This is a genomic window from Chryseobacterium mulctrae (assembly GCF_006175945.1).
Classification (GTDB): Bacteria; Bacteroidota; Bacteroidia; order Flavobacteriales; family Weeksellaceae; genus Chryseobacterium; species Chryseobacterium mulctrae.
In genome coordinates this window covers 3,273,357-3,388,699 of sequence record NZ_VAJL01000001.1, presented here as the reverse complement: position 1 = coordinate 3,388,699, position 115,343 = coordinate 3,273,357, and the positions used below count along the sequence as shown (strand labels likewise).

110 protein-coding genes, 1 tRNA gene and 1 pseudogene (2 of these 112 cut by a window edge) are annotated in these 115,343 nt (G+C 35.6%); 21 read left to right on the top strand and 91 right to left on the bottom strand.

What is annotated here, in order from left to right; translation table 11 throughout:
* The 34 genes from FDY99_RS15625 to FDY99_RS15460 all read right to left on the bottom strand — a co-directional run.
* On the bottom strand, window positions 1-783 hold the 5' portion of the coding sequence (locus FDY99_RS15625) for a heavy metal translocating P-type ATPase (RefSeq protein ID WP_040995614.1). The gene continues 1,266 nt to the left of window position 1, outside the view; the window shows 783 of its 2,049 coding nt (coding positions 1-783); the start codon lies at window positions 781-783; its stop codon lies off the left edge, out of view.
* A 27-nt stretch (window positions 784-810) separates the two neighbouring features.
* On the bottom strand, window positions 811-1,272 hold the full coding sequence (locus tag FDY99_RS15620) for an MgtC/SapB family protein (protein WP_034975913.1): 462 nt from the start codon (window positions 1,270-1,272) through the stop codon (window positions 811-813).
* Between the two features lie 11 nt (window positions 1,273-1,283).
* Window positions 1,284-3,014 (bottom strand): LTA synthase family protein, encoded by a 1,731-nt coding sequence (locus FDY99_RS15615; RefSeq protein ID WP_228388333.1) that lies wholly within the window; start codon window positions 3,012-3,014, stop codon window positions 1,284-1,286.
* A gap of 375 nt (window positions 3,015-3,389) precedes the next feature.
* The gene (locus tag FDY99_RS15610; protein ID WP_034975918.1) at window positions 3,390-4,286 is read right to left on the bottom strand and encodes a cation diffusion facilitator family transporter; all 897 of its coding nucleotides are present in this window, start codon (window positions 4,284-4,286) and stop codon (window positions 3,390-3,392) included.
* Between the two features lie 26 nt (window positions 4,287-4,312).
* Window positions 4,313-5,191 carry a bestrophin family protein gene (locus FDY99_RS15605; RefSeq protein WP_028123473.1) on the bottom strand — a complete coding sequence of 293 codons (879 nt, stop codon included), beginning with the start codon at window positions 5,189-5,191 and terminating at the stop codon, window positions 4,313-4,315.
* Between the two features lie 125 nt (window positions 5,192-5,316).
* The gene (locus FDY99_RS15600) at window positions 5,317-6,591 is read right to left on the bottom strand and encodes an efflux RND transporter periplasmic adaptor subunit (protein WP_028123472.1); all 1,275 of its coding nucleotides are present in this window, start codon (window positions 6,589-6,591) and stop codon (window positions 5,317-5,319) included.
* Window position 6,592: 1 nt separating this feature from the next.
* Window positions 6,593-10,957, bottom strand: a complete 4,365-nt coding sequence (locus FDY99_RS15595; protein ID WP_072410604.1) for a CusA/CzcA family heavy metal efflux RND transporter — start codon at window positions 10,955-10,957, stop codon at window positions 6,593-6,595.
* A 159-nt stretch (window positions 10,958-11,116) separates the two neighbouring features.
* Window positions 11,117-11,446 (bottom strand): DUF6660 family protein, encoded by a 330-nt coding sequence (locus FDY99_RS15590; protein ID WP_072410597.1) that lies wholly within the window; start codon window positions 11,444-11,446, stop codon window positions 11,117-11,119.
* 193 nt (window positions 11,447-11,639) lie between these two features.
* On the bottom strand, window positions 11,640-16,799 hold the full coding sequence (locus tag FDY99_RS15585) for a helicase-related protein (protein WP_042279187.1): 5,160 nt from the start codon (window positions 16,797-16,799) through the stop codon (window positions 11,640-11,642).
* Window positions 16,796-17,476 carry a hypothetical protein gene (locus FDY99_RS15580; RefSeq protein ID WP_034975921.1) on the bottom strand — a complete coding sequence of 227 codons (681 nt, stop codon included), beginning with the start codon at window positions 17,474-17,476 and terminating at the stop codon, window positions 16,796-16,798. The genes FDY99_RS15585 and FDY99_RS15580 overlap by 4 nt, the downstream gene beginning before the upstream one ends.
* A gap of 79 nt (window positions 17,477-17,555) precedes the next feature.
* Window positions 17,556-19,538: a hypothetical protein gene (locus FDY99_RS15575; protein ID WP_051879934.1), complete on the bottom strand. Its 1,983-nt coding sequence runs from the start codon at window positions 19,536-19,538 to the stop codon at window positions 17,556-17,558.
* A gap of 17 nt (window positions 19,539-19,555) precedes the next feature.
* Window positions 19,556-20,263: a hypothetical protein gene (locus FDY99_RS15570; RefSeq protein WP_034975922.1), complete on the bottom strand. Its 708-nt coding sequence runs from the start codon at window positions 20,261-20,263 to the stop codon at window positions 19,556-19,558.
* Entirely contained in the window at window positions 20,256-21,128 is an 873-nt protein-coding gene (locus FDY99_RS15565; RefSeq protein WP_051879935.1) for a M23 family metallopeptidase, read from the bottom strand. Before FDY99_RS15565 ends, FDY99_RS15570 begins: the two co-directional genes overlap by 8 nt.
* Window position 21,129: 1 nt before the next feature.
* Entirely contained in the window at window positions 21,130-23,121 is a 1,992-nt protein-coding gene (locus tag FDY99_RS15560) for a type IV secretory system conjugative DNA transfer family protein (RefSeq protein WP_034975924.1), read from the bottom strand.
* Window positions 23,121-23,477, bottom strand: coding sequence for a hypothetical protein (locus tag FDY99_RS15555; RefSeq protein ID WP_028123307.1), 357 nt, complete (start codon window positions 23,475-23,477; stop codon window positions 23,121-23,123). Before FDY99_RS15555 ends, FDY99_RS15560 begins: the two co-directional genes overlap by 1 nt.
* 10 nt (window positions 23,478-23,487) lie before the next feature.
* Window positions 23,488-24,357 carry a DUF4138 domain-containing protein gene (locus FDY99_RS15550; protein WP_028123306.1) on the bottom strand — a complete coding sequence of 290 codons (870 nt, stop codon included), beginning with the start codon at window positions 24,355-24,357 and terminating at the stop codon, window positions 23,488-23,490.
* 4 nt (window positions 24,358-24,361) lie between these two features.
* Entirely contained in the window at window positions 24,362-25,570 is a 1,209-nt protein-coding gene (gene traM, locus FDY99_RS15545) for a conjugative transposon protein TraM (RefSeq protein ID WP_028123305.1), read from the bottom strand.
* A complete protein-coding gene (locus FDY99_RS15540; protein WP_028123304.1) occupies window positions 25,566-25,919 on the bottom strand; it encodes a hypothetical protein in 354 nt (117 codons plus the stop codon). Before FDY99_RS15540 ends, traM begins: the two co-directional genes overlap by 5 nt.
* Window position 25,920: 1 nt before the next feature.
* Entirely contained in the window at window positions 25,921-26,535 is a 615-nt protein-coding gene (traK, locus tag FDY99_RS15535) for a conjugative transposon protein TraK (protein ID WP_034975926.1), read from the bottom strand.
* A 54-nt stretch (window positions 26,536-26,589) separates the two neighbouring features.
* Window positions 26,590-27,825 carry a membrane protein gene (locus FDY99_RS15530; protein WP_034975928.1) on the bottom strand — a complete coding sequence of 412 codons (1,236 nt, stop codon included), beginning with the start codon at window positions 27,823-27,825 and terminating at the stop codon, window positions 26,590-26,592.
* 2 nt (window positions 27,826-27,827) lie between these two features.
* Complete coding sequence (locus FDY99_RS15525) at window positions 27,828-28,658, bottom strand: hypothetical protein (RefSeq protein ID WP_034975929.1); 831 nt, start codon at window positions 28,656-28,658, stop codon at window positions 27,828-27,830.
* A gap of 6 nt (window positions 28,659-28,664) precedes the next feature.
* Window positions 28,665-29,330, bottom strand: coding sequence for a hypothetical protein (locus FDY99_RS15520; protein ID WP_034975931.1), 666 nt, complete (start codon window positions 29,328-29,330; stop codon window positions 28,665-28,667).
* Window position 29,331: 1 nt separating this feature from the next.
* Window positions 29,332-30,018: a hypothetical protein gene (locus tag FDY99_RS15515; protein WP_034975933.1), complete on the bottom strand. Its 687-nt coding sequence runs from the start codon at window positions 30,016-30,018 to the stop codon at window positions 29,332-29,334.
* Window positions 30,019-30,029: 11 nt separating this feature from the next.
* The gene (locus FDY99_RS15510; protein WP_228374833.1) at window positions 30,030-30,755 is read right to left on the bottom strand and encodes a hypothetical protein; all 726 of its coding nucleotides are present in this window, start codon (window positions 30,753-30,755) and stop codon (window positions 30,030-30,032) included.
* Window positions 30,742-33,816: a TraG family conjugative transposon ATPase gene (locus tag FDY99_RS15505; RefSeq protein ID WP_040995599.1), complete on the bottom strand. Its 3,075-nt coding sequence runs from the start codon at window positions 33,814-33,816 to the stop codon at window positions 30,742-30,744. Before FDY99_RS15505 ends, FDY99_RS15510 begins: the two co-directional genes overlap by 14 nt.
* Window positions 33,788-34,102 carry a DUF4133 domain-containing protein gene (locus FDY99_RS15500; RefSeq protein WP_040995597.1) on the bottom strand — a complete coding sequence of 105 codons (315 nt, stop codon included), beginning with the start codon at window positions 34,100-34,102 and terminating at the stop codon, window positions 33,788-33,790. Before FDY99_RS15500 ends, FDY99_RS15505 begins: the two co-directional genes overlap by 29 nt.
* Window position 34,103: 1 nt before the next feature.
* Entirely contained in the window at window positions 34,104-34,424 is a 321-nt protein-coding gene (locus tag FDY99_RS15495; protein ID WP_394344551.1) for a DUF4134 domain-containing protein, read from the bottom strand.
* Between the two features lie 135 nt (window positions 34,425-34,559).
* Window positions 34,560-35,153, bottom strand: coding sequence for a hypothetical protein (locus FDY99_RS15490; RefSeq protein ID WP_040995594.1), 594 nt, complete (start codon window positions 35,151-35,153; stop codon window positions 34,560-34,562).
* Between the two features lie 61 nt (window positions 35,154-35,214).
* Window positions 35,215-35,883, bottom strand: a complete 669-nt coding sequence (locus FDY99_RS15485) for a ParA family protein (RefSeq protein WP_040995592.1) — start codon at window positions 35,881-35,883, stop codon at window positions 35,215-35,217.
* A 48-nt stretch (window positions 35,884-35,931) separates the two neighbouring features.
* On the bottom strand, window positions 35,932-37,428 hold the full coding sequence (locus FDY99_RS15480; protein ID WP_034975946.1) for a relaxase/mobilization nuclease domain-containing protein: 1,497 nt from the start codon (window positions 37,426-37,428) through the stop codon (window positions 35,932-35,934).
* On the bottom strand, window positions 37,425-37,787 hold the full coding sequence (locus FDY99_RS15475) for a hypothetical protein (RefSeq protein ID WP_034975947.1): 363 nt from the start codon (window positions 37,785-37,787) through the stop codon (window positions 37,425-37,427). The genes FDY99_RS15480 and FDY99_RS15475 overlap by 4 nt, the downstream gene beginning before the upstream one ends.
* 37 nt (window positions 37,788-37,824) lie before the next feature.
* Window positions 37,825-38,148 carry a bacteriophage spanin2 family protein gene (locus tag FDY99_RS15470; protein WP_034975949.1) on the bottom strand — a complete coding sequence of 108 codons (324 nt, stop codon included), beginning with the start codon at window positions 38,146-38,148 and terminating at the stop codon, window positions 37,825-37,827.
* 9 nt (window positions 38,149-38,157) lie between these two features.
* Window positions 38,158-39,249 (bottom strand): hypothetical protein, encoded by a 1,092-nt coding sequence (locus FDY99_RS15465; RefSeq protein WP_034975952.1) that lies wholly within the window; start codon window positions 39,247-39,249, stop codon window positions 38,158-38,160.
* Window positions 39,250-39,332: 83 nt separating this feature from the next.
* Complete coding sequence (locus FDY99_RS15460; RefSeq protein WP_034975954.1) at window positions 39,333-40,127, bottom strand: hypothetical protein; 795 nt, start codon at window positions 40,125-40,127, stop codon at window positions 39,333-39,335.
* A 955-nt stretch (window positions 40,128-41,082) separates the two neighbouring features.
* On the opposite strand from FDY99_RS15460, the gene FDY99_RS23550 reads away from it, so the two are divergent.
* A complete protein-coding gene (locus FDY99_RS23550; protein ID WP_262486294.1) occupies window positions 41,083-41,214 on the top strand; it encodes a hypothetical protein in 132 nt (43 codons plus the stop codon).
* Window positions 41,215-41,712: 498 nt separating this feature from the next.
* On the opposite strand, the gene FDY99_RS23360 is transcribed toward FDY99_RS23550, so the two are convergent.
* The 24 genes and pseudogenes from FDY99_RS23360 to FDY99_RS15340 all read right to left on the bottom strand — a co-directional run bounded on the left by FDY99_RS23360 (window position 41,713) and on the right by FDY99_RS15340 (window position 61,760).
* Window positions 41,713-41,922, bottom strand: coding sequence for a GDCCVxC domain-containing (seleno)protein (locus FDY99_RS23360; RefSeq protein ID WP_082811089.1), 210 nt, complete (start codon window positions 41,920-41,922; stop codon window positions 41,713-41,715).
* Window positions 41,922-42,524: a mercuric transport protein MerTP gene (gene merTP / locus FDY99_RS15450; protein WP_027381138.1), complete on the bottom strand. Its 603-nt coding sequence runs from the start codon at window positions 42,522-42,524 to the stop codon at window positions 41,922-41,924. The genes FDY99_RS23360 and merTP overlap by 1 nt, the downstream gene beginning before the upstream one ends.
* A complete protein-coding gene (locus tag FDY99_RS15445; protein ID WP_027381139.1) occupies window positions 42,521-42,895 on the bottom strand; it encodes an ArsR/SmtB family transcription factor in 375 nt (124 codons plus the stop codon). The genes merTP and FDY99_RS15445 overlap by 4 nt, the downstream gene beginning before the upstream one ends.
* 59 nt (window positions 42,896-42,954) lie before the next feature.
* On the bottom strand, window positions 42,955-43,368 hold the full coding sequence (locus FDY99_RS15440) for a VOC family protein (RefSeq protein WP_206605233.1): 414 nt from the start codon (window positions 43,366-43,368) through the stop codon (window positions 42,955-42,957).
* 106 nt (window positions 43,369-43,474) lie between these two features.
* Entirely contained in the window at window positions 43,475-46,012 is a 2,538-nt protein-coding gene (locus tag FDY99_RS15435) for a multicopper oxidase domain-containing protein (protein ID WP_139422698.1), read from the bottom strand.
* Between the two features lie 2 nt (window positions 46,013-46,014).
* Window positions 46,015-48,054, bottom strand: a complete 2,040-nt coding sequence (locus FDY99_RS15430; protein WP_068941714.1) for a copper-translocating P-type ATPase — start codon at window positions 48,052-48,054, stop codon at window positions 46,015-46,017.
* An 85-nt stretch (window positions 48,055-48,139) separates the two neighbouring features.
* Window positions 48,140-48,610, bottom strand: coding sequence for a heme-binding domain-containing protein (locus FDY99_RS15425; protein ID WP_056028932.1), 471 nt, complete (start codon window positions 48,608-48,610; stop codon window positions 48,140-48,142).
* A gap of 1 nt (window position 48,611) precedes the next feature.
* Complete coding sequence (locus tag FDY99_RS15420) at window positions 48,612-49,151, bottom strand: DUF3347 domain-containing protein (protein WP_139422696.1); 540 nt, start codon at window positions 49,149-49,151, stop codon at window positions 48,612-48,614.
* A gap of 38 nt (window positions 49,152-49,189) precedes the next feature.
* Window positions 49,190-49,702: a DUF305 domain-containing protein gene (locus FDY99_RS15415; protein ID WP_228448806.1), complete on the bottom strand. Its 513-nt coding sequence runs from the start codon at window positions 49,700-49,702 to the stop codon at window positions 49,190-49,192.
* 21 nt (window positions 49,703-49,723) lie between these two features.
* A complete protein-coding gene (locus FDY99_RS15410; RefSeq protein ID WP_068941707.1) occupies window positions 49,724-50,608 on the bottom strand; it encodes a DUF3347 domain-containing protein in 885 nt (294 codons plus the stop codon).
* Window positions 50,609-50,804: 196 nt separating this feature from the next.
* Window positions 50,805-51,017 carry a hypothetical protein gene (locus FDY99_RS15405; protein WP_139422692.1) on the bottom strand — a complete coding sequence of 71 codons (213 nt, stop codon included), beginning with the start codon at window positions 51,015-51,017 and terminating at the stop codon, window positions 50,805-50,807.
* A gap of 988 nt (window positions 51,018-52,005) precedes the next feature.
* A pseudogene (locus FDY99_RS15400) lies at window positions 52,006-52,248 on the bottom strand (PRTRC system ThiF family protein); the annotation flags it as partial.
* Window positions 52,249-52,330: 82 nt separating this feature from the next.
* Entirely contained in the window at window positions 52,331-52,738 is a 408-nt protein-coding gene (locus FDY99_RS15395; RefSeq protein WP_082811087.1) for a DUF1281 family ferredoxin-like fold protein, read from the bottom strand.
* A gap of 105 nt (window positions 52,739-52,843) precedes the next feature.
* Window positions 52,844-53,056, bottom strand: coding sequence for a hypothetical protein (locus FDY99_RS15390; RefSeq protein WP_068941697.1), 213 nt, complete (start codon window positions 53,054-53,056; stop codon window positions 52,844-52,846).
* Window positions 53,057-53,068: 12 nt separating this feature from the next.
* Complete coding sequence (locus FDY99_RS15385) at window positions 53,069-53,464, bottom strand: single-stranded DNA-binding protein (RefSeq protein WP_139422690.1); 396 nt, start codon at window positions 53,462-53,464, stop codon at window positions 53,069-53,071.
* Window positions 53,465-54,038: 574 nt separating this feature from the next.
* Window positions 54,039-54,881 carry a toprim domain-containing protein gene (locus FDY99_RS15380; RefSeq protein WP_068945001.1) on the bottom strand — a complete coding sequence of 281 codons (843 nt, stop codon included), beginning with the start codon at window positions 54,879-54,881 and terminating at the stop codon, window positions 54,039-54,041.
* A gap of 428 nt (window positions 54,882-55,309) precedes the next feature.
* Window positions 55,310-56,440 carry a hypothetical protein gene (locus tag FDY99_RS15375; protein ID WP_139422688.1) on the bottom strand — a complete coding sequence of 377 codons (1,131 nt, stop codon included), beginning with the start codon at window positions 56,438-56,440 and terminating at the stop codon, window positions 55,310-55,312.
* Between the two features lie 48 nt (window positions 56,441-56,488).
* A complete protein-coding gene (locus FDY99_RS15370) occupies window positions 56,489-56,719 on the bottom strand; it encodes a hypothetical protein (protein WP_040995576.1) in 231 nt (76 codons plus the stop codon).
* A 48-nt stretch (window positions 56,720-56,767) separates the two neighbouring features.
* A complete protein-coding gene (locus FDY99_RS15365; protein ID WP_068941691.1) occupies window positions 56,768-57,520 on the bottom strand; it encodes a hypothetical protein in 753 nt (250 codons plus the stop codon).
* Between the two features lie 2 nt (window positions 57,521-57,522).
* Window positions 57,523-57,774 carry a DUF3853 family protein gene (locus tag FDY99_RS15360; RefSeq protein ID WP_040995572.1) on the bottom strand — a complete coding sequence of 84 codons (252 nt, stop codon included), beginning with the start codon at window positions 57,772-57,774 and terminating at the stop codon, window positions 57,523-57,525.
* 6 nt (window positions 57,775-57,780) lie between these two features.
* Window positions 57,781-58,323 (bottom strand): hypothetical protein, encoded by a 543-nt coding sequence (locus tag FDY99_RS15355; protein WP_068941689.1) that lies wholly within the window; start codon window positions 58,321-58,323, stop codon window positions 57,781-57,783.
* A 16-nt stretch (window positions 58,324-58,339) separates the two neighbouring features.
* On the bottom strand, window positions 58,340-58,603 hold the full coding sequence (locus tag FDY99_RS15350; protein ID WP_034976006.1) for a helix-turn-helix domain-containing protein: 264 nt from the start codon (window positions 58,601-58,603) through the stop codon (window positions 58,340-58,342).
* Between the two features lie 601 nt (window positions 58,604-59,204).
* Window positions 59,205-60,050 (bottom strand): RteC domain-containing protein, encoded by an 846-nt coding sequence (locus tag FDY99_RS15345; protein ID WP_068941686.1) that lies wholly within the window; start codon window positions 60,048-60,050, stop codon window positions 59,205-59,207.
* 51 nt (window positions 60,051-60,101) lie between these two features.
* The gene (locus tag FDY99_RS15340) at window positions 60,102-61,760 is read right to left on the bottom strand and encodes a helix-turn-helix domain-containing protein (RefSeq protein ID WP_123882491.1); all 1,659 of its coding nucleotides are present in this window, start codon (window positions 61,758-61,760) and stop codon (window positions 60,102-60,104) included.
* A gap of 307 nt (window positions 61,761-62,067) precedes the next feature.
* Between FDY99_RS15340 and FDY99_RS15335 the strand changes: the two genes are divergently transcribed.
* Genes FDY99_RS15335 through FDY99_RS15325 form a run of 4 tightly spaced genes read left to right on the top strand, consistent with a single transcriptional unit; the run spans window position 62,068 to window position 64,330 of the window.
* The gene (locus tag FDY99_RS15335; protein WP_123882493.1) at window positions 62,068-62,319 is read left to right on the top strand and encodes a hypothetical protein; all 252 of its coding nucleotides are present in this window, start codon (window positions 62,068-62,070) and stop codon (window positions 62,317-62,319) included.
* Between the two features lie 35 nt (window positions 62,320-62,354).
* On the top strand, window positions 62,355-62,519 hold the full coding sequence (locus FDY99_RS23030) for a hypothetical protein (protein ID WP_154656850.1): 165 nt from the start codon (window positions 62,355-62,357) through the stop codon (window positions 62,517-62,519).
* Window positions 62,520-62,530: 11 nt separating this feature from the next.
* Window positions 62,531-64,036, top strand: a complete 1,506-nt coding sequence (locus FDY99_RS15330; RefSeq protein WP_139422686.1) for a MauE/DoxX family redox-associated membrane protein — start codon at window positions 62,531-62,533, stop codon at window positions 64,034-64,036.
* A 24-nt stretch (window positions 64,037-64,060) separates the two neighbouring features.
* Window positions 64,061-64,330, top strand: a complete 270-nt coding sequence (locus FDY99_RS15325) for a DUF6520 family protein (protein WP_028122578.1) — start codon at window positions 64,061-64,063, stop codon at window positions 64,328-64,330.
* Between the two features lie 37 nt (window positions 64,331-64,367).
* Here FDY99_RS15325 and FDY99_RS15320 read toward each other — a convergent pair whose 3' ends face one another.
* Genes FDY99_RS15320 through FDY99_RS15310 form a run of 3 tightly spaced genes read right to left on the bottom strand, consistent with a single transcriptional unit; the run spans window position 64,368 to window position 71,369 of the window.
* A complete protein-coding gene (locus tag FDY99_RS15320) occupies window positions 64,368-66,953 on the bottom strand; it encodes an alpha/beta hydrolase family protein (protein WP_139422682.1) in 2,586 nt (861 codons plus the stop codon).
* On the bottom strand, window positions 66,940-68,325 hold the full coding sequence (locus FDY99_RS15315; RefSeq protein WP_028122576.1) for a RagB/SusD family nutrient uptake outer membrane protein: 1,386 nt from the start codon (window positions 68,323-68,325) through the stop codon (window positions 66,940-66,942). The genes FDY99_RS15320 and FDY99_RS15315 overlap by 14 nt, the downstream gene beginning before the upstream one ends.
* 59 nt (window positions 68,326-68,384) lie before the next feature.
* Window positions 68,385-71,369, bottom strand: coding sequence for a SusC/RagA family TonB-linked outer membrane protein (locus FDY99_RS15310; protein ID WP_139422680.1), 2,985 nt, complete (start codon window positions 71,367-71,369; stop codon window positions 68,385-68,387).
* Window positions 71,370-72,330: 961 nt separating this feature from the next.
* Between FDY99_RS15310 and FDY99_RS15305 the strand changes: the two genes are divergently transcribed.
* The 13 genes from FDY99_RS15305 to FDY99_RS15250 all read left to right on the top strand — a co-directional run bounded on the left by FDY99_RS15305 (window position 72,331) and on the right by FDY99_RS15250 (window position 83,848).
* Window positions 72,331-72,675, top strand: a complete 345-nt coding sequence (locus FDY99_RS15305) for a helix-turn-helix domain-containing protein (RefSeq protein WP_034981338.1) — start codon at window positions 72,331-72,333, stop codon at window positions 72,673-72,675.
* A gap of 55 nt (window positions 72,676-72,730) precedes the next feature.
* On the top strand, window positions 72,731-73,363 hold the full coding sequence (locus FDY99_RS15300) for a hypothetical protein (protein ID WP_139422678.1): 633 nt from the start codon (window positions 72,731-72,733) through the stop codon (window positions 73,361-73,363).
* Between the two features lie 134 nt (window positions 73,364-73,497).
* Window positions 73,498-74,232, top strand: a complete 735-nt coding sequence (locus tag FDY99_RS15295) for a hypothetical protein (RefSeq protein WP_139422676.1) — start codon at window positions 73,498-73,500, stop codon at window positions 74,230-74,232.
* An 85-nt stretch (window positions 74,233-74,317) separates the two neighbouring features.
* The gene (locus FDY99_RS23025; RefSeq protein ID WP_154656849.1) at window positions 74,318-74,458 is read left to right on the top strand and encodes a hypothetical protein; all 141 of its coding nucleotides are present in this window, start codon (window positions 74,318-74,320) and stop codon (window positions 74,456-74,458) included.
* Window positions 74,459-74,469: 11 nt separating this feature from the next.
* Entirely contained in the window at window positions 74,470-75,027 is a 558-nt protein-coding gene (locus tag FDY99_RS15290; protein WP_139422674.1) for a hypothetical protein, read from the top strand.
* Between the two features lie 33 nt (window positions 75,028-75,060).
* Window positions 75,061-75,936, top strand: a complete 876-nt coding sequence (locus tag FDY99_RS15285) for a helix-turn-helix domain-containing protein (RefSeq protein ID WP_028122570.1) — start codon at window positions 75,061-75,063, stop codon at window positions 75,934-75,936.
* A 99-nt stretch (window positions 75,937-76,035) separates the two neighbouring features.
* Entirely contained in the window at window positions 76,036-77,625 is a 1,590-nt protein-coding gene (locus FDY99_RS15280) for an oleate hydratase (protein ID WP_139422672.1), read from the top strand.
* A gap of 57 nt (window positions 77,626-77,682) precedes the next feature.
* A complete protein-coding gene (locus FDY99_RS15275) occupies window positions 77,683-78,315 on the top strand; it encodes a porin family protein (RefSeq protein WP_068941673.1) in 633 nt (210 codons plus the stop codon).
* Window positions 78,316-78,415: 100 nt separating this feature from the next.
* Entirely contained in the window at window positions 78,416-79,375 is a 960-nt protein-coding gene (locus tag FDY99_RS15270) for an alpha/beta fold hydrolase (RefSeq protein ID WP_034981335.1), read from the top strand.
* 36 nt (window positions 79,376-79,411) lie between these two features.
* Complete coding sequence (locus FDY99_RS15265) at window positions 79,412-80,173, top strand: MlaE family ABC transporter permease (protein WP_028122566.1); 762 nt, start codon at window positions 79,412-79,414, stop codon at window positions 80,171-80,173.
* Between the two features lie 9 nt (window positions 80,174-80,182).
* Window positions 80,183-80,950 carry an ABC transporter ATP-binding protein gene (locus FDY99_RS15260; protein WP_028122565.1) on the top strand — a complete coding sequence of 256 codons (768 nt, stop codon included), beginning with the start codon at window positions 80,183-80,185 and terminating at the stop codon, window positions 80,948-80,950.
* 3 nt (window positions 80,951-80,953) lie between these two features.
* Window positions 80,954-81,952: an MlaD family protein gene (locus tag FDY99_RS15255; RefSeq protein ID WP_034972710.1), complete on the top strand. Its 999-nt coding sequence runs from the start codon at window positions 80,954-80,956 to the stop codon at window positions 81,950-81,952.
* Window positions 81,953-82,078: 126 nt separating this feature from the next.
* Complete coding sequence (locus tag FDY99_RS15250) at window positions 82,079-83,848, top strand: oleate hydratase (RefSeq protein ID WP_068941671.1); 1,770 nt, start codon at window positions 82,079-82,081, stop codon at window positions 83,846-83,848.
* A 225-nt stretch (window positions 83,849-84,073) separates the two neighbouring features.
* Here FDY99_RS15250 and FDY99_RS15245 read toward each other — a convergent pair whose 3' ends face one another.
* The 26 genes from FDY99_RS15245 to FDY99_RS15120 all read right to left on the bottom strand — a co-directional run bounded on the left by FDY99_RS15245 (window position 84,074) and on the right by FDY99_RS15120 (window position 108,860).
* Complete coding sequence (locus tag FDY99_RS15245; RefSeq protein ID WP_068941668.1) at window positions 84,074-85,210, bottom strand: catalase family protein; 1,137 nt, start codon at window positions 85,208-85,210, stop codon at window positions 84,074-84,076.
* Window positions 85,211-85,221: 11 nt separating this feature from the next.
* Window positions 85,222-86,580, bottom strand: a complete 1,359-nt coding sequence (locus tag FDY99_RS15240; protein WP_028122561.1) for a Dyp-type peroxidase — start codon at window positions 86,578-86,580, stop codon at window positions 85,222-85,224.
* Between the two features lie 2 nt (window positions 86,581-86,582).
* The gene (locus tag FDY99_RS15235; protein WP_228448805.1) at window positions 86,583-86,990 is read right to left on the bottom strand and encodes a hypothetical protein; all 408 of its coding nucleotides are present in this window, start codon (window positions 86,988-86,990) and stop codon (window positions 86,583-86,585) included.
* 392 nt (window positions 86,991-87,382) lie between these two features.
* Complete coding sequence (locus FDY99_RS15230) at window positions 87,383-88,777, bottom strand: UvrD-helicase domain-containing protein (protein ID WP_139422668.1); 1,395 nt, start codon at window positions 88,775-88,777, stop codon at window positions 87,383-87,385.
* Between the two features lie 306 nt (window positions 88,778-89,083).
* The gene (locus tag FDY99_RS15225; RefSeq protein WP_034981618.1) at window positions 89,084-89,326 is read right to left on the bottom strand and encodes a DNA polymerase ligase N-terminal domain-containing protein; all 243 of its coding nucleotides are present in this window, start codon (window positions 89,324-89,326) and stop codon (window positions 89,084-89,086) included.
* A gap of 95 nt (window positions 89,327-89,421) precedes the next feature.
* On the bottom strand, window positions 89,422-89,610 hold the full coding sequence (locus FDY99_RS15220; protein ID WP_028123103.1) for a DUF3606 domain-containing protein: 189 nt from the start codon (window positions 89,608-89,610) through the stop codon (window positions 89,422-89,424).
* A 261-nt stretch (window positions 89,611-89,871) separates the two neighbouring features.
* Window positions 89,872-91,110, bottom strand: coding sequence for a site-specific integrase (locus FDY99_RS15215; RefSeq protein ID WP_139422665.1), 1,239 nt, complete (start codon window positions 91,108-91,110; stop codon window positions 89,872-89,874).
* Window positions 91,111-91,358: 248 nt separating this feature from the next.
* A tRNA-Asp gene (locus tag FDY99_RS15210) sits at window positions 91,359-91,432 on the bottom strand.
* Window positions 91,433-91,563: 131 nt separating this feature from the next.
* Window positions 91,564-91,881 carry a thioredoxin gene (trxA, locus tag FDY99_RS15205; RefSeq protein ID WP_034682284.1) on the bottom strand — a complete coding sequence of 106 codons (318 nt, stop codon included), beginning with the start codon at window positions 91,879-91,881 and terminating at the stop codon, window positions 91,564-91,566.
* A 72-nt stretch (window positions 91,882-91,953) separates the two neighbouring features.
* Entirely contained in the window at window positions 91,954-93,129 is a 1,176-nt protein-coding gene (locus FDY99_RS15200) for a cysteine desulfurase family protein (RefSeq protein ID WP_139422663.1), read from the bottom strand.
* 3 nt (window positions 93,130-93,132) lie between these two features.
* Window positions 93,133-93,567, bottom strand: a complete 435-nt coding sequence (locus FDY99_RS15195; RefSeq protein ID WP_228448804.1) for a hypothetical protein — start codon at window positions 93,565-93,567, stop codon at window positions 93,133-93,135.
* A gap of 60 nt (window positions 93,568-93,627) precedes the next feature.
* Entirely contained in the window at window positions 93,628-94,215 is a 588-nt protein-coding gene (locus tag FDY99_RS15190; RefSeq protein ID WP_074231875.1) for an HAD-IB family hydrolase, read from the bottom strand.
* Window positions 94,216-94,222: 7 nt separating this feature from the next.
* Window positions 94,223-94,948: an SDR family NAD(P)-dependent oxidoreductase gene (locus FDY99_RS15185; protein WP_074231874.1), complete on the bottom strand. Its 726-nt coding sequence runs from the start codon at window positions 94,946-94,948 to the stop codon at window positions 94,223-94,225.
* 2 nt (window positions 94,949-94,950) lie between these two features.
* Window positions 94,951-96,267, bottom strand: coding sequence for an FAD-binding oxidoreductase (locus tag FDY99_RS15180; RefSeq protein ID WP_139422659.1), 1,317 nt, complete (start codon window positions 96,265-96,267; stop codon window positions 94,951-94,953).
* A 2-nt stretch (window positions 96,268-96,269) separates the two neighbouring features.
* Complete coding sequence (locus tag FDY99_RS15175) at window positions 96,270-97,181, bottom strand: UbiA prenyltransferase family protein (protein WP_139422657.1); 912 nt, start codon at window positions 97,179-97,181, stop codon at window positions 96,270-96,272.
* Between the two features lie 109 nt (window positions 97,182-97,290).
* The gene (locus FDY99_RS15170; RefSeq protein WP_139422655.1) at window positions 97,291-97,980 is read right to left on the bottom strand and encodes an OmpA family protein; all 690 of its coding nucleotides are present in this window, start codon (window positions 97,978-97,980) and stop codon (window positions 97,291-97,293) included.
* Window positions 97,981-97,999: 19 nt separating this feature from the next.
* Window positions 98,000-98,497 (bottom strand): lipocalin family protein, encoded by a 498-nt coding sequence (locus tag FDY99_RS15165; protein ID WP_139422653.1) that lies wholly within the window; start codon window positions 98,495-98,497, stop codon window positions 98,000-98,002.
* Between the two features lie 125 nt (window positions 98,498-98,622).
* Window positions 98,623-100,308: a S8 family serine peptidase gene (locus FDY99_RS15160; protein ID WP_139422651.1), complete on the bottom strand. Its 1,686-nt coding sequence runs from the start codon at window positions 100,306-100,308 to the stop codon at window positions 98,623-98,625.
* 83 nt (window positions 100,309-100,391) lie between these two features.
* On the bottom strand, window positions 100,392-101,006 hold the full coding sequence (locus tag FDY99_RS15155) for a WbqC family protein (protein WP_139422648.1): 615 nt from the start codon (window positions 101,004-101,006) through the stop codon (window positions 100,392-100,394).
* Window positions 101,007-101,071: 65 nt separating this feature from the next.
* Window positions 101,072-102,715 carry a signal peptidase I gene (gene lepB / locus FDY99_RS15150; RefSeq protein WP_139422646.1) on the bottom strand — a complete coding sequence of 548 codons (1,644 nt, stop codon included), beginning with the start codon at window positions 102,713-102,715 and terminating at the stop codon, window positions 101,072-101,074.
* Window positions 102,716-102,827: 112 nt separating this feature from the next.
* Window positions 102,828-103,529 carry a 4-hydroxy-tetrahydrodipicolinate reductase gene (gene dapB, locus FDY99_RS15145; protein WP_074231866.1) on the bottom strand — a complete coding sequence of 234 codons (702 nt, stop codon included), beginning with the start codon at window positions 103,527-103,529 and terminating at the stop codon, window positions 102,828-102,830.
* Between the two features lie 39 nt (window positions 103,530-103,568).
* Window positions 103,569-104,207: a DUF5683 domain-containing protein gene (locus FDY99_RS15140; RefSeq protein WP_139422644.1), complete on the bottom strand. Its 639-nt coding sequence runs from the start codon at window positions 104,205-104,207 to the stop codon at window positions 103,569-103,571.
* Window positions 104,208-105,098: a ParB/RepB/Spo0J family partition protein gene (locus FDY99_RS15135; RefSeq protein ID WP_074231864.1), complete on the bottom strand. Its 891-nt coding sequence runs from the start codon at window positions 105,096-105,098 to the stop codon at window positions 104,208-104,210.
* Between the two features lie 28 nt (window positions 105,099-105,126).
* Window positions 105,127-105,900 carry a ParA family protein gene (locus FDY99_RS15130; RefSeq protein WP_139422642.1) on the bottom strand — a complete coding sequence of 258 codons (774 nt, stop codon included), beginning with the start codon at window positions 105,898-105,900 and terminating at the stop codon, window positions 105,127-105,129.
* A 164-nt stretch (window positions 105,901-106,064) separates the two neighbouring features.
* Window positions 106,065-106,913, bottom strand: a complete 849-nt coding sequence (locus tag FDY99_RS15125) for an energy transducer TonB (protein WP_139422640.1) — start codon at window positions 106,911-106,913, stop codon at window positions 106,065-106,067.
* A 660-nt stretch (window positions 106,914-107,573) separates the two neighbouring features.
* On the bottom strand, window positions 107,574-108,860 hold the full coding sequence (locus FDY99_RS15120; RefSeq protein ID WP_074231861.1) for an adenylosuccinate synthase: 1,287 nt from the start codon (window positions 108,858-108,860) through the stop codon (window positions 107,574-107,576).
* A gap of 283 nt (window positions 108,861-109,143) precedes the next feature.
* Here FDY99_RS15120 and FDY99_RS15115 point away from each other — a divergent pair, with 283 nt between their 5' ends.
* Window positions 109,144-109,761 carry a hypothetical protein gene (locus FDY99_RS15115; RefSeq protein WP_139422638.1) on the top strand — a complete coding sequence of 206 codons (618 nt, stop codon included), beginning with the start codon at window positions 109,144-109,146 and terminating at the stop codon, window positions 109,759-109,761.
* Between the two features lie 49 nt (window positions 109,762-109,810).
* Window positions 109,811-110,749 carry an alpha/beta fold hydrolase gene (locus FDY99_RS15110; RefSeq protein ID WP_139422636.1) on the top strand — a complete coding sequence of 313 codons (939 nt, stop codon included), beginning with the start codon at window positions 109,811-109,813 and terminating at the stop codon, window positions 110,747-110,749.
* Window positions 110,750-111,018: 269 nt separating this feature from the next.
* Here FDY99_RS15110 and FDY99_RS15105 read toward each other — a convergent pair whose 3' ends face one another.
* The 4 genes from FDY99_RS15105 to FDY99_RS15095 form a co-directional block, all read right to left on the bottom strand.
* On the bottom strand, window positions 111,019-112,605 hold the full coding sequence (locus tag FDY99_RS15105; protein WP_139422634.1) for an ABC-F family ATP-binding cassette domain-containing protein: 1,587 nt from the start codon (window positions 112,603-112,605) through the stop codon (window positions 111,019-111,021).
* A gap of 188 nt (window positions 112,606-112,793) precedes the next feature.
* A complete protein-coding gene (locus FDY99_RS23020) occupies window positions 112,794-112,949 on the bottom strand; it encodes a hypothetical protein (protein WP_162304176.1) in 156 nt (51 codons plus the stop codon).
* A 276-nt stretch (window positions 112,950-113,225) separates the two neighbouring features.
* Window positions 113,226-114,134, bottom strand: coding sequence for a LysR family transcriptional regulator (locus tag FDY99_RS15100; protein ID WP_139422632.1), 909 nt, complete (start codon window positions 114,132-114,134; stop codon window positions 113,226-113,228).
* Between the two features lie 38 nt (window positions 114,135-114,172).
* The gene (locus tag FDY99_RS15095) at window positions 114,173-114,916 is read right to left on the bottom strand and encodes a metallophosphoesterase family protein (protein ID WP_139422630.1); all 744 of its coding nucleotides are present in this window, start codon (window positions 114,914-114,916) and stop codon (window positions 114,173-114,175) included.
* 256 nt (window positions 114,917-115,172) lie between these two features.
* Between FDY99_RS15095 and FDY99_RS15090 the strand changes: the two genes are divergently transcribed.
* Window positions 115,173-115,343 carry the 5' end (the start) of an NAD(P)H-dependent oxidoreductase gene (locus FDY99_RS15090; protein ID WP_139422628.1) on the top strand. The gene runs 444 nt beyond the window's last position, so the window shows 171 of its 615 coding nt (coding positions 1-171); it begins with the start codon at window positions 115,173-115,175; the stop codon falls past the right edge of the window.

Genomic DNA, 115,343 nt, shown 5'->3' with positions numbered 1-115,343 from the left:
CAAAGCTACGCTGTTCATATTGATCATTCCGGCTAAAACTGTTTCACCTTTATTTTTAGAATCAGGTTTGCTCTCTCCTGTTAACGCTGCGGTATTGAAAGACGCAGAATCGGAGATCAGTTCTCCGTCCAATGCCAGTTTTTCTCCTGATTTTAACTGAATCGTATCCCCGATTTTGGCTTCGGCAGCTTTGATTTTTTTAGGCTGATTATTTTCAATAATCGTTACCTCATCAGGACGTTGATCTAAAAGAGCCTTAATATTGGTTTTAGCTCTCGACACAGCCAGAGTCTGAAAAACCTCTCCTACTGCATAGAACAACATAACCGCTACTCCTTCAGGAAATTCTCCGATAATGAAAGCCCCTATCGTTGCAATGCTCATAAGGAAAAATTCTGAAAACACATCACCTTGTTTGATACTTTCAAATGCCTCTTTTAAAACCGGTAGGCCTACCGGTAGATAAGCAACACCGTACCAGACAATACGTACCCAGTCTTTAAACCATTCAGGCTTAATGTAATTGTCCAATGCAATGCCTGCTAATAACAATACCAAAGAAATAATCGCAGGCAAGAACATCTGAAACGCTGTTTTATCAGTTTCTGCATGATCATGTCCATCATCATCTGTATGTTGATGATCTTCCGTTTTCTTCTTTGGAGCGCAGCATCCGTCTTCTTCAACTAATTTTTTGGCTCCAGCATCTTTATAGATTTTGCCTTCCTGTGGAGTACAGCAGAGCTGCTTTCCATTTTCGTCGTAGATGTGTTTATGTTCCATAATAATATTATTTTTATGATTTTTAGGTTACTTTATATATATATCCTGGTCTGATTGTCTTCCGGTTTTTAGAATTTTTTTATACCAGCCAAATTTGTTAATACTTAAGATGAACAAGGTAAGAACAGTTGCTAAAAAAGATAACAAAAACATGTTCAGTGCAAGGGCAGATCCTATTGCCGATGCAGCCCATAAAGCAGTGGATGTTGTAAGCCCCTGCATGCTTTTGGAACTATCTTTAAATGCCAGTCCAGCTCCGATAAATCCTAAACCGGCAGGTATCGCCGCCAACATTCTCGCTATTGCAGATTTATCATCTGTAAGATGCGAGGCAACTGCCACAAATAAGCAAGAAGCCATACAGAGAACGCCAAAAGTGCGAACCCCTGCATCTTTATGGGCAGTTTCTCTTTCGAAACCTATTATCGCGCCAAAAAACAGTGCTAATAATAATTTTCCGGCAAGTAAAAGTTCAAATTTTAGATCCATTTTATATCACTTTATCTAGTTGTGGTTATATTTCCCTTTTTAATCCGCTTCTGTTTTAATCCTTCATTCTTGAAAAGATAGTAGGCCGACTGATAATTTGCTATCGCTTTTTTTACATACTGTTCAGACAGCATCTCTGGATTTTGTTTATTTTTCTCCTTGTCATACAAATACGTCTCTGTTTTTTGCTGTGGACCTAGAATAACCAATTTGTTGTTTTCCATATATCCAAGTTTCTGATAGGTACTTACAAATATTCTTGGAATATAGCTTTCGCCTAAAACATTTTTACCATAAAGATTACTCTGATATGTCCAACCTAAAAGTGCGAAAAGTGTTGGATACAAATCGATCTGAGAGCACATTTTTTCAATTCTGAATGGTTCGTTGTCGTTCAGGTTGACAATCATTGCAGGGATATGGTATTTTGCGACATCGATATCGTTCTTGCCCGCACTGCTGGCACAATGATCTGCAACAATTATAACAATGGTATTTTTGTACCAGGATTTATTCTTTATCTTTTTAAAAAACTGACCGATCGCATAATCTGTGTATTTCACGGCGCCTTCCCTTCCCGATCCCGAGGGAATATCAATCTTTCCTTCAGGATATGTATAAGGACGATGATTGGAAGTGTTCATTACAAAATCGTAAAAAGGTTTCCCCGCTGCAAATTTTTGATCTGCTTGCTTTATCACCTGATCATAAAGATTTTCATCACTAATACCCCAGGCATTTTCAAAAGTGACCTCCTTGTCTTCTATTGGTATTCTTGGAGACTGATAATCTTCCCCTACAAAAGAATTTCTTTTCCGGTCTACAATTGTGTATCCATTATTACCGAAATAATTATTCATATTATCAAAATAACCATCACCACCATATAAGAAAGAAGTATCATATCCCTTTTGACTGAAGATCGATCCTACAGTGCTCAGATTATCATTTTCTTTCCTGCGGACAATACTATTCCCCGGTGTAGGCGGAACGGCAAGTGAAAGTGCCTCCATTCCTCGCACGGTTCTTGTTCCGGTAGCATACATATTGGTAAATAAAATGCTTTGATTCGCCAATGAGTCCAACGTAGGTGTCAGATTCTGATTGTTGCCAAATGTTTTCATAAAGTCTGCACTGAAACTTTCCAATGTGATCATAATAACATTGGGCTTCTCATAGGAGTCAGCTCCCTTAATGTTACGTAAGATTGAGAAATCATTTGATAAGTAATCTGAGTTAGATTCCTGGAGATCAGTTCTCACAATATTAAACGCCACCCTATTATCGATGAGTTTATAGAAGTGTTCATAATTGATCTCGTTATTTTTATATGCAGAAAAAAAAGAATAGATTCCTGATTTTGACAGCTCATTCCGATACCTGTTTTCGCTATTCTCTGCTAAACTGTTGTCAATAAAAAATGCATAAATGACTGAAATGAAAAGCAATCCGAAAAAGATAAAGAATCTTTGTAAAAAAGGTGTACTGCCCTTAAAATTATCTGTGAAGTAATGCCTTTTATAGAAAAGTAAAAACACCAAAGAAGTCATTATTAACATGGCTGTAATGAGCAATGGCAAAGGATATGATTCATTAATATTATTGATTACTTCATAGGTATAAACCAGATAATCAACTGCAATAAAATTAAACCGGCTTTCAAATTCCTGCCAGAATGTTACTTCAGCAAAAAATGAAAACAACAATATAAGCACAGCTACATTAAAGCAAAAAAAAGTCATAGCTCTATTGAAAAGCGAATTATTATATTTCTGAGGAAATAAAAGCAGGTACAGACTGTACGGTAGCACAAAAAACACCCCTACCCCTATATCAAATAAAAATCCCAGAGCAAATACATTCAGCAATGAAAGAAAACTAATCTCTGCCTTTTGAAGGCTGGCAATAGAAAATCCTATCCTGAGGACAAAGGAAAAAATTATATATAATAAGAAAAAATTAATGAGCAGGCTATAACTGCTTCGCTTAATTTTAATTAGTTTCATAAACAAGTTTTATAAGTGATTACATCATTAATTCTTTAGAAATCAATTTTATTTGATATAGAAATAATCATTTAGATTTCATTTCATTTTCAATCTATTCTGATCATTCATCTACAAGTGTATTTCAGTTTCATCATAACCTTCATATTCGATTTGAAAAGTGGTATGGGTTATTTTAAAATCTGTCGTTGCTTTATCTATTAATATTTGCAGGAGTTCATTGCGATTTTTGTTATCATCTGCAATCACATGTGCGCTCATGGCATTAACGCCTGATGTAAGCGACCAGACATGTAGATCGTGGATTTCCTTGATTCCCGAAAGTTCTTCCAGTGAAGATCGAAGCTTGCTGATATCTACATCTTTCGGTGTACCTTCCAATAAGACATTAACCGCTTCCATAAGCAACTTTAAGGTTCTGGGAATGATTAATAGACCTATTGCCGCAGAAATGATCGGATCTGCGTAATACCATTGTGTTGTCAGCATTATCACACCTGCGATCATTACTCCTACGGATGTCAGCATATCCGACAAGACCTCAAAATAAGCACCTTTCATATTAAGACTTTCATTGGAGTCCTTTCTTATGATAAGGATACCGATGATATTGACCACAAAACCAATTCCTGCAACGATCATCATGGAGCCACTTTGCACTTCAGGAGGATTTTTAAATCTTTGAAATGCCTCATATAAAACAAATAATGAGATACCCAATAGCACAACAGCATTAATCACAGCAGCCAAAATCTCTGTGCGATAGTACCCAAATGTTTTTTCAGGACTAGCCTTTCTCTCACCAATTTTGATTGCAATAAATGCTAGGAGTAAACCGACAACATCTGTTAGCATGTGAGCAGCATCCGCAAGCAATGCAAGACTTTTTGTTGCAATTCCTCCAATGACTTCAGCAATAAGATAAGTACCACTTAGTGCTAGGACGATGAGTAAATTTTTCTTATGTCTGCTTGATGCAGATCCAGTCTGTTTATTTGTGTCGCTCATAATTTTATGTATTTACTAGATTGACTCTACATTTCGAAGTAAGTATTATTTTCTTTTTTAACAGGAATATCATTTTCTTTGATCATCTGTAAAATATTGATTTCTATAGTTTGTGCAATAGATGTCATTGGCGTATCCACAGGAGTATTCTCGAAAGGATCCTGCATGATGATTGCTGTTTTCTCAATGGCTATAAATAGCAGAGGAATAGTGATCGTTGTAATAATTTCCAAGGTGAGCTGGGAATCTTCCAATCCGAAAGGGAGTATAAAAGCAAAAACATATATAAGAGTATGCAGTAAAATACTATAGGCACGTGGAAATACCGTATTTTTCAATCTTTCACATTTTCCCATATTGTCACACAGCCTCATGAGAACTTCGTTAAGCTGAACCTCCTTGAAATCTGATACCAATCCTTTTTCGGCTATTTGTCTTAAGTGATAAGAATGTTCATCCAAAATTGCATTGGGTATATTAACAGCGTTAATCTGATGCATATTCAAATACTCCCCTACTTTACCGGAAAAAGGCTGTTTTCTTAATGCTTCGCCTAACGCATAGACCCATACGATTTGTCTTTCTGCAAATATTTTAACGTCCGCACTATCCTGAGGAATGAACTGAATAATTAATCGGATAAGAGACCTGGAATCATTAACAATAGCACCCCAAACGGTTCTTGCTTCCCACCATCTCTCGTATGACTGCGCCGTCCTAAATGCAAGTAGCAGTGATACAGCAGTTCCTAAAATTGCGGGAATGCTTAATGGAATTGATATTTTTTTGAAAATAGGATGCAGATCCAACAAACCTATACCTACAGCAAGTATAACAATCAGTAATATTTGGCTTTTAATTTGATCAATAAAATACCAGATTGAAATTTTCTTGTTTAGTAACATAACTTTTGTTTATAGATTTGATATAACATTATGATACGTAGTTCACGATTTAATTCGATTCGTAGCATAATGTTATTTTTTATTACAGCTGAAACTTTTATATAAAGGCTTTCGTAATAATAAATCTAATCTTCATGCCCTCCTGAATTAGATAATTTAGCATTGACGAAGAATGCACCTTTTACCACAATGTTTGTATCAGGTGCAATTTTGGTCACTGGAGTGATTGCAGTATAACCTAGATCTGAAGAACCTTTAACAATTTCTATTTTCTCAAAATTCAATGTTTTTCCTTGATTCTTGGTATGCGCTGCCTCTTTTGTACCTTCCTCTTTCTCACCCCCTTCTTCCTCTTCAGCATGTTCTTCAGGCTTTTTAGAAGTCTGTATGAAAACATAGAATTTACCGTCAGCTTCCACGATTGCTTCATCAGGAACGGCAGCGGTGCTTGAGTTTCCAAGGCTTACCATTCCGGTAACATTCATCCCATCGATCAACCCCACTTTATTTCCTGTAACACTCGCATGTACAGAGATCGTTTTACTCTCATTTTCGAATGACGACCCGATACTAAATACGGTAGCGTTATACAAAGTTTCCGGATTATTGGTCAGCTTAAACTGTACAGTTTGTCCAACTTTCATTTTAGGTAGATCCTTTTCAAAAACCTGAAGATCTAAATGGATAGAACTATTATCAATAATATCAAGAACTGGTGATGCCACATCAACATAACTTCCAATCTGCGCATTGATACTGCTTACGGTTCCACTGATCGGTGAAGTTATAACCAACCCAGATCGTAGATTACCATTGCTTACTTTACCCGGGCTGATCCCCATAAGCTGGAGCTGTCTCTGTAGTGATGATCTTTGGGTTCTTAAACTTTTTAATTCAGCATCAGAGCTTTGCAGATTCTTTTTTGCTCCGGCATCATTATCAAATAGTTCACGTTGCCTTCTATATTCCTGTTCAGCAAACGCGATCCTGCTGTTCACTGTAAGATATTGCTCCTGAAGCTGAATATACTCGGGATTATTGATTGATGCAATTACCTGCCCTTTCCTCACATGATCTCCTATCTGTACATTTAATGTCTTAATCACCCCACCATACAGAGAGGTAACGGTAGCTTTTCTATTGTTGGGAACACTCAATACACCATTGGCTTTAACAAGTGAGGTCAGATCTTTCATCTCAATTTTACCTAAGGAGATTCCGACTGCTTTCATTTGTTCTTCTGTTAATGCCGCGATCGTTTGCGGTGCCTCTTCATGAGCCTCCTCTACCTGTTCGGTTTTTGCTTTTACTTCCGTTTCCTCAGAGGCTTCTTTTTTTCCACAGCTTAAGACTAAAAAAGAAATTAACAGCGTAGATACTATATTATATTTAATTTTCATTTTATTTGTTTATGATAGAATTAATGGTAATAACAGATTGATTAACCTGTTGAATCGATTCGAGATACTTTAATTGAATATTGGTAGAAGTCTGAAGCGCAAAAAGATATTCAACGTAGGAAATTTCTCCTGTTTTATATCCCAATTGTCCGGCTTTAGCTATTTTCTCAGCATTGGGTATAGCCTGATTAATATAATAATTATATTGCTCTACATCCTGCTGATATTGATTCAAAGCGTTTTCCAGTTGCGCTTCCAGCTGTTTTTGCTGTAATTTTGCATTAGATTCCGCTACTTGCTTTTGGAACTCCCAAGATTGCATTCTCGCTTTTGTAGCACCGAAAGTCAGGGGAATCGTAACGCCAATAGTTGCTGCGTGAAATCTATTTCCCGCATTAAAATTCCGATCCATACCATTGATCGTCTGGGTACCGATTAAAGACTGATTGGTGTAACCTATACTGAAATCAGGTAGGCCCAGAGACCTTTCAACGTTTTTATTTTTTTCTGCTATGGTCATCTCCTGATAGTAAGACCTTACTGTTGGATGATTCGCTATTGACGCGCTGTCAAATACATAATTAGCTTTCAGGGGCTCATAATTTGTGTTATAAGGAACCGAGATGTCTCCCGAAGTATTCAATAAGGTTTTTAAGTTTTTGTATGCATTATTCAAATAAACTTCATTTTGCTTCAACAACAAATTGATCTCCCCTTTCTGAGTTTCTGCAGTATTGATCTCTATCTTTTTAATATCTCCTGATTTAAATCTGACCGTAGCAATTCTTATAAAATCCTGATATAAACTATCCAGATTTTTTAATTTTGACTGGTTAAATTGCAGATATTCGATCTGATAGTAATAGGTCCTAACCTGTCTTGCAAGTTCGTTGACCGAAATCTCCTTATTGATCTGCTTTCCTTTGATCTGTTCAGCGATAAGTTCTCTTCTTGCTTTAAACAATGTTGGAAACGGAATACTTTGAGATATAGAAAAAGATTGATCGAATTTTTTACTGTTGTATTGGCCTAACTGAGCATCTAAACTCATTTTTGGAAGTTCTTTAGCAGTAGGTTTCAGTGCCTCTGTTACTTTAATATCCAAATCTTTCGACCGCATTAAATTATTGTTGGTCAATGCGATGCTCGTAGCTTCCTCAACTGTAACAGGGGTACCTTGTTGTGCGTTAAAGGTCTGTCCAATGAATAAAAAACCTAAAACTAAAACCGCTGTCAGTGGCTTATTACCTGAAGGCTTTTTGATTTTTAGTTTAGTACTGAAGATAATGTATAACATCGGTAAAACAAAAAGAGTCAAGAAAGTTGCTGTAACCAGTCCCCCGATTACAACGGTCGCCAAAGGTTTCTGAACTTCTGCCCCGGCTCCGGTTGAAATTGCCATAGGTAAAAATCCTAATGATGCGACTGTGGCTGTCATTAAAACAGGTCTCAGACGAGTTTTAGTTCCTTCCATCACACGTTTTAAAATATTGGTTTCACCTTCCTTCTCTAACTCGTTAAATGTTCCGATCAACACAATACCATTAAGTACCGCTACACCAAATAATGCAATAAACCCAATTCCCGCGCTGATACTAAAAGGCATACCGCGAAGCATTAACGCGAATATACCGCCGATAGCACTCATTGGAATTGCCGTAAAGATCAAGGCAGCCTGCTTTAGCGAACCAAAAGTAAAATATAACAGCATAAAGATCAAAAATAATGATACAGGTACAGCAATGGTCAGTCGTTTACTGGCAGCTTTAAGATTCTCAAATTGTCCGCCATATGTATAATAATATCCTGATGGTAATTTTTCTTTATTAAGCTTCTGCTGGATTTCTTCTACTACACTTTCTACATCTCGGCCTTTTACGTTAAAACCAATGACGATTCTCCTTTTACCTGCCTCACGACTAATCTGTGCGGGGCCAAGTTTATAATTGATATTGGACACCTGTGAAAGCGGGATCTGTATTCCTGTCTTCGTAGACACCATCAGATTGTTGACATCATCAATACTGGTTCTATGTAAACTATCCAAACGAACCACCAGATCAAACCTTCTTTCATTCTCAAATACCTGACCTGCAGCCTGACCTGCAAAAGCAGTACTTACAGCAGTATTTACGTCTTCAATATTCAGCCCGTAATTAGCCATTCTTGTGCGGTCATATTCAACATTAATTTGCGGAAGACCACTAACACGTTCGATCTGTGGAGCACTCGCACCATTAACAGACTGAATAATTTTTGCTGTTTTATCCGCATATATCGCTAAAGAATCTAAATTTTCACCGAAAATTTTAACCGCTACATCTTGTCTGATTCCTGTCATCAACTCATTGAAACGCATCTGGATCGGTTGATTTTTTTCGAAAAATACCCCGGGAATAGCTTCAAGCTTTTCAGAGATCTCATCTGCTAATTCATCATATGATTTTTTTGTTTTCCATTCACTTTGCGGTTTTAAGATCACCATCATATCAGTAGCTTCAGGAGGCATTGGATCAGTAGGCACTTCAGCAGCACCGGTCTTCCCTACAACCATTTTAACTTCGTCAAACTGCTTGATCAGCCTGGAGGCCTGCATAGAGGTTTCAATACTCTGACTTAATGAACTTCCCTGTGGAAGAATACAGTGAAAAGCAAAATCACCTTCTTGGAGTTGAGGGATAAACTCGCCCCCCATTCTTCCAAATATAAATAATGAAACTGCAAATAATGCAACAGTAACACTTACTAACCAATATTTTACTTTTAAAGCTTTCTCTAGTAGAGGTTGATAGATTTTTTGGAGTCGGTTCATCATTTTATCTGAGAAATTTTCTTTATGCGAGATTTTCTTCGATAAAAAAAGTGCACTCATCATTGGAATATAGGTCAATGATAATATCAATGCACCAAAGATTGCAAAACCTACAGTTTTAGCCATCGGAGTAAACATCTTACCCTCAACACCTACTAACGTTAAAATAGGAATGTAGACAATCAAAATAATAATCTCCCCAAATGCTGCGCTGCTTCTGATTTTAGAAGCTGAAAGAAATACCTCTTCATCCATCTCAGACTGGGTAAGAAGACGTGTTGTTTTCCGCAATCCTAAGTGATGAAGAGTCGCTTCAACAATAATAACAGCTCCGTCGACAATTAATCCAAAATCAATCGCCCCTAAACTCATTAAGTTGGCACTTACTCCGAAAACGTTCATCATTCCCAAAGCAAAGAGTAAGGACAACGGAATGGCAGATGCCACAATAAGACCGGCTCGTAAATTACCGAGAAATACTACCAGCACAAAAATCACTATCAACGCTCCTTCGATAAGATTTTTCTCGACAGTATCAATAGCTCTGCCAACTAGATTAGTTCTGTCTAAATAAGGCTCAATAATCACATCAGTAGGTAAAGATTTTTGAATAGTTGGTATTTTTTCTTTGATTAATTGCACTACCTCATTACTATTAGCACCTTTAAGCATCATCACCACTCCACCTACAGCATCCACCTCACCATTAAATGTCATGGCACCATATCGAACCGCACTTCCCAAACGAACCTCAGCAACATCTTTAATGAATATAGGCACACTCCCTGTTTCATTTTTAACTACAACATTCCCAACATCTTCAAGAGAGGTCACAAGTCCAATTCCACGGATAAAATAAGCATTAGGCTTTTTGTCAATGTAGGCTCCGCCTGTGTTCTGATTATTTTTTTCAAGAGCTGCAAAAATATCAGAAATACTAACTCCCATCGCTCGTAGACGATCAGGGTTAACAGCGACCTCATATTGTTTTAGCTGTCCTCCGAAGCTGTTAATCTCTGCAACTCCGGGAGTACCATTAAGCTGTCTTCGAACGATCCAGTCCTGCATTGTACGAAGTTCTTTGGAATCGTATTTTTTCTCACTTCCTTTCTTTGGATGAAGGATGTATTGATATACTTCCCCAAGTCCTGTACTTACCGGAGCCAACTCTGGTGTGCCAATTCCTTTTGGAATTTCTTCAGCAGCCTGCTTCAGCTTTTCACTGATCAATTGGCGGGCAAAATAAACGTCAACCTCTTCTTTAAATACAACAGTGATTACAGACAAACCGAATCGTGAAATACTTCTGGTCTCCTCAATATCAGGAACATTAGCAATACTCTGTTCTATAGGGAATGTCACCAACTGTTCAACTTCCTGACCGGCCAAAGTAGGACATACCGTGATTATTTGAACCTGATTGTTGGTGATGTCGGGTGTGGCATCGATCGGAAGTTTGGTTGCGCTCCAAACTCCCCAAATAATCAACAACAAGGTCATTATACCAATGACAATCTTGTTCTTGATGCTAAATCTTATGATTTTATCTAACATGAGAATATAATTTTTATTGAATGTCACAACTACCTTTTGGAACAACTATTTGTTCTAAAAATCGAGCGACAAAAATGAGTAAGAATACAACGCAATGCTATTGCAATGTTTCCATAACTGTTTTGACGAAAGACAATTCTTCCGTCTGATTAACAAAAATTATATTTTAGGAGGTTGCCATATCTGATCGTACACCAAATATGCAAAGTCATTCTTTATGAAAAGAATTTTTTTAGAATAGTACTCTTTTATCTGTTTACGATATTCTAAAACAGGATTTATTTTGAGCGAAGTAACGCTGATTCTGCAGCAATTACAATAACAAAAAGGAGAACAAGAATCTGTTTTTGAATGAGCATCGTTTTGCTCAGATTTTATATAGGAATATGATACATTTTCATTTTTTGATTGCGCTTTTGCAACATCCATGCATGGCATTAATGATAATGCCATGAAGTAGACTGTAAAAAGCAATCTTAGAAAATTCATGCGACAAAGTTAATTATTTTATATTTATAAATATATATTAAATTTTATCTATTTTTTTAAAATTTATTACTAACAAGACTTTTAAAAAAAATTATTTATACTACAGTATCTTACAAAGCACAAATCTCTTTTAATAATCCGTACTAAACAATCAATATAAATATATCTTACTAAGCTATATACAAATAAATAACTACCTTCTTCGGACAACATTCTGAAAATTATCTAAGTAAATATTCTCTTTTTGGTTTAATACTTTATCTATAAAATCTACTGTTGTTAAATTGTTATATAAAACTGTATTTTCCCTCGCTCTTTCTCTCACATAATTTCTATTTTCATTCGCTTTAAGCTGTTCCTCTTTTTCTATTCTGTATTGAACTACTAAATTTTCTCTAACTGCTGGAAGCTCTTCCAGCTTTTTATCCAGTTCCGCAATTTTATCTTCAGTCATTTTGGTTTGATATTCAATTTGAGTAACATCTATTCCTTTCTGAGCTAAATTTTCAATTACTTCTTGTACTTGAACTTTATGAAGTTCAATTGTTTTTTGATATGATGGTAATTGGGTTGCCCAATATTCAGCATTTGCATCGCCATTTTTCGAATAGCCTTCAATTCTATTATATGAATGCTCGGCTTGGGTTACCAATTCTTTTACTTTCAAAACATCTTCATATTTTCTCAGAACAAATGCACTATCGGCCAAATGTTTATTTTTTTCACTTTCAATCTTCTTTTTAATGAGTTCGATTTCGATATTGGCTCTGGTTTCGGGATTGGTAATGATGGAGGTTTTTAATTCTTGAGTCCTGATGTCTGAAATATCCAAAACATCGGCTCCTTTTTTCATTGCTTCTAAATATCTTGCCTGTTTGGATTGCAGTTTTTGAAGCATAAACACATCAATACTGTCATTGGTCAGCATAAAATTAACCCGCACATTTTCGTTCTTGTTTCCTTGCCTCCAGGCTCGTCCTTCCACTTGTCGGAGTGACGTAAAATTATATGGCAACGTAAGCATATAAACATCGGTTGTGTTTTCCTGAAGGTTCATTCCTTCCTGAATGGCTTCACTTCCAATAACTACTTTTATTTTTCCTTCATTAAAATCATTTTGAATAGAAATTCTTTGGTTTTTATTGGTCGCCCCGGTAATGATTCCGATTTCTTCGGGTTTGTAACCAATTTCTGTTATGAGATATTCTTTTATTTTTGGAAACTGAGCAACTGCTAATTCAGAATACACAATTTGTCCTGAGTCAGGAAGATCTTTTTTGTTCTGCCTTATCAAATCCATCGTGTCTTTTAACTTCGGAGAATTTTCTATGAATTTTTTTATTGAAGGTTCTTCGCCATCATAAAATGGCGATAAATACGGTGAAATAGCAATCAATCTGGCATTGAGAATATGTGTTAAAATTGCTCCTTTTTCAGTCTCACTGAAATTTTCATTGAGCAGCTCATACTGTTCTCTTGTGAGATCATTCTGTTCAATTTTATATTCTTTGTTAATTTTGTTGGGACGAATTAATTCAGGATTGTCTTCTTCTCCTTTTATATCAATGAATTCCGAAAGTAATTGTTGAAACAGCGAATTATTTTTAAATCTCCGAACGTTGGCTTTAAATTTCACATCACCCTTTGCATCAATTTCCATATCATTATCCGCTTCCATAAAGGTCTCGAAGAAAGTATTGACGTTGAAATATCCCGATTCTTCTAATCTTTTATTTGCTATTAAAGAAAGAATGGAATAATATTCCAAAGGCTTGTTGGTAAAAGGCGTTGCGGAAAGCAAGGTCACATTTCTTCCGTCGTTTTTGTCTTGAATGTACTGAGCTGCCATCCAGGTATTGATTCCCAGTTTGGAAGTCTGTTGGTTTTGACTTCTAAAATCGGACGCAAATCTTCGGTCCTCAATTTTTACTTTTCCTACAATATGATTGGCATTGTGAACTTCGTCGTAAGTCAAATGGTCGAATCCAAAATCTTCCCAGTCATAGATTTTACCACGCTTCATTTTTCCCTCAATCTCCTTTTCTTTCTGAAACTCAATTTGGAGGTCTCTTTCGGTATTGGTAACGCCCTTCATTTCACTTGCAGAGATGTAACTGAATTTTGACGAAAGTTCTTCGGTTATTTCTGATGAAAATCCAATATTGTTAAAACCTTCATAAGTAACGATGGTTATTTCTCCGTCTTTATTATCAAATTTTGAAAGGTCATAATCTTTCCCCAAATTCCCTAAAACATTAACTTTCGCGTTGGGAATCGTTTCAAAAATCGTTTCCACCCATTGTTTCATAATGCTGTCATTCGGAACTACGATGATTGGTCTTTTCGCATTTCCTCTTTCCATTGCTTCGTGCATTGAAAGGATTCCGGACAATGTTTTTCCATAACCCACTTCGTGCGCTAAAAGTCCTACGCCTTTTGTGGTCTGTCTTCCGATTCCCGCCTTCTGAACCTCTGCTAATCTAAATTCCTTTCCTTTGAAATTCTTATGAATCTTTGAAAACAATGGGAATTTAGAATAATCCGGAACGTGGATGTTATTGTAATTGCGGTTAAAATCTTTTACAAAACGAGTTCTAATGTCATCTGATAATTCTTCACGTACAAATTTGTAAAACAAATCATTCGCAGCAGCTTTTCGTCTTTCTCTGACTAACGCATTTCTCTCCTTATCGCTTCCTGTAACTGTTTCATTATCTACAAAGCTTCGCACTTCCCAAGCTGAAGAACCCGCAAAGGCTTCACTTGACAAAGTGCCTACAAAGTCTTTGAATCTTTCCGCAAGATTGTAATCTACAATGACTGATTCGGTACGTTTTGTAATATGATTATATTGGTCTTTTTCTATTTGGCCTAACTCAAATTTGTGCACGAACTCGTGGTTCGGACTGATATAAATTTCATCTAAAGATTTCGCTTTTGGTAGAACATTTTCTAATAATGCTTTTTGTTTTTCGTACTGATTTTCCGTTCCACCAACAGCATTTTTATCTGCAAAATCTTTTTCGAGCTGCTCTAACTTCGCATAAATATTTCCTTCTGCATAATAAAAATCGTGAATCCAAACTCCATCAGAATAATTTGAAAATTTGGAATGTTTTTCGTGATTGTTGAGCGTTCCATCGTAAGATGTATCTCTGAATGCTTCAATTTGTTCTTTCGTAATGTTTGAACTATTTTGCAAGGAAGTATTTACAATTTCATCCTGTTTGGAGAATTGATATTTTAAAATTCCTTTCTTTATGGAAGGCTCCGTTTGGACTTTATATTCCTTCTCAGTTCTCGTATTGTGAATAGAAATTATTCTATCACTTTTTTCTATCAATTCTTTTAATTTTTCTTCTGAAAACGATGCTGGTTTTGTGATTAAATCTTCGCGCAGTTTTTCATACTTTCTTATTTCAGTCGTAATGGTGGGAGATTTAAACTTGATGTTATTGAGTTTAGAAAGTACCAATTCAATTTTTTCTTGAGTTTCTGTTAAATTCAACTCATCTATTTTCTCCGCAATAATTTCTTTTTTTACAGGAACTTTTGTAACAGAATTGGACTCAGTATTTTCTAAAAACAAATCTTCAAAAAGATTTCCGATTCTCTCGGTTTCTTTTTTATTTTTAAATTGTTCAATCTTAAAGAGAGCTTCATCCAAATTTCCGTGGATATAATTTTCCAAACGCCCAAAACGATTGGTTTTCTCACGGTTTTCCCCGAGAACTCTTGTGTGATTATTTTCAAAATATTTGGAAATATCCGCAGAAATCTGGTGATTGTTTTTTTTGAGAATGATAATATCCGTTCCGATTTGTGTTCCTGCAAAAGCGCCATTGGGTAAACGGAAACCTTCCAAAACACTAGCATTCTGTAAATTCTTTTGTCGGTTGAGCCAACCTGATGGAAGAACCATCGCCAAAACGCCGTTGGGTTTCAAAGAATCTAATGACCGTTTAACAAAATAATCTTCGTATTTTGAAATTTTAGGTTCTTCGCCTAATCCTTTGTAAAGCCCACGATGTTCGCCATAAGGCGGATTTCCGATGACCAAATCATATCTTTCTGAAAAATCTTTTGAGTCTTTTTTATTACCTCTGTCATCAATAAATTCAGTTTCAAACGAACGAAGGTTGATCTCGACTTCGGGATGTAGAATTTTTGCAATTTTCGCCGTGGTTTCGTTGATTTCAAAGCCTGTAATTTTAGAATTTACAGATAATTCGCGAGTGGCATAGATAAAATTTCCTGTACCAACGCTGGGTTCTAAAACAGAAATTTCTTTTTGAGTTTTGAAATGGTCTTTGATTAAATTGCGGACTGCATCGACAATTTTATCTTGTGTGTAATATTCATCTAAAATCCCTCTGCCTTCTTTTGCGGTTCCGCCACTTTGGAATTGATTGCAGATTTCTTTTAAATCATCCGTGACTTTCAGATTTTCTTTGAGAAGAATTCTGTTGTCATTAGAAACAAAACAAGCTGCAGAAACTACTTCCGCAACTTGTTCATTATTAAGTTTTCGCCCTTTATATTTTGAAATGAGAACATCTAGCTCTACCTTATTTGTTGAATTTTCACTTACCTCGGAAGGTCTTCTATCGGATCTTCTTCTATCGGATATAGCTCTCCCGGATACGATTCCGCCCAAGGAATATTCTCTTCCCTCATTTTTTTCATCATTTTGCGGTTGTGTTCCTCCATTGGATCCTCTTCCTCGGTTTCGGTTTCCCAAATCGCTCCGTTCTGTGCCTGCAAGTCCATTTCCAGCATTGTTGCTGCCCACTGCTTGTCCGCTTTCGTAACTTCCGTTTTGCTCGGATTGGATTTTTGAGCCAAGTTCTCCAGTGTTTTGTTCAGGTGTTCCGTTTCCCACTTGCTGAGGATCGGATGTTGTTCCGGATTCAATTGCATTGCTTTCATTTTCAGAAATTTTTGGTTCAACTAAATTAGTATTTTTATCTTGAAAATTGAGTTTATTCTCTAAATATTCGGTCAGGTCTTGATTCCCATTTTCAGAAATTTCATACAACGGACGAACGTCTTTGATATTTTTGCCATTAAATTCTGTAAGAATTTTTCTGGTTATTGCATTTCCTGTTCTGTCCCCGCTCAGACATAAAAACATTTTGCCATCATAATTCTGGTATCTATTGAGGAACTTTTTGCTATTGGAACCGGAATTTAAGGTAATAATTGTTCTATTATTGACTTGCTTGTTCAATTGAAGAAGCTCCAAGAATGAAAGCATATCCTTACTGTTTGTGAAAACAATAAGTTCCTTTTTATTTCCTTCAACTACAGAAATGTCATCATTTATCTCATTAAAAAAATCTTCATCTTTCACTTTTTTCTGTTTTTTATGAAGTGGTTAAATTCAAAAATTTCTTTGGCTTCACTGTCCCAGTTTTTTCTTGATATTAATTGAAGCGTCACGAATATGTCCGTCTTTTTATTGTAAGAATCAATCCTTTCGAGCCTTCCGTGGTAGTCCTTTTCCGCGTGTTTGTAAATAGAGTACGGTAAAATAGTATCCGTTGGATAAATGTAAAACCGGGTGTACATCCAAGGTGAGTTGATTTCAAATCGTTTGTATTTTTTCTTAAACAAAACCGTATCATTCAGATTTTTTCTGTTTCTGTAATTGGGGATTTTTTCCTGAGAAAACAATGTTCCTCCTTTTTTCTTTTCAACCGAAAGCGGCTTTTGTTTCTTTATGATGTCTGACAGAATAATTTTGCCGGGATTTTCATTTTCAATAGTATAGCACAATGAATCTTTAATGAAATAAATCTGTTGGGTTATTTCGGGAGCATCAACATCCGGAATCCTTTCTATTATGGAATCTCCTGAATAATTAAGGCTTGACAAATGAAAACTTTGGATATTGTTCAGATTTTTGGAAACATCAAAATATACATTGGAGACAACATCGATTCCTCCTTTTTCGGATTTGATTTCTTTGTGGCAGGAAGTGCTTACAAAAAGAAAAAACAAGCTGGGTAGTATTAAAAGTTTTTTCATAGATATAGGGTTTAAAAAAGCGGCAGCCTAATTAATTTGACTTACCGCTGGGAAATAAATGATTGGTTGTAAGTGTTATCTATCGTTTAATACTTTGTTCTTTCACGTTATTTTTTTCGTGCTTGTTGTCTTGTTCCAAACCTTCTAAAGGCTTGTTGGTATTGATTCTGTTCATATCAGAATCATACAGATTCAGATTTTTGTATTGCGGATTCAGCACCGCTTTGCCTTCTATTACTTTATCATCCAATTCAAATTTTACCTTCACGATATTTCCTTTTTCCAAAGATTTTATGGTACTTTCCTTCCATTCCGGCTTATCGAAGATCAGTTTGGATTTTTCTACGATCTGAGCCGTATCAACTCCATAATTTTTGTAAAAATTCTGGAAATTGTAATTTCCTTTTTCGGTTTTGGGTTCGTTAAAATTCAGTTTGGCAAATGCAGGTTCTATTTTTTCTGTTTTCGGATTGTGAAATTGTATTTTTACCGTACGCCCTTCCAAAAGGTTGACTGCTTCTTTAGCAGTAAATGTATTCACCCTGTTAACAGGAAAATTGTGGGAGATAACGTCGCCATTTGCTTTAGTGAGTTTAGCATTATAAAAATTCATAAAGACACTTCCATTTTCTATCTTATTGAATTTTAACGTGAATTCCATTTCATTTCCGGGCATCGTTTTGTCGGAAGTGGTTTTAATTTCGAACTCTTTTTCGGGAGCATTAATTCCGTTTTCTAAATCTTTGTGCAGTTGTTCTCCTTCTCCGAAACCAAGATATTTTAATTGAAATTTCGGATACTGAGATGGTTCATATTCGTTCTGTGTTTCCATAATGTTTGGGGTTTGATTGTTAAATTTTATATCATTCATTGTTAATATTCTGTTTCTTGAAAAAACATTTTCATCCAGATAATTTTTTAGAATTTCACCGCTATCCAATAATTCGTAGGATTCCCCATATAGCTGTTTTTCCAATAGGCCGAAAGCCAATTCGTATTTGTCATTTTTTGACAACGTATGACCATCAATAACATTTGGGATTGTGTCCATTTGTGCCTTTGTAAGAGAATAATCTCCATCTGTTGTTCCGAATTCCATTTTCTCTGAATAAGCTTTTCTTTGGCTCGCTGTGATCTGCAAGTTCTCCAGTATGAATTCGTTTTCTTTCATAAAGATCCTGTATTTGAGAATATCATTTTTTTCCTCTTCGGAAAGTTTCGGATAAAGATTATTTTGCACCGCTTTTGCTTTTAAGTCGTTTTCGACATAGCTTTTGAATTCGTTCAAACTTTTTGGAGCATCATAAAAATCTCTCATACCTGTCCATTCTCGCCGACCGTACGGTAATGTATATTCCTGAGTTTGCAGATCATAGCTGTAATACCTATGACCGCTTGGACTCTTCAGCGAGCCACTCCCATCATCGTAATCGTTCCAGGTCCAGCCGTCCGGAAGGTCAGATGCAGGGGTTAAATTTTCTTCAAAGCCTTCATCTGAAAAAAAGTCTGCATTTTCTTCCAGATCAGTCATTTCAATTTGATGAACCCCTTCTAATGATAACTTTACAGCTTCAACTTCATAATTTCGATAATGATGAGCTTGCTTTTCATCAATTTGCGTATAGGTCAATCCGGAACTTAAATCAGTTTTTTTCTCCAATTCCTGAGCCCAGAGATCAGAGAGAAATTTCTGTTTTATGGACTCATTACTTATAGCAATTTCAGTAGACTCCCTGTTATTTTGCAAAATCAAATGTTTATTGGCTAGTTGCTGCTTTTCAATAAATCTGACTAATTCAGCGGTAGTATTAAATTTATCCTCAATAGGGAAACCCTGATTTGAATTGAAAAATGTTTTCAATGTAAAATTTGAACCTTGAATAAATTCTTTTCCCTTAGATTGATGAATTGCCATAAACTTTTTCTCTCTATCGGTAAACAGCCTCTCTCCGTCCCGAAAAAACTGTTCAGGTGAAGTGTTTTCAATTTCCTTCACAAAATTTTTATAAGCCTTCGTTCTGGGAACTATATTCTTATCAAACCAGGTTAGATTGTCTTCCATTTTTTCCACCTATTAAGCTATCTTCTAAAACCTCTTGACTTTGGTATTTCCTCGTCCTGCTCTTGGCTTTCCTCATCTCTCATTCGATTGGCATCCTGATAGACATCAGGGTCGTTCACATTTAGTTGTAAATCTGATTTTTCCTGCTTTTGAGAGTGATTTTGCTTTTCAGAGATTCCAGCAACTGTATTAAATTCTTTGGATACAATATTCAAATCATTCGTAATTTCTTTTGCCATTTCTGGGAACTGAACAATTTTATCTTGCAGAAAAGATTTAAGTTTTAGAAGTTCTGCTATGTAACGGTTAAGTTCTTCTGTATTTTTTTTATCTGCAATAATTGCGGTCAATTCTCTTGCATTTTTAATGAAATCAAATTCAACTACTTTTTCGGTCTCTTTGTCAAAAATGAAAGCTTTTTTTTCGAAACTCAGTTCATTTTCAGATTTAGAAACATTCTTGACATCAGTATATTGAATATTATTTTTACTGTTTTCGAGGATGTCAGAAATACTTTTATCTCTTTCCAAAAAGATGACCTTCAGTTTAGTATTATTATCAGTCAGCTGAAAAGTCGCCCTGTTTTTGTCGTGGTCTGCAACGATGGTATATCCTTGCAGAAATTTCTGAACATCCTCTATATTTAGCTTTTTAGAGAAAGAATTATCCTCATTAATAATTCCGTATTTTTTCAGTTCATCGGTAGGTAAGGTTATGTTATTCATTGTATGTTGCTATTAAATTGTTTACTTTTATGAGGTCATTTAAAAAATGAGAAGGATTGATGTTTTGTCCGAATTCTTTCACCGAAAAATGCAGATGTGGTCCTGTGGAGTTTCCGGTATTCCCGCTTTTTCCGATGACAAATCCAGCTTTTACTATTTCTCCAGCTCGATAATACATTTCTGAAAGATGTAGATAGGAAGTTTCGAAACGGTTAAAATGTTTTACCTTTATGAAATTCCCTCCGCCTTTAGAATCCCAACCGGTTGCTGTAACAATTCCATCCATTACAGAATAGACATTCTCATAACTGGCTTTAAGGTCGATGCCGTTGTGCGTTTTTTTTGTTCCGAAAATAGGATGAGTTCTTGTCCCATAAGAAGATGTAATGGTGATCTTGTTTTTAAGAGGCATTACAATTTTTGAAAAAGATGCTGCAGGTTCGTCTACAAAATCATACGTTGTAAAAAAGTTTTGTTTTTTTGATGCTTTCTTTGTTTCTTCTACTCTATTTTGTGCTTGCAGCATCAAAGAATCTTTCAGTTTTTCAAACTCATTTTTTCGTATTTCTTTTACACTGCTATACTCTTTAATCAGTGTTTTCAGTGAATCTATTTGACTCGTTAACCACTTCGTCGAACCTTTGGTTTCATTTTTTAAATCTGATTTTGTGGTGATATTTAAAACTTGCTTCCAAGATTTCTTAGCCTTCTTTTGTTTTACCGGATCTTCAATATTAGATTTTTCGGATACCTTTGGATTTTCAGATTTTTTCGGTATTGTTGGTGTAATCGTATTGAATTGGGCAAAGCATAAGCAGCTGTAAAACAGCGCCATCAATGTAAATGTGTATTTTAGTTTTTTCATTTTACGCAGCTTTAATATTTTCATTCACAATGAGTTCCACTTCTTTGTTGATCTTTCTAAAGTTGGTCATCAGCACTTCTTCTTTGCGGTTAACCCCTTTTTTATCTACAAAAGAGTAATAAGATGGCATTTTAACATAGTTTTTTTCTTCTTCTTGAATCGCTTTCATATCCAGGTTAATTTTACCACTAATTGCAGACGTTTTATATTCCTCAGCATCATTTTCTTCTCCCTGTGCGATCATTCCAACCATTTCTCCGGTTTTCAGAGCCGCAATTTTTCCGGCAGGAATCATATTGTCCATCTTTTCATTAATACTGGTGGTCGTCCCTTGCTGTGAAATTGATTGTGAGTATGATTTCTGTTTAATTTTCCCAAATAGTTTTTCCAACCAATCCAATGTATTTTTGTCTCTGGCAGAACCGGAAATAATATTTCCAACAATCGCAGAAATAGTATCTGCAACTTCTTTTTTGTAGAACTGTCTGAGCTGCGGAATTTCTTGTAATCCAAGCATTACAGCAACTTTATTGCTTCTTGCAGTGGCCACGATGTTATCAATTTTATGAATATAAATCGTCGGAAATTCGTCTGCGATAATTCCTCCCGGTAAATTGTGCTTGGAATTGATCAATCTTAAAGTCCTGTTTAACACCGAGGAATAAAGGGCTGAGTTAATATCCTGTGTTCCCGGATCTGATGCTAATATGATAATGGATGGATTTTCACGATCAGTAATCTTCAATTCCACTTCATCTCCCGAAAACACCCAAAAGCTTTCTTTAGTTGCCAATCGGGAAAGGAATATTTTCAAAGTTCCAATTTGTCCTTCCAGCTGATCAAACGCTTTGTTGTCATACGCCGTTTTGAAAGGCGAAAGCAAAGAGAAAATTTCTTCGTTGGTAAAAAGTGTGTCAAAAATTTCTTTATAACTGCGGTTCATAAAGGAAAGAATATGAGGCAGATCAGAATATTTTCCATTTTCAAATGTTGCAAAAAAATAAATACAGGAAGACAGAAAATTGATGGCGGATTGGGTAAAGAAAGCTTCAGAACCACCTCCGGAACTCGAACCTCCCTTCTGTAGAGATGAAACCATTGATTCTGCCATTTCCTGGGCTTCTGCTAAAGTTTGGATGTACTTTTTGTGAAATGGATTGACTCGTTTTGATTTTTCAACCTCTTTCAGATTAATGACGTGGAAATTGTAATCGTAGTCTGCTTCCTTACTTTTTTTCAACAAATAATGGTAGTATGCAATCTGTGCTAGATCAGGAAATTTAAAATCGTAGATGCAGAGACAGAAACCTTTTGCAATCATTTGTCTTATGGCAGGATTGATCACACCAAAAGATTTACCAGAACCTGGTGTTCCAATGACCATCGTTCCTCTAAAAGGATTGATGTTCATCCAACCTTTATTGCTTTTGTTTTTGTAACGGAACAAGTATGGAATATTGATTGTGACATCCGATGTTACCAATTCCTGATTTTGGTCGAAAGATTCTTCTTCAACATTCCATCGGTCTTTTCCCATTTTCTGCTGCATCAGTTTTGAAATACTATCTGCACCCATTTGAAGAATAACTGCCCCTAAAAAAGAAAGAACTGCATAGATTCCCTGATAGAGATTAAATCCGGGAAACACTCTTGGAAGTTTTTCATTTCCTGCCTCATTCTGCCAAACCAGTGAAGAAAAAATCATCAGCAATCCCAAAATCATAGGAGCAATAATCTCTTTACTAATATTAAGGTCTTTCTTTTTCTTGGCTTTTGTTCCGACAGCCACTAATCCAATCAGAATCAATGTTGCAAATTTGGCATTGATAGGAGGGTAGATAAAACTCAACTTTGAAAAATTTTTCAACAAGTTTGATACTACCGGAACATTGGCATTAAGGTAGAAAAGCGAAGCACAATCGAGTGCTACGACTGCGTACACCGCTTTTTGTAGAAAGCCATAGATCTTTATTTGGTGTTGTTGCTCTTGCATTAAGAATAATTTTCGAAATATTGATTCAGTAATTTGTGTTCTTCCAGTAAACTATCGTGTAGCTTCTGTTGCCGTTCCTGCAAATTTTTATGATGTTCCTGTATTTTAACAAGTTTGGCATTCAACAGATTCAATTTATTTATTAATTCATTTCCTCTTTTTTCGACACTCTCGATAATGTATGAGTGACCTGGCTCTTCAGATATTTTATCACACCAATCTTTAAGGTTTAACACCCTTTTATAGGCAATGATAAATTCTTTTCGTTTTTTATAAATAATAATTATAGCAACAGAATGGTAGGTAAATAGTAATATCACCAGTGCAAAACACAGCATAACTGTAAAATTTTCCATAGTCTTAATATTAAAAGGTATCTGCTTTCAGAATATCTGAATAGTTGACTTTCATTTCTATGGTGCGCCCCGAGAGCTGTTCTTCAATCAAGCGAATCATCATCACTTTACTGTTTGGGTAAGTGAATTTTTTGAAAACATAAATATTCCTGAAATTTTTTCTGAAGTGTTTCTGCGGATTGAGCTGTAAAATGGGTGTTAGATCTACACTTTGGTTATTGGTGGCTTTGTGTATTTTTTTGTCTTCCAAGGAGAATTTCAAATCCTCAATATCATAGTTCAGATTAGAATTATTCTTGATGGTCATATCTAAAAAAATATAAGCACTCATCACATAGACATTATTGAGCTGGAAGCTGAGTTTTAGATTTTTTTCTTCTCTAATCGGATTTTTTTCAGATTTTTTTCGAATAATATCCATCGAAAATTTTCTCAGTTCAAGATTAGAGAACACCATTTTATCAAATTCTACAGGCTGCATCGCTTCGGGCTGTATATGAATATTGGTAATCGTATTGAGGTTATCCTGATTTCTATGCACCACTTTATACTGTGCAATGAAAGATTGTGCGACAACGGTAATGATCCCAATAGTATTTCCATTAACAAAAACGGAAGGTATATTGATTTTTCCTTTCTCGTCAGAATCAGGATGGTCTGTGATCTTTATTCTGGCAATGTTTGTAGAAGGCAAATCTCCAGTCAGTTTTTCTGTTGACAAATCCACGTACTGAATGGGCTCAGGCGAGATAATATGCAGGTTGATGCCTTCGGTAATTTCAATCTCAGGTAAATCGGAAACAATCTGTTCTTTGGTTGCAGTTTGAGCCGTGAAAAATTGAGCTGTGAATATTAAAAGGGTGTATAATAAAGTTCTCATTGTTTTATTTTTTTTGTTGGTTTTGTGAATCTTTCAATTGATTTTCGTCGATCAAAAAGACATATGAGTTGTATTTCAGTTTTGCTTTATTTTCTTTGATCAGGTTGGCAATAGATTTAGATGTTGATGTAAACAGGCTGGATCCAATGCTTGAGAAAAATCCTTTTCCGCCCATATCCATCTGAGTTCCTTGTACTGAGTTACTTCCCATTTCCCGCATCATATCTCTGAAAACGCTTTGCGGAACGTACAATCCCTTCATCCCGTCAACATCATAAATCGAAAGATTGACAGGATAGATTTCTCCTTTTGTGAATACAGATACAATGTTGAGATTGACTCTCTGCATTGAAAATCCTGAGATTTGTCCGTATAATATCGAACCTTTGATTATTTTTTTGTTCCCGACAAAGATGTCTTCCAACAATCGGAACCTAATCCTGCTTCCAAGAAAGCCTTTGTTATTTTCGTCAATGACCGCTTTGATAAAGCTGTTTTCTTTCTCCTTATAGAAAGCATTGAAACCACTGTTGATTCCGGATTTGCTCACATTGAAAGTTGAATTAAGAAAATCTTCCATTTTCTCTTTATTGGACTTCAGTTTTTGTTCTGCTGCGAGTTTACTTTGGTACTCAGGATCACGGGATTTTTCTAAAGAATCCATCACGAGCATTTGTTCTTTCAGATATTTTACAGGGTCTGGTTGGACACTTTGTGTCTTTTCTTTTGGTGTATCTGCGTATTTATCTTCTTGGTTCCCGTAAGATTTGTCATTCAACATTTTAATGATTTCTGAAGACCTGTTGTAATCTTTGTCATCCCTCTGTGATTGATTTGGTTTGTAATACGAGGATTGATTTTCTTTTGCCTGGTATCTGTTTTGTCTTCCGTTTTCTGCTTTTAAGGAGTCAATTTTTCTTTTTTGGTCCAGTGACAATTGGTCATCATAGTTCAATAAACTATCTTCTTCTTTATCCAAACCACCAAGCATCGTTCTGTTATCCTCTTTTTTGAAAAAAGCATCATACGCATCATTTTTGGTCATAATGGAATCTTGCGTATCGCCGAGTGATAGTGACAATTCTTTTGGTTTATTTTTTTCAGAAGTATCTTCTTTGAGAAACTGTGCTCCTACGTAGCCGAAAAGAAAAAGAAATGGCAGAGCCAAAAGAGGCAGAACATATTTTTTTTCTTTAAAATTTATTTTTTTAATGTCCATTTTTTAATTTTTGGTATTGGTTGAACAAGTAGTCAATTCGTAAACTGTCTTCTTTTTTCAGTGCGTTTTTGTCTCTTTTCACTTTTAAAGTTTTCAGTTCTTGTACTATTTTTTCCATCTCTTTATCATTGTTGACAGATAGATTTTGACTCGACTTATTTTTAGAATAGAGAACCGGAGGTCTTATTTTAAATGCTGTTTCGGAAGGGAAAAAGATACCTTGAATTAGAGACCCTATAAATGAAACCGACAGTAGAATCATTGAATACGTGAAGAATTTCTTTGGATTTTGAACTGCCCACTGCAGCCATTTCTGACCCTTTTGTTTTAATGTAGTTTCCATTTTAGTAAGAATTTTTATTTTGATTGGACAGTTCCTCGTTATTGATGATTCGCCAGTTTTTAAGAATCACACCGTGAGGATTATTGGGACTTCTGATGATGTCTTCAAAGAAACCTTCGGTGATGAGCTTCCTCGTAATGACAGAAGATTTTCTTGTGATCATCTGCTTACCGAAAAAGCTAAATTTCTTTTGTTCCATACTAAGCGTAATCGAATCGGTATGGATACTGACCATCGAACTGGAAGCTATTATTTGATTGTAAAATCCTTTTTCCCTTAGGTTCGTATATTCCTTTTTTCCGCTGTCATCAATAAGATACAATGACTTTTGAATATTATCCTTGATATAGGTATCATCGGGAGCGAGTGTGAAAAACAATCTGTGGAATAATTCAATTTGAGCTTTATATTCAACAGGTCGGTTCAGCAGGACATCAGTCTGCTTGGCAAGAACCGGAACGCCATTGTCTAAAATGTAAATTGATTTTCTGGAATCCTCGATCATTCTGTATGCAAAGAAAAATCCGGCAATGACAATGAAAACAGCAAAAGCAATGGTGGATAAAGAAATGACCTTGTTGATCTTGATTCTTTGTTCTATATTTTTGATAAGCATCTTTATTTTAGTTGTTGGTTGATAATGTTTGGTTGTTGGTCATTCGTACAACATTTATTTTCCTTTTTTCATCGCTCTTTGAACTCTGCCTGATGCTGAACCTGCTGCTGCACTTGCTGCTACAGAAGCTCCTCCTGTTTTGGCAGCCAATATTGCTGTTTTAGCACTGCTTGCCATTTTTCCTGCTGCACTTTTCATTTTCGTCATTGCTCCCGCCCCTCCTGCAGAAACAATACTGTCTGCAATGGTTGGGGTCATTAGTACTCCGATTCCCGTAACAACATAGGCAACACAGGTGAAAAGCTGATTGTAGATCATTCCGGAGTTGCTCACATAGACCATCAAAGCGTCTAAGTTGGTAATGGTTCCATTGGATAATAAGGTATCATACCTTTCGATCTCCATTGTATAACCGGAAGCGATCAATTGCTGACCGATGTTGATGATCGTATAGGCAACAAAAGTGTAAAGATTAATGTTGATGAATTTTGATACCCAACTGTATAATGAATTTTCAAATCCGGGAATAAGAGCCATTCCAACAGCTATCGGCCCCAAAATAATTAAAATGTAAGACCATATTTTTTGAATGAAGAAAATGAGATATACACAAATCCGAAGAATGGAAAGACAACAAAATTCAATGAGTTCTGCTACTAATTTTTGCATTTGGAACTCCATTCTTATCGACCATTCCTTGATGGGCTGAATGAGTTTATCCAATCCTTCGCTGATGTCATACCACGAATCATCCGCATCTTCAGTAGTATTCTCAATGACTTCCTGTTTGGCATCTTCTTCCGCCTTTAATTTGATGACAGCATCCAGTAATTGTTGCTGCTTTTTAAATCTCTCGACCCGTAAATCATTGACTTCCGATTCTATATCGTTGAAAATTGAGATTCCGGGTTCGGCAATGGCCTCAAATGGCGCTTGAATCATACTGACAAATCCACTCCAGTAAACAAGGGTAAATCCGATAAGAATTGGTTTCAACATCGGTGTGATTTCCCATTCTCTATCTCCGGCTGCCATTTGCCAACCCATGTACCCGAGGTACATCAGAGCGCCTAAACCGCCTATTGCTTTTCCTACCAAAGCTGAACCGGCGGCGCTATCCTGCACACTGTTGTCCAGTTTTGTAAAAACTTCCATAAACCACTTTTCAAAGGCACCATCTCCCTTTAAAAATTGGAGTAGATTGCTGTAATCACCGTCTGTCTGGGCGAAACCCATAACAGGTAAAAGAATTGTTAATAAGCAAAAAGTTAATGTTATCGTTTTATTCATTTTTAAAATCGGTGTTTATAATGATTCATCAAATTTTGAACAATTTGCTGGTCTGAAGCGGGTGTCCAACCAGGTGGCAAAGCATAATTTGAATGGTTCTTTAAAATATTTTTGTAATCTGTAAGAAGTGTTGTCTTGTTATTGTAATCCCTTAACTCTCGCACAAATTTTCTCCATTTAATAAGGGTTTCGTGGTACATAATGAACCGTTTTCCTCTTGGCATATCCATACTTCTGGACATTGCGTATTTTTCTTTGATGAGATCCAGCTCTTCCTTAAGCCTTCTAATGGTTCCTGTCGTATTGAGCGTTTCAAACGTTTGTTGGTCTTTCAATCTCCATTCAATAAAATTTTGTGGATGGTCGGGGAATTCGGTAATTGGTTTTAACATTCGTTTGTAATACAAAAGCCAAAGAGGATCGGCATCAACAGTAGCGGACGTCCAATGGGCAAAATCCTGAACACTTCTTTTATGAATGGTATCTGAAGCTGCTTTTATTTTTTTTGCTTCTTCCTCCTGAAATTTTAACTGGGCGAATCTCTGATTTTGCACCCCTGTAGGTTTTAATGGTCGAATATCTTCACCGTCTTTATAATCCCTGTTGATCTTTGGAGCCCATATTCCCCAGACTGTTGCGTAGGCAAAATTGGTTTGGATTCCCAAAAAATATTTTGGATATGGTCTCCAATCTCCCCAATCTTGAAAGACAATTCTTTTATGTTGAGCAACAATGGAAGGGTCATTCAATCTCTTTACACTCAATTGTCCAAACACAGTGGCTGTAAAAAAGAGCAACTGAAATAGACTGATTTTTTTTAGTAGATTTCCCATAATTTTTTAATTAAAGAGGTAATGGTATTTAGTGATGATGTCGCCAACAATGGCTTTGTCTATATTGATGTAATTGCGGAGAACCGGAACCTGATACAGATAAGGGATTTTCTTGGCATTCTCTAACCGTAAATTGATGTACAGAATATTTCCGTTGATATTTCTGACACGGGTAAATATCTTTTCAATAAGCATTTCCCTATCCATTGCATCCATCAGAAAATCTTTGTCTTCATTGAGAATATCCTGGGTAACTTCCTGCTGAAGCTTCATCGTCTGCTTGCCTATTTCAACATAATATTTTGAAATGAGTACGGAATATTCAGGATGCTGCGCTGATAGATCCAGCATTTTATTGGAGTTCGTCACTATTTTACCTAAATATTGATAGAGATAAATAAGTTTCTTGCTCTGGGTCAAAGCTGAATTCACATTTTTCAGTTGTTGATAGATATACTCCTGAATGGCTATGATCTGCGTGATTTTATTGTTGATGTCATCATACAATTCTTTTTGCTTTTCATAGGAATCCAAAAAAGCTTGTTCGCTTCCCAATCGAACACCGTGATTTACGGTGATCTGCGAAAGGAGTTTATCATTAATGACTATTTGCTGGCTTTTTACCGATGCAACGGAGAAGAATAAAACTCCGGAAAGAAATATTTTTTTCATTTTAGAAAGATTTGATGTGACTCATTATGTTCTCAACCACCTGCTTATCTTTGTTGACATAATATTGAAAGGCTCTTTTATTGCGTTTTACTTTGGCTTTAATATCCCTTATCTTCAGAAGCATATGCGTGGAATTCCTGCTCAATGTTTTTATTTCGCCCAAAGCATATTCTAATAATACTTTACGTTCTGATTTTTCCATTTGATTGATGGCTCCGTAAGACAAAATGATCCCGGTTACAAGCCGTGTTACCATTTGCAGATCATCAACAAACTGAACTTGGGAAGGCAAAACGGATATAATGGAATAAGGAGCATCGTTTATTTCATTGATAATAGCAGTCTGATTGTTGGTTATTTTTGTTATTTCCCTGCTCATTGCTATTCCTGTTGGTATGGCTTGAATGGCAAATGAAACAATTCGCAATCTGTCCTGAACTTTGGTGATTTTTTCTTTAAAATTGTTCCATTGGTTTCTATTGGCCGTTTCTACGGTGGCATTCGCAATTTGTTTTTGTCGCATTTCTTTTTGCCTGTCGTGTTCTTTCATCGTGGCATTGATTTCTATATCCATCATCGGAAATGATACATTTTCCTGTTGCCATGCTGGTGTAGAACCACCACCGGAGGATGTCAACACAAGATAAACAGCCGGAATAGATAGGCTAAGAAGAATCTTCTTTAACATTTTGTAATTTTTTAAAAATTCCGTTTGTACCTGTTCATTATATTTTCAACAATAGCTTTGTCTGTATTGATGTAGCCTGCAAATGGATTAATGGAATTCCAGAATCCTAGTCGATTGGCTTTTTCCAGTCTTAATTTAATCGCCAAAAGCCAAAGCTTCAGATTTTTGACGTTCCCGGAAATATTATGCAAGATTTTATATCGATCTCCTGCAGTAGCCAGATTCAGCTCTCCGGATGCGAGAATATCAGATACATCTGTCACGATCTTTAGACTTTGCTCATAGGTCTTTTGTGAAGCTTTCACCCCAAAAATGGCATACTCAGGATGTTCTGATGCTAGTTGTACCACTTGTGAGGAATAACTATAACATTTATTGAGATCTGAGTAGATCTCCTGTGCCTGAATTCCGTTTTGTAATGTTCCTGAAACTTCTTTCAAGCCTTTCAGAATTTTATTCTGAATGTCATTGGCTGCCACCATCTGTGTTCCTACCCAGATCTGAGCATCTTTTAACTTTGAGGTCTCTTCGATTACTTCATTTTGTTTGGCTTTTAGATTTTCAGAATACAGAATCATTGCCGCCGTTACGGTAGGGTCGATGTAAGTGTTTTGAGCGAATCCAATTGTCCCCCATAGGGAGAAAATGAGTAGAAAAACCTTCAATCTAATGTGGTTCGCCAGAGATGAAACGTAACGAAATCCTCTTGGAAAATTTATAGCTTTAAAGGTTTTCATAAGCGTAATTTTGTTTACTGATTAATTCTGAAAAAGTGATTTGGCGGTCTTCTAATTCCTGTGAGATGACTTTGAAAACATTCTTCCCTTTGTGTTCTTTTTTCATTATTCTGTAGAAAGAATTGATTTTTTTATCTAATGGATTTTGATATAAGTTCACGAGTGACACTAAGTTTTCCAGACTGTCTCCGAAGACTTTGAGATCACCAACTATTCTGCGCAATGCTTCATCATAGTCGCCATATTGATGTACATAATATTCAACTGCCGATTTCTCCGGTTTTTCTGTGGTATAGGTTAAATATTGCTCCAGAGATACTTCATTCCCATAGACCTCTCCTTTCGAACCTCTCTTTAAATAGAATTCTTTGAATCGGCTTCGCCCGAATTTGTTGTTGAGATTGTTGATGGTGAAAATCTTGTTTTGCTCTACTTTATTAAGTGAAAGAAGCGAAGCTATCTTGTCGAAATTATCTTTGAACTTCGTCTGATCCAGCAATATAAAAGTGTCCGAATTATTGATGATGGAATCTTTAACCACCGCATTTCCAATAATATCATCCAGTTCCTGCGTTACCACCACCGCTTCTCCCCAAAATTTCCTCACCGTTTTGTACAAATAAAGGATGTATCCTCCCATCAGTTTACTCGCAATGGCCTTCCACGCTTCTTCGATGATGAGTGCTTTTCTACGGTCTTTTCTTAACCTCATTTTCTGAATAAAGGTGTCCATAATAATGAGCGTTACTATCGGAAACAGTTTGGGATTATCCTTCACATTATCAATTTCAAAAACAATAAAAGATTCGTCAAAAAGCGTATTATCGGCACTTTCATTTAAAGTCGTTCCATACCTTCCGCCTTTGTAAAAATCTTTCAGGACAAATAAATAGGTGCGCAGATTGAATTCCTTCTCTATAATATTGTGTTTTTTATTATTTAGGTAAATAGGAAGAAATTGATCACAATAATCATAAAACCCATTGAACGAAAGTTCTGTTACAACCAGCTTTTCTTCCAGTTCTTTTATTTTTCTGATAATGGCTTTTCTAAAGGATTCATTCCATTCTTCAGCTGATCTGGGTTGCCTGATGATGTCATTCGACTTGATTAAAATTAACTGTGTCTCATTGTATATTTTCCTTCTTTCTTCATCGTTCAGCGTGTCATACGCTTCATAGACTTTATAGAAATTTTCACTTTCATATTCAGGATTATTGATGTTCTTATCGGGATGATAGAATTTTAACAATTTTCTTCCCGCTTCTTTTATTTCATCGGAACTGGCATCGAAAGTAATTCCCAAAATGTCATAGTAAGTATGCTGTCCTTTGGCTTCATTCTCATATTCAGAAAAAAGATCATCTTCGTGAATGTTGTATTTACCTAGATAGAGAATGAGTTCTTCAGAAGTTTTATTTTCATACCACTGTGTTCCTGAGTTGAAATACTGATGGTAATACGACATCAACACATTATCTAAAATGGATTTTTGAGCGGATGACATTGCAGCATCGGGACCTTGCCAAATCAAGAAAATCAAGTTGGTTAAAAATTCGATTTTTTCGATATTAAATTCTTTTTTATCCATCAGAAAAGGATTCATTGTAATGGGCTTTTCTTCGGTATATTGAATGTATCTTCCTCCTTTATATTTACAAGTTCCTGAATAGGAATCTCCTGTATCAACAATCACTACATCATAATTGTAGGTCAAGTACTGCTCGATAATATTGTTCATTAAAAAACTTTTGCCTGAACCACTAGGTCCGAGAACGAACTTATTTCTGTTATTAATTCTTCCTGTTTTCATCGGTAAATCCGAAGGATCTACTTTTAGCGGAACGCCTTGTCTATCGGTAAATCTTAAATAGAAATTGGATTCTTCATTGACGGGGTAACTTTCTTTAAAAAAAAAACACAAGGCCGCTTCGCTTGTCGTCATAAAAAGATCATATTCCCTAAGTTCTGTTCCATTGCCCGGAATTGCCGACCGCCAAAGTTCTAACTGGTTGTAGGCATTTTTAGAAACAATGATTCCTTTTGTGAAAAGCTTATTTTCAATCATCGACTGAATGTTTTCCATTTTTTCCAGTGTCTGGGCTGAAAACAATATTGAAAAATGAGCATTGACCACCAATTGCCCATCAACAGCAATATTATGAAGCAGAGTCTGAATTTCATCTGCTATAATCGCATTGGAAGGAGAATTGTTAGCTGCTCCTTCGTGCTTTTTCTTCTTTTTATCAAGCTCCCTTTGCTGTTGCGCCTGAATTGGAATAGTAATAATCTGATTGTATACAATGGTCTCATAATCTTCCAGTTCATTGATAAAACTAAAATTATCAACTGCTGTTTCAGCAGCTGCACCGTTACCGCCGAGAACAGAATAAGGTTCAATTTCTGAGGGCAAATCAATGTTTTCTACATCCACGTAAGAAATATTTTTTACGAATCTGTTTCCGATCTGCAAAAATTCGTTGGTGCTTTTTATATTATCGAATGTTGGAGATTCGGTAAACTGCATCGACAGAACTCCCGAAATGTAGTATTCAAAATCTTTCTCAAATAAAAACTGAGGTTCGCAGTCATTCTGCTTCAAAAGCATCAATACTTTTTGGCATTTGTCCCGAAGTTCTTTATAGCTTTTATCGGAGAAATTGTATTGCTTTCTTTTCTTTTTCAGTTTATCATCGATGATATCTGTAAACAAAAGCACCGTTTCGATGGTTTTGAAAAGTCTGCCGTCAAAATGTTCCGAATATTTTTGTTGTAGAAATTGGTTGGATTGTTCAGCGGTGTATTTTTTTTTGGAAAAAATATCGAGCTTCTGAACGATTCTCCCCTCTCCAATGATCGATACCACCTGATTTAAAACCGTGTGAAAGTTGAGATAGCTATCCGGGTCCGCCGAGTACTGTTCTACGATGTTTTTTATCTTGATCCCGATAATAGGGTTTCCGTATTGTCCGAAAAGAACATCAAAATCCCAATTGAAATCCTTTCCATAATCATAACCTATAAAAGGAATGCTAAATGCCTGTTTTTTTGTTGTTGCCATTCTTTAAAAGTTTATTACTGCCTAACCTTTTTGGAAAAATTAAGATGTGATCGAAGTTTCTGGTTTTGTCATACAAACCATATTTATCCTGTCTTCTGAAGATGAGATAAACTCCGCCTGCGGTGACTGCAAGACCAAGTAAAGAGCCTAAGAGACCGAACTTTGAGAGTACCAATGCTGAAATGACCCCGCCACCGATAACACCGACTGCGTAAAAGATGTATTTCCCTTTGAGTCCGAAGAATACAAGGGGCTTTTTCAGCCCCTTATAAAGGTAGAATCCCATCCTATGCAAAGAATGCTGTTACAAATTCCGGAACGACAATCAGGAAGATCATTGCTCCTCCATAACCAAGGATCTCTTTGTTTACGTCCTGGTCACCATTCGTCCATTTATTATACACTCGGAGACCTCCGATAAAACCGACCAATCCTCCTACTGCTTTCAAGATCAGCTTGACCGGATCCCAATAATCAGTGATATCACTTGCTGCATTCGAGATTGCCGTTGCTCCACCTTGGGCAAATGCGGGAGTTATCGCCATAATTGCCAAGGCTAGGGTTAGAACTTTTTTTGTTGTCACGTTTTTTGTGAAAATATTTTTCATCATAATTCAAAAATTTTATAAAGGGTTAATAATCAATTGAGTGTTAAATTTTGGGAATAGGAGTCCCGGACAACGGATGGGAATCCGCTGTTAAGTCTAATAATCAGTACGTTAGATTTTGTTTAAGTTGGCTAACTACATAATGGATTGATAAACTTTGTATCCGTCGTAGTTCGCAACCATTTGAACCAAGGTTTCAGAAAGATTAAGCATCGCCTTCCAATCTTTTATTCTGGAAGTTTCCTGGTCTGCACTAACCGTGATTGGGTTTTCGCTAATCACTTCGTTAGGTTTCTGATTTTCCTTTTCTGTTGATATTTTTTCCTTTTGGTCAAAATACGCTTCGCTTGATTCAGCATTTTCAGGATCAGGTTGGTTTTCAATTTCGGTAAAATCCTTTTTGGGTGCATTGTCCGGTTCATCCAGATCTTGTTCAGATTCAAATAGTCCCCTCAAATATTCCAGATCTTGTCTTTCTTCATTTCCTTCAGTGTAATCAGAATGGATTAGATTTTTATTAAAGGATTTGGGAGTGTTGAGATTTTCTACATCTTCAATCCCTATAGTTGCAGTAAGATCTTCGTACTGTTCGGAAATTTCGGATAAAGAAAATTCCTCCGTCTCTTCTTTGTAGGTTTCTTTTTCTTTCTTCAGAAACAGATCGTATACAATGTTACCTGCATAATACAACACGTAAACAGCCAGAATAGTAAGTGAAATTTTTATCATTTTTTATTGATTTAGTTGTCAGTCAATCGTTGTCGTTTGTTGGTATTGAATCTTTGATTTTTTACCTCTTTTTAATCACTTGTATTTTGATTTTTGAGGTTTCATTGATATATTTTATAAGTTCATCGAATGTATGTTCTACTGCATATTTTTGCTTGCCTATAAGGCTTCTGGTATTAATAGTTTGTAGGCAGTTTCTTTTAAATACCGGGCTTGGCAGCAGCATTCCATATTTTGCGAGCTCAATGTCCATTGCTTCCTGATTCAGATACTTGTAGCCTTTATCATATTTGGAACGGATAAATATTCTTTCGGCCTCACTTTCCAGTAGTCCCAGCATATTGATGAAGACCAAAGTCGATTTTACAGAAACATCGGAATACTCAAAAGGTGTTACGATAAAATCACTGTATATGAGCAAATCACTGTATTTTGCATCGAGCGTTCCGGCCAAATCAAAGAGATTGATCTCATCGCTTTCTTTTAAATTAATGAGAGTTTCAAAGTCTGAAAAAGGCTGCTCTTCTTCCTCGCCAATAATTTCTACATCGTACAATTTTGGAATGTCCAATAGCTCATCTTCTTTCCATTTGTGATAGAATGATTTCTGATAATCAAAATCGAAAACATTGAGTTTTCTTTCTGAAAGTGCGGTAATGTAATTGGCAAAAGCGATGGCTAATGTCGTTTTTCCGGTTCCTCCTTTTTGGGTAGCAAATGTGATGATCATAGGTTTTAGTTGATTTTTATTGGACTGAAGATGATTTTTCCATCAACTTTATCGTCTCTTTTTTCGTCTTTTTTTGAGTTCATTTTCGGCAGGGTCTTTTGCAGTTCCCGAACTTTTCATCAACTCAAAAAGCATTTCGTTGACGGCTTTGTTTAATTCTGTTTTTTCATTATTTTCAGTCCGGTTTTCTGTCTGCACTTCATTGACGCTTATGGGATTCAGAAATTTTTGATATTCCTTTTCTCCGATTAATGGTTGAAGTTCACCCACGTAATGAAATCTGGTATGAACAGCATACAGCTTTCCATCTTCGCCTTTTGTTATAGAAATATCTTTTTTTTCATCATTTGTGTTTTTGTTATTTCTAATAAAGTCCTTTACTTCAAACTGGACTTTTCGGTAGGTTTCCAAATCTTTCTTCCCTCGGTTTTCAAAAAGCATAAAGTCCTTGATTTCTGCTTCCGGATTATTCTTCTTAAAAAATTCAAGCAGGATCTTTTTTGTTTCCTGGCTGCGAATATTATAATCCTTCAGTATTTCAAAAGTCTTCTTATCCACCTTGTCAGAAGTAAATTCAAATACTTCATTCATTTTCATAATATCACTTCCTTTGTATACTTCTCCTGTTTTATGGTCGATCACGGTGTAGCCGAAAGGATTTTTATCTTCTTTATGATGAAAAACCATATCGATCCCGAAAACATCTTTCAGCTTTTTTTGGAGCTCGCTTTCAAAGGCAATCTTCATTTTTGAATCATTTCCTCCGTCAGTAGTCTTCTCTTTTGGAAGCACTGCTTCATTTTTTCTATTATCCACCACTTTAAAAACCTTATTGGAATACAATTCTTTGTATTTGCTTAATATGGCTTTCATCTGCTTAGCCCTTTTTTCATTTTTGCTGTTATCAAAAACAATCTGATCCCCTCTAATAGATTTTTGGTTTACTCCGTTTTTTAAAATGTTAAAAGAATTTTCATCACTTGTGTTTTTGCCTATCTTGTAACCATTTCTGCTGAGTAGAGTTTCCAACTGATCAAGCGAACTTATTTTGTAGTTCAGCAGCTTTTCCAGTTCTTCTTCCGGTTTCTGACCATATAATTTTTCCATTGTAACGCTTAATGCTTTTTGGGCTTTAAGCCTTTCATAACTGTCATTGATCTTTTTCCCTGTCTGTTTATCAACCCGGGTTGAAACAATGTGTACGTGATTATTATCTGTATCCTTATGAAAAACCACAATGAAAGGCTGTTCGCCATATTTCATTTCATCCATAAAATTCTCCGTTATCTTAGTAAGCTCTTCTTTCGAATGCCCTTGAAATTTTGTAGAGATCATCGCGTGAAATTGAGGCTTCAACACTTTTTTATTCCCGATTGAAATAGCTCTTAAATAGTTTCTTACTTCTTGCTTGCTGCTTGATTCGTTAATGAATGAAGGAAAATTTTTCATCAGCATTAATTCTCCAATGCCTTTATCAATTTTCTTATCGTTATAATGAACTCCTGGAAAACTCGGACCTGCCGGATCCATGATCTTAACAATCATCTTGATAGCTTTGCATAGATTTTTGTAAAGATTTCGTTCTGTTCTTTTTTCAGAATTATGATCTCTGATAACTTATCCGAAAAATTTCTGAGTTTATTTTCGCTGATAAATTTTTGACCATTTGCTATTTTTGCTACCTGATTGATATTATTTTCAATTTTTCCGAAGATGTTATCCTGTTTTTCAATGAACGCCAATACTTTTCGTCTCTCGTCATCCATCATTCTATTCTCTACGGAATTGATGATTAGACTAGTCAGGGAAATTTGTTTATTGGAACAGATTTTTTTCCAATCTTTCTTCTTTTCACTCTTAATTCTGAAAAAAATAACTTCATCTTTTTGCTCATCAATATTCATCTTTCAAATTCAAATTTGATTTTAAAAATGTTGTTTTCTATATTGGAACAAAGATGACCGCCGCAATTGCCATAATGCCTACAACGATAGAACTAACGACTTTTACTTTTTTCACTTCCCTGATTTGTTTTTTATCTATTGAAATCGTCTCTCCTTTTTTGGAAATACCATAAATATTGTTGCCATCAACTGATGTGATTTTTATTTTGTGGATTTTTGCAGTGAAATCCTGAACGTCATATTTGTGATTTAATGCTAAAGAATTATCTTTTAATGGTTTGCCAGGATTCGAAACAATAGACCTACAAGATGTTAGTGAAAGAGTGATCATCAGGCATAAAAATTTGAAAAAGTTTTTCATAGTTTATGATTAAGGTGTTACCCAACTTGTCAAACCGTTTACGCTTTTTAGAATATATGTTCCGGTAGCAGGCGGAGTTGGAACTATCTCTGTTGCAAAACCAAATGAACCATCTGTTTTGGCAACTACTTTTTTCGTATAGGATGAATCTCCGTCTGCATTGGGCATTTGGGAAGGTGTAACGCTGAGCTTGCCATTGATATTTAACCATCTTTCAGAAAAATCCCCCGAAATCAAAGCAAATTTGTAATCCGTATAATTGTTCGTGATACTATCCCAAAAGCTGGTTGAACTTGTTGTAACGCGGGTTGAATGTATAGCTAGTTTATTACTTACGCTTCTGTTTCCTGTGGCCGGGCTACCAGCGCCAATGCCGATGAAAATATTGTTAGACCCTGTTCGGTTTCCTGTTCCTGACAGATAGCCAATAGAGATGTTATCATTTCCTGAAGTAATGTAGGACATAGCTCCCGGACCAATTCCAATATTTCTACTACCGGAGATTACGCCGTTTGCGATGCCATTCAAAGCAGAAACTCCTGCAGCATAATTAAGTTTGCCTGTAACTTCTCCTTGAGACATTGCATAAGCACTAGCGGAATTTCCTTTTCCAGAGGTTATATTAGAGTCGGTTGCAAAAATAGAATTGTAGTCACCGGTGATTGGACTTCTGGAATTTCCCAGTATGTAATTTTCTTTCTCATCAAAATTAAGATGCAGACTGTTCTTGACAATAAGTTCAACCGTAGAAGTGTTGCCCTTGAGTGCAACTGTATTTAGTGGGTCTTCTTTTATAAATGACTTCCATAGATCACCGTCAAAATAATACAACCCGGACTTTGTGATATGAATAACCTGACCGGATAAATTAGTAGCTGGAGATGTTACAAACACGACAGCTCCTTTTTTTGCAGATGAATATGTTTTTGCTGCGAGTTGGTTACCTGTAATCCTTGGAGGAATAATCCCGTCATAATGATTGGTGTCATTTGGTTTCCCTACAACTTCTAAAGTAGCCTCGGGCGTCTGGGTGTTGATGCCAATCTGTCCCTGTATTGTTGTTGCTATGAAAGGCAGAAAAAAATAAATTAATGTTTTCATTTTATTTTTTATTAAAATTCATTTGGTCTTAAGAATCGTATTAACTGTGTATAATTTGTATTAATTGCTATAATTTTAGCGTCCTAGTGTAGATAGGGTCTGATCCAATTTGAGTAGCCCTGAACTTCTCCATAAGTATAATATGATGTTGATATTGCGCCTAAAGAAGCTTGAGGAATTTTTATGGTGAAATTTTCAAGCAAGGCAGGAATAAGCATTGTTGAATTCTCAGGATGTAAAAAAACAATCTGGTTAGGAATATACCCTATGTCACTAAAGATATCCGGAATATTTATAAGTGCGTCGGAAGTAATTGGTTCTGAATCAGTCGACCTGAATATTTGAAATTTTACATTGACGATACCATTAACTTTTCTGAATGATACGGATCCTTTTAAGCCTCCATAATTTTTGGTCCCAATGGTATAGTATTTAGAAGCGGTTAAATAATTATTTGTATTTCCATTATAATTAACCGGAGCGGACCATGTAGAAGTTGCACTAAGAGCCGCAGTACTGGTATGGTCAAACGTCAATAGAATTCTATATTCAGTGGGTTGCTTTTCTTTTGAAAATGTTTGCCACAAATTGCCATCAAAATAATATAATCCGGGTTCAGTTATTTGAATGACTTGTCCTGATAAATTGTTAGCCGGAGATGTTACAAAGACGACAGTTCCTTTTTTTGTAGATGAATATGTCTTTGCAGCGAGTTGATTTCCTGTAATTCGTGGAGGAATAATTCCGTCATAATGATTGACATCATTTGGTTTTCCTACCACTTCTAAAGTCGCCTCTGGAGTTTCGGTATTGATGCCGACCTGACCTTGGATTGATACTACTATTAATGCCAGTAGAAGATGACTCAATTTTTTCATTAGTATTTTGATTAAAAATTCTGTGACAAAATTGGGCGTTAAAACCTTCTAAAACAATAGTATTCAATGGGTTTGGGCTAAATAAGAATAATCTGGATTAGTTTGGAAACTTCCCAGGATTAAAAAAGAATGATTTGGATTAATTTGGATTCTTGTACCAAAATTTAATTAAAAACAAAAAAACAAGTTCCGCAGTTTTTTTCCCCTTTTTGAAAAAAAGGCAAGATCGTCTTTGGATATAAAACTTGAAAAGTTTGTATATACAAAGACACATCTTGCTCAAAAAGGCCGCTTATTTTTCGGAGTTCTGAAAATCGATTTATATTATTGATAATCAGTAAGTTTGAATCTCCTGTTGTGTTTATTGGGAAATTACAGAAGTGAATTCTTTGAGTATGAAAGAAAAATAATAATTGCTTGTAAAGTGAAAATTTACTTACCGTATTGTAAATCAAATTGTAATGATTTTGACCTGTACTTATTTTACGCAGGTGACCTGTATCTAATTTACGCAGGTATGAGATTGCACCAGTATTCGTATTACGCAGGTGCGATGAGTAATATTGTCCTATTTTTTGCAGATGACCTGTATCTGATTTACTCAGGTATGAATTCCAGCTGTATGTATTTTACGCAGGTTTGATGATTGGCATAATCCTTTTTACTCAGGTAACCTGTATCTAATTTATACAGGTATGGGGTTCAACCTGTATTCGTATTACGCAGGTTAGATGATGTATTGAACTTGCTTTAATTAATGAATTTTCAATGATGTATTTTAATAGTTACGGGAATCCTTTTTTTACTATCCGAAAAAATTCCGTTAGGCAAAAAATGATGAGTATAGAACTATTTTGGATAAATATCAAAAAAGAGCACAAGATTCATTATCATTTTTTTGGTATATTTGAAACTCTTATCAAAATTCTAAACAAAGAAATTTCAATAAAAAAAAATGAGAAGAATATTATTTCTATCTTCAATATCACTGGCTTCATTGGCGTACAGCCAGACCAACTGTGAATCTCTCAAAAAGGAAAACGAAGCTTTACAATCGACGGTTAAAACTTTGTCTTTAGAAAATTAATCTATAAAAAAAGTATTTGATATTAATAATCCAATTCTCGATTCGGAAAAAGACAATTCTTCATTCAAAATAACAAAAGTCGTTGGAAATAAAGCAACGAAAAATATTGCTGTAAGTTTTCTTGTCTAAACAAAAGATGAGAACAAAAAAATGACGATTACCGATATTTCTATTGTAGATATTGAAGGAAATGAATATCAAATAGATTTATATAAATCCAGCAAACCATATCCGGAACTCTCACTGAACACTCCTGTCAAAATAAATTTCTCATTTAAAGATTAAAAAAGAACTAATTTCTTCAGCAGTTGAAAGGAAAAGCTATCAATACATCCTCCCTAAGTTATTGCATTACAACAATGTATTTAATGATGCTTTTTTAAGATCGCTATATGTAGCAAGGTTAGAAATTTTACTTATAGATGAGTTGATACCCAAACTTGTAAATGACAAAATCATAGTTATAAAAAGTGAGGCTAAATTTAACCTCACTTCCATTTATTTACAACAAGCATTTCCCTCTTGAATAGGTGGGCACTTCACTGTGCCATAACTACAAAACACGCAACAATCCCCCTCTTTTGGTTTTAGGATTGTTTTGCAATTCTCACACTGATAGAAAAATTGACAAGCATCAGTTGGCATTTCTTCGGATTTCTTATGTCCGCAGGTTGGACAAGTTATTTCGGATATTAAAATGATGTCCATTATGAAATAATTTTGCTTTTTAGTGATTTGTAACCAGTCGAGTTAATAGCTTTTTCGATTTGCTCGATGCTGGTTTGTTTGTTGTCGAACTTTACAATTGCGTTGCCTTTTTCGTAAGAAACAATAACTTCAACAATGCCTTTTAGTTTGCTAATTTCTGTCTTTACATGATGTTCACATCCTGAACAAGTCATTCCTTTAATAGTAAATTCAACTTTCTGAATTTTAGAAGTCGAGGTAACAATTGCCGTGATTTTTGTCTTCGGAACAAAGATGTGAGCATAACTCGGAAATGATAGAAGTAAAACTGATATTACGGTAATACTTCCTAAAAATGATTTCGTTTGCATAAAATTTTGTTTTTGATTTGTTTCACAATTACAGTCAATTTGTTTTTGAGGTTTCAGTTTTTGATACCAAGCAAAGCCAAGAACTAAAACAGTCATACCAATAAAATAAGGTCGAAAAGGTTCGAGCCACGAAAAGGTAGAAGCAATTCCGCTTGAACCCGCAACTATAGCCAAAATTGGCGTAATACAGCACAAGGACGAAGCAATTGCTGTCAAAAGTCCTGCACCGATTAATTTTTTTTCTGTTTTCATATTGCTTCCAAAATTTTGTTTTCATTAAGGATTTTGAAAAAAGGTTTGAGCATTTTTTCATACTCTTTTGCCAACGAATAGAAAATAGTTTGCGCTTGTCTTTCCGTTTCAATGAGTTTTCTGTCTTTGAGTTTTCGCAAGTGCTGAGAAACTGCCGAAATGGTCATACTGAGAATATCGCTTAGGTCGCAAACACAAAGTTTCTTTTCTTCATAAAGAAGAAAAAGTATTTTCAGTCTTACATTGTTACCCGCTAACTCAAGTCCGCTAGATAAATAATCAACTGTCCCTTTAATTTCACTAATCCGGTCTTTGCAACGCATTATCTGCTTAACGTCTGCCTGCTGCCTTATACAAGAAAGATTATCCATAAGTACAAAGATATGCAAATTGTTTATTTAAGCAAATACTAAAATACAAAAACATCTTTTTATACATTTTCATAAAAGGATAAAAGATTTCCGTATAAGTCTAATGCTGCAAATTCTCTTGTGCCATAATAGGTACTTTCTATCTCTGTTTTTTCATTGTGAAGCACCTCTTTTTCTTTTAGCTCCTTATACAGCTCTTCAACTCCTTTTACTTCAATTCTGCAACTGTGTGTTCCTGCTAAAAAGCTTTCTGCCCCACTACTAATCGGTTTTAGAAATAGAAAAATGCTTTTCCATTTCCAACTATAATTGCAGGAAGCCCACAAATGCAGCTCTATGTTGTCCCGAACCAAAATTGCAAAAGTGTCTTCCTTGTACCGACAATTAAAACCAAATTTGTCTTTGTAAAATTGAACTGCTTTGTCAATTTCCCTGACAGGAAATGCGGGTGTTGTCTTTATCAGTTCTATCATTGTCATGTGCAATTTTAAATTGTAATATTGTGCTAAATAGTCGAGACAGCACAAACGGGTTGAAAAAACGTTTTCGGTTTCCTGGCTTAGCTGTTTATCCTTTGTTTTAATAATTTAAAGATAATCCTATACCCCAGCCCATATCACTATCGTAATGTGTACGAATACCCACATTTTTATTGATAATATATTTTAGCTCTGTCATATACTCTTTATCGGTGTTGACCATAAAACCAGCCCTCAATCTCTTTGTGATGGGAATATCTTCACGCATTAAGGAAAGACGTACAATTCCATCGAGATATACCTCTGCCTGAAAGTTTACTAACATTGGCAAAGTGTACATAAAACCTAAGCTAATAGCTCTACGTGTATCTTTTTCATTTTTCTGTCCAAATAAATTGGTTTCGTGTTCATCCATACCCATTTTACGATATCTCCAATCAAAACCTATAAACGGCATAAACCATTGCATTTTTCCAATGTACCTTCCTAAATGTGTTTCTACTTCATAACCGTGCACATCGTTATAGCCTAATCGCCATTCTGTTCCTAAACTCCATCTTGCCTTTTGAAGCATCGCATCACCATCATTTCCATTGGTAGCAAAATCATTCTGAGCCATAAAGTGTGGCATATTGCTTTCTCTTTGCAACATATTATATGCTTTCTTCTTGTCAGGCAAATTTGGATTTTGATAATCGTCAACCGCAAATACCCTGTTCATTCCTGACATCATATGATAAAGGATATGACAGTGGAAAAACCAATCTCCTTCTTCGTTTGCTAAAAACTCAATAGTATCAGTTTCCATTGGCATTATATCCAACACATTTTTAAGTGGTGATTTTTCGCCTTTACCATTAATTACTCTAAAATCGAAACCGTGCAAATGCATCGGATGGCGCATCATTGAGTTATTATGAATGGTAATTCGTAGAATTTCTCCTTTTTTCACAGGTATTTTATCAACTTCTGAAAGTATTTTATTATCCATGCTCCACACATAACGGTTCATATTTCCGGTAAGGGTAAATTTCAATTCTTTTACTGGAGCATCTTTAGGAAGTTCCGTATTGGAAGGAGATTGTAGCATTGCATAATTCAGCGTTTTGATTTCTCCCAAAGCATTTGCATTGTAACGGTTGGGATCATTTTCCATATTCATATTGTGTTGGCTATGGTCTTCTTTCTGCTTACTATCTCCGGTTATTTCGGGATACATTACCACATTCATATCCATTTGATTAAGGCTCATTTTCATACCCATATCATCTAAATCGCCGTTCATCTTCATCATATCATTCATCATTTTCATCCCCTCAAAATATTTAAGGCGAGGAAGCGGAGAAATAAGTTGTTTAATACCACTACCTACAAAATAGCTTGCCGATTGTGTTCTGTCTTCAGTAGTTGCTAAAAATTCATAGGCAATCCCATCTTCAGGAATCGTAACCACAATATCGTAGGTTTCTGATACTGCAATGATTAATCTATCAACTTCTACAGGTTCTACATCGTTTCCGTCGTTGGCTACTACGGTAATTTTACCTCCTGCATAGCGCAACCAAAAATAAGAGGATGCACCACCATTTGACACTCGTAATCTTACTTTATCTCCTGCTTTTAGCGTTTTGCCATCAACTTTTTTTAAATCTGTAGCGTTATTTCCGTTGATTAAAATTTTGTCATAATAAACATCGCTTACGTCCATTGCCAACATACGTTTCCATTCGTTGGTTACTTTTGTTTTGAAATGACCTTCTTTGATAGCTTCTGCGTAAGATTGTGTTGCATTTTTTTTAATAGCTGCCCAATCATTGGCATTATGCAACATACGGTTGATATTATCCGGGTTTAGGTTTGTCCACTCACTTAAAATGATGGGTACGGTAGGCAAATCATCAATTCCCTCTCTATAAGTTTTATCATCCTCACGCTTTTTCATTACAAAACTGCCATACATACCAATCTGCTCCTGCAAACCTGAGTGGGAATGATACCAATGTGTTCCGTGCTGGATAATTGGAAAACGATAGGTATAAGTTGTGCCTGCCTTAATAGGTTTTTGTGTAAGCCACGGCACACCGTCTTCTTTGTTAGGCAGGAACACTCCGTGCCAATGGAGCGAGGTGCTTTCTTTTAATTGGTTATGGACTACTATTTCGGCTGTATCGCCTTCTGTGAAAGTTAGGGTTGGCATCGGTATTTGACCGTTTACGGCAATGGCTTTCTTTTCTTTACCTGCGTAGTTTACTAGTGTATCTGTGACGTATAATTCGTATCGAACTGTTTTTGGAGGTTTTGTATTTACAATTCTTTTTACGGTTTGATGCTTTTCTTTTGGCATAGACATATTGTTCATTTTGTCAACCTTTTTCGGCTGCTCTTTTGGAGGCATCTGCATTTCATCGTTCTTTTTGTTCGATGACTGCTTTACTGTTTTAGTCTTTTCTTTTATCAATTTCATACCACACTTTGGACAGTTGCCTGGTTTTGCCGCGTGGATTTCAGGATGCATCGAGCAAGTATAAGTTGCCTGTTGCACCTTTTCGTTTTTACTCATATCCATACCTTTCATATCCTGTGCTTGTGCAAAGGTGTACATGGCAAGGATGAATATTATTAATGTTATCTTTTTCATTTTTATTTTTTGATTTTTAAAAAACTTGCATTGATTGCAACTACAACTGTACTAACCGTCATTAAAACCGCACCTGCTGCCGGATTTAATAAGATGCCTTGTTTATATAAAACACCTGCTGCCAAAGGCAATGCGATTACATTGTAACCCGTAGCCCAAATTAAATTCTGTATCATTTTACGATAGGTGGCTTTACCAAATAAAATAAGATTTACAACATCGTTAGGGTTACTGTTTACTAAAACAATACCTGCGGTTTCGGCTGCAATATCACTACCGCTGCCAACTGCAATACCAACATCTGCAATTGCCAATGCTGGTGCATCGTTTACGCCGTCACCTGTCATAGCTACGAATTCGCCTTTGCTTTGCAGTTCTTTTATTTTTTCTAATTTTTGATGTGGCAATACTTCGGCAATAAAACTATCCATGCCTAAAGTGTCACTTACACTTTTTGCTACTTTGTTGTTATCGCCGGTAAGCAAAATGGATCTGATATTGTTGTCTTTTAAGGTCTTGATTGCTTCTGCTGATTCAGGACGGATCTCATCGGACAAAGCAATATAACCTGCCAAATCGTTATTTACGATTAAAAACACAACCGTTTCTGTGTCGTTGGCAGTAAAGCCGTCGGGGATCGCAAAATTATTTTCTTTTAAATACCCCGGACTAACCACCAATATTTTTTTGCCTTCAACTGTTGCTTCAACGCCTTTGCCTGTGATGGCATTGAAATTTTCTGTTGCAGGAATTGTGATTGATAAGTCTTTTACTTTTCGCAAGATGCCTGTTGCAATGGGATGTTCTGATTTTTGTTCTAATGCAGACGCAAGGCGAATGATTTGATTTTCATTGAACTCTTTTTGCAGCGATACAATTTTTGACACTTCAAATCTTCCTACAGTTAATGTTCCTGTCTTGTCAAAAACGATAGTGGTTATTTTTCTTGAATTTTCAAACGCAGTACGATTTTTAATAAGCAATCCGCTTTTAGCTGATAAGGCTGTAGATTTTGCAACAACCAATGGAACTGCCAGACCCAAAGCATGAGGGCAACAAATAACAATTACGGTTACCATTCTTTCCATTGCAAAAGCCAATGATTGCCCTGTGAGATACCAATATAAAAATGTGGCAATGCCGGTAACCAATGCTATAATCGTAAGCCATTTTGCAGCTTTGTCTGCTAATAGCTGCGTTTGTGATTTTGATTTTTGTGCATCGTCCACCAATTTAATAACCTGTGATAAGTAAGAGTCTTTTGCTGCATGGGAAACGGTAACTTTTATAGAACCGTTGCCATTGATTGCACCTGCAATTACTTTATCGCCTTTTACTTTTTGTACTGGTTTGCTTTCGCCTGTAAGCATACTTTCATTCAGGTAGCTTTCGCCTTCTAATATTATTCCATCGGCTGCCACTTTTTCGCCTGGCTTTACTAAAATAATGTCGTTCTCTTTTAATGTGTCGGTTTTTACATCATGCACCATGTTGGGCATTACCATGTGTGCATCGGCTGGCATTAACTGTACCAATAATTCTAATTCTTTTGACGCACCTGCAACAGATTTCATTTCTATCCAATGCCCTAACAGCATAATAAGAATAAGCGTTGCCAATTCCCAAAAGAAATCCATACCCTGTAACCCAAAAACAATTGCAACGCTGTAGATGTAAGCAACTGTTATGGCGAAGCCGATTAAAAACATCATGCCGGGGCTCTTTGCTTTTACTTCGTTGACCAATCCTTTTAAAAATGGAAAGCCACCGTAAAAAAATACAACGGTTGACAATGCAAAGAGTATGTATTGCGAACCTGCAAACTGCCAATCAACTTTCATAAAATGTTGTATCATGGTTGATAGCAACATGATTGGAATGGTTAGGATGAGCACAACATAAAACCTTTTTTTAAAATCGGCAATCATCATGGCATGGTGGTTATGTCCTGCCATTCCCATTGATGGGTTTGCTCCAGGCTGCATATTGCTCATGTTATGCCCTGTATGGGCTTCTTTATTTTCTGTATGTTGATGTTCCATATAAATAATTTTATTTGCAACAATCCTTTTTGCGAATATAGATTGTTTTAAGAATGGTGATTAATATTTTTTTTGTGTACTGCTTTTAATTTTCTATTGAAAGGCTGTCTGCTTTTTTGTTCATCCAATCCATTATCAAACTTTTTTGCTCTTTTGAGAGCTTTGCGTAGCTGTGCATTATTTTATATGAAGCTAAAGGCATTTCATCGTCTTTAATTTGGTTTGCTATTCCTTTCAATTTACTTATTTGCCTTCGACTACTAATACTGCCAAACTCACTAAAGTTTAATTTTTCTTTGCCATTATCAATATGCCTTTTCATCATCCACGCCATAGGCTGTATGTTGGAATACCACGTATTTTTGGTATTATTGCTATGACAATCGTAACAGGCATTTTGTAAAATGTTTTGCACATTTTCCGGAACGGTATAAACTTTTGCAAAATCGGTTTTGTCAACCTGCCCCTTATTTACATTGAGGGCAGGCTGATATAATTGTATAGCAATAAAAAAAAACAGTACTATTGCCAAAATTATCTTTATTACTTTTTTCATTTTATAATTCCTTTTTCACAGAACCGCAGGTAAGCATTTGGCTACCGTAATAAGGATTTTTAATTGCCTTAGCTTCGCTAATCCAAATAGCACCTTTGCCGTCATTGTACATTGGGCAGAAGTCCTGATACAGCTTTTGTGTAGTTCCAAACAAGGTAATAAGGTCGGAAACATCTTTACTCAAGGATGCGAAATGTTCTCTTTGGTGGTCTACCTTTCCTGCGTTGTCGCCAATATGTTCTGCATTTTCCTTGGCATCTTCAGCTATATCCATATATTTTTTATGCTTGTTAGCAGGGATGGCTTTCATATTTACGTTTTTAAATGTTGCCAATAATTGCTTACCTGCATTAGCTGCTGCTTTATCATTATCTGCTACAAGTGCATTTTTTAACGCCAAATAATCTTTTATAATGGGTGCGATAGAGAAGTTTTGAACCTGGTCTTTTACTTCTTGTTTTTCAACTTTTTCAGTCATGGTATCCATTGTTGCCGCTGCAACTGTTACTAATGTAATGATTGAGAAAATTATATTTTTCATTTTAATGCTATTTAATGTTATTAAAGAAATTTTGTTGTTTACTTGTTTTCAAATTCTTTCAGCTTTCGCTTCATGAATTCGATTTCTTTTGCTTGGGTTTCCAATATGTTCTTTTGGAGCTCAATTAATTCGGGGTCGGTAAGCTTAGCTTTTTCAGACATTAATACTGCGGCTGCGTGATGCGGTATCATTCCTTTTACAAATTCCTTATCGCCCACATTTAATTGCTCTCTAATGCCAAACCATGAAAAGATACCAATCGCAAGAGAAACCACAATGACTGCCCAATTGATCTTTTTGTTTTGATACATTCCTTTCATCATCCATAATTCAATAATCAGCATTGCTGAAACCATCAGCAGCGTCATATATAAATTGTTGATGTTCGGGATAAGGTTCTGTAAGCCATCAATCATAGCATACATAATAAAATACATAGCTATAAACATTGCAACAGCCATTACAGCAAAGCGTTTGTACATTGCTAAAGAATGATTGTGATTATTTTCTTCACTCTTTTGAGTATGTTGCATTCCGTGTTGGTTTTTCATACTTTCCATAACAATTGTTTTTTATTTGTTATTAATAATTTCCTGTACGCTGCCACAGGTAAGCATTTTAGAACCGTAATAAGGATTTTTAACCACTTCTTCTTTGCTTAACCAATTTGCACCTTTACCATTGTTGTACATTGGGCAGTGCTGATAATAAACAGGTGTTTCTTGTTTTGATACTTTGATTAATTCGTACATATTTTTAGAAAGCATGGCAAAAGTTTCTCTTTGTTTTGAAACATCTTTGGCTATAGCAATTTTCTCTGCATTTGCTGTTAAATCTTTCATTATTTTCATCCAAACGGTATGTTCTTCTGTTAAAAGCTTTGTCATTTCTACAGCTTTTATTGCCTTTACCAATTCAGCGGCTTTTGCCGATGAAGCACCTGCATCGGTTTTTACCAAAGCATCTTTTACTGCAAAATAGTTGTCAAAAACAGTTTTCAGTTGTGGTGCATTTTGTGTAGTCGTCGTATTTGTGGTAGCCATTTCTTTAGGGTTGTGGCTGCCGTGTTCGGCTTTCATATCCATATCTGCATCTTTGGTCTTTGCAAGTGGTTTTAGTTCCCTGTTATAATGGCAACAGTCGGATAATTTTGCATATACATCATCTGGGGCTAAAAATTTTTCATTGTCGTACCCCGCTAAAGCAATACGTTTTAGAGTCTCATCCTGATTTGTTTTTTTACTATCGTAGTCAATCGTAGCTATCTTGGTATCTTTATTCCAATTTACTGTGACTACATTTTTTACATTTCCTGCTTTTTCAATGGTAGTTTTGCACATTTCGCAGTTGCCATATATTTTTACGGTTTCTGTTTTTGCATTTTTGATTTGTGCAAAACTGTTTACAGCTGATAGTAATACGGTGATTACCATCAATATTTTTGATATTGATTTCATTTTGAAAATTTTAAAATTAATAAGATATATAAAAGGGTTGCGAAAACCGGATTTAGTTTTCGACAAGACGTAACTGTGGATAGCAAGCCATAGTTTTATCCTATTTTAGGCGGTTGCCAAATGGAAGAGTAGCCTGAAGAATAGTAGGCTTGTTTAAAATTGAATTTTTGCTTTTTAGTTTCGGCAAAAAGGTTTGTTAGTTTAAAATAGATAAGCGTAGGTGAGCTAAATGCTGGTGAAGTAGTAATACATATACAACAACTGTGATTACACTTACCGTTGCAGTCGTGACCATCGTTGCATTTTTTACAGGACTTATCCTTACAACCGCTTTTGTGTTCTGCTTTTGCAGATTGGTCTTTAGAACAACTTTTTCGTTCTGTATTGACTGTTTTTTTTGCACAAGCATAGCCTATGCTTGGAATTAGAAAAAAGCCCAAACATAGTAAGATAATAAAGCTGATATGTTTACTAAAAGTTTTCAACATAACAAAATTATGAAATTATTTCTTTTAATTGCTATATTTTACACTTTTTAAATCTCAATCTAAAAGATACTCTATAAGTTTATAGTAAATTTCGTTCATCTAAAAGGGAGACCCAATTAACTAGCGCCCTTCAAATATTGAAAATTAAATAGGTGTTAAATAGTAAAGTTAATTTGTGACCAGGGCTCTATTTGAAAACTGCTTTTTGGATCGTTTCGATTACTTGTGCTCCTAATAATTCGTTTTGATTTTACCGTCAATATTTTATTCATTGCACTTCCTAATTGCAGATGTGATAATTGCAGAGTATTTAGCTGTTATTATGGATTATCTGAATTTTTACATCTTACAACTAGTGACGACAGAAGAAATAGAATATGCTGCAAAATCATTGGGCAGCGCGAAAAGCAAATCATTTTTAAAAATGATTTTTCAATTGAGGCTAAAAATAGATTTATTGATTGTCTGTTCAATGGTTGGACTATATAGAATGTTTATAGACGATTCAATACGAGCCGTTCCCTCTTTTGACAATAAACTAACTGCTTACGTTCAATATATGTGTAAAGAAAAAAGGTTGTCAGATTATACAATTAATAGGCGATGCAGAATGCTTACATATTTATGCTGATAATTTTTAGCATCGATCAAATGTTTAGCTACGAATATAAATTAATATTTAAAATACTACACATAATATATTTATTTAGATGAATCAGGATAATATTGAGGTGAAAAAAAATATTTATACATCTTCAACTAAAACCTACAACCTTTTTTCAAAAACAAACCAAAGCCAAAGTCCGGAATTGTTTTAGAAATGGGGTTGTTCCGCTTTCCGCAAAAATGCGTTTCCGACCGTAGGGAGGAATTGCATTTTTGCCGCCCAACTTTTGGTCAGGCGGTTTTTTATATTTTTATCGGTTGAGAATGGAAATTTTTTAGATTAAGGAAAAAACCTCTGTTTTCTGTCAGTCCATTTCGGAATAAGTTCCACAAAAGAGAACATCCCATTTGTGCCAATGCAGAATTGATATATAAATCCTGTTTTTCAAATGCCTCCGCTAAACTACAACTTGGTGTATCGTCTTCGGTTTCAGACTGTAAAAGCAGTTCTCCAAATTCTTCCGTCACATAAGGAAGATGCGATAATGGCAAAATCGCCATTATCCCATTCACTGTTGGTCATTGTTTTTATCAGTAAATATTCTGTTTGTTGAAGTGATGTTTTCATTTATGCAATTTTTTGTTTGTTACTATTTATTTTCCTGTCTAATAGGATTCTCACAATCTCCTTTTTGTAATCGTAATTTTCACCTTCAAATTCGTAACAATCTGTATCTACATTGTAGATGAAGTCTTGAAAGTCACATTGATTGAGAAAATAATCCTGTAAGATTTGGTTTTCGCATATGGTCTTGCCAAAAACCATACAGCCAGATTCTTCGTAATCCAATACAAATCCGACATCGTAATGATTTGCAACAATCCATAATACTTCGATATTTGGACTCCATCTTGTCTCATAATGGAAAGAACATTCATCTGTTTCACTTAGATAAATTTCACAGAAGTGACCGTTTTTGCTCTTTACAAAATCGGGCAGTTGCCCGATATTTCCCTTAGTTTCCTTTTCTATCATTTCTTGAAATACATTCGAGACTTTGTCCAAAACCTCTTGATTTCCTGTAAATGTTACTTTATTGTTGCACCAATTGCCATAATATTTGTTGTATTAATTGTTGTATTAATTGTTGTTTTCGTAAATGTATGTTCCGCTTGTTTTGAAAGGTTCTTTTCCCTCTGTAAGACGGATTTCTGATTTAAACTTTCTTGAAAGACTTTTTGCATACCATATTGCTGTAGTTCTCTCGCAATAGAATTGGGAAAAGATTTCCACCTTTTCCCAATCATTCTTATCACTTTTCGCTTTCATTTGAAAGTTATATTGTGCTTCCATATTTGAATGCTTTTAGAATGGTAAATCATCGTCCGTATCTTCCGCAAAAGCATTGGACTTCTGTGGCTGTGAAGCTGGTTGTTCTTCTGTGTCAGACTTTTTTCCACCTCCGTGTACTTTGATGTTTGAAGTATGGAAATTCAGTCCCGATTTTATTTCTCCATCTTTTGTAATCCACCCACTCGAACTCGCCCTACCTGTCAATTCAACTAAAGTTCCTTTGGTTAAAATCTTAGCAACATTTGGACTTAGCCAATAAGAACAGTTGTAATAGGTGGTCTGCTCTTTTCGTTCGCCTTGTTTGGTCTTGTAACTGTCATTGATTGCTACTGAAAAATTAACGACCTGCTTGTTGTTTTTTAAATTGTTGATTTCTGCATTTTTTGTAATTCTGCCTACGATGTTCATAATATTTCGTTTTAAATGTTAATAATTATTTTCGCATTTGTTGAAATTTTCGATTTGATTGATTTGGTTTCGAGGACACTCGTTTTTTTTCTTTCTCTGCTTATATCCAATTGGAAAAGCAGAATTATTTGTTGTTTTATTTTGTTGTTTTTTCCGTTGATGTCAAAGACTGTCTGCGATTTAATTGATTCGTATAACTGAGGTTCCGTCTTTTTCTTTGCCGATGATCATAGGAAAGTATCAGGCATATAAAACCACAATCCTCCAAAGTTTTGGAGGATTGTGGCTCGAAATATTTTTGTCCGAAGGATTCAGGAGTGTCTGAAAAAATTATTGGAACTCGTGGAAAGAATTTTTATAGAAACCCAAAAATATTTTTTTAGGTGAATGATGCTGTCCTACATTTGCAATAGTAAAAAGCCAAAAATCAGTTAGAAGTGATTAAATAGAGGGTTTTGATAGTAGGAAAAATGTAAAATTAAACATTAGGTAATCTGTTTTTTTTAAGGTTTAACCAGTTTATGATTTTTAAAATTAAATTTCTCTTTAAAATCATTTTCAGAATTTTTACATTTTACTTTGTTGCACAAAACCACTCGTTTAAATCCTTAAAATCTTTGTACAACAAAGAACAATCTTCAACATTTTTATAGTTTTTCCGGATAACCTGTTTGATTGTAATTCCATTATCATCATTATCTAGGAAAAGTGAGGTTTTATAATATGCTCTAAGTTCTTTATCGACTTTGAAAAGCATTGCCGTAGAATTGAGAATCAAACAATCTGAAATTGAACTTTCTGCACTTTCCAAATTTTTAAAAGTCAGATAATCAAAAAAACCTTCAAAAACTACAATTTCATTGGAAGTATTCAAATCATTTTTTATCAAAGTGACATCTTTTTTGCCCAAACATATCTTTGAATATTTACTTCGGATTTCGACGCCTCCGGAATTATTAAAAAATCCAATGCCGAAATATTTTTTTCCGTTCAGTTCGTAGTAAATCTCTTTAATCAAATTTCTTTGTTCCAAAACCTTTCTGAATTTTAAATATTGGATTAATGCCGGATGTTTGATTTCGCTTACCTTGAGAATCTGATAATTCTTGCTTTGGTCGATTTCTTCAATCTCAAGATTTTCTTGAATCGAAAAATCAAATTTTTCAAGATACTTCAAAGCATCAGAAACTGAACATCGATTCATTTGCTGAACGATTGAAATCACATCATAACTTTTCCCGGTTCCGAAATCAAATGCTTTATTTTTCACAAAATCAACCGAAAAACTCGGGATTTTTTCTTCCCTGTCGAGCGCAAAGTAAAATGCAGTTTTCCAATTCTCTTTAACAGGAAAAAGGCTGAACGATTCCAAAACTGTTCTTATATTCACTTTTTCTTTTACTTCTTCGCAATTCATTTTTTTCTTTTTTAAAGCAATTTTTTTATCCACATTTTCCTTTTTAATAAAAAAAAGACTTTTTAATTACTTTTAATATACTTTTAATGAGGCGTCGTATCCTCTTATGGCAAAGGTTTTGAGCCACTTTTTGGGTGAGCGCAATTCCGAATTCCAGTGAGCGCAATTCCGAAAGTTGAGTGACCGCAATTCCGAAAAAACAACAGTTTTCGGGTGAGTGCAATTCCGAATTCAACTTTCCATTTTCATTCATTTTTAATACAATACTCGTAGTTATCCACATTTTTTTATGGTTATCCATATTTTTAGTGGTTTTGAATTTCGGAGTGAGCGCAATTCCGAAATTTCAATCAAAAGTTTCGGAATTTTAACAATTTTTTAACTTCAGTGACCGCAATTCCGAATTCCAGGTGAGCGCAATTCCGAATTCAAATAATTATCGGGTAACCATTTGGTAATAATTCTCCCATTTTTGTACGCCGATAAATTTGTATGATGTGTTCCTGAATTTCATTTAGAAATAATTTTCCTTGAAATTCCGTAGATTTAATTTCTTTCAATCGAGCTGTTCGGATAAATGCATGGAATGCCTTTTCTATCAAAACTCTTGTTTGTGGAACGTTTCTGTATTGATGGGAAAACTGGAGCATTTCATTTTCGTGCAGACCATATCTTTTTCTGATGTAACTTAATCTTTGGGCAATTTTTTCCCTATTTTCAAGATACACTTCGCTTGATTCCAATTGTTCTCTTGTGTTTTGGGATAAATTGTTGTTCAAAATGATTTTAGTTAAATAAGGAATAATAAAAATTGAATCCCCTCTATAATTGTAATTGAAGGAAAGCGTATTGAATGTATTCAAACTGATTCTTGCAGGTTTTAAAAATTTGAAACAAAAATCCTTGGAAGTTTTATACTTCAATCCAAATTTCTTGTTCAGTGTGGAGAGTTTTAAAACGGCTCCGTTTTCAGGCAGTTTTGCAAGCCAGATAGCGAAAATAATATGCTTATTGTTCCTGATATTGTACACCAAATTGTACAAAACGTAATTGTATTCCGGAATAACCATTAGTTTTTTAAGCCAATAACTACTGATTAGAAACGTGGTGTAACCTCTCTGGTCATAACTAGGTATAGAAATTAGTCCACCAAAAGTTTTGATTTCCTTACCTTTGGAATTAGTAGATTTGTACCAGCTCATTTTGAACTTTGTAAGAAATTCATAAGCATCTACCACCTGCTTTGAAGATCCGCTTGGCGAAATTTTATTGTTCCTGATTTTTAAGGAAGCGAAAATATTGTTCTCGGTTTCAAACTCCTCATCAAACAAGGAGAGTTGTTTAGGTCGGTCTTCCGGACGAAATTGCTCATTGCTGATGATAGAAACAATATTAAATATTACCCGAAGCGCATTGATGGGAATATCCGCAGCCTCGTGACCTTCGAAAATGAAATCGTCCACGAAACGGTTTCCCAAGCGAATTCTCTCAGGATTTATTTCATCATTATTTTCAAATTCCTTGCGGATTAACCGTAAATCCTTTTCCGGGACAGCCATAACATTGCTTTAAATTGGGTTTGAAATTTTTATTTTTCTTGATAAATTTCAATGATTAATCGATTTGCAATTATATACCAACTCGATTTTCTCGCTTTTGAGGGTTTTAGCTCCGTCATTGAGATTATAATACTTGTAGATGTTGATGCCTTCGCCTTGAAAGACCCTTTTCTCGACTTTACCGAAATTTGGGATCTTCACTTTTTGAATTCCTTTGTACTCGGCAAGCATTCCGTTGATGGTTACTTTTTGACCGGGTTTTAAATCTGATAGTGTCATAATTCAATTTTTTTTAATGGATTTTTATCGTAGACATTTGTCGGCCTTTCAAAGGTTGCCGTTTTGGGATTTTGGACGTTTTATATCCGGAATGGATTGAAGTGAAAGTTGATGACTTTCCATTTGACCTTTCATAAAAGGTAATGTACTTTTCAATGAAGATTTCCAATTGGTAATAGGTCTATCAGAACTATTTTTCCAGTCATTGTTTTTCCAATTCTCATATTTCGATTGTATTTCAGAATCTAACTCAGGCACGTAAATTTTTAATGTTTCCGCATACGTTATAAATTCTTCGAAAGACGGAATATTTTCATCGTTCCCTTTTTGAGTGGTTGGTTGTGGTTTTGAGGATTGTATTGTTTGCGATAAATCGCTTTCAATTTCCTGATCACTGGTGTTTTCAGAAAAATTTTGAACGGGACGATCTGTAAGTAATGAAACTCCGGATTCTACTGTTTTTTGAATAGATTCCTCCTTTCCAATTTCTTCTTTACTCATCATTTCAGGGCTAGAAATTTGTGAAGGATAATCTCCTATTAACCTGTATTTACAAGCAAGTCCGCTTTTTGCTTCGTACTGAATTAATCCTAAATTTCGGAGTTTTTCTTTAGTGGATTTTACCGTTTTTCTAGTCACCCCTAATTCTATGCTTATGACAACATCAGAAATTTGAAAATCACAAGAGTCATTGTCAGAACCAATTTTCAGCAGGTATAAGTACATTGAAATTCCCGTTGTTCCAATTGATGTTTTTTGGTTAAAATCCCAAAACCGCCGCATTAATTCAAGGTAATGCATCCTTATTTTTGTGCAAAAAGCGCTAATGCCTTTTCCTTATCAATGATGATAATGTTTCCGTTTTGAATGATGGCATCATCCAACAGTCCTGAAGATTTTATTTCCGAGGCTTTCGAAATAGAACATCCCAGCATTTTTGCCAGACCTTTCAATCCAAATTCATATTTTTTTTCCGAATTAATTTTTTTGGAAACCTCCAAAAATTCTTCAACAGTTAGTCGCCATATCGGAGTTCTGGGATCGATATTCTTCATCTGTTCTTAATTTATAGATTTTTTCAATTCAGAGATCCAATTCCTCGCAGCAGCCCGCCAGCATTTCATTGGTTTCTCATTACTCAATTTCCAGTTTTTAGATCGATAAAAAGAGAAAAAGCAATCTGCTTCAGCAGATGGGAGATCCCGCTCAGTAAAATATAACTCAACTTCATTGAACATCGGAACTAAAAACCGAATCTCATCTTGTAGTAAGAAATTTTGATTTTGAGATATTTTTTTTTCACCTACTTTTTCACTGTCAAAATCAATGATCTCAATCAAGCTTCCTTTGTATGAGTTATAACTTGGTGAATAACGTATAAATCCTGCGCGATAAAGTTCTCTGATGCATTTATGGTAGGTAGCGATTGACCTGATCTTGCTTAACTTCATCACATCTTCCCGGCTAATCCGAAAAGGATTCTGAAACCGGTTCAAACTCCAGAATTGGAAAAGTGAAACATACATACTGATGTGAGAGGGATACAATCGATCATCTTCAATGACACGCTCAAAAAAGCCGATGATATTTTTATTATTCTTCATAATTCCGTATTAAAAATTATTGTTTTTTATCCGCGAGTAATTTTTGGATGTCTTTATAATTGTAATACAAGGAGCCCCCTATCTTGCTGTACGATAATGTTCCGTTGATCCTCAGATTTTGTAAGGTTCCTGAAGATATGTTAAGCAGCTTCTTGACCTCAGAACTCCGAAGCCATAATTTTTGCTCTGTCGTCTTACCCTTGAGTAATATTTCAATGCCTTCCAATAGTTCAATTTTGAATTGCTGAAGGTCTTCCTTGGTGATAATAGATATTGCCATTTGTCAATTATTTTGTTCGACAAAATTTCAAAATCACGCTTAATATCTTTCGGTAGTTTCTCGGTACTACCGAAAGATTCTCTTGTACACCCTTTGGATAAAGAGTTTTAGATCAATGGTTACTGATGATTCAACTTAATTTTTTTGAAATTGGAAAAAAACAACCAATGCATTGCGATAAGCAACACTTTTACTGGATTATAATTCAATATTTATCTAAATTTTTTATTTTGTCCCATTAAGGCTATTGTTTTGCCGATATTTCTAAGAGTTATATTGATCGAATTCAAATTAGCTTGAAGTACTTTTAACGATCATCTAAGTAGAAATCTCGCTGATATTGATGTATATCAAGCTGCTCTATGATAAATCACACAGAAGATCTTTCGGTAGCTTATCGATACTACCGAAAGATTTACAATTACAATTCCTATGAAATACTCTATTTTCATAAATTAAGTTGAATTATGAATAATGAAAGACTCTACATTAATACATATTAATGTTTAGCCACATAAAAACCAATACAGTCTTAATTAGTGAAAATAGTATATGGTCCTATTTAAAATTGGAGAATTTTGTGTAGAAACTAATTGTTCTCCTATAGGTCTAAATCATCCAAATACTGATTAAAATTATGCTGAAGCAATGACAAAAATTTAGTTCTGTCTATTTTTCTTAACCGTATTTCGCCTAAAGTCTTGTGATAATTACCCAGATTAATATTTAGTGAATTTTCTGCCCAACGGAAAATTTCCGCCAGATCTGAATGACCTCCATTAAAACACTTCGTTTGATGAAGTGCATACAACAGCTCAATAAGGGCAACTTTCGGAGCCGTCCATTCCAGATTCTTAATATGGTCAATAGAGTTGTCTTTACCGTCTTTTGAATCAATTTTATTTGTTAAATATTGCTCTAAAAGATCATTTGCCAATATTTGAGACACAATATGGTCGTGGGAGGTGGAAAATTCCTCATCATAACTGTACAGTTCCGGACTGAGCTTTAACTTAAAATCAAATTTGAACCGAACGAAATATTTTTTGTCTAAGTATGTCGATTTACGACGATAATAACTGATAAATTCTCTTTGCTCATTATAGAAATATAAAAGATTGGATCTCTCGTTTTCATAATACGATCTTAACGCCTGCGAATCAGCATAGGGTTTTGAGGCTTCTATGGCTAACACTTTGGAATAGTAGATATATACTGCTACGAACTGCGGTTTGGTATTTTTAAAGAAATATATTTCGTTACTCCAGTCCGGAAATTGATATTGGCGCAATAGGTCTTTCAATTGTCTTACAGCAGCGTCTGTTTCCATCAGAATTTCTTCTGCCCGAATCACAACATCATTCTCACTTCTGTTGATCTGATCTACTGCTGTTGTAAGATCTTTCCAAAGTTGATCTACTTTTTTTTTAAAATTTTGTCCGTTCATACGTTTTTCAATTTATTGTTAACGTAAAAATCGGGCTAAAAAATAAAAAAGTCAGGTCTTCTTTAATTCTTCCTGTCTCATTCTGATAAAATCTCTAGGCCTGATACTGTTGATCTCGAGAAAGTGTGCTGAGAAGATCTGCCTGTTCGCCATCCCGCATATTTTGGCGAGTGTTTCAATTTTATAACTAAGATATATAGTTTCCTCTACAAGTAAATTGGTGATATATCTGATTCTTAAAGCTTTAAGGTATGTTGGAAATGTTACATCAAAGTGTACATTAAGTACATACGATAAATGGGTTCGGTTGCTTCCTATCATTTTGGCAACAATGTCAAGTGTTAAATTCTGCTGAAGAAATTGTTTTTCGTCTTCAAAAATCTTCAGATTTGTTTTGATGTCCTCGATAATTTCTGAACTGTATAAGTCTAAACTGTTTTCATCAGATGAAGCGGGTGGTATGAAGTCGAAACTAATGGTTTCTTTTGAGGTACTTAATTTTTCAAGCACTTCCTGATACCTCGCATTCAATTCCTTTTCTCTTTTCCGGAATCTCCAAATGAGAAAAAACAAGATTACCAATCCTGCAACAATGGAAGAATATAAAATGACCTGATGGTCTCTGATCTCCTGATTCTTCCCTTCTAATAAATTGTCCGTATCATACTCACTATAAATTTTGTCCGTGAGTATCACAAAGTCAGCATTAATAATAGAGTCAGCCTTTAACAACTGGTCCGCGTAATACATCTTCCTTTCAGTATCTCCATTTTTTTTAGCATCATCGATCAGATACAGGTAACTTGATCTGATCTCAGGGGTAATAAACCAAAATTTATTGACCAGCGAATCAACTTTATTAAAATAATTTAACGATTCAGCTCTATTGCCAATCGACTTATATAGTTTCCCTATATTAAAATAGACGCTCGTCAATGATGCGTAATCTTGATTGGTGATCAAAATATCACGTGAGAGTTTTAATCGCTTTAAGGCTTCATCTGTATTTCCTTTTCTCAGCAGCTGAATACCCTTTCCTTTCTGGAAATATCCAAACTCAACTACAAGCTCGTTATTGTTATGAAGTCTTTCCAGCCCAATATTAATCAGAGAGTCTTCCTTATGATATAGTCTTAGATTTTTATAACAAGTGCTTAAGCGATAAATACTGTTAAAATAACCTGATTCATTATTGTACCTAATGTTCCGATCTAAACTCTCTTTGGCATTTTTTTCAAAAAAATCAGCTGCCTCTGAAAAATGTACAGCTGCCTGCTTATAGTATCCCAAATAGCTTTTGATCATTCCCAAATGATAGATGATCTTATTCTTAAGGTAACCATCTTTTGAATTTTTTGAATATTTGAACGCTATCAGATATTCTTCTAAAGCTTTTTTATATTGTCTTAGATTATAGTAATAAATAATTCCTTTTCCTGCATAGGCTCTCGCAATCTGATCCTGGTCGTTTGATTTTACAGCGGTGACAATGGCACTGTCAGCATAAGATAATTTCCTGCTGGTTTCTTTGCTGTAATAGATGGCTTCTTCGTAACCTCGGATCAATTTTTTAAGGTTATGGTCATTTTTTGCTTTGTCAATGTACATTTTGACAAAAACAATTGCCCTTTCATCATTCTCAGAATAAGAATCGATCAATCGGGAAATCTCTTTGTAAGATTGTTGCTGTATCTCTTGACCTTGTGTCATAAACACAAACAAAGTGAATAATAGCGTTAAAACTCCATTATAATAATGCATTATGATAAGATATATACAAATTTAACAAAAAAACCACAATCAAACGCTTGTTCAAACTTTACACCCAAAACAACTAACTGATTATTAATACGATACACCTTAATTTTGTTGGTAGGATTGATCAATAGTTACATTTAATGTATCAATCGATGCAACAATAGTTTTTTTTAATTCCCTAACCCTCCTAATTTCGACATCAGAATTCTAATCAATATCAAAAACCGGCCGGGATAACTTTAAAACCATTGTTAAAAAAATGAAAAAGTATATCTCACTTTTAAGTCTAATAACTGCATTCTGTATGCAGTCTTGTGAAAGATCTGAGTCTGATTTAAATACAACAGAACAGAAACAACAAAATATGAAAGTTCAAAGCAATAAAGAATCTGCAAGGATTCAAAATGGCATTGCAGAAGAAAAAGGTTCTGACAATATGGATACAGGTGATGATGATGAACCGAAAAAAGATAAGCAGCACTGGAGGATGGCGCAGGACACGATCTGGTAAGGATAATTTCTGCTTAACTGATACAGTTTCAAAAAATGGAAAATCAGAAAGTGATCTTAAGCACCGGAAAGAGATGTACGGAAAGTGGAGAATGGGAGGTTGAAGGAAGGATAAGCACCGTAGTTTACCTTTCAAAAGGCGAAGTACTGTCCACCTACTGTGGGAAAAATGTCAAATGGATATTAGTCAGAAAAGGATAAATATTAAGATTATGAAAACCATCAAAACAAGATTTGTAGAATTCACAAGCTATTTTTTCATACTGCTGTTTTGTTACGCCAGCATCAGTAAGATAATGGATTTTGAAAATTTTCAGATCCAAATTGCACAATCACCTCTCCTGAGTGCCTATGCAGTTTTTATTACATACGGAATTTTGATCCTTGAGCTTTTGGTTTGTTTCCTTTTGATCTCTGAAAGAACAAGGTATATCGGTTTATATGGATCCTACATTTTGATGGTTTTGTTTACTGTCTATATTTATTTGATTCTTAACTATAGTGAATTTGTTCCATGTTCGTGTGGTGGCATTCTTGAAAAGATGGATTGGAACACGCATTTAATTTTCAATCTGATATGTATATTGATTGCTGTCTTTTCTATAATTTTTTCTACAGACCATCAGATGATCAACAGAGCAAAGATGAGCTTAATCCTTGTAGTGACAGCTTTTCTATGCTCGGCAGGAATGTTTTTTCTGTACAAGCAGTCAGAAAATATTTTAAAGAGGGACAATGGTTTCCAAAGGAGATTTTTGCAGCATCCCATTCTGAAAGATGGTACTTATGATTTGAAACTGAATTCGTATTATATTGCAGGCTTCTACGGTGATACTTTATATTTGGGCAATTATACCGCACCTTTTTCGATTACAAAAATCACCGATTTGTCTTCATTGAAACAGCAGAATTTACGATTGGACCGAACAGACATCAATTTCAGATCGCCGATATTGGAAGTCGCTGACAGTATAACATATCTGTATGACGGAACAATACCTATCGTTTTTGCAGGACAAACCGGAAAGAATGAGCTAGCGGAACAAAATGTTGGAAAGACCTATTTCAGAAAAATAAAAAGCCTTGATTCAGATCATTTTGTAATCGGTGCTTTTCACCGTCTCAAACAGATACAGACTTTGGGGATTATTGCCAAAGGTCATAAGGATTCAATAAAGCTAAGACCCGATTTGCTTGAGAAAAAAAGTGAAGGATTTTTTGAACCTGACGGGCAGTTAAATTACGATGCTTTTACAGGAAAGGTGGTCTATGTCTATCATTACAAGAATCAGTTTGTCGTTACAGACTACAATCTGAAGTCAAAGAATGTCTACAAGACCATTGACACGGTCAAAACACCGCATCTGGGATTATCCGTCTTATCTGATGGAAGCCGTAAACTGAACAATCCGCTCATCGTCAATGAAGGATCATTTGCTTACAAGGGAGTGCTCTTTGTTCGATCGGACCGCAAGCGAAAACTTGAGAAGGAAAAGGGTAAAAGAGCCATCATAATTGATCTCTATTCTACACAAGAACAAAAATATCTTGGAAGCATAAATATACCGAACAGATCCGAAGAGCAGCGAATACAATTTGCGATAAATAAAGACCAAATGTATGTAATTATTGAAAATGAAATAATCAGATATCGTTTTGCGCAAAACATCATTCAACATTTCATTTCAGGGGAAGCCGAAAACCTGAACAAAGAGTAGGCACCAACAACAAATTTTAACATCATGAAAAAAATGAGACAAATCGTATTGCCATTGGCTATCCTATTTATTGGAGCCGGTAGTGCGTATGCTACCAATGTAGCATCCAAATCTGCTAAAGCAGAAATTCCTGGTTGGAAAATCGATCTTGCAAACCCTAGCGCTCCATGTGTCATGACGGAGCAGCAATGTACGACAGACAATACAGGATTTGTATGTACGGTCAGTGATGCTTCCGGTGTTCACGATCTTTATCAAACAGGATGCGAAACGGAACTCTTCAGAATTCCTTAACCTCCTTCATCAATTAATTATTAAAAGAAGGGTGCTATTAAGCACCCTTTATGTATTTATGTATCCAGGAAATATCTTTATAATCCTTTAAATGATAATTAAACCAGTCTAAAATCTTGACGGTCAGATCTCTTTGTGTTTCTTGCTTTTTCATCGCATGACCCTCTTTATCATAAAATAATGCAATCACAGGTTTTTTATATTTCCTCAAAGCGATAAACATCGATTTTGTACCATCAGGGCTGACATTACCATCGTCTGTCCCAGTCCATAAGAGCATTGGTGCGGTGACATTCTGAGCATACATGATCGGATTATTCCTGATATATTTTTCAGGGTCTTCAGCAACTGTTGATCTAAACCAGTACTGCCGTCCTTCATATCTGTAATAATCTGGCGCATGAAAGTTATAATTATAGGCGTAGTAGGTGCGGATTACATCTGAAACAGCCGCTCCTGAAACATACGCCGCAAAACGATCGGAATGAGTGGCTATAAAATTGGTTTCATATCCTCCGAATGACTGTCCCATCAAACCGATTCTATTCATATCCACATATTTTATTTTTTGCAGTTCATCCAAAGCATTATTGATACTCTCCAAAGCAGATATTCCGGCACCTTTATCAGATTGTGAGATGTCGGCAAGCAACACTGCAAACCCCTCCTCTATCAACAGCGGAATATTGTAACCTGTCGGATTTGCAAAAGATGGTCTCAAAAACCTTTTGGTGAGATATTCCTGTTTCTCATAGATATGCATCACAACAGGATATTTTTTAGAGCGGTCAAAGTTCAGCGGCATATACAACGCACCGCTGATCTTCTCACCATCCGAACCCTTATAAGAAATCCTGATCATCTCAGTTTGCTCAAACTTTTGATCACCGCCATTTGACACATAAAGTTTTCTCGGATTTTCTTTTCCATCCCTTACAATTAATGTCGGACGCTTATTATAATTTTCAGCGATCCAATAATAATGTTCCCGTTGACCCAACTGCTTAAATTCAGTGATTTGATTAGGAGTCGAAGATAAAATTGAATGGAGTTTCCTATTTTTCAAATAGGCATAGGATACATTTTGATCACTTAGATTCGTGATCTTGACAACCAAAGGTTTCTTTAGATCCGCTGTCCTGAAATCTCTTTTATTTCCGATATCTGTATACACACGTTTAAAATCGATCAGTTCGATCATTGAGTTTTCTCCCTTAACTACTTCCCTGACCTTTCTGTTAAAGAGATTCTGCTCAGCAATCGTATTGCCCCCGACCCAAAGGACATCGTTGTCTGAAGTAAAATAAGGCATCATTTCCCGAGAAACATCTAAATCCACTATTTGGCGTTTTATTGTGTTATAGAGTTGCCAGTTATTCTCCTTTTGAATAAGGAGGTACTCACCCGTCGGAGAGATCACCATTTCTTTCTGCACATCGGAGATAAAAGTGTACTCATCCACAGCGGCATTCCACAAAAAAAGTTTATCAAAACCTTGTCCTCCTGCCTTATCCATCTTATCCACCTGATCTTTGTCGACCTGATTTATTAGATACAGGTCATTACCTACTGCCGTTTCCCCAAAATAACCGGAACGGGTCATCAAATTGGTCTTTGCAGTGAATGGGTTCCAGTCAATCTGAATAGCTTTAAGTATGGAGGTATTATGCGCCGCAAGGTCGAAATCTGTTCCATACCAAACATCCACCATTTCTTTTTTGGCTTTTAACTTTTTCTCTAGTTTGATAACGATCTGGTGATCGGAACGTGACGGACTGAGCGTCATCTGATCATAATCATTGTACTTACTGATGTCCATTACATATTGCTTTTTGTCCGGAGCAATGTAGTAGATCTTAGATTTACCATCGTTAAGGCTATGAACCACAAGACCATTTTCCTTAGTTCCTGACGGAACTACATTTTTCAGGTCTTCCGTTGTTGAAAAGACATTTACAAAAAGTCCCTTTTTCAGTAACAGAACTTCATTCAGATCACCCATCTTTCTTCTGACGACCGTTTGATCATTTTTTGCATATACATACTGAACATCAGCAATAGTTTGCCGGAGATTCAGATCGGTATCAAAAACTTCTAACAAACGGCCTTCCTTTTCTGTGTACAATACGATCAAGGCATTAGTCTTATCATCATATAGAAATTTGCTGACATTCTTCAAAGACTGGGATTTCCCTGTTTCAGGATCGAGGTATTCCAGCATTTCTCCGAATTGGATTGCCAGATGATTCCCAACAAACATCATTAAATTGATATTTTTCCTTTCCAACAGAATATCTTGATTCAATATACTCTGCAGTTTCAGATTTTTGGAACCATCGCCCAAAACAGAATACCAGGCCAGCCATTTGCCATTATCAGAAGATTCAGGGAAACGAATTTCCTCAGTTTCCCTTACCAACTTTGCAAGATGTTCATAGTTTTGAGCAGATAGTTTTCCGGTAGTCAGACTGACGAACATAGTCATAAGCAAAGCATATAAACTGTACTTCATTACATATCCAAAGGATTTGAACTCCTGTCCTTCTACATTCCAAATTTCTGAAAACCTCTTGTTAAATCTTAAAATACTTACACTTTTATCTCTCTTACTAATATCCATCATTCTGTGGCGTTAGATTCATGTTCAAAAGCATTTCTTTCTGTGGCAACGGAAAGAATTGGTTGGTTGCTTTCCAATTGACCTTTACAGGTTTGAGCTGATCCAGCTGTCCCCATCTTTTCAGATCTAAAAACCTGTTGCCGTGTTCTGCAAAAAACTCTTTTCTTCTCTCATTCTTTATCTCCTCCATCGCCTGAGACTGTGAAATCGAAGTAGTTAATGCAGTCAGTCCTGCCCTCTGTCTGGTGTAATTAATGAACGGTACTGCCTGAGCGGTCTTGTTTTGTTTCATAAGAGATTCTGCAAGCATCAGATAAACATCCTCCAACCTGTAAATGACGGAGTATTCAGTACTATTGGTCGTTGTAGTCACCTTGTACTTGGTCTGCTTATAATTCGTCTGGGAACCGAATACCACTGCTACAAAATATTGTTGTCTGCGGAGATCACCCATAGAAAAAGAATTGATAAGATCAGGGTTAAGGACAAAAGATGTTGGTGCTGAAACAAAATTGTAGAGCAATGCTTCATTGGTTGGGTCTGTGTTATTCTTAGGCTTCAATTGCCAGATGATATGCTTTCCTGTTTTCTGAAAAACTTTGGACAGGTCATTTTGAAAAACATAGTCCGCATTCTGAATGACTGCCTGACATAGTACTTCCGCTTCCTGCCAATTACCGATCAGCATCTTCATCTTGGCCAGCACCAGATATCCGACCCCCTTATTTATATAGATCCGCTCCGCATTACGATATGCTGTCGGCAGCAGGTTTACCGCCTCAGACATATCTGTTTCAAGCTTTATCAGAAACTGATCCTTTGGCATTCTGTTCAGTGTACTGTTGTACACATAGTCTGTAGTATCGGTATAAGGAATTTCTCCATAGATCTGGTACAGGTAAAAATAAATCAGAGAACGGATCATCAGAGCTTCCCCTTTGATCCTGTCCTTTGCCGATTCAGAAAGGCTCTTTGATCTTTCCACGCCTTCGATAATACTATTCGCCATATAGATTTGCTGATAGGCATTTGTCCAGACCAGACTGACTGTAGAATTCGTTGCAAGGGGCTGGTTGTTGTAAATATCCAGGATCGCATTCCCTGCGCTGGTAAAGACACAGGTAATATCATCGGAATAGGTTCCCAGCAGAGCACCTGAACCGTCTGATGTACCGCTGATCACAGAGCCGGTCCACAGACCTGAATACAAACCTGCCAGGGCGGCATCTGCCGTTTTTTCGTCTTCAAAGATCATTTCAGTGGCCAGTTGGTTATTCGGGAAATCAGTTTCCACAAACTTCTCGCAGGCAATCGTACTGAGTAGAGCGGCGAGCATCACGAGCAGATACATCATTTGATTAATTATATTTTTCATTTTCTTTAAATATTAAGAGTATAGTTTTTATTTGCATATCAAAGGAATTCAGTTTCACATCAGAACGTCACCTGAAATCCCAAAGAATACGTCTTCAAAGGCGGCAGATAACCTACCAGATAAAATTCCGGGTCCATTCCGAAATAGTCGGTGATGGTCAGAAGGTTTTGTCCCTGAAAATAGACCATCGCTTCCTTGATCCCCATTCTATCTACCGGTATCCGGTAATTGACCTGTACATTTTTCAGCCTGATGTAAGAGGCATCACTTACCGCAGCGGTAGAATTCTGAAAGAAACCATGCAGTGAAAGTTTCTGAGGATTATAGCCCGCTGAGTATTGCATATAGGTTCCTTCCGGATTCGAGGGCGACCATGCATCCAGAACCTCGACAGGCTGGTTGCTGAGTGTTCCCGGCATCAGCATCTGGCGGTTGTAATTCCAGTTCCTCTGTTTAACGAACTGCCACAGGAAGGAAGCTGACCATTGACCGAACCTGAACTGGCTTGACCATCCGCCAAACATCCGGACGCCAAGTTTTTCCACTGCCTTGTTGTCATCTGGAAAATTGATCTTTCCATCACCGTTGAAATCCTTGAACTTATATAATCCTGTTGCAGGATCGATTCCCTCATACTGGTACACTCTCGCAATAGTCGTCGGATAGCCAATAACATATTGATTGGAGTAGGTCGAACCTTCGAGGTTCGGAAACTCTACCAGCGTGTTTCGAGGAATACTCAGATTGAATGACGTATCATATCTGAACTTTCCATTTTTGAGTACCTGAATCGACGTGTCAAATTCCCATCCCGTATTCCTGATCTTTGCAGGAAGATTGGACTGTATCGAGGAAAACCCCGTAGTTGCAGGAAGTGGAATACCCACCAGCTGATTAGATGAAGTATTTTCATAGTACGCTCCTGAGAAGTTAAAGCGTCCCTTCCAAAATCCAAGTTCCATTGCCACTTCCTTTTTCACCGTCTTCTCCCAGCTGAAATTGGGATTGTACAATCGTGCGGGATTAAGCCCGGTCTGTCCGTTATAGATATTGGAGGAAATGATATAGGTGTTGAGGTATTGGTAATCCCCTATCTTGTCATTTCCTGTCGTTCCTATACTTCCTCTGATCTTACCTAAGGTCAGCCATTTGGAATCTCTCAGGAAATTCTCTTCCGAAAACAGCCACGCCCCTCCTAATGCCCCGAAATTCCCGAAGCGATTGTTGGGACCGAAACGGCTTGAACCATCCCGTCTTCCTGTAAGGTTTAGGATATACCTTTTTTTAAGCTGATAATTAAATCGGGCAAACACTGCGGTATAGTTGTACTCACTGCGTACCTGATCAGAGATGGTCTTTACACTGGCAGCGCCAATATTGTCGATCAGTGCATTGCTTTCAAATCCCCTTCCCGTTATCGCACCCTGATCAGATTGCGTCTTTTGAAGAGTAGTCCCTACCAAGGCCTCAAACTGATGGTTCCCGAACTGATACGTTCCGACAACCTGCGGTTCAAGTATGTAGGAAAAGTTCACCTGATTATTCTTTGATGAGGTCGAGTTCAGGCTCGTCTGACCCAATGCGGGGTTATTGATGGTGTGGGGCTTCAGTGATCTCTCCTCGAAATTCTGATAGCTGATCCCGGCATTCATCTTGACCGACAGAAAAGGAAAAAGCTTGTAGGAGACGTTTAGCCCGTTGTCAAAAAATGCGGTCTTATTGATATACTCACTGAGGAATGAGGCTACAGGATTCGTAAAGGTGCCGTTTTCCCAGTTGATATTTCCGGACGTATTGTACAGTGCAGGCGCATTCGGACTTAAGGTGATGCTTTTCAGGGTAAGGTCATCGTTCTGAACATTGTTCTTCTGAAAGGAGAACATGTTGACAAAATTGAACTCCAGTCTCCTGTCAGGCGTAAAATAAGAAAAATTGGCATTGACGTTATCCGTCCTGTACCTGAAATCAGCAGGAAGAACCGTTGACTGTTCATTATGACCATAGCTTATATTGTAGGAGGTGATCTCAGAACCTCCGCTCAAAGACAACTGAACGGCATAAGCATCAGCTGTTCCGCCGATCAGTTCTTTCTGCCAATCGGTATACCTCGACTGGTCCCAGGTTCCGTTGATATCATACATAGTTGCAGGATATGGCACATTATCATTCTGAAATCCCTGTTTTCTCATGCTGATATACTGTTCCGTATTCATCAGCTCCATCGGTCTTGTGATCCTGCTTAAAGAATAGGAAGTGTTCAGTTTCAGTTCGGACCTTCCCTTCTTCCCTCTTTTAGTGGTCACAATGATGACCCCGTTGGCTCCACGGCTTCCATAGATAGCCGTAGCATCGGCATCTTTTAGAATCTCAAAGCTTTCAATATCATTTGGATTGATCGCATTCAAAGGATTGATCGATGACCAAGGAAGGATCCTGTTGGAATACAATGAAGGCGTTTCAGAAGCCTGAGGAACACCATCAATAATATATAGCGGTTCATTCCCTTCCCGACGGATACTGTTCTTACCCCTGATCTGAATATCAAATCCCCCTCCAGGTGTTCCCGAATTCTGAGTGATCGAAACCCCGCTCATCCTACCCTGCGCTGAAGCAAGGACATTGGTGACAGGTTGATTTTCGATGTCTTTGGCTGAGATCTTGGCAATGCTTCCTGTTCTTTCTTTGTTTTTGACCTTATAATAACCTGCATTGAGAACAACTTCCTCAATTTCCTTTTCTTTACCTAATGAGATATTGACGGTTATCCTGCTGCCTAAAGTGATTTTTCGTTCGGGATAGTCCGGATGGCGGTAAATGATTACGGGATTTTCTCCCGATACCTGAACACGGTAAACGCCTGCTGCATTGGTCACAGCCACTTCTTCTTTACCTTCCTGAAATACGGAAACACCTTTGACTGGCTGGTTATTTTCCGTGACAGTGCCTGTAATGGTGCGCATCTGCCCTATTGCTACGCCGGAGACGAGCAAGGTGAAGCCAAAAGCCATTTGAAGATGACTTAGGTTGCAAAAGCTTTTTTTCATACTTTTGAATAGGTTTAATTCGTTAGACTTTGCTCTTTCCTACGCTAGCAGTCAACTTTTGTGGAAAGGGCTTTTGTTTTTCTATGGTTACGTTACACTTTCTGTTTCTTGAATATGTTTTTAGCGTATCTATTTGATGATGCTTGGGAGGAAGCTTCAGTAAGGACATAGCAAAACCTCCTGCCCTAGCACATCTTGAAATAATATGAATGAAATCGTGTCCCGTGTAAGCTGTAAAGCCGCAATGAGTAAACTCATTGTAAAGTGTCATTTCTAAATGAGAAAACATTCTATTGAAATCTAAAAACAACAGTAACCATATGCATTATACAGACCGTTGAATTTTTTTGTCTTCAGTATTAAATTCCCTTCGTGCTGAAAATAATTTGGAAAATCAAAAGAAAGCGAGTACTTTTAATGTGCGAGTTTAAAGCGTAGTCTGGCTTTCCTTTTACTTTTAAAGGAATTTCGGAGTTTGTCGATAATATGTAGGTTATACCAATCCAGCATTTTGCAAGCAAAACTGGCATAAAGCTGTAATTTTTTTCTGTTATGCTGGCGGACTATTCCGGTGGGCAAATAAGCAGAATGGTTGAAAATGTCGTCCTCATAAATATTATTTTATATATGGAACGATGCGTTTAAGATGAGGAGTTAAATGCAAAAATAGCATGGAACGGTCTCACACTTTAGAACCGAGGGCGACCAAACCCTTCTTTAAATTTTCATCTAAAGATTACCTTCTAAAGCTAACGTGAGAACCGCTCGCATGCCGTATGCAAAAGTAAGAAACTTTTAGACATGGAGCGATTTCACGATAATCTCGAAGGTAAAATTGGTCTTTTCGGTCCGAGATACATCGTTTTAATTTCCCTATATGGGCTAATTATCAATTCGCTAGAACAAATATAAGAATAAATTTCAATACACCAATATATAGGTGTGATTTTTTAAAAAAATTATGGAAAAAACTTTTGTTTTTGAAACAACTCAATTTGATTATGACTTCATTAATCATATTAAGAGACTTAGAATGGAGAAAGAAATTTCTCAAGAAAAATTAAGTTTAAAAATGGGCTTAACTAAAAGCTTTGTCGGTAATGTTGAAAATATAAAGGAAAATCATAAATATTCTACACGCCATATTGCTTTATTAGCGAAAGCTTTTGGATTTTTAAACATTTCTGAATTAATGAATTTTCCCACACCAAAATATGATAAGATTAAAGTAACTGTGAAGCAGATTTATAATGAAAACGGGACCAGAATTGTAGATATTGAGATATTGAAAATTGAACCTCTTTAATTTACAGAAACCATAATCTATTCGCAACACAAACTAATAATCCAAAACTATATTTATGAATGGAATTAATTTTTCTCCTCAAATTTGGTGGAATGCTATGGATCGAGCTGTCGAATTCGCTAATCATATGGGAAAAGATCTAATCCAAGATTTTAACTTCAAAAAATGGTTGCAAACCGGCGCTATTGAGCATAATTGCTTGGAAATTCATCTCGTTGCTCAGTTAGATGACATCCTCACCGACAAATACGATTATCTGCAAAGTAACGAATATTACCATAGAGTATTTTTTAAAAATATGTATGGAAAAAATATATATGCAAGTACAATTGCAGATTTAGAAAGCAAAATGTTTGGTCAGGAAAATCTTCAAATTGAATATGAGTTTGGGGTGGATGCTCTAAATCATTATATAACTATGCATTTTAATAATTGGTTATTCTTTGGAAAATATGATGATTGGTTTCGTTGGAGAATGTACTATTATTTTTTACTGAATAAACTGGATGATGATCTTAAAAGTATTTATAACTACTATTTCAGTATGGTCTTAGGGCAAATCAACTTGCAAACTAATTTCTTCAATTCGATAGAGCATTACAAAAGATTTCGTGATGAGTATGAAGAAATAAATAAATACGCGGAGCCATCGTTTTTGTCATATCAGGAAAAAATAAAATTAAAATAATTGTACACTTATATCAGTTTTAAATACATAATTTAAGTTTGAGCAATTTGGAATCGAAAGTATTTGAGATATACGATAATTTCTAATTAATTCTCAATCACCTAGGAAATCGTATATTAGATCCAAATAACTTCATGGAAACAAATGATAGAGAATTTATAGAGATTGTAGCGGATTATATGGAAGAAATTTCCAATTTTATAATCAATTCGGAAAAATCACGAGAAGGTTCCGAGGAGCAGTACAAGTTGGCTGAAGCCGAAATTGAAAAGTTACCAGACTTTAAGTTGATATTGGACGGTCTTATGTTGACAATTTCAAAGAATTTCCATACACCTGTTAAGAATCTTGATGATAATATCTCGTACCAGATTGGTGTATCTGCATCTTATATAAGGACACATTTTTTGATTAACAATTTAATAATGTCCGGTGATATAATTGAAGCATCAACTTTAATTAGAAAGCAACTTGAGGCACTCACCAGGCTAATTGAGCTTGAGAAAAAAGAGGTTTCTAAGCTAGAAAAGAAAACACCTAATGTAAATAATGTATTTAATAATACCACGAAGGAGTTGTACAGACAACTTTCCGAAATTGCACATTCTGGAAGTAATAATGTCATAAATTTAATATCGCATTTTGACGAAGGTCACAACCGGGCGGAAGCATCTATTTATCCGAAGTTTACATCACATTCTTTAGAGTGCTATAAATTTCATTGTTTTATTGCACTAGGCTTTTTGGGATATTTCATAAAATCTGCAATGAAAGTATATGGTGAGGATTATGAATATGAAGAAGATATAGAAGTATTTTTGGTTCTGATTGACATTCACAAAGAAATTGATTTTTTAAATAATAAATGATAATATATTTAAACTTAGGTCAAATTTTTCCAACTTGCAAATAGGAATAAATTTTGTATTTTTGTAAAGCACAATATATTCTATAATGAAAAAGACGATATCAAAAGGAGAGAAGCTGAACTGGAAACCATTGAGAACAGTAGTTTCTGTAAAGATTTCTGCCGCAGATCTTAAGGGCAGGAAAGTTGTTGTGTCCGCACACAGTTCTAAAAGAGTGATAAATTAAACTTTAAAAATTTGTACGAGTTAAAATTCATACAGAAAGATAATTGTAAAGATGGTTCCGACCATCTTTTTACATATATATACAAATTCTTCTGTACCGATATTAAACTGCATTATATTATTAGGGCAGAGTATCATAATGGAAATGTAATTGCTCTCAAATTTTATTGTAAAAAAGACCGGGGAAGCGACTATAAGTACAATAAAATTATTAATAAAAATACTTTCAAAACTGTTGTCAAAATACTAGATACCTGTATTTCCTTAATTCCGACCTTGCTTGATAAGCATCCTGATTGTAGTTTTGGGTTGTGTTCCGCAAGATCTATCGATTTTTCTAATCCTAAAAAGTTAACTGAGCATTTACCAAATAATCAGAGGTTTCGGGTCTATTCTCAGTATATTCAGAGTAAAGTAGGTAACGAGACATTTTCCCATATTGAATATCCATCGATCAGCTCATATATGTTACTTAACAACAATGTTCAGGATATTGACAAAGAGGAAAGAAATATTATAGAAATGTTTGAAAGGACTTACATAACTATTCCTGACATTACAAATCAATAATATTTTATAAATTGTTGAATTAAATAAGGAACTATGAAAGCTTACGAAAGTATTAAAGAAATATTATCTTTTTATCAGGTACACTGTGATGAACCTTACTATATATCTTCAGGAAAACTCATTTTTGAATTCCCAAAAAGACTGTTCCGCATGGATTTTTATGCATTCTGCATCTGTGTTTCCGGTAGTATTGATTTAGAAATTGATAATCACCATTACAATATATCCCAAAACGGATTCCTGATATCTGCTCCGTCAACAATTATAAAATTTGTAAATACCAGCAAAGATTTCCGCATGAAGGTTCTATTCTTTGAAAAGAATTTCCTGCTTAAGAACATTTCTAATCCATTTTTTATCGAGAATCTGTCTCTATTCAATAAAACTACTTTTAATGTAGTTATTTCCAACGAAGCAAGTAGTAAACACTTAATCAATTTGTTGGAATATCTTCAGCAGCAGACCACGAGGAATGGTCGTTTTACAGAAGATATTTTTCGTACTATTATTATTAATATTTTATTGGAAGTTGCAGTTCTAATTGATGAAGGCAGAAAAGACAACGCATATCCCACTCCACAGGATAACAATCATATTTTTTTTAAATTCAATGAATTGGTGAAAGAAAATATTTTGCAGCATAAGGACGTACAATACTATGCGGACAAGCTATTCATTTCCAACAAATATCTTATTCTGATTGTAAAAAAAGCGACCGGCAAAACGCCGCATCAGATTATTGATGAGGCCTTATTAAAAGAGGTTTGCGTTCTGCTCGGCTATCCAGAAAAAAATATTTCTCAGATTGCTTTTGAAACAGGCTTTAATTCTACCTCTGCATTCGGCCGTTTCTTTAAAAAGCATGCGTCAATATCGCCCCAAAGGTACCGAAGACAACAGCATTTTTAAAAAAGAAATTCCGTATATGATTTTCGAATTTAGGGATACCAAGGAATTAATGTATATCAATACCTTTATCATATAAAAATAACCTAAAAAAAATATCATATGAGCAATTCGAACAAACATGCATATTTCATCGGAGGCGGATTGGCAAGTCTTGCCGGCGCCGTATATCTGTTAGAAGACGGAGGCTTTAAAGGCGAAAACATTCACATCATTGAAGCCCTGCCGATTTTGGGCGGTAGCAACGATGGTGCAGGAACTAAAGAAAAAGGGTTCATCTGTCGTGGCGGGCGTATGCTCAACGAAGAAACCTATGAAAACTTTTGGGAATTAACATCCCGTATCCCTTCTCTGGATGTCCCGAACATTTCCGTAAAAGACGAAATTCTGGCATTTGACCACGCGAATCCGACAAATGCAAAAGCGCGGTTGATTGACAAAAACGGAAACATTTTACCTGTAACGGATATGGGTTTCAATACTCAGGACCGGATGAAATTTTTGAAATTGTTTTTTGCCGATGAAAATGATTTAGACAACATTACTATTCGTGATTGGTTTGACGATCATTTTTTTACAACCAACTTTTGGTATATGTGGCAAACCACTTTTGCCTGGCAGGAATGGAGCAGTATTTTTGAATTTCAACGCTATATGAAACGTATGCTGTTGGAATTTTCAAGAATCGAAACACTCGAAGGGGTTACCAGAACACCATACAACCAATATGAATCCGTTATCTTACCGTTGAAGGCATTTCTGGACCAGCATAAAGTGGACTTTTCATTAAGAAAAACCGTTACCGATTTGGATTTTGCCGATGATGATGGCATTACCGTAACGGAAATAGAATGCATCAATGCAGAAGGAAACACAGAGAAAATAACCGTGAATGAAGGCGATTTGGTATTCTTTACCAACGGATGCATTACAGACAATTCTAATAACGGCGATTATAACACGCCTGCAAAATATTTGCCGTCAAATCCGCCAAGTTTTGCATTATGGCGTGAAATTGCCAACAAGAAACCCGGCAAGTTGGGTAATCCCGACCCGTTTTTTACCAAACCTGACGAAACAAAATGGTATTCTTTCACAGCAACATTCAAAGGAAATAAATTTCTGAAACTTATTGAAGAATACACTGGCAACAAACCGGGCAGTGGAGCTTTGATGACATTTAAAGATTCATCGTGGCGAATGTCAATTGTGGTGGCTGCACAACCGCATTTCAAAGCGCAAGGCGATGATACTACTATTCTTTGGGGCTACGGATTATATCCAGATGCAGTGGGAGATTATGTGAAAAAGCCGATGATTGATTGCACGGGCGAAGAAATTTTGACAGAGTTGATTCATCATTTGCATTTTGAAAAACACGAACAGGAAATAAAAGATAGCGTTATCAATGTTATTCCGTGTATGATGCCTTACATCGATGCTTTGTTTCAGCCAAGAGCTAAAAAAGACCGTCCTGCAGTTGTTCCTGAAGGCAGCACCAACCTGGCTCTTATCAGCCAGTTTGTGGAAATACCGGAAGATATGGTATTCACAGAAGAATATTCGGTTCGTGCAGCACGCCTTGCGGTCTATACCCTGCTCGGACTCGATAAAAAAGTAACACCAGTAACGGAACACTGGAAAAAACCAGACGTGCTGGCAAAAGCCATTCATACCTCTTACAGAAATTAAACAAAAAAAATTTTGTTAACGACAATATTAGATTGACAATTTAAATTAATACAAAAAATGAAAAAAATCACACTGGCCATTGCACTTTGTGCAACTACTTTCGCTGTAAAGGCGCAAATAACGATTGACCCTGAAATAGGTCTGAATTTTAATAAAATAAAGACAGAGGTAGGCGATAATTCTTCCGAATCCGATGACTCCAAAACGGGGTTCCGTATCGGGGCAGGCGTTAACATCCCTTTGTCACAAGGTTTCTACGTAAAGCCCGGTTTATTTTACAGCAACAAGGGCTCAAAAACCGCTACCAGCATCGGAGATTTCAAAACCAGCATGGATTACCTTGAAGTCCCTGTTAATCTCGGATATCAGTATAAAATTGAAGGAGGAAAGTCCGGAGGAATTTTTGCAGAGGTAGGGCCTTACATCGGATTTGGAGTAAGCGGTAAATATAAAGGAGAGAATATCCCAGTAATCGGTTCTCAGGAAACCGACATCAACTTTGGTAGTGGCAGCGATGAAACTAAAGGATTCGATTGGGGATTTAATTTCGGTGCCGGATACGAAACACCTTGGGGAATCTATCTGAAAGGACAATATGGCCTGGGATTAGGTAATCTTTCCAATATAGACAACGTAACATCTTATAACCGTGGATGGAATCTTTCATTAGGATATCGAATCTCTCTTTAATCAATAAAAGAGATTTTGTATAATAACCAATTTATCTAACTTTATTCTGCTCTTACTTTTGTCAAGGGCAGAATTTGTTTTTGTGCAAAACCAACCGACTATGGCAAGGCATACATCAGGCTATATAATCAAGCAGAAAATTGGCAACTCAGGTTCGCACACGCTTTTTTATGAATTATCCGAACCAATAAATGAATCACCAAAGGCTACGGTTCTTATTCTCCACGGGATGCAGGAGCATAGCGGTCGTTATAAGGATTTTGCGGAATATCTGGCGAGCAATGGTTTTGCAGTTCTATTATATGACCATCTCGGACACGGAAAAACGGCGGAAAATCGGGAAGAACTTGGCTATTTTCAAAAAGAAAATCCCAAGCAGCAACTGATAGACGATGCCGCAACGATGGCTGCATTTTTAGAAAACAATTACCCTAACATTCCTCACTTTTTACTAGGTCATTCTATGGGGTCTTTCATTGCAAGATGCTTACTTCAGAATCAGGAAGCCGATTTTAAAGGCGCAGTCATCGTGGGAACGGGAGGAAAAATCAACGGAATCGGTTTGGCTAAATTTTTCCTGTCCATTAAGAATATTATTGCCCCAAAACACAGGAGCAAATTCATCAACCAAACTTTTTCAAAAATTAATAATCAACATTTTAAAGGCGAGAAAGATGGCGACCTTACCAGCTGGCTGAGCCTCAGCAAATCCAACCGTGAATCATTTTGCCGGGACAGCCTATGCGGAGTACCTTTTACCAATAATGGTTTTTACGCATTAGTTTCTCTAAACCAACAGGCAACGGAAAGAAAATGGGCAGAAAAATTACCAAAAGAATTTCCCTTTCTTTTTGTAAGCGGAGCTGATGATCCGATAGGAGACTTCGCAAAAGGGGTTGAAAAAACGGTAACACAAATGCAAAAAGATGGATTTACAGATGTTAAAATTAAAATTTATCCTGCTATGCGGCACGAAATACTTAATGAGGATATTAAAGAATATGTATATGAAGATATAAGGGATTGGCTCAATAAAAAAATACAGCAATTGGAAAAGTAGACTAAAAATATTTTAATTTAAAAAAATAATTTGTTAATGATTAAAATACGTAGTTTTTTACAGGAAACAGGCAATATCACACAGTTTACCAAAAATTACTTTCTATTAGGTTTCCGTCCACCATATGAAATAAAGGAACTGCTCGCACAATGCTATCTCATAGGTTACAAATCTTTGGGGCTTATTGCCATGACAGGCTTTATCATCGGCTTGGTTCTTACGATGCAGCTGCGGCCAAGCCTCGTACGCTATGGTGTGGAATCCCAGCTGCCTGTAATGGTAGGCATTGCCATCATCCGTGAAATAGCACCCGTAATCGCCGCTCTCATCTTTGCAGGTAAAATTGCCAGTAGCATCGGGGCAGAGCTGGGCTCGATGCGGGTTACCGAACAGATAGACGCAATGGAAGTAAGCGGTACACATCCTTTTAAATACCTTGTTGCCACACGTGTCCTGGCTACAACATTTATGCTTCCCGTACTTATCATCCTGGCGGATGCCATTTCACTATATGGTGCCTGGATAGGTGTTAACATTGGCGGTACAACTAGCCTGTCACTTTTCTATTCACAGGTTTTTGACTCCTTGGATTTCAGTGACATCATACCAGCTTTTATCAAAAGCTTTTTTTTCGGTTTTGCAGTGGGAATCGTGGGTGCCTATAAAGGCTATAATGCAGTAAAAGGAACACGGGGCGTGGGGAACGCCGCCAATTCAGCGGTCGTGCTCTCCTCTATCCTTATCTTCGTTTTGGACCTGATTGCGGTACAGATAACCGGCATTCTCGGATATAATTAAATCATCATTATGGCTGAAACAAAAACAACAGCAAACGGCAATAATGACAATGGACCGGCCATCGTCATTGAAGATATTTATAAAAGCTTTGGTGAAAAAAAAGTGCTTAACGGTTTTAACCTAACGGTCGATAAGAACGAAAATGTTGTAGTTCTCGGAAAATCAGGCACGGGAAAATCTGTGCTTATCAAATGTATCGTCCGGCTTTTAACACCTGATAGCGGTAGGATAATGATTTCCGGGCAGGATATTGTCCAACTGGAAAATCAAGAGCTGGACAAGGCACGCTCAAAAATAGGTTTTCTTTTTCAGGGAAATGCCATCTATGACTCTATGACCATCCGCGAAAATCTGGAATTCCCTTTAAGAAGACGGTGGTTCCGGCTGAAGCAGGTTGAAATTGACGCACGGGTTGAAGAAGCACTCGATAGTGTGGGGCTTAAACATACCGTAGACCTTATGCCATCCGAATTGTCGGGAGGGATGCTGAAAAGAATAGCTCTGGCACGTACTGTCATCCTCAAGCCGGAAATCATCCTTTATGATGAACCTACCACCGGACTTGATACGGTAACGGCAAAAGAAATAGACAGCCTTATCATGGATATACATAGAAAATACAAAACATCATCAATCATTATCTCACACGATATGAACTGTGTGAAAAATACGGCTGACAGAGTAGTCTTGCTGCTTGACGGAAAATGCTATGCACAAGGTACTTATCAGGAATTTGAAAGTTCTGATGACGAAAACATTAAACAATTTTTTGATTAAAATATGAATAAAAATAATATCAAGCTCGGCTTATTTGTAATTTCGGGGCTTATACTTATGATGGCTGTTTTCTTTTACATTGGCAGCGGTTCGGGTATTTTTACCAGCAAATTTGAGCTCAGGGCAAAATTCAAAAACTCTAATGGGCTCAGGGAAGGAAGCAATGTGCTATTTTCAGGGATGCAGGCGGGTTCTGTAAAATCTGTAAAATTGTCCGAAAGGGATGATATAGAGGTCATTATGCTTATAGACAAAGATATTGCAAAGCATATAGACAATAGTGCCAAAGCCTCGATTGGAACAGAAGGCATTATCGGCAATGCGGTGGTCAATATTTTACCTTACGGGAAGCCGGGCAGACCGGTGCAGGAAAAAGAATATCTCACGGCAGATACCAAACCAGGTGTGGATGAAATACTCAACACGCTATCGGCAAGCAACAACAATATACACGATATATCCAAATCTCTTAAAAACACTGTGCATAAAATTGACAGCAGCCAGATTTTAAAATTAATTAATGACAAGGCATTTGCCGAAAACTTAAAATTATCCATCCTGAAAATACGCCAAAGCACGGAAAATATAGAAAACCTGAGCAGTACTGCAGAAGCCATCATTACGTCTACACGCCAGGGAAAAGGAGCAACGGGACTTCTCCTTGCCAACAAAGATTTTGAGTCCCAGCTTAAGCAGACTTTCAATAACGTCAATGCCGCCAGCAATAATCTTAATACAGTAAGCAATGAACTTATCACAGTTGGTAAAAACCTGCAGACATTCAGTAAAAATATAGAAAATGGAAAAGGACCGGTAAATGCCCTTATCACTGATACCGTTCTTACAAAAAACATCAATAACAGCCTTTACAATATCGAAAAGGGAACCGAAGGCTTCAACCAGAATATGGAGGCTCTGAAGCATAATTTTCTCTTCAGAGGTTACTTCCGCAAACAGGAAAAAAAGAAAAGGGAAACCGAAAAACAGAATCTCCAAAGATAACATTATTGGAATATCAGCACATACAATTAGAATTTTGGGATATATAAAGTGAAAGCAATATGTGTAACTTTATTAAACAAAAACAAGGTTATTTTATCATATATTATAAACTAAAAAAATCTAATTATGTATTACAGTAATGGGAATTACGAAGCATTTGCCCGCCCGAAAAAACCGGCAAATATTGAACAGAAATCTGCCGTACTTATCGGTTCTGGATTAGCTTCATTGGCCGCCGCAGCTTTTTTGATACGCGATGCGCAAATGGAAGGAAACAAAATCCGTATTCTGGAAGAATTAGCTTTACCCGGTGGCAGTATGGACGGTATCTGGAATGAGCAGAAAGGCTACATCATACGAGGCGGACGGGAAATGGAAACACATTTCGAAACCCTCTGGGATTTGTTCCGCTCGATACCCTCATTAGAAACGGAAGGCGTTTCCGTACTGGACGAATATTATTGGCTCAATAAAGAAGACCCTAGCTTTTCCCACGCCCGTGTTATCGAAAACCGTGGAGAAAGACTGCCCACGGATGGCAAGCTTACACTTTCCCAGAAAGCCATCCACGAACTTATAGCGCTGGTTCTTCTTCCTGAAGAAAAACTACAGGATGTACAGATAGACCAGGTATTTACAGAAGAATTTTTCCAATCCAACTTTTGGACCTACTGGGCTACGATGTTCGCATTCGAACCCTGGGCAAGTGCGATGGAAATGCGCCGATATGTTCTTCGTTTCATCCATCACGTTGGCAGCATAGCAGATATGTCCTCACTACGCTTCACGAAATACAACCAATATGAATCACTGATTCATCCGTTGGTAAGCTACCTTGAGTCCCACGGTGTTACCTTCCAGTATGATAGCCAGGTTCAGAACATACTTGTAGAAAATGAAAACGGCAAAAAAGTAGCGAAGAAAATCGAATATATTAAGAATGGCAATGCAGAAAGCATCAGCCTGACCGAAAACGACCTGGTGTTTGTTACCAACGGCTCCATTACCGAAAGCAGTACATACGGTGACAATCATAACCCTGCTCCTGTTGCTGACGGCATTGGCGGAAGTTGGCAACTTTGGCAGAATCTGGCAGACCAGGATGATGCCTTTGGAAAACCCGAAAAGTTCTACAAAAACATTCCCGAAGCCAACTGGGTAATCTCCGGAAGCATTACCTTCTTCGACGAAAAAGTGATTCCGTATATAGAAAAAATAACAAAAAAAGACCCAAGAAGCGGTTCTATAGTGACTAGCGGACCTGTCACAATAAACGATTCTAACTGGTGGTATGGCTTTTCCATCAGCAGACAGCCCCACTTCAAGGCTCAGAAAAAAAATGAAGTAATTGTTTGGGTTTATGGGTTGTATTCTCATAAACCAGGAAATTATATCCAAAAGAAAATTACGGAAGCCACGGGGATAGAGCTTTGCAAAGAATTTTTATACCATATTGGTGTTCCTGAAAATGAAATTGCAGAAATTGCACAAGCTGCCAACAGCATCCCTTGCCGTATGCCTTATATCACATCTTACTTTATGCCTCGTGCATTGGGAGACCGCCCATTGGTGGTTCCGGAGGGTTCTGTGAACCTTGCTTTTATCGGTAATTTTGCCGAAACTGGAAAAGACACCGTATTCACGACCGAATATTCCGTGCGTACAGCAATGGAGGCAGTTTACACCCTTTTGGATGTAGACAGAGGTGTCCCGGAAGTTTTTGCTTCTTCATATGACATCAGGGTACTGCTGAAATCCATCTATCACCTTAATGACAATAAAAACCTAAATGAAATTGAATTTCCTTGGTTGATTTCAATCCTTGAAAAATATGGTGTCAAGAAAATAGAAGGTACTTATGTTGAAGAGATTTTAAAAGAAGCCAAGTTGTTATAAAAGATTTTTTTAATTTAATTATTTATACAATTATAAAAAGAGGCTGTTACAAAGCAACAGCCTCTTTTTATTTTGAAAATGAATCTACATATACTTTTCTAATTCCCCTCTGTTGAAATCCATTTCTCATCTTTAAAATAAAAGGGAAATTTCCTAGAAATAGCAGTATCACATAAATTTCCAGGATATTAGCATTTGATTTTCGATTTTCTTATTTATAATATTTTACAATTTATAAAACTCCGGACTGAATGCTTCCTCCAAATTCTTTGGTTCTTTACGTTTTTTGTGGTTTAGTTCGTGTCTTGAGGTTGAAGATGTTACATACGCTGACTGCCGTGAACGCTGTAAATTCCCGATCGGTGAATTCTCTTCGATGGTTCTAAACGGTGTAAAAGACAGATTTTCCATAATTTCAAAATTACCATCCTCAGGAACCGTTTGTTTTGGTATTGTGATTTTTGCCACCGTACGGAATGGTGATAATTCCTGCGACCATTCTTTTGTAAGGTCATTCACAGGCATTTCTTTCAGGTCTTTGCAAAGTTGTATTTGCAACTCAAATGTAAGTTCTTTTTGAGCTATTTCTTTGATAATTCCTTTTCTGTACGGCCATTCTGCGCTGTCTAGATCAATATCTTTTTCCGTGATGGCGTTCTTGGTCTGCTCAGTTGGGATCACTCTTACTTTGGCGATATAATCACCGTGGCGTACCGCTCCCATACTGTAAAATTCGTAAAGAAAACTGTTGATGGAAGGGATTTTTTCAAAAGTTTTAAGAGCGCCCAATTCCTTCAAAGCCTCAAAATTTGGAAATGCTTTTTTATTTTCGGTGACCCAAAGTGTGGCAAATTCCAATTTTCCCAAGGCTCCCTTTTCAAAGAAATCATTTAGCTTTAAAAAAAGCTTTGAAATGAAAACATAATGTTCTGCCGAGTTACAGAAAAACACGGGATTATTAATCAGGTTAAAATCAACATTGGGAGAATCTTCCTCTCCGGGAGATAATTTTTTGCCATCTATCCCAAAAATCTTTAAAGCAAATCCTTGTGCATTACCGCTTAGTTTATCGGGCAAAACTCTGGACGAACCATTGGAAAAGCGAACTGCTGCCTGGTGTGTTCCGGGTTTCGCATAAATGCCCTGCGCCAGTTCTTTGGGCAGATTATCCAAAATTTCAACCTCTGCTTTCAGCACTGCATAGCCATTGGCGTGCGCATCTCTTGTATGATGGGTCGCCCTGCTTAGGTTTGGCGTATTTTTGATGTATTCGCGGATATCGTTATTAATGGTGGTAATATACTCATCGAAATTTTCTGGAATTTCTTCCACTTCGTAACTGTACTTGATGTATTCTTCCATAGTGCTTTTTTTTATTTTAATTCGCTAATCCATTTTAGAGCAGAAATGCTTGGGATAAAACAATATTCGCCGCCTTTCACGATGTTGTAGGTCTGCAAACCACGGTATCTTTTGATGAGGGGTTCTCCCGGTGCAGAAAACAGTGCGTCTTCGTCCTGTACACCGATCATAGGATCTTTTTCTGTTCCCAGATTTTGGGCGTTACCATCGTTTGCCCATTGTTTTTGAAGAAATTCCAGTGTTCCCATTGCATCAGCACTAATGCCAATAAAGTACTGTCCACGTTCCTTACCGTCATTTTTGGTTACCTCCGGCGGAACAATGTCGCCAAAAGTTACACTTTTTCTGATAATCCTGTGCAAACGTTCATCCTCCAAAACAAAAGATTTGGAATCTCTTGGGTTCATCCTGCGGATATGCGAACTGAACGGACACTTTTTACCGTACTCATCATTCTTGAAAGAAAAATCATTGTTTTTTTGCATATCATCTCCTAGCGATTTATCATCCTTTTCGGGAGCTAAAACCAAAGGTGCACCACTTCGCCAGCGACCTACCATTTTAGCAGCCAAGAGCTCTCCCTCTTCCGGCGAAGAAGAATTTTCTTTAACGAACTGATTAAATTCCGCCACTTGGCTCTGGTACTTTCTGAAAACCATAAAAGAACCGTTCTTCCCTAAAACTTCAGGCTGTGGAAACGGCTTTATGGTGCCGGCTTCTCCAGGATAGCCCAGTATAAATTCGCCTGCTTTAAGCGGGCGGTCAAATCCAGCCGGAACTTCTATCCCACTGCCTTCAATTTCCGGGTTGCTAATACCGTCTCTGAATCCGAACACATTTTTAACCTCTTCAGATACGCTGAAATTGTGACTCAAGATTACTTCTATGCCTCTATTATCAGCCAATTTAGACCGAAATTCCTCCAGCTTGCTTTTCCACGCCTCTTCATTGTTGGCGATAATCGCCGCAGCGATGTGAATATGCGACCTTTTAAAAACCCTTTCCCAGTTTTTGGGGTCATTGACACCAATGTCATATAGAAAACGGGAGCGGTCTGCCATTCCTTCCTTGAAGGATTCGGGGAAAGTCTCAAGCGACTCTTTAGGCACGCCGATTTTTTCCAGACCTTTATAAGTGAACGTCAACGTAACCGATGCCCCTTCATTCTTATGCCAGTCTTCCGCAGAACTCACAATCGGCAAGAGTTTTTGGAGCATTTGTCTGGCTGCCACAGCATCTTTGATTTCAATGATTGCCACCGTTCCGAAATACGGAATAGGGCGGCTTCTGAGAATTAAGGCCTGTATTTCGTTCAGCTCAATTTCTACTTTATTGGGATTGAATATCCGCTTTAAAAATTCCAATGCCATACTTAGATTTTATTTGCTTCGTCAATCGCCCTATTAAGTCCGGTAATGATTTTATCATTTCTCCTCACATCATTTACAGTAAGATGCGGAACACCAACATACCAGCCGGTCGCGGTAATCTGATGGTCTACAATGAACTGTTTTACACTCGGGTCTTTTATGCCCGGCCAGCCTTCCACATTACCGAAAATGATGTCCATCAGCTGCGGAATTTTTGTGGCGAAATCATCAATATAAGCATCCCAGTCGCCATCATAAGCCGTGCAGAAAAGAATCTTGGTATCGTTATCAAATAAAACGATACGCAGGTCGTGCAGTGTTCCTACTTTGGTTGCCCCTTTCAGGTTTCCGCCTGCAATTTCCATTATGGTCCTGAGGTTTTCTGCACCTCCCGGTTTAAGGTCTGCCATCGCCGTTAACTCAGATACACGCCCAGAGCGTAACCCTTTTTTGCCGGCAGATGTAGTGGAATGGTCGTAACCATCATCAATACCTTCACTGAAATTCGCCTTTGCCAATTCGGCAGTCAATTTGATTTTGTCTATGAAACCCATAATTCAGATTTTTGATTAATTATTCACATTGTTTTTTGAGATAAAAACAATAATTTTCAAGAGTGTACTACAAATGTAAAGCCACAGGCAGCCTTAAAAATATACCAAAATTCGTATATTATGTACTAAAACTCCCTAATCCCACCTATTTGCTTTAAAAGCTTCAATTGATAAAAGGAAATATCTTATCTTTAATCTTGTTGTAATTTTGAGAGAATAAAACCTATTTAACTATAAAAAATCAATCTTTATAATTGAGATTTATCAATATTATTTATACTGTTGATTATTTCTTCAATATCAGAGTTATTTACACTAAAAATTGTATCAAATATGTGTTTTACTGAACTTAAACCTTTAGTTAAATTAGCAGTTAATTCAAGCTCTTTAAAACTTGTTATCAATGAGTTAATTTTATAAGTTAATTCTTTTTCTGTAAATACTATGTTATTTTCTAAAGAATGAGAATCAAAATTTCTTTTGATTATTCTTAAGTTTATAATTGAAGGTGAAAATAAAAATTTGCTTAAAGAACGTATAAGTCCAAAAGAGGAAGTATTCATATTTTTATGAGGTAAAGACCCAAGACCAACCACGTGATACTTTTGACGAAGTGACTTACTTATGAAATAAGCATCTCTCCAACTCGTTGTTAATATAGCAATATCGGATAATTCAGCTTTACCATCACTTATAAGCTTGGCTATGGTATTAGCTATGTAATCATTATTATTGTCATATTTGGTTTCACAAATTACTATATCAAAATTAAAGTCTTTGTACTTTGAATCATTCTGTAATTCAATATGATCTTTAAAAAGAATTGAGTATCCTTTAACTATATTTGTAGTAGAACGATATGTTGTATCTAAATTTTCTATTTCTGCTTGAAAATCATATGATGCTCTACTGAATGCATTATCAATAGCTCCAGCAAAGGCATATATTTTTTGTTTTTCATCTCCAACCATAAAAAATGTACAATCTTCAGATTCATTTCGAATAGCCTTTAAAATTTCGTATTGAAATATATTTGTATCCTGAAACTCATCAATCGATATTTCGTAAAATTTATTTGCTATAGATTGTGCAACAAAATCATTTTCAGAAACAATCTTATATGATTTGAATAAAATTTCATTGAAATCTATTGCCTTTTTATCTCTTAAGAAATTGAAATATAATTCAGAAATATATATCCACGATTCAATGTTATCAGTATTTGAACAATCTAAATCACCATTTAAAAGTCTTTTTATTTTACTTAGTTCATCAAGTGGATTATCTCCTAACTCAATATCGGAGTTTATTTCTATAAATTCTTTCAGCTCATCATATGAAATTATTCTTGGCTTATGCCATTTGTAAATCCAAGAAAAGGGTCTTAATATAAATTCAAGGCAAAATCTATGAATTGTACCAATAAATATATCTTTATCATCGGTATTTAATCTACTAGCAATTTCATCTGCGGCAGCATTTGTATAAGTTATAAGAGCTAAAGACTTATGTTTAGGAATAGACTCAAGTTTTTTTTGTGCTCTAGCAATTAGAGTTTTTGTTTTACCTGTTCCTGGAGAGGCGCTTACTATTGTATTTCCAGAGATTTCAAATGCTGCTTTCTTCTGCCTACTATTTAGCATTTATAGAAATTTTTTTACAATTTGCAATGTGTGTAATAGCATTTTTAATATAGCCTGGCACAATGAATTCCCCATAAATTAGCGCCCCTCCCTCAATTAAAATACTTAGTTCTTGAGCAAACCTTCCCTTTTTTATAGTATTGTCAATTCTTTTAATTAACTCAGACTCCCAAAGTTCAGGATTTTCCGTTGTTTTTTCAATTAAATTATCATAAGATTTTGAATGTCCTAAGTTTTTAGAGCATTCTTTTAAATATTCTGTATTGATATCAGATGAAGGAAATAAATCAATTTCTAATGTTTTTTTTAACCATACGGATGATCTTCTACCATCATCGCAAGTCTTTTGATATTCGGATCCAGTGAAGGCCCTTTCGGTACCGCCCAGCTTTTCAGGACGCCATCCATTTCCAGACGAAAATCATAATGCAAATGTGAAGCATCGTGTTTCTGAACGACAAATCTCAATTCTTTTCCTGACGGAACACCGCCGAAGGGTTCAGGTGTTTTGTCTTCTGATCTTTTTTTATGATATTTTGATAAGCTCATATTAATTTCTTTAACAAAAAAAATCTCCCTGACAATGCCAGAAAGATCAGATCATTAAAAAGCTTTCTGCTGTTTGCTGTTTGCTTTTTAAATTATTATTTATGCTTATCTTTTAAATAAGCTTCAAGTGTCTTGCGGTCATTAGACCCCGTTGCCCGGATTGCTCCGGTTACTGCCTGTGAGCTTACGCCCAGTTTATCTTTGAAATATTGAATTTCATAATTTTCAGAACCACTGACCTGGCTGCGGTCACGCTGGTCTTTTTTTGATTTATTGTCTGCCATAATGTGATTTTGATGAAAAGAAACAAATAAAATGCCAGTGTAATGACATCAATAGCCACAAAGCGAAGATTACATGTTGATTGTAGAATAAAAGTTTCAAAAGAAGAACCAATATTCATTTACAGAGCCTTATCCACAGGAACACGAAATTGGCTGCCTAGAAATAAGTTTTTGTACAAAAGTCACATCACATAATTCCATATTCTCAGTGATTTTCAAATAATTAATAAAAATAAGAATCCTTCAGTCAACCCAAATAACCTAACAACTTATTGCAATTTTCTTTTTATCAATAAATTTCTGTTTCAATTCCATCATATCCTCACTGACTTTTTCATCAAGTATTTTGGCATAATGCTGTGTTGTCTTAATACTCTTATGACCTAGCATTTTACTCACACTTTCAATTGAAACCCCGTTAGATAAAGTGATCGTTGTTGCAAAAGTATGGCGTGCAATATGATAGGTCAATTCTTTGTTAATTCCGCACAGGTCAGCAATCTCTTTAAGATATGCATTCATTTTTTGATTACTAAGAATAGGAAGCAACTTTCCAGTATTAAGACATACAGGGTGATTTCTATACTTTTCAATAATTTTCTCTGTTTGAGAAAGCAAGGGAATATTAGAAGTAGTTTTAGTTTTCTGACGTTTGGTATAGATCCATTGAGAACCATCAAGTCCTAAATTGATATTTTGGTATGTTAGTTTTTGAGTATCAATATACGCCAATCCGGTGAAACAGCTGAACAGAAAAATATCTCTTACCAAAGACAATCTCTCATTTTTAAAATCTTTGTCAAAAAGCAGTTCTACTTCCTTTTCATTAAGGAACATTCTTGTCACTTCATTGAACTTAGAATGATAGTTCATAAAAGGGTCTCGCTCCATCCATCCATTTGCAAGACAGATACGAATGATCTTACCAAAATTCTTGATATACTTTACTGCAGAATTATTGTTACAGGATCTTTCGGTTCTTAAAAAAAATTCAAAATCGTTCAGAAAGGCGTAATCAATCTTTTTAATTTCAATGTCGGTAACACTGTATTTCCATTTCAGGAAATCTTTGGTATGTTTCAGGCAGGTCTTATAACGCGTTAATGTTCCTTGAGCAAATTCTTTGTCTATAAGCTTCTCCATTCGATCATTATGATCCAGAAAAATAGGAATCAGTGTTCTGGTCAATCTACCTCTACCCACTAACTTATTCTTAAGAGCCTCACAAGTTACTGTTTCCTTATCTCTGATTAATTCGTGATAGGTATCGTAAACTTTCTGCTCAAATGTTTTTAAATAAAAATTAAGTGATCTGCATTCTTCTGAAGAACCACTAACCTTCTGCATAGCAGAGTTCCATTTTGAAGGCTTTACTGTACGTTTTGTGCTGATCTCGGATATTTTGCCATCAATTGTAATTCTTAGGTAAATAGGAGACTCTCCTACAGAATTGATTTTAGCTTTTTTTACATAGAAAAGTAAATTGAATGTCTTGTTCATATCGTTTAGCGTTTAAGATTTAAAATTAACCTTCGTAAAAACTTATCACAAGATATTCAGTTGCTGAACTAGCTACTGAACAGGGTTTGTCTGAATTTTCAGTGACCTTTTTAAACCTGTTTCAACAGGTCACTGAATAGGTCACTTTCAGATTGTGCTTTTTTAGTTCTCTTTGAACAGACATAAAACAAAAAAAGCTTTAAAACATACGTTTTAAAGCTTTTTGTACTACATTGATATTGTAGTTGCGATCCGGACGGGACTCGAACCCGCGACCTCCGCCGTGACAGGGCGGCATTCTAACCAGCTGAACTACCGGATCTTTTTTACAACATCCAGAAGTACCTCCCGTTATTGTGGTTGCAAAAATACAAATTTTTAGTAATTCTGCAAACTTTTAGAAATAAAAAATGCTTCCCAAAATGGAAAGCATTCATTATCAAAGCGATTTTTTTATAAGTGTGCGCTTAATTTCTCAGCGATTACCTCTTTCGGAGTTACACCAACCAATTTATCTACTACTTCACCATTCTTGAAAATAAGAACTGTAGGGATATTTCTGATTCCGTATTGCATAGAAATTTCCTGGTTGTTGTCTACATCTACTTTTCCTACTACAGCTTTTCCTTCAAAATCTGTTGCTACTTCTTCGATGATTGGTCCCAAAGTTCTGCACGGTCCGCACCATACTGCCCAAAAGTCTACCAATACCGGTTTGTCTGATTTTAAAACCGTTTCCTGAAACGAGCTATCCGTAATTTCTAAAGCCATTTTTTTATCTTTTAATTATTAATATTCTTTCTTATTTTTCTAATTCAAAATTACCACTTTAAAATGAAAAGCCTATCTATGCTCAACATTTGTATTTTCTATAACAAAATCTTTAGAAATCTCTTTTAAAGCAGTCACAAAAGTATCGATATCTTCTTTTGTAGTCATGTGGCTGAAAGAGACACGCAAAGGTGTACAATTATCCATTTCATCCTCAGAAAGTACCATCATCATTACCATAGAAGGTTTTGATGCTCCTGAAGAACATGCACTTCCTTGTGACACAGCAATCCCCTTCATATCAAGCTGTAATCCGATTAAAGGATTTTTGTAAGGAAGTAAAAGACTTACTACAGTATACAGACTGTTATCTGCTTCAGAACTTCTACCATTAAACTTCACTCTTGGAATTTCTGCAGAAACTCTGTCAATTGTGTATTGTTTAATAGTCTGCATATGTTCTGTATAAGCTTCCATATTATTTAATGAAAGCTCCAGAGCTTTACCTAAACCTGCAATACCGGCAACATTTTCTGTACCTGCTCTCAAACTTCTTTCTTGCGGACCGCCTGTAATAATTCCTTTTAAACCGCTTGACTTTCTGATAAAAGCGAAACCAATTCCTTTCGGACCATGAAATTTATGAGCACTGCAAGATGCAAAATCAACAGGAATATCTGAGAAATCAAGATTCATGTGTGCCATTGTCTGAACGGTATCAGAATGGAAAAGTGCATTGTTTTCTTTGCAAAGCTGAGCAATTTTCTTAATATCAACGATATTTCCAATTTCGTTATTAGCATGCATTAAGCTTACCAATGTTTTTTTATCTGAACCTTTGAGTAATTCTTCTAATTTAGCTAAATCAATATCACCTTTTTCGTTGGGACGAATATAGGCAACCTCTACCCCTTTTCTGTTTTTCATATCCAAAATACTCTCAGAAACACATTTGTGTTCCATAGGAGAGCTTATGATTCTTTCAATACCAAGATGTTCAACACTTGATTTGATAATCATATTATTAGACTCTGTACCACAAGAGGTAAAAATAATCTCAGCCGGAGTTACATGTAGATAATCTGCAACCTGCCTTCTTACGTTTTCTATAAGAATCTTCGCTTCCTGACCAAAACTGTGAGTTGAAGAAGGATTTCCGAAATTCATTTTCATCGTATCGACCATTGCATCGATTACTTCTTCTGAAAGAGGCGTTGTAGCAGCGTTATCTAAATATATTTTATTCATTTTTTATTTTGAAGATTTTAATTGTACTGAAGTGAATTGATAATTTGAAGGAACTGTAAAGATAAACCAAGGATTTGAAAGCATCTGAATTTCCATTCCGCCCGATTCATACATAGGAACTTCTACATACAACACATTATCTTTTACAGAAATACTTTTTATTTCTCTTATGGTATGATCACCGGATCTGAATGAACCTAGATTATATAGAACGACCTTCTTACCAACCGGAAATGCAGGATATTTCATCACAGGCTCACTTCCTACTTCTACAAGAGAAGTTCCCTGTTTAGACTTTATTACATTCTGAAATTCCTGTTCATTTTTGATGATTACAAAGCCGAGCTGTTCGGTTCCACCTTGCGACTCAGACTTTATAATTTCAGCTTTACTCTGCATATCTTCAGATTTTTGTGCAATTGTGCTTGTGCAACTCATTAGGGTTGCAAAACAAAAAATCAGCAATTTATTCATTTTACTTTTATTAATCCTTCAAAATTAATGAAAAAATTGGTAATGACCCTCATTTGCCCATTTCAGCATAGGCTTATCTCCTGAAGTATCTCCGAACGCTATGATTTTATCGTACTTACTGTCTGAAATTTCTTTTTTTATACGCTCTAATTTTTCTAAACCGTTGCAGTTTTTGCCTATAAAATTGCCTGTAAAAATCCCATTTTTGAACTCTGCCTTTGTAGAAACAAGATTCATCTGTAGTTTTTCTGCAAAAGGTTTAGCCCAAATATCAAGAGAAGCTGTCACCATAAGACTTTGTGTATTTTCTCTATCTATATTTTTAATAAATTCTAAAGCATTTTCTCTAACGATTTTAGGATAATTTTCCTCAAAAAATTGTTTCGATTTCTCCTCAATTTTAGATTGAAGCTGACCCTTCAAAACAGAACCGATGAAGCTTTTCTTTACTTTTTCAGTCTCTGCCAATTTTAATTTTAATAAAATAAAAAGCGGAATATGCTTCAAAAACTGCACCCGGAACTTGGATGGATTATAAAATTTAAGATACATAAACATCGTATCTTTATAGGTAATAGTTCCGTCAAAATCAAAACAATACAATTTTTTCATGCTACAGTTAAAGCTTTAATTTTTTAAATATAAATTCAGGGATATTTCTGATGATCATCATAATAACGCCCCAAATCGGTAAAACGTATGCAACATTCTTTTGTTTTTTGAAAGCTTTGTAAATACATTCAGCCGCTTGTTTCGGAGTTGCCGTTAATTTAGGATTTAAAGGTAAACCTTCGGTCATTTTTGTTGCCATAAAACCGGGTTTTACCGTTAAAACATGAACCTTTTTTTCGAAAAGATAATTTCTAAGCCCACTCAAATAGGCTGTGAATGCCGCTTTTGCACTTCCGTAAATAAAATTACTCTGTCTTCCACGATCACCTGCAACCGACGAAAGACCAATGATTGTCCCAGATCTTCTGCTTTCAAATTTCTGTGCAAAATAATTGATTACAGGAACCAGTTTTGAGTAATTAATATCAATAATCCGTTCTGTATTTTTATTATCGTACAAACCATCTTCGGTACTTTCACCCAAATATCCGGTCGCACAGAATAAGACATTAGAATTGACATGATCGAAATCAAAATAATTAATTTCTTTCGTTAAATCAAGCTCAATAATTTCAGATTGCTGCAAAAATTTCACATCGATATGTTTTGCAAAACGCTCCGTTGCTTCTTTGTTTGAGGTAAAAAGATAAATCCTTTCATATTTTTCGCCTTCCTGCAAAGCTTTTTCCACAAAAGCCTGCGCTACTTCAGATGTACTTCCGAGAACTATCATTTTTACTTATTATTTAAGATTCTTTTGTGCTGTAAAGACACAAATTTTGAGCTTTCTACATTTTTAAGATAATCGGTCAGCGAAGATTTACTCATGCTGTCTTTGGTAAGATAAATTCTCCCTCCGAATTCCTGCACGGTCTGATCTAATTGTTCGACCAGTTTTTTCAGCTTAGAATTTACCTTAAAATCTAATGCAAGAGTATATCCCTCAATTGGAAAAGAATTATATGCTTCAGGGTTATTTTTCCCGAATAACTTTAATACTGCAAGGAAAGAACCGTTTCCGCTGTTGGCAATGGTTTCAAGAATTTTTTTCATTCCTTCTTTTCCATTTTCTTTTGGAATCACCATTTGATACTGAATAAAACCTGATTTACCGTAAATCTTATTCCAATCATTAATCGCATCCAACGGATAAAAATATGTTTCGTAATCGATAAAATTCTTCACCTCTTTTTTGGTCTGTCTTTTAAAATATAACAGATTAAAAAGCTTTACAGTAAGAGCATTCAAAACAAATCCCGGAAAATAAAACGGTACAGTCGGAGAAAATTTTTTCTTTAATCGTAAAGGATTTTTAGAAAATTTTTGAGGAAGTTCGTGCGCAAAAGCATGTTCACCTCTCATCAAAATACTTCTTCCGATATCTTTTCCTTTTTGCAAACAGTCGATCCAGGCAACAGTGTAAGTCCAGCTTTCGCTTTCATCAAACAATCTGAATATTTCGTTTAAATTTTCAGCTTTAATACTTTCCTGACGAATGTAGGCTGTTTCTATATTTTTAAGCTTAAATCGAGCCGAAAGAATAATTCCGGTAAGTCCCATTCCGCCGATTGTCGCATAGAATTTTTCAGAATTCTCTTCTTTTGAACAGATAATAATATCGCCATTTTCTGTCATTAATTTAAAATCGATCACATATTCTGAAAAGCAACCTTCAGAATGATGATTTTTCCCATGAACATCAGATGCAATGGCACCACCAACGGAAATAAATTTTGTTCCGGGCGTTACATAAAGAAAATATCCTTGCGGAACTGAGATTTCTAAAACATCAGACAGCAAAACACCCGATTCACATTCTATAATTCCGTTTAAACGATCAAAACCGATGAATTTATTTAATTTTTTGGTCGAAAAAATACTTTCACCCAATGAGGCATCACCATAACACCTTCCGTTTCCTCTTGCAATAACCTCGTTATGATTCTGTACGAATTCTTTAATCTTTCTGAAGCTTTCTTCCGACTTCATTTCTTTTTCCACAATAGGAAAATTACCCCAGTTTGTAACTTTTTGTATAAAATTTGGCTTCATAATTACAGTAAATTAAAATTAATAATACTGTGCTTAAAATAAATCAATATTAAAAACGAGATCACCCACAAAACCAAAGTAATCTGAATATACCGATCCCGATATAAAATTTTTGTTGGAGATTCTGTACGATTATAAACCAATGTCTGTTGCAAGTACCTTAAGAATGCAAAAACAACAAATATTACGGTATAAAAAATACTGGAATGCGATTTGAGCTGCACTTCAGGAGAAAGTGTAAACATAAGATAACAAACTATTGCTAAAGTCACAGAAATAGATAGTGCAATGTCTGCAAACTGTACATTATATCCATCTAAAGATTTTCTGGTCTTCCCTGAAATCTGTGCATTAATAAGCTCTCCTCTGCGTTTTCCTATTGCTAAAACCAATGCCAAAACAAAGGTCAGTAAAGTCGCCCACTGCGAAATAAAAATCCCCGTAATATAACCTCCTGCCTGTACACGAAGAACGAAACCTATAGCAATGATAAAAATATCAATAATCGGAACGTGCTTCAACTTGAATGTATACGCAAGATTCATCACAAAATAAAATGCGATAATGAAAGCAAATTTCCAAATTGGACGATGAAAATAAAATTGTGCGAATAAGATAAGAGCTACATCCACAATCATTAAACCAATCAGAATGCTTATTGCCATTTTCTTTGAAACAGCTCCGCTTGCAAGCGGACGTCTTCTTTTTTCGGGATGCTTTTGGTCTGCTTCAATATCGTTATAATCATTAAGAATATAAACAACACCTGCAGCCAGAGAAAATATGATGAATGCAAAAATACTTTTACTAAGTAAATCTAAGTTTTTAACATTACCAGAGAAAAAAAGCGGAACAAATACAAAAAGATTTTTTACCCATTGTTCTACCCGAAGGAGTTTTAAATATTTCTTCATTAATGTGGTTTCGATTGCAAAAATAACGATTTATGATAAAAAAATCAGGTATAAAAATACAAAAAAACCGCCAAAGCGGTTTAAGAAATAATATTTATATGTTAAATGACTATTGACCTTGCTGTGCGTCGTTAATCATTTTTTCATTTGCAGTAATTGCAAACTCTACTCTTCTGTTTTTAGCTCTTCCTGCATCTGTATCGTTTGAAGCAACCGGCATAGATTCTCCTTCCCCTAAAGCGAACAATCTGCTTGATGCAATTCCTTTAGTCATCAAATAAGATTTTACAGAATTAGCTCTTCTTTCAGACAACTTTTGGTTGTAATCATCTGCTCCTTTGCTATCTGTATGTCCGTAAATATTGATGTTTGTATCAGGATTATCTACCAAAACTTTCGTTAATTTATCTAAGTTTGTTTTAGCAAGTGCTGTAAGGTCTGAAGAATCAAATGCAAAAGTTACAATACTTTCATTCATTGTGATCTTAATACCATCTCCTACTCTTTCTACTTCTGCACCAGGTAAAGTTTCTTTAATATCTTTTGCCTGCTTATCCATTTTGTTACCGATAACGTTACCAGCAAAACCACCGATAATACCTCCTAAAACAGCTCCTAATGCTGCATTTTTACCTTTTCCAACATTATTACCCAATATACCACCAATTACCGCTCCTGAAGCAACTCCGGCTGCAGTACCTCTTTGTTGGTGATTAGAATTTTGCACTGCTTCACAACTTGTTAACAACAAAGCTGATGATAAGAATAATGCCGCTATATATGTTTTATTAAATTTCATTTTAAAATATTTTTATTAATTATTTAGTGTAGTCCATTCCTGTTCTTTCGAAGTTGTAAACAACTCTGATTGTATTTCCGTCGAATGGCACATTCTGTTCTAAAGAAAACTGGTCTGTTGAATTATTAATTACAGTTAAAGTATATCCTGCCGTATTTTGTTTAGCTTTTGTACCGTCTGCAATTTTTTTAAAGGTAAAAGTATCTCCTTTAATATCAACTTTAATTGCCTGAATTACACTTGGGCAAGAACCACCCCCGTTTAATGTATAAGAGCCAGAATAGTTATTGGGAATAAATCTCCAGTGACTTCCTACAAAACATTGTGCATCTGCACCTTCATCAAAAGGCTTGATTTTGTACTGCTTATCGTAATTGATGCTTACAATCTGCCAATCGCCTTTCATTTTAAGAAATTCTGATCTTACATTTTGTGCATCTTTAGCTTTGTTTACTGTGGAACAAGACACTGCAAAAAGTGAGGTCCCCACTATACCTGCAAGTAGTAACTTTTTCATATTGTAGTTTTATTATTTTAACATTTAAGATAATACAAAAAACCGTGCCAAATTTTATTTATTCAAAAAAATAAAGCCTGAAAAAACTCAGGCTCTATTTAAACTATATTCAATCTGTCTGATTGTCATCTCTTTACAGACTTCTTAGCAGGTCTTGCTTTTTTTACCGTTTTTGTTTTTACAGTATTCGATTTTCCATCGTAGAAATTATTATATGCATACTCTGCAGCTTTTTTCACGTCGATTACTCCACCTGCTTGAGATTTTTCTCCGAATTCATTTTCAGTACTTGCATTGCTTGTTTTTACCAAAGCTTCAATAATCTGTGCAGGTTTAAGGTTGGGCATATAAGCCAATAATACCGCTGCTGCTCCTGCTGCTACAGGTGAAGCCATAGAAGTTCCTTGCTGATAACTGTATTCATTTGTAGGAACCGTAGAATAAATCTCTTCTCCCGGTGCAAATACATTCACCATTTTTTTATTGTAATTTGAGAAATCAGCTCTTAATTCATTATTTCTGTTGGTACTTGCTCCCACAACCATTACATTATTTACGAAAGGAGCTTCATCTGTAATATTTTTAAAATTGGTAGGATAAGCCAAGTGTTCTGCAACGTCTTCATTTTCGTTTCCGGCAGCTTTTACTAGAAGAACGCCTTTATCCTGAGCATATTGAAATGCATCCCAAACTACGTTTTTACCCGGCGAAACAGGCTTTCCGAAACTCATATTCAAAATTTTCGCTCCGTTATCTACCGCATATCTTATTGCGTTTGCAACATCTTTATCTCTCTCATCTCCATTAGGAACAGTTCTTACAGACATAATTTTTGCAACTCTTGATGCAACTCCATACTGAACTTCTTTTCCTTGTGGTAAACCTGCAATAATTCCTGAAACATGCGTTCCATGTTCTGCATCCGGACCTTGGTAATGATTATTTCCATAATTTTTTTCAGAATAATCATCATAATTATCACCTACAATTTCTGCTCTAGGATCATAATTAAGATCATATTGTTTCGCCATCGGACCAAAGTGATCTAAAGCTCCTTTAACCTCTTCTTTAAGCTTAGGTTCTATTTCTGCTGCTGATTTCCCTGCAAATTCAGGACTTTTAGCAATATTACTAAGAATTTCTAATGCTACAGCTTCCAACTGAGTAGAAGGTTTTTTATTTTTAAGAGTTTCAGCAGTTAATGGTTGTCCTCCTAAAATCGTAGCCATAGATGGAATAGATTCGTTAATCATCGTATAACGTTGAAAGCTCTGTCTTGCATCAATACTTTTTTTAGTGAAAAGCTCTTTCGATTTCATATACAATGCAAATTCTTCCGGCATTTTTGCCTGGTTTGCTTTGTTTTGAGTAGAATTGTCGCCTTCAAAAACAGGTTTGTATTTTGCTACAACTCTGGTAACTTCCATATTATCTATACCGATATCACCATTTTTTCCGCCAATAAAATTCCATCCGTGAATATCATCGATGTATCCGTTTCCGTCATCATCTTTACCGTTGTTTGGAACTTCATTAGGGTTTGTCCACATATTTTTCACCAATCCAGGGTGATCTACCTGAACTCCGCTATCCAAAACACCAACAACTACCGTCTTAGGTTTTAAACCTTTCGATTCTAAAAATTTGTATGCATTTTCAGTATTAACACCATAAACTTTTGTCGTCGCAAAATCTTTATGATACCAAGTCATTAAGTCTTTATTTTCTTTTGGATCAACTGCAGGAGTCTGCTGAGCTGATGAATAAGTAAAGCCTGCTAAAAAAACTGCGGCTAATATTACCTTTTTCATATGTAGAATTTATTTATTAATTTAATAATCATCTGTAAAAGCAATATTCATAGGCATTTTACCAATTCTACAGCTTTGTTTGATTATATTTTTTTAATATTTTTAATATAAGTCATCGATTCCGGGCCTTTGTTACAAATAAGATCCACAATCGATAAATCATGCAAAAATCCTAGTTTATCTGAAAATGTCTGAAAATATTCAGCCATTTCGTATTCTGAAGTCTTTTTTGCAGAAAACTTTTCTCTGAAATTAACCTCTTCAGGATTTTTGATATATTCTTCATTCAAAGAGTATGCCTTTTCTGTCTTGAGAAGATTTTGAACGATTTCTATACTTTTTAAATTGAAATCTAACAGAAATTTTTCTTTCTTTTCAAATAGTTTCTCCAATTTATCTTCATAGTACTCAAAATATGGCGAACCTTGATATACTGTTTTAATAGATTTCCAGTGAATTTTTTGCCAATCTTCACGGTACGACATTTCGGTATCTTTGAATTCACGATTTCCATTATGAACAATTGGAATAATTAATGAAAGTCTGCCGTTGGCTCCATAAATATTGGTACGGTTTCTAAAAGTCTGTTTAGGGAAACTTTCAAACTGTTCGAACACCACTTCATTTTCAGCATTCAAAAATTCTGAAAACCATGAAATTGGGGGTAAATAAAATACCGGTAATAATATATTCTGCATAACTATTATATAGAAAAATGAAGCATTTTTTCAAACACTTCATTTTATTTTTTTTAAAATTTTAATTATATCTCGTCTTCTTTTTTCTTCTTTCCGAATAATTTCATAAAATATTCCCAGCCAAAGAAAAGAACAAGTATCATTGCTGCAATCCACCAATAAGAAGTTTTGTTGGCTTCTCCTGTATTGGTTGCTTTAAACATTCTGTCCCAACGGATTTTGAATGGAGCCTGATAAGATGAGCTTGAATCTTTAAAAGCACCCTGTAAACTCATCCAGGTAAACATCGGTCTTCCAACAATATTTTCTTCAGGAACAAAACCAAAGAATCTCGCATCTAAAGAAGCATCTCTGTTGTCTCCCACCATCATATAATAATCCTGTTGAATAGTGTATTGATTGGTTTCTTTTCCGTTGATGAAAATTTTTCCGTTTTTATTTTCTAATGAATTATGTTCATAGTTTTTAATAATCCACTGATATTCTGGTAATGTTTGCTGATTAACAGTAACTACATCACCTTTTTTAGGAATTTTTAGCGGACCGTATTGATCCTGATTCCATCCGCTGTTAATCGGGAAAATAGAATTCGTGGTATCAATTTTAGTTCTTGTCTCATCACGATATGCAATCGCTGATTCTCCTTTTGGCTGAATATGCTCCTGCATATCAATCACCTGAGGAAGTTTTTTAATTTCCGCAGCGGTCTTTGCAGTTAAGCCTTGAAAATAATATACAAATCCGCCTTTTTCATTCTGCCCTTCCTGAACGGGTAGAAATCCAAACGTATTATATAAACTTGGAATATCTAACTGACTTCCTGTGTTTACAATATATCTGTGCTGAACTTCCTGATCTCCTAAAACAGTTTCCGGTTTTCCGTTAACGAAAAGTCTACCATCTCTCATTTCAAAAGTATCACCTGCAACAGCAACCAATCTTTTTACATAAGGATCTGCTCTGTCTAGTGAAACATGCACAGAATCTCTTGGATAGTTGAAAACGACGATATCATTTCTCTGAGGCTTACTGAATTGGAAAACTCTTTCGTAAGGTAATTTTATTCCTTCAACATATGATTTAGGATCATCTTTAGGATTTCCTGGTTCACCCGTATCCATAATTGTTCCCTGCAAGAAAGGTATTGCGACAGGACGCATCGGCAATCTGTAACCATAGCTCCATTTATTTACAAAAAGGAAATCTCCAACCAATAAAGTTCTTTCCATTGAACCGGTAGGAATTCCGAAAGGTTGTGTTACAAAAACGTGGATGATCGTTGCAAAAACAACTGCAAAAGTGATCGATCCCATAAAGGTATCTTTCTTTTTTGCGTTTTTCTCTTCTTCCGTTAGATATAAATCATTTTCGTCTTCAATCTCGGCATCTTTAGAGTAGTTTACCGTTGCCATATAGATAAACGGCAAAATCACGGTCAGTAACTGATCTTTGAATAAATTTTTCCCGAATTTCTTCATTAAATACAAATGAAAAACACTCATCATAATAGGACCTACAATCGGTAAATATGATAAGATTGCCCACCATTTCGGGTGTTTCGTCTCTTTAAGAATAATGAAATAATTATAGAAAGGGATAAATGCGAATAACGGACTATACCCTAATTTCTTAAACAGCTTCCAAGTGGAAATCCCCATCAATACTGATAAAATGAGAACATAAACTGTGTACGTTAAAAAATAATTCATAAATTTTTGTGCCTAATCTGTAATTATGATTAATGAGCAATGTGTAATAAGTAATAGATTCTTATACAAATTCTCTATTATTAGTTTGCAATGTAGGGATTTTGTTACAAATCTAGAGTCCTAAAACATCTTTCATTGTAAAGTTTCCTTTTTTATCTTTAATCCATTCTGCAGCAACTACAGCTCCCAAAGCAAAGCCGTTTCTGTTGTATGCGGTATGTTTTATTTCAATCTCGTCTACTTCACTTCTGTAATAAACAGAGTGAGTTCCTGGAACTTCATTTTCACGGATGGCAAAAATACCCAAGTTTTTGTCCTGAGTTTCTTCCAATTTCCATGCATCAAATTTATTATTATTCTTAATGATCCCTTCTGCAAGAGAAATAGCAGTTCCGCTCGGAGCATCAAGCTTATGAATGTGATGAATCTCTTCCAACTGGCAAGAATATTCATCCACATTTTTCATTAAATCAGCCAATTTTTCGTTTAAAGCAAAAAATAAATTCACTCCTAAACTGAAATTTGAGCCATATAAAAATGCAGTTTCGTTTTCAACGGCTAACTGTTCAACTTCAGATTTTCTTTCCAGCCAACCTGTTGTTCCACAGATTACCGGAATTTTATTTTCAAGACAAGCTTTAATATTATCAAAAGCCACTTCAGGAAGTGAAAACTCAATCACCACATCCGGATTATTAAGGTTTTCAGCGGTCGGAGTTTCTTTCAGTCGGGCAACAACTTCATGCCCTCTTTTTAAGGCAATCTCATCGATAATCTTCCCCATTCTTCCGTATCCAACTAATGCTATTTTCATAAAATTTTAAAACTTATTATCTTACTATTTATTATTTTTCTAGAATCTGAAACTTAAAGCTAAACCCGTTTTTGGAGGATTAGTATTAAAATCATCATAGATTACCGCTGGAACTAATGTTAAATCAGGATCTTTACGACCTTCATACAAATGCGCATCTACAACAGCATCTACAATATTCAAAATATAAATTAAACCTGTAATTGCAATTGCATAATCCCTTTGTCTTTTTACTCTGTCTTGCGCATTTCCTAATGCTACTTTATCAAGGGTCGGGTTTCTATCCAGGAAGTCATTTTGAGCACCATTAAGTTTCGCAACATAATATTCACGATACTTTTTATATTGATTTTGGTTCCAGACTGCAATACCAACTCCGGTTCCTACCGCTCCTAAAACAATGGGAACTTTCCAGTATTTTTTATTGTAAACCTGCCCTAATCCCGGTAACACCGCAGAATACAGACCTGCTTTTGTAGGATTCAGTTTTTTTACTTTTAAAGATGTAGGTGCATTTGCTTTTTCGATATCTTCAACAACTTTAGCTTCAGCTTGGGGCTTTACAGCAGGAATACTATCAGTCGCATAATGCTCTAATCTGATGGTATCTCTTGGGTTGGTTTGCGATAAAGCCAGCCCTGATAAAAAAAGTAAAAAGATGAAAACTATTTTTTTCATTTATTTAATATGAGATAAAATATATTCCAGCTCATCTTCATTTTTAAAATCTAAAACAATCTTGCCTTTTTTACCGGTTCCTGTTGTTTTTATCTCAACTTTTACATCAAGAATATCTGCAATCGTTTTCTGTGCTCTTTTATAATTATTAGAAAGCTCAGCTTTTGCTCTTTTAGCTGCCGGAGATTTTGGATTTTTCAAAGCAGCAGCTGCTTGTTCAGACTGACGTACATTCAGTTTTTCTTTGATAATTAAATCAAATAAAGTTTGCTGATGCTCTTCATTTTCAAGACTGATGATTGCTCTACCGTGACCTGCAGAAATTTCTCCGCTACGGATTGCGTTCTGAATATCCGGACTCAACCTCAACAATCTGATTGAATTGGTAATCGTACTTCTGTCTCTTCCTATTCTTTGGCTTAAATTTTCCTGAGTAAGACCAATTTCTTCCAAAAGTCTGTGATAAGTAAGTGCAATCTCGATAGCATCAAGATCTTCACGCTGAATATTTTCCACAAGAGCCATTTCAAGAAGCTCCTGATCATTCACCAAACGAATGTATGCCGGAATCGTCGTTAATCCCGCAATTTTACTCGCTCTGAAACGTCTTTCCCCAGAAATAATTTCAAACTTTTCACCGTCTTTTCTTAACGTAATAGGCTGAATAACGCCTAAGTTTGTAATCGACTGTGCAAGTTCGTTTAATGCTTTTTCGTCAAAATAAGTTCTTGGCTGTGTCGGGTTCGGATAGATATCTTCGATGGAAACTTCCATGATGTTTCCTACAAATTTATCTGCTCCTTCATCAGTTGCTGTATTGACCGTAGCCTTGGATTCTGCACTTAAAATTGCTCCCAAACCACGTCCCATCGCTCTTTTTTTGTCCTTCATATTATATTACAGCTATTGGCTAATGCTTTTAATTTTTTACTAATTTTTCGTTTCTCAACAACACTTCTTCTGCAAGCTGAATGTATTGGATTGCTCCTTTACTTTCAGCATCATAGTTCAAGATACTTTCACCAAAACTTGGCGCTTCACTTAATCTTACATTTCTGCTGATAATTGTTTCAAAAACCATTTCCGGGAAGTGTGAATTTACCTCTTCCACCACCTGATTTGAAAGTCTTAAACGGCTATCGTACATCGTTAACAATAATCCTTCGATATCTAAATCTTTATTATGGATTTTCTGAACATTTTTAATCGTGTTCAAAAGTTTTCCAAGACCTTCCAAAGCAAAATACTCACACTGAATTGGGATAATTACAGAATCAGCAGCTGTTAAAGCATTCACTGTAATTAAACCTAAACTCGGAGCACAGTCGATGATGATATAATCGTAATCATTTCTTACTTCTTCCAATGCTTTTTTCAGCATGTACTCACGGTTATCTTTGTCTACCAATTCAATTTCAGCAGCTACCAAATCGATGTGAGAAGGTACGATATCCAGATTCGGAGTTGTTGTTCGCTGAATACAGTTTCTTGTTTCAACACTGTGTTCCAAAAGATTATAGGTAGAATACGGCACATCTTCCACACCAAGACCTGATGTTGCATTTGCCTGTGGATCTGCATCAATGATTAAGATTTTCTTTTCTAAAACTCCTAATGCTGCAGCTAAATTTACGGCAGTAGTAGTCTTTCCTACTCCACCTTTCTGATTAGCGATACCTATAATTTTTGCCATTGCTCAAACTTTAAGCTTCAAAAATACACTTTTTTCTCTGCTCTTGGGGAACGACTAAAACTAAAATAGAGTTAAAATATTGTTAACAAGCATTTTAGACATAAAAAAAATTATCCACAAAAATAAATCTTTGTGGATAACTATTGAGATTCGTGTTTAAGATATTAATTATCAAATTTCATGGTAATTGGAAACTTAAAATAACTTCTTACAGATTCCCCTTTTTTATTTTTACCAGGAACCCATTTTCCTTTTACGGCTTTAATGGTTCTGATTGCTTCTGCGTTGAAAGAAGCATCTTTTCCGTTGGTTTTAATATCAGAAATGGTTCCGTCTCTTTCTACAATAAAAGTAACTGTTGTATTTACAGTTCCTTCATCTTGAAAAGCAGAAACATCAAACTTATTCATCACTTTATTTCTGAAAGCATCGATACCTCCTTCGAATTTTGCGGTTACACTTAATTCATCTGTTCCTTTTACCGAATTATCAGGTCCCGAATCAGTTGGTACAACAATTTTTGGCGGAACAACCGTTCCAGGTCCAGAAACAACATGTGTTGGTACATTAATTGTTGGAGCTACTGGAGCTTCTAAATCATTTTTCACTCCCGCAATTGCATCTTTCGGAATATCTTTTACAATATTACTCTCATCTGCATTTCTTGTAGGAGTAGCAATTGTAGCATTATATTGTTTTACACTCGGAGGCGGTGGTGTTACCTTTTCAGGTGGAGTCACTTTTTCAGGGAGCTTTACTGCAGGCTCATCTGGAATAACCAAAACGAATGGTTTTTCAGTGTCTCCAGTTGACTGTGTTTCTGCAGTTTTAAAAGCAGAAATTACAGTTGGAATAATAGAAACCGCAGCCAATAAACCGACACCTATAAAAAATGCTTTGGTTAAAATCCTGTCTGATTCTGTTCTTAATACATACGCCCCATAGGCTTTGTTACGGTTTTCGAAAAGGATTTCGTTCAGCCGAAATTCCTGGTTGTGTTCTAGGTGTTTCATCACTATAAAATTAAATTTGTTAATATATAGATTATCAGTTTTCAATACTATTTGAAATAATCTTTAAAGCACCATCAAAATTTCTGCCAAAAACTTAACAAAAACTTAACTTTATATCAAAATCAGTGTTAAAGTTTAAAATTTAACTATTTTATGGATAAGGTTTGGTTGATAGTTGATAGTTGATAGTTGATGGAAGTTACATGATTGAGAATAAACATCATAATTGAAACAGCTTTTTTAATTCCCCTCCTTTGGAGGGGTGGCGAAAATTCGGAAGAATTTTTGACGGGGTGGTTTAAGAATGTGAAAAAAAACTAGCCGTAACTTTATTTGAAAGAAAAAACCACTTTCCTAGCCCCGATGGGAACGACATCCTTTTTTGTTTTTGGTGAAGGAAATCAGGTTCGGGAAAAACAAAAAAGATATAGTGGACAGCGGGAAATAGCTTCTAAAAGATTAGTTTTTGGTTATTAGTTGATAGTTTTTAGATTCTTCACTGCGCTTTCGCTTCGTTCAGAATGACAGGATTTATTTATGGATGTTTGAGATTGCTTTGCTTCGACAAGCTCAGCACAGGCTTGCTATTACTTCTCGCAATGACGCAAAAAAAAGAGACTATCGATTGACAGTCTCTTTTTATTTATTTGAAAATATTCGTTAGAATAATTCTTTTCTGATGATGTTCTGACTTCTTTCAGGACCTACAGAAACCAAATATACGTTGATTCCTAAATACTTCTCGATAAATTCGATGTATTTCTGCGCAGTATCAGGAAGCTCGTCGTAGCTTCTTACTTTCGTTAAATCTTCGTTCCAACCCGGTAAATCTTGGTAGATTGGTTCGTAGTTGTATAATTTTTCTGTTGAAGAAGTAAAATAATCGATGATTTTTCCGTCTTCAGTTTTGTAATGAGTAACGATCTTAAGGTTTTCAATCCCTGTAAGAACGTCTAATTTCGTAATTACCAAGTTATTGATCCCGTTGATCATACAAGCGTGCTTCAAAGAAACAAGGTCTAACCAACCTGTTCTTCTTGGTCTCCCTGTAGTCGCTCCGAATTCACCTCCGATTTGTCTGATTTTCTCACCCAATTCGTTATCTAATTCAGATGGGAAAGGTCCGTTTCCAACTCTTGTACAGTATGCTTTTGCAACACCGATTAAGTTTTGAAGTGAAGTTGGTGGAACTCCCGCTCCTGTACAAACTCCTCCTGTTGACGGAGAAGATGAAGTAACGTAAGGATATGTTCCGAAGTCGATGTCTAACATCAAAGCTTGTGCTCCTTCAAACAATACGTTTTTACCGTCTCTGATGGCTTCATTTAATTCTAATTCAGTATCTACGATTCTGTCTTGAAGCTGCTTTCCGATCTCTAAATATTCATTGTAGATTTCTTCAACATCCAAAGTAGGCTTTCCGTAATATTTTTCGAAAAGAGAGTTTTTAACTTTTAAGTTTTTCTCAATTTTGTCTCTTAAAATTTCAGGATTCAAAAGATCTACCATTCTGATACCGATTCTTGCAATCTTATCTTCATAACATGGTCCGATTCCTTTTTTAGTAGTCCCGATTTGCGTTCCTCCGTGCTCTTCCTCACGGTAAGTATCCAAAAGAATGTGGTAAGGCATGATGACATGCGCTCTTCTGCTGATGAAAATGTGATCAGTTCTCATGTTTTTGCTTTCGATCTGATTCACCTCCTTAATGAAAGATTTAGGATTTACCACTACACCATTGGCAATGATACACTTCCCTTTGCACTGAAGAACTCCCGATGGAAGAAGGTGCAAAACAAACTTTTCATCGCCTACATAAACCGTGTGACCAGCGTTGTCGCCCCCTTGGAAACGCACCACATAGTCTGATTTTGCCGATAAAACATCCGTTATTTTTCCTTTACCTTCATCTCCATATTGAAGACCTACAACTACGTAAGTTGACATATTTTACTTTTATTTTAGATTCATGCAAAATTACTTTTAAAAAATTGGGTGGGCAAATTTGTGATAGATTTTATTTTTTCGTGGGGTGGAAATCATGTGATTGGATTTAGAAATCTACCATTTAATTAGATTATATTTGGAAATAAATTCTTTGAAAAACACCTTATAAAAAATCAGTCAAAATTACAATCTGAATTGCGAAAAGGCGAAAACTCAGGTTTCATAAAAAACTTTAATCGCGAAAACTTCTTAAACAATCTTCACAAAAAATATTTAAAATAAAATGCAAGAAAACTCAAAAGATGAATATTTAAAAATAGCCAAAGAATATCTTTTAAATGAATATGGAGATATTGTTCAAATATTCGAAGACGACATAAGTGAAACTGACGACACATTTTGCTTTCATTATCAATCTAAAAAGTTTTTTGAAACATTAAAATTTGAACACCAATTTGTCGGACAAGGTCCTTTATTCATTCTAAAAAGAAGTAAAAAAATAATTTCCTATGGAAGCGCAACAGGAGAAAAATCTGGTCTTATTCATATAATTAATCAATTGAATAAGGAAAGACTAATAAGGATTTTCTATAAAGATTATAATATTTGGGATGGGAAATATGATTTAATAATTAATAAAGTTGAAGATGAAATGGGTTTTGAAGAACTAATTATTGCAGATTTAGTAAGTGTTTTACTAAAACATAAAATATGGAAGGCTAATCAATACAATAGTGATAATCCAAATGACTATTATTATACTGAAGAAGAAATAAAAGAAACGTTAACAAAATCTCCATTAATATTAAAAAGACCTTTTTGTGAGAACTTAGAAAATCTTCTTGTTGATCTTATTAACAAAGATATGTACCTTGATTGGACATTATCAGAAGTTAAATAATTATAATTATTACCATATCTTTGATTATCCACCAAAGATAATCCACACCATGAAATCACTACAAAAATCAGGATACTTATCTGAAAACATCACCGATCAAACCCAACTCTTTTACACTTTGTTTTATCCTGAAGAAATTCCTGTAAAAGCAACCTTACAAATCGTTCATGGGATGCAGGAACACAGTGGAAGATATTCAGAAATTGCAGAATATTTTGCCGATCGAGGATTTGCGGTGTTGACTTATGACCATTTAGGACACGGAAAATCGGTAAAAGAAAAGAAAGATATTGGATTTTTTCAACGTAATAATCCGGATGAAAGATTGATTACAGATGCCGAAAAGATGAGCAAATTTCTGATGGAGCAATATTCTGATGTTCCGCATTTCATTTTAGGACATTCAATGGGTTCTTTTATCACGCGGTGCCTTCTTCAAAAAATGAGCAGTCAGTTTTCAGGTGCTATTATTACAGGAACGGGCGGACCTTTAACAGGAATTAATCTGGTGAAAACCTATTTTTCTTTAGCTAATAAACTGGCTCCTCAAAAACGAACTTTTTTCAATAACATTTTTAATATTGTCAACAACAAACAATTTAAAAAAGATAAAGACTTTAGCAATACAAGTTGGCTCAGTCTGAATCGCGTCAATAGAAATGCATTTTCTAAGGATGAGCTTTGCGGAATTCCGTTCACCAACAATGCGTTTTATGCGTTATTCAGTATTTACAAAAAAGCAACGGCGAGAAATTGGGCACAAACTATTCCGAAGTCCTTCCCTTTTCTTTTTGTAAGCGGGCAAAATGACCCCATCGGAGATTTTGGAAAAGGTGTCACAAAGACCGTTGATAATTTAAAGCTCGACGGATTTAAAAATGTAGATATGAAAATATATCCTGAAATGCGTCATGAAATACTGAATGAAGAAATCAGAGAAAACGTGTTGAATGATATCCATCAATGGATTTTAAAACTTTTAAAATAAAATAACTTATTACATGACATTTTTTTAACCACAAAAAAATCAAAAGATATTATTGTGGTTATAGTTATTCAAAAATTTGAAATTACAAGCTCAACACAATGTTTAATCATAGCAAGTTTTATTTTAAGGAACAAAAAAAATTAAAACACTCGTTTCATTCAAGCTTCATCAGCGACTTTGTCGCCATTCTTTGCTCCTTAAAATAATAAGTTTAAAATTTAAAATCTTTGCGTTGTAAAAGATTTTGCTCAATTTCTTAATTCAGGTTATTATAGAATAATCTCTTTATCAACTCCAATTTGTTCTAAAAAAACTTCATCATGCGAAATCACCAGCAAAGTTCCATGATAATCTTTAATAGAATTCGTCAGAATTTCTACATTCTGAAGGTCTAAATTATTCGTCGGTTCATCGAGAATAATCATATCGGGAGCTTTATTGCTGATGGAAAGTCCGCAAAGCAAAAGTCGCAGACGTTCTCCACCACTCAGAACATCACCTATTTTATCCCAAGTTTCCTTTCCGAATAAAAATCTTGACAACAATGTTTTCACTTCAGATTCTGGCATTGCATTATCATTGAACTGTTCGGCAAATTCATAAACCGTTGCATTTCTATCTATCAAAGAATATTCTTGGTCAATATAAATCGTCTGAAAATCTGACTTCACAATAGTTCCGAAAGAAGGTTTTAAATCTTCCAACAACAGTTTTATCAAAGTCGTTTTCCCGGAACCATTCGAACCTTTGATAGAAATTCGGTCTCCACTTCTGATTTCAAGATTAAGATTTTCTTTCCAAAGATTTTCTTCATGATATTTAAAATTAATTTCTTCCACCGAAATCAAAATTTTTCCCGAATGCAGATTCGAATCATTAAAATTCACTTTCATTTGGTCAGCATTTCTCACTGACGAACGCAAATCCCGCAAATCACCAGAAATATCATTGATTTTCTCGGCATGAACAGACTTTAATTTTGAAGAATTTTTCTCCGCATTATTACGAAGTGTATTCATCATAATCCTTGCAACACCCGATTTTTCCTGCTTTCCTTTTCCTCGCGCATCGAGTTTTTGCTTTCGCTCCAAAGTTTCCCGTTCCTTTTCTTTAGCTTTTCTCAAAGCACGTTCTTTAGAATGAATGTCATTTTGCAAAGCTTCATTTTCAATTTCTTTTTGTTCGGCATAAAAATCATAATTTCCACCGTATGTTGAAATCCCCTGATTGCTCAGTTCAAAAATAGTATCAACTAAATTGAGCAAAGTTCGGTCATGACTCACAATCACAACCGTTGAATTTGTTTTTTCAATAAAATCATACAACAGATTTCGACCTTCCAAATCGAGATGATTTGTAGGTTCATCGAGTAAAATAATTTCAGGCTGATTGATTTGAATTCCTGCAAGAAAAACCTTTGTTTTTTGTCCGCCACTCAAACTTTCCAAAGTTTGGTTTAAATCTAAATCTTCAAGTTTCCAATATTGCAAGGCATTTTGACAACATTCTTCGATGTTCCAATCTTCATTTAAAGTTTCAAAATAAATTTCATCCACTTCGCCATTCGTTATTTTTTGAAGGGCGTCGAGTTTTTTATCGATTTTCAAACATTCCGCAACCGTCAAGTCATTAAAATTTCCAAACATTTGTGGAACATAAAAAATGTCACCTTGAATATTGACATTACCTGCCAAAGGTTCAATTTCGTTCGCCAAAATTTTCAGCAGGGTAGATTTCCCCGTTCCATTACTTCCGACCAAAGCCGATTTTGAGTGAGTGGGTATCGTTAAATTGATAGAATTAAAAAGTAGATTTCCCGCAGGAAACCCAAAGGATATATTGTGTAGAAAAAGCATAATTTCTTTCTTTTAGTAAGGTTAAACTGCAATAACATTTTCGGTTATTGTTTATTAAATCTGAAAGAAATTAAATTCTACATGTCTGATGTTTTGGGTTTTGTGTGATGCAAAGATAGTGATTTTGGAACATTTCAAAATCTCTTAACGTAAAGTTTGTCATTCTGACGAAGGAAGAATCTCGTATTTCAACTCTGCAAACTCTCATCTTTTTCTCTTTTTTTAGGAGCTTTTTCCAGCTTTTCGTTACAATCTTTTTTTTTCAAAAAAGGATTTTCACTGCAATCTGGGCTAGATTTTCGGTCTTTCTTTTCTAATTCTGTAATCAATACAAAGTTTGTCATTCTGTAGGAATCCCTATACGAATCTTTATCATAAAAATTTAGATCCTTGCAGAATAAAAATTATAGTGTGAAAAATCTTGAAGTTAAAGAACCACCCCGTCAAAAATTTCTTTGAAATTTTCGCCACCCCTCCAAAGGAGGGGAATTAATATCGTCATTGCGAAAAAGGAAAAGAGTCTGTGTAGAGCTTGTCGAAGTAAAGCAATCTCAAACAAACTTTTTTAGTGCAAAAAACTGATTTTTTATTTCTTTTACAACAAAAAAATTCACTAAAAATCAAACCTCAACTCCACTCATCACTTGTCTGAAAAGTCCTTTGATGTGGTCGATTTCAGATTGATACATCGTCTTTTTTCGGCAGCCAAAGTAAAGAGTGTTTTCCAGTTTTTTATCGCCTTCCCAAATCAGTTGTATTTCACCACTTTCAATTTCATTTTTACATAAAAAATCAGGAACGACGGCCAATCCGGTTCCGCCTTTCAGACAACGGATAATCGAATTTAAGTTTGGAACAATATAATTGGGTCTGAAATTAGGTTTATGCCCGAAATTCATCAGCCAAAATTGAAAAAGATGCTCCATATCTCCGGTTGTACCGTACCATTTTTCGTTTTTCAGCCAGCTTTCAATTTTTTGAAGATCTTTGGTTTTTAAAATCTCACCAAAACTTTCTGTATCAATATCTTTTCCGCCTACCAAAATAATTTGTTCAGAAGAAAATGCTTCATGCAGAATATTGGGCGAAGTTCCTTTTTTGGGAGTGATAATTAAATCTAAAATCCCTTTATCCAGCTGGTCCAACATTTCAGGATACTCACCAAAACTGATAATTAAATTAAAATCCAGCGTTGAAACATACTGTTCCAAAGTGGTTTGAAAAGTCTCAAAACACATTCCGACACTGATGGTTGGTGTATGTTTTTCGGTAGACTTTTGAAAGTTTTTTTCAACTTCTTCGAGCTTTGTCAAAGGTTCTGAAATTGCATTAAACAAGACCTTTCCTCTCTCAGTCGGAATCATTTTCCTTCCGGTTCTGTCAAATAATTTGTATCCAACATAAGCTTCAAGCGAACCTAAATGCAAACTTACTCCGGGTTGCGAAATAAAGAGAGAATCTGCCGCTCCGGTTAACGTTCCGGTTTTATAAATCGCTTTAAAAGTGCGGTACCATTCTAAATTAACCATAATAGTTATTTTAATTATGATACAAAATTACGAAATAATCAGAATACTGATAGCTTTTCATTTCTTAAGAAAGAAGCATAATAATTCGGAATCTCACTTTTCTCGATTTCCTGAGCAACTTTTTCGAGCGGATAATTTAATTGAATAATTTCAGGAGTGATTTTTTCTTCATCCAAAGTCAGGATTACATAAGAAGCCAATCGGTTTTCTTCTCTCGAGCGACCAACAGAACCACTGTTAATTGCCCATTTTCCATTAAAATATTTTTTAAATGACATATGAGTGTGCCCCATCATAATTACATCAGACTGAGATTTACTGAGCATATTTTGAAAAATCTCATCATTTTCTGATTCATATAAATAGGTATCATTACTTTCTAAACTGGAATGCACCAACTGAATATTCCAATGTTTTTCGCCTATCTTATAATTTAGTTTTAAATGAAAAGGTAATTCTGATAAAAATGTTTTGTTTTCTTTTGTAATGTATTTTTTGGAGTGATCAATAGCTAAAAATCTAGCAGCGGTTTCTTCTTCAGAATGCTTGATTAAAGGAATTACAGGGATATCAAAAGCAATTCTCTCATCATGATTTCCCATTAAACAAGGGATATTCAAACTCCTGATTTTTTCAATTACTTCATTTCCCCAAGGAGCAAAATCTCCGAGGTCTCCCAAACAAAATTTTTGACGAATTCCTCTTTCTTCAATATCATTTAAAACCGTCTCCAAAGCTGGAAGATTTCCATGCACATCACCAAAAACCGCAATTTGAATCATTATTCTTTTAATTATCAAACAAATTTACATGACAGAAAATAATTTTAATGCAAACAAACTATGACCTTTAACCATGAAAATGAAATTCGTAAAAGATAAAATGTAATAATAAATTTGGCTTCGCAATAAATGAAGAGTTTTTAAAATCAACATTTTTAAATATCATTATTCTGATAGTTTAATATAATTTATATTATTTTAATTATACAAATTCTCAACCTAACTTTGCAGAGTAAAATTTAAACAATCATACAAAATGAAAAAAGTATTAATCATCAACGGTGGACAAAACTTCGGACATTCAGGAGGAAAATATAATCAGACAATTGCAGAAAACACATTGGAAGTTTTAAAAAAATTCGAAAATGTAGAAGTGAAAATCAGCAATGTAAGCGACAATTACAATAAAAACGAAGAAGTAGAAAAA

Bases quoted from the DNA above. Each gene is read 5' to 3' on its own strand.
- FDY99_RS15505 (WP_040995599.1), bottom strand. From the start codon at position 33,816: ATGGCAACAACAAAAAAACAGGCATTTAGCATTCCTTTTATAGGTTAT.
- FDY99_RS15160 (WP_139422651.1), bottom strand. From the start codon at position 100,308: ATGAAAAAGGTAATATTAGCCGCAGTTTTTTTAGCAGGCTTTACTTAT.
- FDY99_RS15440 (WP_206605233.1), bottom strand. From the start codon at position 43,368: ATGATAGAACTGATAAAGACAACACCCGCATTTCCTGTCAGGGAAATT.
- FDY99_RS15485 (WP_040995592.1), bottom strand. From the start codon at position 35,883: ATGATCATCACATTTGCTACCCAAAAAGGAGGAACCGGAAAAACGACA.
- FDY99_RS15350 (WP_034976006.1), bottom strand. From the start codon at position 58,603: ATGGCAATATCTATTATCACCAAGGAAGACCTTCAGCAATTCAAAATT.
- FDY99_RS15565 (WP_051879935.1), bottom strand. From the start codon at position 21,128: ATGAAAAAACTAAAATACACATTTACATTGATGGCGCTGTTTTACAGC.
- FDY99_RS15125 (WP_139422640.1), bottom strand. From the start codon at position 106,913: ATGAAACACCTAGAACACAACCAGGAATTTCGGCTGAACGAAATCCTT.
- FDY99_RS15620 (WP_034975913.1), bottom strand. From the start codon at position 1,272: ATGGATCTAAAATTTGAACTTTTACTTGCCGGAAAATTATTATTAGCA.
- FDY99_RS15295 (WP_139422676.1), top strand. From the start codon at position 73,498: ATGGAAACAAATGATAGAGAATTTATAGAGATTGTAGCGGATTATATG.
- FDY99_RS15255 (WP_034972710.1), top strand. From the start codon at position 80,954: ATGAATAAAAATAATATCAAGCTCGGCTTATTTGTAATTTCGGGGCTT.
- FDY99_RS15435 (WP_139422698.1), bottom strand. From the start codon at position 46,012: ATGAAAAAGATAACATTAATAATATTCATCCTTGCCATGTACACCTTT.
- FDY99_RS15245 (WP_068941668.1), bottom strand. From the start codon at position 85,210: ATGGAAGAATACATCAAGTACAGTTACGAAGTGGAAGAAATTCCAGAA.
- FDY99_RS15285 (WP_028122570.1), top strand. From the start codon at position 75,061: ATGAAAGCTTACGAAAGTATTAAAGAAATATTATCTTTTTATCAGGTA.
- FDY99_RS15515 (WP_034975933.1), bottom strand. From the start codon at position 30,018: ATGTTAAAGAAGATTCTTCTTAGCCTATCTATTCCGGCTGTTTATCTT.
- FDY99_RS15385 (WP_139422690.1), bottom strand. From the start codon at position 53,464: ATGAACATCGTAGGCAGAATTACAAAAAATGCAGAAATCAACAATTTA.
- FDY99_RS15415 (WP_228448806.1), bottom strand. From the start codon at position 49,702: ATGAAAAACCAACACGGAATGCAACATACTCAAAAGAGTGAAGAAAAT.
- FDY99_RS15590 (WP_072410597.1), bottom strand. From the start codon at position 11,446: ATGAATTTTCTAAGATTGCTTTTTACAGTCTACTTCATGGCATTATCA.
- FDY99_RS15200 (WP_139422663.1), bottom strand. From the start codon at position 93,129: ATGAATAAAATATATTTAGATAACGCTGCTACAACGCCTCTTTCAGAA.
- FDY99_RS15265 (WP_028122566.1), top strand. From the start codon at position 79,412: ATGATTAAAATACGTAGTTTTTTACAGGAAACAGGCAATATCACACAG.
- FDY99_RS15220 (WP_028123103.1), bottom strand. From the start codon at position 89,610: ATGGCAGACAATAAATCAAAAAAAGACCAGCGTGACCGCAGCCAGGTC.
- FDY99_RS15165 (WP_139422653.1), bottom strand. From the start codon at position 98,497: ATGAAAAAGTTACTACTTGCAGGTATAGTGGGGACCTCACTTTTTGCA.
- FDY99_RS15360 (WP_040995572.1), bottom strand. From the start codon at position 57,774: ATGAAGAATATCGATCCCAGAACTCCGATATGGCGACTAACTGTTGAA.
- FDY99_RS15280 (WP_139422672.1), top strand. From the start codon at position 76,036: ATGAGCAATTCGAACAAACATGCATATTTCATCGGAGGCGGATTGGCA.
- FDY99_RS15170 (WP_139422655.1), bottom strand. From the start codon at position 97,980: ATGAAATTTAATAAAACATATATAGCGGCATTATTCTTATCATCAGCT.
- FDY99_RS23360 (WP_082811089.1), bottom strand. From the start codon at position 41,922: ATGGACATCATTTTAATATCCGAAATAACTTGTCCAACCTGCGGACAT.
- FDY99_RS15240 (WP_028122561.1), bottom strand. From the start codon at position 86,580: ATGGCATTGGAATTTTTAAAGCGGATATTCAATCCCAATAAAGTAGAA.
- FDY99_RS15520 (WP_034975931.1), bottom strand. From the start codon at position 29,330: ATGAAAAAAATATTTCTTTCCGGAGTTTTATTCTTCTCCGTTGCATCG.
- FDY99_RS15495 (WP_394344551.1), bottom strand. From the start codon at position 34,424: ATGAAAAATATTTTCACAAAAAACGTGACAACAAAAAAAGTTCTAACC.
- FDY99_RS15380 (WP_068945001.1), bottom strand. From the start codon at position 54,881: ATGAATTGCGAAGAAGTAAAAGAAAAAGTGAATATAAGAACAGTTTTG.
- FDY99_RS15190 (WP_074231875.1), bottom strand. From the start codon at position 94,215: ATGAAAAAATTGTATTGTTTTGATTTTGACGGAACTATTACCTATAAA.
- FDY99_RS15330 (WP_139422686.1), top strand. From the start codon at position 62,531: ATGAAAACCATCAAAACAAGATTTGTAGAATTCACAAGCTATTTTTTC.
- FDY99_RS15260 (WP_028122565.1), top strand. From the start codon at position 80,183: ATGGCTGAAACAAAAACAACAGCAAACGGCAATAATGACAATGGACCG.
- FDY99_RS15480 (WP_034975946.1), bottom strand. From the start codon at position 37,428: ATGATTGTTAAGATCATGGATCCGGCAGGTCCGAGTTTTCCAGGAGTT.
- FDY99_RS15310 (WP_139422680.1), bottom strand. From the start codon at position 71,369: ATGAAAAAAAGCTTTTGCAACCTAAGTCATCTTCAAATGGCTTTTGGC.
- FDY99_RS15555 (WP_028123307.1), bottom strand. From the start codon at position 23,477: ATGGAAAATTTTACAGTTATGCTGTGTTTTGCACTGGTGATATTACTA.
- FDY99_RS15110 (WP_139422636.1), top strand. From the start codon at position 109,811: ATGAAATCACTACAAAAATCAGGATACTTATCTGAAAACATCACCGAT.
- FDY99_RS15250 (WP_068941671.1), top strand. From the start codon at position 82,079: ATGTATTACAGTAATGGGAATTACGAAGCATTTGCCCGCCCGAAAAAA.
- FDY99_RS15315 (WP_028122576.1), bottom strand. From the start codon at position 68,325: ATGAAAAATATAATTAATCAAATGATGTATCTGCTCGTGATGCTCGCC.
- traK (WP_034975926.1), bottom strand. From the start codon at position 26,535: ATGCTTATCAAAAATATAGAACAAAGAATCAAGATCAACAAGGTCATT.
- FDY99_RS15540 (WP_028123304.1), bottom strand. From the start codon at position 25,919: ATGGAAACTACATTAAAACAAAAGGGTCAGAAATGGCTGCAGTGGGCA.
- FDY99_RS15500 (WP_040995597.1), bottom strand. From the start codon at position 34,102: ATGGGATTCTACCTTTATAAGGGGCTGAAAAAGCCCCTTGTATTCTTC.
- FDY99_RS15420 (WP_139422696.1), bottom strand. From the start codon at position 49,151: ATGAAAAATATAATTTTCTCAATCATTACATTAGTAACAGTTGCAGCG.
- FDY99_RS15460 (WP_034975954.1), bottom strand. From the start codon at position 40,127: ATGAAAAAATTGAGTCATCTTCTACTGGCATTAATAGTAGTATCAATC.
- FDY99_RS15195 (WP_228448804.1), bottom strand. From the start codon at position 93,567: ATGAGTTGCACAAGCACAATTGCACAAAAATCTGAAGATATGCAGAGT.
- dapB (WP_074231866.1), bottom strand. From the start codon at position 103,529: ATGAAAATAGCATTAGTTGGATACGGAAGAATGGGGAAGATTATCGAT.
- FDY99_RS15595 (WP_072410604.1), bottom strand. From the start codon at position 10,957: ATGTTAGATAAAATCATAAGATTTAGCATCAAGAACAAGATTGTCATT.
- FDY99_RS15135 (WP_074231864.1), bottom strand. From the start codon at position 105,098: ATGAAGGACAAAAAAAGAGCGATGGGACGTGGTTTGGGAGCAATTTTA.
- FDY99_RS15370 (WP_040995576.1), bottom strand. From the start codon at position 56,719: ATGACACTATCAGATTTAAAACCCGGTCAAAAAGTAACCATCAACGGA.
- FDY99_RS15180 (WP_139422659.1), bottom strand. From the start codon at position 96,267: ATGAAGCCAAATTTTATACAAAAAGTTACAAACTGGGGTAATTTTCCT.
- FDY99_RS15270 (WP_034981335.1), top strand. From the start codon at position 78,416: ATGGCAAGGCATACATCAGGCTATATAATCAAGCAGAAAATTGGCAAC.
- FDY99_RS15225 (WP_034981618.1), bottom strand. From the start codon at position 89,326: ATGAGCTTATCAAAATATCATAAAAAAAGATCAGAAGACAAAACACCT.
- FDY99_RS15305 (WP_034981338.1), top strand. From the start codon at position 72,331: ATGGAAAAAACTTTTGTTTTTGAAACAACTCAATTTGATTATGACTTC.
- FDY99_RS15530 (WP_034975928.1), bottom strand. From the start codon at position 27,825: ATGAATAAAACGATAACATTAACTTTTTGCTTATTAACAATTCTTTTA.
- FDY99_RS15510 (WP_228374833.1), bottom strand. From the start codon at position 30,755: ATGAAAACCTTTAAAGCTATAAATTTTCCAAGAGGATTTCGTTACGTT.
- FDY99_RS15235 (WP_228448805.1), bottom strand. From the start codon at position 86,990: ATGGCAGACCTTAAACCGGGAGGTGCAGAAAACCTCAGGACCATAATG.
- FDY99_RS15610 (WP_034975918.1), bottom strand. From the start codon at position 4,286: ATGAGCGACACAAATAAACAGACTGGATCTGCATCAAGCAGACATAAG.
- FDY99_RS23550 (WP_262486294.1), top strand. From the start codon at position 41,083: ATGAGAAGAATATTATTTCTATCTTCAATATCACTGGCTTCATTGGCG.
- FDY99_RS15475 (WP_034975947.1), bottom strand. From the start codon at position 37,787: ATGAATATTGATGAGCAAAAAGATGAAGTTATTTTTTTCAGAATTAAG.
- FDY99_RS15105 (WP_139422634.1), bottom strand. From the start codon at position 112,605: ATGCTTTTTCTACACAATATATCCTTTGGGTTTCCTGCGGGAAATCTA.
- FDY99_RS15300 (WP_139422678.1), top strand. From the start codon at position 72,731: ATGAATGGAATTAATTTTTCTCCTCAAATTTGGTGGAATGCTATGGAT.
- FDY99_RS15375 (WP_139422688.1), bottom strand. From the start codon at position 56,440: ATGGCTGTCCCGGAAAAGGATTTACGGTTAATCCGCAAGGAATTTGAA.
- FDY99_RS15275 (WP_068941673.1), top strand. From the start codon at position 77,683: ATGAAAAAAATCACACTGGCCATTGCACTTTGTGCAACTACTTTCGCT.
- lepB (WP_139422646.1), bottom strand. From the start codon at position 102,715: ATGAATTATTTTTTAACGTACACAGTTTATGTTCTCATTTTATCAGTA.
- FDY99_RS15095 (WP_139422630.1), bottom strand. From the start codon at position 114,916: ATGATTCAAATTGCGGTTTTTGGTGATGTGCATGGAAATCTTCCAGCT.
- FDY99_RS15130 (WP_139422642.1), bottom strand. From the start codon at position 105,900: ATGGCAAAAATTATAGGTATCGCTAATCAGAAAGGTGGAGTAGGAAAG.
- FDY99_RS15615 (WP_228388333.1), bottom strand. From the start codon at position 3,014: ATGACTTTTTTTTGCTTTAATGTAGCTGTGCTTATATTGTTGTTTTCA.
- FDY99_RS15490 (WP_040995594.1), bottom strand. From the start codon at position 35,153: ATGATAAAAATTTCACTTACTATTCTGGCTGTTTACGTGTTGTATTAT.
- FDY99_RS15155 (WP_139422648.1), bottom strand. From the start codon at position 101,006: ATGCAGAATATATTATTACCGGTATTTTATTTACCCCCAATTTCATGG.
- FDY99_RS15550 (WP_028123306.1), bottom strand. From the start codon at position 24,357: ATGAGAACTTTATTATACACCCTTTTAATATTCACAGCTCAATTTTTC.
- FDY99_RS15215 (WP_139422665.1), bottom strand. From the start codon at position 91,110: ATGAACAAGACATTCAATTTACTTTTCTATGTAAAAAAAGCTAAAATC.
- FDY99_RS15410 (WP_068941707.1), bottom strand. From the start codon at position 50,608: ATGAAATCAATATCAAAAATATTGATGGTAATCACCGTATTACTATCA.
- FDY99_RS15115 (WP_139422638.1), top strand. From the start codon at position 109,144: ATGCAAGAAAACTCAAAAGATGAATATTTAAAAATAGCCAAAGAATAT.
- FDY99_RS15345 (WP_068941686.1), bottom strand. From the start codon at position 60,050: ATGAACGGACAAAATTTTAAAAAAAAAGTAGATCAACTTTGGAAAGAT.
- FDY99_RS15405 (WP_139422692.1), bottom strand. From the start codon at position 51,017: ATGCTTGTGCAAAAAAAACAGTCAATACAGAACGAAAAAGTTGTTCTA.
- FDY99_RS15465 (WP_034975952.1), bottom strand. From the start codon at position 39,249: ATGAAAACATTAATTTATTTTTTTCTGCCTTTCATAGCAACAACAATA.
- FDY99_RS23025 (WP_154656849.1), top strand. From the start codon at position 74,318: ATGAAAAAGACGATATCAAAAGGAGAGAAGCTGAACTGGAAACCATTG.
- FDY99_RS15175 (WP_139422657.1), bottom strand. From the start codon at position 97,181: ATGAAGAAATATTTAAAACTCCTTCGGGTAGAACAATGGGTAAAAAAT.
- FDY99_RS15395 (WP_082811087.1), bottom strand. From the start codon at position 52,738: ATGATAGAAAAGGAAACTAAGGGAAATATCGGGCAACTGCCCGATTTT.
- FDY99_RS23030 (WP_154656850.1), top strand. From the start codon at position 62,355: ATGGAAAATCAGAAAGTGATCTTAAGCACCGGAAAGAGATGTACGGAA.
- FDY99_RS15570 (WP_034975922.1), bottom strand. From the start codon at position 20,263: ATGAATAACATAACCTTACCTACCGATGAACTGAAAAAATACGGAATT.
- FDY99_RS15335 (WP_123882493.1), top strand. From the start codon at position 62,068: ATGAAAAAGTATATCTCACTTTTAAGTCTAATAACTGCATTCTGTATG.
- FDY99_RS15525 (WP_034975929.1), bottom strand. From the start codon at position 28,658: ATGGGAAATCTACTAAAAAAAATCAGTCTATTTCAGTTGCTCTTTTTT.
- FDY99_RS15185 (WP_074231874.1), bottom strand. From the start codon at position 94,948: ATGATAGTTCTCGGAAGTACATCTGAAGTAGCGCAGGCTTTTGTGGAA.
- FDY99_RS15430 (WP_068941714.1), bottom strand. From the start codon at position 48,054: ATGGAACATCAACATACAGAAAATAAAGAAGCCCATACAGGGCATAAC.
- FDY99_RS15100 (WP_139422632.1), bottom strand. From the start codon at position 114,134: ATGGTTAATTTAGAATGGTACCGCACTTTTAAAGCGATTTATAAAACC.
- trxA (WP_034682284.1), bottom strand. From the start codon at position 91,881: ATGGCTTTAGAAATTACGGATAGCTCGTTTCAGGAAACGGTTTTAAAA.
- FDY99_RS15425 (WP_056028932.1), bottom strand. From the start codon at position 48,610: ATGAAAAAAGTAATAAAGATAATTTTGGCAATAGTACTGTTTTTTTTT.
- FDY99_RS15445 (WP_027381139.1), bottom strand. From the start codon at position 42,895: ATGGATAATCTTTCTTGTATAAGGCAGCAGGCAGACGTTAAGCAGATA.
- merTP (WP_027381138.1), bottom strand. From the start codon at position 42,524: ATGAAAACAGAAAAAAAATTAATCGGTGCAGGACTTTTGACAGCAATT.
- FDY99_RS15325 (WP_028122578.1), top strand. From the start codon at position 64,061: ATGAAAAAAATGAGACAAATCGTATTGCCATTGGCTATCCTATTTATT.
- FDY99_RS15390 (WP_068941697.1), bottom strand. From the start codon at position 53,056: ATGGAAGCACAATATAACTTTCAAATGAAAGCGAAAAGTGATAAGAAT.
- FDY99_RS15320 (WP_139422682.1), bottom strand. From the start codon at position 66,953: ATGATGGATATTAGTAAGAGAGATAAAAGTGTAAGTATTTTAAGATTT.
- FDY99_RS15470 (WP_034975949.1), bottom strand. From the start codon at position 38,148: ATGAAAAACTTTTTCAAATTTTTATGCCTGATGATCACTCTTTCACTA.
- FDY99_RS15600 (WP_028123472.1), bottom strand. From the start codon at position 6,591: ATGAAAATTAAATATAATATAGTATCTACGCTGTTAATTTCTTTTTTA.
- FDY99_RS15580 (WP_034975921.1), bottom strand. From the start codon at position 17,476: ATGAAAAAACTTTTAATACTACCCAGCTTGTTTTTTCTTTTTGTAAGC.
- FDY99_RS15140 (WP_139422644.1), bottom strand. From the start codon at position 104,207: ATGAAAAAAATAGTTTTCATCTTTTTACTTTTTTTATCAGGGCTGGCT.
- FDY99_RS15575 (WP_051879934.1), bottom strand. From the start codon at position 19,538: ATGGAAGACAATCTAACCTGGTTTGATAAGAATATAGTTCCCAGAACG.
- FDY99_RS15230 (WP_139422668.1), bottom strand. From the start codon at position 88,777: ATGCTAAATAGTAGGCAGAAGAAAGCAGCATTTGAAATCTCTGGAAAT.
- FDY99_RS15120 (WP_074231861.1), bottom strand. From the start codon at position 108,860: ATGTCAACTTACGTAGTTGTAGGTCTTCAATATGGAGATGAAGGTAAA.
- FDY99_RS15605 (WP_028123473.1), bottom strand. From the start codon at position 5,191: ATGTTACTAAACAAGAAAATTTCAATCTGGTATTTTATTGATCAAATT.
- FDY99_RS15355 (WP_068941689.1), bottom strand. From the start codon at position 58,323: ATGAAGAATAATAAAAATATCATCGGCTTTTTTGAGCGTGTCATTGAA.
- FDY99_RS15365 (WP_068941691.1), bottom strand. From the start codon at position 57,520: ATGCATTACCTTGAATTAATGCGGCGGTTTTGGGATTTTAACCAAAAA.
- FDY99_RS15560 (WP_034975924.1), bottom strand. From the start codon at position 23,121: ATGCAAGAGCAACAACACCAAATAAAGATCTATGGCTTTCTACAAAAA.
- FDY99_RS15340 (WP_123882491.1), bottom strand. From the start codon at position 61,760: ATGACACAAGGTCAAGAGATACAGCAACAATCTTACAAAGAGATTTCC.
- FDY99_RS23020 (WP_162304176.1), bottom strand. From the start codon at position 112,949: ATGACAAACTTTGTATTGATTACAGAATTAGAAAAGAAAGACCGAAAA.